Here is a 109,389-nt window from a genome sequence, read left to right as displayed (position 1 = left end):
CGGCTGCCGAGTAACCTCATGACCGGCCAGTTCAGCCCCGCCTTCCGGGAGGAACTGGCCGCACTTATGCGGTGGCGGCGCGACGTGCGCCGCTTCCGCACCGATCCGGTTCCCGAAGGCCTGCTTGCCCGTGGCTTGCAGGCCTTTGCCCTGGCCCCCTCGGTCGGCCTGTCGGAACCCTGGCGCATCCTGCGGATCGACAGCCCCGCCAGACGCGCCGCCTGCCTGCAGAACTACCGCGACTGCAATGCCCAGGCGCTTGCCACCCAGACCGACGACCGCGCCGCGACCTATGCCCGGCTCAAGCTCTCGGGCATGGCCGAAGCGCCGGTTCACCTCGCCATCTTCTCTGACGACAGCACGCCCAAAGGCCACGGCCTTGGCGCTGCCACCATGCCCGAGACCCGCGCCTATTCAGTCGTCGGCGCGATCATCCACCTCTGGCTGGCCCTGCGCGCCGAAGGGCTTGGCCTTGGCTGGGTCTCGATCCTCGACCGCGACCGCCTGATGCGTGACCTTGACGTCCCCGCAAACTGGCGTTTCATCGGCTATCTCTGCATCGGTTGGCCCGAGGAGGACGATACCGTGCCCGAACTGGAACGCGCCGGCTGGGAGACCCGCTCGCCCACCCTGCACCTGGAGACGCGCTGACATGTCCGACCTGATCTGTATCGGTGCCATAGCCGGCGCTTTCGGCGTGACCGGAGAAGTCCGGCTGAAATCCTTCTGCGCCGAACCTAGCGACATCGCCAATTATGGCCCCCTGCTGACCGAGGATGGCAGCCGCAGCTTCACCGTCACCCTGACCCGCCCGGTCGCCGGCGGCCTTGGGGCCCGGATTGCCGGCGTCACCACCAAGGACCAGGCCGACGCCCTGCGCGGGACCAGCCTTTTCGTGTCGCGCGACCGCCTGCCCTCGCTGCCCGATGACGAGTTCTACCACGCCGACCTGATTGGCCTTGCGGCCTTCGATCCGGGTGGAGTGCTCTTGGGAAAAGTCACCGCCGTCCACAACCACGGTGCGGGGGATATCATCGAAATATCCCCGACCGGTCATAAATCGGCCCTGCTTTTGCCCTTTACCAAGGCAATCGTGCCCAATGTTGACATTTCGGCCGGTCGCCTGATTGTGGACCTGCCCGAGGATGTCGACTGACCGTGCCAGTTGCGGCAGGGTGTGGGTAAGGGGGACAGACATGCTGAACCGCATGCGCCTTTTGAAGGGGGCAACCGCGCTTTTGTACATCGGTCCGCTGTTTGCGGGGATGTGCGGTTTTGGCTGGGGTTTGGTGGCACCCTTTTCCGCGATCTTCGTCGTCTGGCTGATGATCCTGCGGCCCGAGCAATGGCCGACCACGCCTAACGAATGGCTGACCGGCAGCGCCTTGCTGGCAGCTCTGGCCCAGGTGCTGTCGCAGGTGGCGCTGGTCGCCGTTCTCTTTGGCCTTGGCCGCGGCATCGGTGCCGTTGCCGGTGTCGTGCCGGTGGTCAACCCGGTCCTGCCGCTATCGATCTCCTTCCTTGCCATTCCACTGTGCCGCATGCTTTGGGACGCGCGCGAGGCGGCCGATCAGGGCTTTTTCCTCGATGCCGAGGCGGAAGCGGCCCATCGCCCCCGCGCTGCGGCCGAGGCCGGGGCCGCCGTGACCCCGCTGCTGAACCTGCCGGATGCCGCCCCCGACACCCAGGTGACCGAGGCTGTGGCCCGCACCCTTGGCGGCGTGAACGGTGATGTCCGCCTCAAGGCGCTGACGGCCGCCCTGGCCAATCCCGGCCGCAGCCATGCCGCGCTGCGTCGCGCCCTGGTCCTCTGGGCCACCGAGCCCGAGGTTGTCGCCCCCGGTCGCATCCCCCATGCCGTAGCCTCGTCCTTTGCCATCGCCGAGGGCAACCCCGACCTCCTGCGTCTGTTCGTGCCCCGGGCCATGGCGCTGCTTCAGGCGTTCCCCTACCGCGCTCAGGGGTTTCCGACGGCCGCGCGTCTGCGCCAGGCCGCCGCTGCGGGCATGAACGACGACCCGAATGCCGATCTGCCGCGGCACCTGCGCGATGACCTGTGCGACGGGCTGCGAGCCCTGGCCCGCGCCGTCGACGCCGCCCTCGCGCGTGAGGCTGACGCCAAGGCCGACCTGGCGCCGCTTGACCCGGTTCCGGTGCCCAAGACACGGCACGCCTGAACCCTTCCCCGGCGCCGCCTTTCGCGCTAAGTGCGGGGCCATGTCCGACCAACCGACCAAAAGCCACGGCCGCCTGTCGATCCGGCCCACCTTGCAGCCCCGCGACCTCATGGAGGAGCCGCGCCTGGTCAAGGGGGCCTGGGTGGCCAAGGTCATCACGCTTTTCCCCGATGCCTTCCCCGGCACGCTGGGCCTGTCGCTGACCGGCAAGGCGCTGGACACAGGCCTCTGGCGGCTGGAAGCGATTGACCTGCGCCAGTTCGGCGAGGGCAAGCATCGCAACGTCGACGACACGCCTGCGGGCGGCGGAGCGGGCATGGTCCTGCGCGCGGATGTGGTGGACGCCGCCTTCCGCCATGCCCGCGTCGGCACGCCCATCGACCGCACCCGCTGGCCGGTCATCTATCTCTCGCCCCGGGGCAAGCCCTTCGACCAGGCCACCGCCCGCCGCCTGGCGCAGGCCGAGGGGCTGACCCTCCTCTGCGGCCGGTTCGAAGGCGTGGATCAGCGCGTCCTGGACCACCACCAGGTCGAAGAGATCAGCCTTGGCGACTTCGTCCTGACCGGCGGAGAGATCGCCGCCCAGGCCATCCTGGACGCCACCGTCCGCCTCCTGCCGGGCGTCCTGGGCAACGCCGCCTCCACCGAAGAGGAAAGCTTTTCCGACGGCCTGCTCGAACACCCGCAATACACCCGCCCTGCCGAGTGGGAGGGGCAGGAAATCCCCCCCGTCCTGCAATCCGGCAACCACGGCGAAATCGCCAAATGGCGCCGCGCCCAGGCCGAGGCGTTGACCCGCGCCCGCCGCCCGGATTTGTGGGACAGGCGCAAGCCCTAGGCGCCCCCGCCCCTTGACCGGCCCGACCCTTCCCCCTATACGCGCACGGTCCGGGGCACTCTGCCCGCCGGACCCGATTCCCGTGGCCTGCCTGCCTTCTTCCGCAGGGTCATCGCTCCGGGGCGGTACATGACAAAGCAGGCGCCACCTGCGGCGGGCTTCCTGGGCAACCAGGGGGGACCCGGACGAAGACCGGAAGCTCTGGCGCGGCATCACCTCTGCGGAAAATACCGCAGGCAAGAAAGGAACCGCGCATGAACCTCATCGCGCAGATCGAGGCGGAGCAGATTGCTTCCCTTGGCAAGACCATCCCGGACTTCAAGGCCGGCGACACCATCCGTGTCGGCTACAAAGTGACCGAAGGCACCCGCAGCCGCGTGCAGGCCTATGAAGGCGTCTGCATCGGCCGCAAGGGTGGGGCGACCATCGCCGCCTCGTTCACCGTCCGCAAGATTTCGTTCGGCGAAGGCGTGGAACGCGTGTTCCCGCTCTACTCCACCAACATCGACAGCATCGAGGTTGTGCGCCGCGGCAAGGTTCGCCGCGCCAAGCTGTACTACCTTCGCGCCCGTCGCGGCAAATCGGCCCGTATCGCCGAAGACGCCAACTACAAAGCCAAAGCCGAATAAGGAGCGGGATGATGAAAGCCGAAACCCACCCCGATTACCACACCATCACCATCAAGATGACCGACGGCTCGACCTACGAGACCCGGTCGACCTGGGGCAAGCCGGGCGACCAGATGTCGCTCGACATCGACCCGCTGGCGCACCCGGCCTGGACTGGCCAGCAGGCCAAGCTGATGGACACCGGCGGCCGCGTGTCGAAGTTCAAGAACAAGTACGCCGGCCTGGGCTTCTGATCCCCGCCGACGCATCGAACCGGGGGCGCGTGGCAACACGCGCCCCTTTTCTTTGCGGGCCCGTCCCCCGCTGCGAAATCCTGACCGATTTCGGGCCCCTCGCGTCAGGGCACCGCGACGATTTCTTCAAAGAAATCGACCGCTTCACCCCAACCTATCCACAGCTTCCCGCTTCCGTCCACCATCCCTTGCGCATATGACGGCGGCAGGGAACGGGGAAGCGGCATGGCGCATATCATCGTCGTCGGAAACGAAAAGGGCGGCTCGGGCAAGTCCACCACCTGCATGCATGTCGCCACGGCGCTTGCGCGGCTGGGCCAACGGGTGGGGGCGCTGGATCTTGACCTGCGGCAACGCTCCTTCGCCCGCTATCTGGAGAACCGCCGCGCCTATCTGGCCCAGGCCGGCCTGACCCTGCCCACCCCGGAGATGCATGATCTGGCCGAAGGCGATGGCGACGCCCGTCTGGCCCAGGCGGTCGAGGCGCTTGATGCCACCTCGGATTTCATCGTGATCGACTGCCCCGGCAGCCACACCCGCCTGTCGCAGTTGGCCCATACGATGGCCGATACGCTGATCACGCCCTTGAACGACAGTTTCGTGGACTTCGACCTTCTGGCCCGCGTCGATCCCGCCACCGGCAAGATCAAGGGGCCGTCGATCTATGCCGAGATGGTCTGGGGGGCCCGGCAACTGCGCGCGCAAGAGGGGCTGAAGCCGATCGACTGGATCGTCGTCCGCAACCGCCTTGGCGCACAGCAGATGCACAACAAGAAGAAGGTCGGCGCCGCGCTGGAAGAACTGTCGCGCCGCATCGGCTTTCGCGTCCTGCCCGGCTTTTCCGAGCGTGTGATCTTCCGCGAACTGTTCCCGCGCGGGCTGACGCTGCTGGACCTCAAGGATACCGGGGTCGATCAGCTCAGCCTGTCGAATGTGGCCGCGCGGCAAGAGCTGCGCGACCTGATGGCGGGTCTCAGGCTTCCGATTCCGACTGGCGGCTTTTGAACACCGGGCCACCCAGCCCGATCTGGTTCACCACCCGCGCCCGGTTCACCTTTTTCAGGCGCTTGTCGAAGGCGTCCAGCTCTTCCTCTTCGGACTTGGCCTTCTTCAGGCCGATCTTCTGCAGCAGGTTCAGCGCTTTTTTCATTGGGTGATCCTCTCGCCGTTGCCACCATATCCTGCGCAAGCGGGGCAGGACTATGGCAAGCCGTGGCTGGTTTCGGGGCGTGTCTGCGGCAAATTCGAAACGGATTGTTTCGCCTGCCGCAGGCTTATCGGCCAAACTGCCGGAAAGGCGTGAAAATTCCGTTAACCGTCATCCTGCTGGTCGACCTGCAACTCGCGGGCCAGGAAGCGTTCGAAGGCATCCAGGTCCAAAGGCTCGAACTGCCCGAATCCCTGCATCCAGACCGAGGCCGCGCGCATCGCGTCCGGCTCCAGCTTGCACCAGATCAGACGGCCCCGCCGTTCGCGGCTGATCAGCCCGGCCTCGGCCAGCACCGCCAGATGTTTCGAGATTGCGGCCAGGCTCATCTGGAACGGCTCGGCCACGTCGGTGACCGCCATGTCATCCTCCAGCAGCATGGCCAGGATCGCCCGTCGCGTCGGGTCGGCCAAAGCGGAAAAGACGGCATCCAGACGGTTGGTCATCGCGTGACTATCGGCGCAAGCCCTGGGATCGTCAACCAATCGGTTGAACATGCAAAAGCCCCTGCCTGACACTTCGGCAATGATGGTCCTGAATAAACCAAGCGATTTCAATATCTTGAAGTGCGACAACCGCGCTTGACTCGGCGCGCTGCGGCCCCTAGGTTCCGGCCGACCGTGAAAGGGCCTGCCATGGCGTCCGAACCCGATCCCGACCGGCTGCGCGCGCTTGAAGCGCGGCTTGCTCAGGTGAAGGAGAAGCCGAAGGCGCAGCAGTCCACAACGGCCAAGGGTTTCTCGCAGGGCGAGGTGGCCTGGAGGATGGTAATCGAGCTGGCGACCGGCATCGGGCTGGGATTTGCCATCGGTTACGGGATCGACACCCTTGCGGGCACGATCCCGATCTTCCTGATCATCTTCACGCTCTTCGGCTTTGCCGCCGGCATCCGCACGATGCTGGGTACGGCAAGGGAACTGGGACGAAAGGCCGAGCAGGCCGCAAAGGACGAAGGAAACTGACGATGGCGACGGAAGAAGGCAGCGGCCTGCAGATCCACCCGATGGATCAGTTCGTGGTCAAGCCGCTGTTCGGCGACGGCCCGATCCAGTGGTATACGCCCACCAACGTCACGCTCTGGATGGGGATCGCGGTCCTTGCCGTGATCGCGCTTCTGGTCCTGTCCACCCGCCGCCGCGCCATCGTTCCCTCGCGCGGGCAGTCGGTGGCCGAACTGTTCTACGGCTTTGTCCACAAGATGGTCGAGGACGTGGCGGGCCATGAGGGCGTCAAGTTCTTCCCCTATGTGATGACGCTGTTCATGTTCGTCTTTCTGTCGAACATGCTGGGCCTGATCCCGATGTCCTTCACCACCACCTCGCATATCGCGGTGACTGTGGTCCTGGCGATGCTGGTGTTCCTGACCGTGACGCTGGTCGGCCTTTACCGCAAGGGCCTGGGCTTCCTGGCGATGTTCTGGGTCACCTCCGCGCCGCTGGCGCTGCGTCCGGTCCTGGCCGTGATCGAGGTCGTGTCCTACTTCGTCCGCCCTGTGTCGCACTCGGTGCGTCTTGGCGGCAACCTGCTGGCGGGCCACGCCGTAATCAAGGTCTTCGCGGGCTTTGCCGGCGCGATGGGCCTGGCTTCGGTGGTTCCGATTGCCGCGATCGTCGCCATGTATGGCCTCGAAGTGCTGGTGGCCGCCGTGCAGGCCTATGTCTTTACCATCCTGACCTGCGTGTATCTGCGTGACGCCGTCGGCGAAGCGCATCACTAAGGCCTGAATCCAAACGACAACCCCTTACCTTCACAGGAGATCATCATGGAAGGCGAACTCGCTCTCATGGGCAAATACATCGGTGCTGGCCTGGCTGCCATCGGTCTGGGCGGCGCTGGTATCGGCGTGGGCAACATCGCGGGCAACTTCCTTGCCGGCGCGCTCCGCAACCCGTCGGCGGCCCCGTCGCAGACTGCCAACCTCTTCGTCGGCATCGCCTTCGCAGAAGCCCTCGGGATCTTCTCGTTCCTGATCGCTCTGCTGCTGATGTTCGCCGTCTGATCTTTCTGGCCTGACTTCCGGGCCAGTCCACGGGCTGGCCCTGGTTCCAAGGATTCAGGAGAGACGACATGGCAACCGAAGCACATGGCGAGGCAGGAGCGGCTGTGGGTATGCCCCAGCTGGATTTCTCGACCTGGCCGAACCAGATCTTCTGGCTTCTGGTCACGCTCGTCGTGATCTACCTCGTGCTGTCGAAGATCGCCCTGCCGCGCATTGGCGCGGTTCTGGCGGATCGGAAAAGCACGATCACCAATGACCTGGCTGCCGCAGAAGAGCTGAAGCAGAAGGCGGTCGAGGCCGAAAAGGCCTATAACGACGCGCTGGCCAATGCCCGGACCGAGGCGGCAAAGATCATCGCCGCCGCGAAGGCCGAGATCCAGAAGGACCTCGATGCAGCGACGGCCAAGGCGGATGCCGAGATTGCGGCCAAGACGGCCGAGTCCGAGAAATCGATCGCCGCGATCCGCGACGGCGCCGCTGCTGCGGTGGCCGAAGTGGCCCGCGATACGGCGGCGGAACTGGTGACGGCCCTGGGCGGCGCGGCGGATGCCAAGTCCGTGTCGGCGGCCGTGACCGCGCGGCTGAAAGGGTAAGACGATGAAAAAGCTTTCCATCCTCTTCGCCCTTCTCGCCGGCCCCGCGCTGGCCGCCGAAGGCAAGCCGTTCTTCTCGCTGCAGAACACCGACTTCGTGGTCCTGCTGGCCTTCCTGTCCTTCATCGCGCTGCTGGTCTACCTCAAGGTGCCGGCAAGGCTGATGGGGATGCTTGACGCCCGCGCGGCGATGATCAAGTCCGAGCTGAACGAAGCCCGCGCCCTGCGGGAAGAGGCCAAGACGATCCTCGCCTCGTACGAGCGGCGGCAGAAGGAAGTGCAAGAGCAGGCCGAGCGTATCGTCGCTTCCGCCAAGGACGAGGCGATGGCTGCGGCCGAACAGGCCAAGGCCGACCTCAAGGCCTCGATTGCCCGTCGCATGGCGTCCGCAACCGATCAGATCGCGTCGGCCGAAGCCGGCGCCATCCGTCAGGTGCGCGAGCAGGCGGTCGCTGTGGCTGTCGCTGCGGCGGGGGATGTGCTGGCCAAGCAGATGACGGCCGATGCCGCCGCTGCCTCGATCGACGCGGCGATTGCGCAGGTTGAAACGCGGCTGCACTAAGCATCCGCTTCCCAAATCTCGAAACCGGCGGCCGTCAGGGCCGCCGGTTTTGCTTTTGCGGGGTCCGGGCCCTAGCGCCGCGCCTCATGGTCCAGCCGCTGCCGCGCGATGGCCTCGTGCTTTTCCGCCCGGGACTGCTCGACATAGGCCTGTTCGACATAGGTCAGATGCGCTTCGACCGCCGCCCGCGCCCCCGCCGGATCGCGGGCCTGCAGGGCCGTATTCATCGCCCGGTGCTGGTCCAGCAACTGATCGCGCGTCATGCGGTTCCTGAACAGCATCTGACGGTTATAGAACACGCCCTGCCGCAGCAGGTCGAACATCGACCGCAGCATGTGCAGCATGATCACGTTGTGGCTGGCATCGATGATTGCCATGTGGAACTCGGCATCCAGCTGTGCCTCATCCGAGGGGTCGCGCTTCTGGTGCGCAGCTTCCATCTTGCGGAAGATCGTGTCGATCACCCGCAGATCGGTCTCGGACCCCAAACGTGCGGCCCGTTCCGCCGCCAGCCCCTCGATATCGCGGCGAAAGCTGATGTAATCGGTCACCGCTTCGTCATGGCTGGCGAACAACTCGATCAGCGCCGGCGAGAAGGCCGAGCCCAGCACATCCGCCACGAACACCCCGGACCCCGCCCGGCTGGTCAGCAGCCCACGCTCTGACAGCTCTGCCAGCGCATCGCGCAGGCTGGGGCGCGAGACGCCAAGCTCTTCCGCCATGTCGCGTTCCGAAGGCAGCCGCTCGCCCGGACGCAGGATGCCGCGCAGGATCAACTGCTCGATCTGCCGGATGACGGACTGGGACAGTTTTTCGGGGGTGATCTTTACGAAGGGCATGACCGGACCATCTGGATTGGTCGGAAATTATGACCACCAGCCGGAATGCACAAACGAAAAAGGGGCCGATCCCGCGGACCGGCCCCTGGAAGCTAGTGCCGCCGGATCAACGGGTCGGGCGGATGATGATTTCCACCCGGCGGTTCTGGGCGCGGCCTTCCGGCGTCAGGTTCGACGCGATCGGCTGATCCTCGCCCCGGCCATAGGCCGCAACGCGCGATCCCGGCACGCCATTCTCGCGCAGGACGCTGGCCACCGCCACCGCGCGGCGCTGCGACAGGTCCTGGTTATACGCGGCCGAGCCGGTGTTGTCGGTGTGACCGATCACCTCGATCCGGCTGTTGGGGTACTTCAGCAGGCTGGACGAGACCGTCGACAGGTCGCGGCGCAGGTCCGGCCGGACCGAGGCGCTGTCGGTGGCGAACAGCAGGTCCTGCGGCATGTTCACGATCAGATACTCGCCGGTGTTGGTCACCGAGATGTTCGAGCTGAGCGAGCCGCGCAGTTCCGCTGCCTGGCGGTCAAGGTCCGCGCCGATCAGCGCACCCGCACCCGCGCCCAAAGCGCCGCCGACAATGGCGCCCTTCAGCTCGTCGCCGTCGCCCGACACCGCAGCGCCGGTCACCGCGCCGACCAGGCCGCCGACAATCGCGCCCTGGCGCTGCCGGGCGTTCGGGTCGTCGGGATAGGCGTTGGGGTCCACGCAAGCCGTCAGTGCCAAGGTGCCGGCCACGGCCAGGATCAGGTTGGTTTTCATCATCATGTTTGCTCTCGCCTCGAAATGCGCCCTTTGGCGGGCCTGTCCTCAGACCCGTGCCACAATACACCAACGGCGTCGAGGTGCTGCCGGTTCCCATCGCTTCGGCAGGGTTCCGCGCATCACAGGTTCGTGCGGGCCGCTTCCCAGGCCAGCATCGCCCGCTTGCGGGGCAGGCCCCAGTGATAGCCGCCAAGGCCCCCGTCCCGGCGCAGGGCGCGGTGGCAGGGGATCAGAAAGCTGATCGGGTTGCGCCCGACCGCCGTTCCCACCGCCCGATGCGCCTGCGGATGGCCGATGGCGTCGGCGATGTCGGCATAGGTGGTGACATGTCCCGAGGGGATCGCCAGCAGCGCCTCCCAGACCTTGATCTGGAAGGGGGCACCGATCAGGTGCAATTCGGTCGCCTTGCCGCCAAAGGCCGCATCGACCAGCGGCCGCAGCGCCACCGGGTCCTCGACGTAAGCCGCCTTGGGCCAGCGGCGCACCAGATCCTCCAGCGCCGCTTCGGCCCCCGCCTCATCGGCAAAGCCGATCCCGCAGATGCCCTTCCCGGTCGCCATCACCAGGGCCGGGCCGAACGGGCTTTCGAACCAGCCCCAGCGGATCTCAAGCCCCGCCCCGCCCCGGGCATAGTCGCCGGGCGACATCGCCTCCCAGGTCAGGAACAGGTCATGCAACCGGCCGGTGCCCGAAAGGCCGGTTTCCAGCGCCGTGCCCAGCAGCGTGTGCCGTTCCGCCAGCAACCGCCGCGCATGGCCCAGCGTCAGATATTGCTGATAGCGCTTGGGGCTGACGCCCACCCATTGGCTGAACACCCGCTGGAAATGCGCCGGACTCATCTGCATCCGCTGCGCCAGTTCCTCCAGCGTCAGGGCGGGGCCTTCGGCATCGATCACCTGCAGGGCGCGGCCGATCACCTGGTAATGGTAGGACGGGGATTGGTCTGTCATGCGTGCTTCCTTCAGCCGGCTCGTCGTTCGACTGCGTCTCCTCCTCGCAGAACGTCGCGAGGAGTGACGAAGTCATCGACGAGCATTCCCATCCATACCCGCAGACCCCGCCCCTGCGCGACCCGCTTCCTGCGCATCCGGTTTTCCAGCCTTGAGGCCGGCCCCCCCGCTGTGGTCTCTGGGCCGCACCCATGCATGAGGTCCTGATGCTCCGTCCTGTCCTGCTGACCGCCGCCCTCCTCGCCGCGCTGCCTGCCGGCGCCGAAACCCGCTGCGGTTGGTATCACAACCCCACGCCGGCGAACGTCATTCTGGAAGACGCTGATGGCCAGTGGTGGCTTTCCATGCAGGGCGGACCGGCAGCCCCGGGGTTCGAGGATGCCTATACGACCGCTTTCGACAACCGGCTGCGCATCGACTATGCCGGCCAGGTGACCCAGCGCTACGGTTATAGCTGCGCCTGCGCCGAAGGCGAATTCGACGCCAGCCGCGGCCAGTACGACAACGTCATCTCGATCAGAAGCCTGAAAGAGATCCCGCTTGCCCGCTGCGAACAGGACGCGGCCCTGCCACCACCCTGAGGCCCAAGCCCAGTTGCGCCACGTCCTCCCGGCTGGCACAAGGGCGCCATGACGCCGCAACTTCCCTATGCCACGCTGAAACAGGTCTTCGCCCGCTTTGCCGAGGCCGAGCCGCACCCGAAGGGCGAGTTGGAGCATACCAACGCCTTCACCCTTCTGGTCGCCGTCGCCCTGTCGGCGCAGGCGACCGACGTGGGCGTGAACAAGGCCACCCGCGCCCTCTTTCAGATCGCCGACACGCCGGAAAAGATGCTGGCCCTGGGCGAAGAGGGGCTGATCCAGCACATCAAGACCATCGGCCTGTTCCGCAACAAGGCAAAGAACGTCATCAAGCTCTCGCGCCTCCTCATCGACACTTTCGGGGGCGAGGTGCCCAGTTCCCGCGCCGCCCTCGTCACCTTGCCGGGCGTTGGCCGCAAGACCGCGAACGTGGTCCTGTCGATGTGGTTCCACCACCCCGCCCAGGCCGTCGACACCCATATCTTCCGCGTCGGCAACCGCACCGGCATCTGCCCCGGCAAGGATGAGGCGCAGGTCGAACGCGCGATCGAGGATAACGTCCCCGTCGAATACCAGCACCACGCGCATCACTGGCTTATCCTGCACGGCCGGTATATCTGCGTCGCGCGCAAACCCAAATGCGGCATCTGCCCGATCCGGGACTGGTGCCTTTATCCGGAGAAGACCGCATGAAGTCCTATCAGGTCGTCGGCATCGGCAACGCCATCGTCGATGTGTTTTCCACCGCCGATGACAGCTTTCTTGACCTGATGGGCATCCAGAAGGGCATCATGCAGCTGGTCGAGCGTGAGCGGGGCGAGATGCTTTACGGCGCGATGACCAACCGCCAGCAGGCCCCCGGCGGCTCGGTCGCGAACACGCTGGCGGGACTTGGCAACCTTGGCCTGACGACCGCCTTCATCGGTCGCGTCCACGACGACGCCCTGGGCAAGTTCTACGCCCAGACCATGGCGCAGGAAGGAACCGATTTCGTCAACCCGCCCGTGCCGGGGGGCGAACTGCCGACCTCGCGCAGCATGATCTTCGTCTCGCCCGATGGAGAGCGGTCGATGAACACCTATCTCGGCATCTCCTCCGAACTCGGCCCCGACGACGTGTCTGATAGCGTGGCAGGCAGCGCCGAGATCCTGTTTCTGGAAGGCTACCTTTACGACAAGCCCAAAGGGAAACAGGCATTCGAACGCGCGGTCGAACTTTGCCACGCCGCCGGCGGCAAGGCCGGGATCGCGCTTTCGGACCCGTTCTGCGTCGACCGCCACCGCGACGACTTTCGCCGTCTGGTCAAGTCGCTGGACTATGTGATCGGCAACGAACACGAATGGGCTTCGCTCTACCAGACCGACTTGTCCACCGCGCTGGAACAGGCCGCGCAGGACGCGGGCCTCGTGGTCTGCACGCGGTCGGGCCATGACGTGATCGTCGTGCGCGGCGAGGAAGAGGCCATCGTTCCAGTCCACCGCGTCGTCCCCGCCGATGCGACCGGGGCCGGGGACCAGTTCGCGGCCGGGTTCCTGTATGGGTTGGCCACCGGCCAGTCGCTGGCCGTGGCCGGCCGCATGGGCTGCGTCGCCGCGGCCGAGGTCATCAGCCATTTCGGCGCCCGGCCCGAGACGGACCTGAAGGCGCTCTTCCGCAAGGAAGGCCTGATCTGACACGCCAAGGGTGGGCAAATTGCCCACCCTACGCCCGCGCCAAGGCGGGTCAACGCATGGGCGTAGGGTGGGCGCTTCGCCCACCGCCCCTTACCCCTCCAGGCAGTCGGCGATCGTCGTGGCCATCCCGGTCAACAGCGCCGCATAGGCCCCCGGACCCGGCTCCAGCGACGAGCCCACGGGGTCCAGCGCCCCGCCGATCCTGGCCCCGGTCCCCTCGGCCATCTGCTCGACCAGGGCGGGGTCGTGCTGCACTTCGGGGAAGATGCACAGCACGTCGCCAGCCTCCAGCGTCGCGCGCAGGTCCGACAGCCGCGCCGCCCCGGGCGAGGCCGCATCCCCCAGTGCCACGCTACCGGCGAAGGTCAGCCCGTAATGCGCGCCGAAATAGCCATAGGCGTCGTGGAAGGTCACCACCGGCTTGTCCTTGACCGGCGCCAGCCGCGCGGCCAATTCGGCGTCCAGCGCCGCCAGTTCCGTCCCGGCCGCCGCCGCATTGGCCGCATAGGTCGCCGCGTTCTCCGGGTCCAACCGCGACAGTTCCGCCGCGATCAGGCCCAGCCAGACTTGCGCATTGCCGGGGTCCAGCCAGACATGCGGATCGGCGCCGGCATGGTCGTGCCCGTCATGCCCGGCTTCATCGACATGCTCCGCCTCGTCCGCATGATCGTCATGCCCGTGGTCGTCGTGCCCGGCTTCGTCATCATGCCCGGCCTCACCCGCATGATCGTCATGCTCCGCCTTCTCGCCATACTCTCGCAGGACCGTGCCCTCGGCATCCAGCAGCCCCAGTGCCGCCGCGCCCTCGGGCCGGGTTTCCAGCGCGCTGGCCAGCCAGGGCGTCAGTTCCGGCCCGATCCAGACCACCAGCCCCGCATCCGCGACCGCCGCCGCCTGGCTGGGGCGCAGCTGGAAATCATGCTCGTCCGCACCCTTGGCCAGCAGCAGCTCCGGTTGCCCCAGTTCGCCCATCACCTGCGCCACCAGCGCATGGACCGGCGGGATATCGGTCACCACGCGCGGCACTTCGGCAAGGGCAGGGGTGCTGGCCAAGAGGGCAGTTATGATATAACGCATGGCAAAGACCTTTCGTCGGGTTCGGCCAAGGTCTATGTATGTAATATCATAACAGGTCAAGCCCCCTCCAATGCCCACGCCTGCCCCCCACAATCCTGCCACCTGTCCCGGCTGTGCCGCGCCGGACCTGGCCTTCGCGGCGCATGACCACGCGCATTGCGCCGCGGATGCGTTGGCCCGGGCGCATGCGATCACCGCCGCCTCTGGTGCGCGCCTGACCCCCGTCCGCCGCCGCGTGCTGGAGATCCTGCTGGAAGACCACCGCGCGCTTGGTGCCTATGACGTGCTGGCCCGCCTTGCTGCCGACGGTTTCGGCAACCAGCCCCCCGTCGCCTATCGCGCGCTGGAGTTTCTTGTGGAACAAGGGCTTGCCCACCGCATCCAGCGCCTGAACGCCTTTACCGCCTGCGCCCATCCGGGCGAGGCGCATGCCCCCGCCTTCCTGATCTGCCGATCCTGCCACAGCGTTGCCGAGGCCGAAGCCGCCCCCGCCCGCGATGCCCTGGCCCACGACGCCGCCCGCCTGGGCTTTACCATCGAACGCACCACGATCGAGGCGCTGGGCCTCTGCCCCGCCTGCAAGGACCAGGCATGAGCCTTCTGTCCGCCAGCCATATCTGCGTCCGCTTCGGCGCCGAGGAGGTCTTGCACGACGTCAGCCTGTCGCTGGCTCCCGGCGAGATCGTCACCATCCTTGGCCCCAACGGCTCGGGCAAATCGACGCTTCTCCGTGCGTTGCTGGGCATCCTTCCGGTGGCTCAGGGCAGCGTCTCTCGCGCCCCCGGCCTGCGCCTGGGCTACATCCCGCAGCGCCTGATGATCGACCGCACCATGCCGATGACCGTGCGCCGCTTCCTGTCGCTGCCCGCCCGCGTCAGCGACCAGGCGGCGGCCGAGGCGCTGGCCCGCACCGGCATGGCGGGGCACGAGGCCGACCAGATGACCCAACTCTCCGGCGGCCAGTTGCAGCGCGTCCTTCTGGCACGGGCGCTGCTGGGCAAGCCGCAGGTGCTGATGCTGGACGAACCGACCCAGGGCCTTGACCAGCCCGGCGAGGCCGCCTTCTACCGCCTGATCGAAGAGGTCCGGCGCGACACCGGCGCCGCCGTCCTGATGGTCAGCCACGACCTGCATGTCGTCATGGCGGCCTCTGACCGGGTGATCTGCCTGAACGGCCATATCTGCTGCGAAGGCACGCCCCGCGTGGTCTCTACCGCGCCGGAATATCGGGCGCTTTTCGGGCTGGGGACGCAGGGCGCGCTGGCGCTGTACCGGCACGAACACGACCACGACCACGCGGACGAGCCGCACAATCACCACCACCATCACCACGACCATACCCATGCTTGACGATTTCCTGACCCGCGCCGCCTTTGCCGCTACCGGCCTGTCGCTGGCAACCGGGCCGCTTGGGTCGTTCGTCGTCTGGCGCCGGATGGCCTATTTCGGCGATGCGACCGCCCATGCCGCGATCCTGGGCGTGGCGCTGGCGCTGGCCACCGACCTGCCGATCGGCCTTGGCACGCTGGTCGTGGCGCTGGCCATGGCCGTGACCGTCGCCAGCCTGGCCGCCAAGGGCTGGGCCATGGACACCACGCTTGGCGTCCTTGCCCATTCCGCGCTGGCCTTCGGCCTGGTCGCGGTCAGCTTCTTTCCAACGGTGCGCACCGACCTCTCTTCCTACCTCTTCGGCGACATTCTGGCCGTCAGCCGCACCGACCTTGCGCTGATCTGGGGCGGCTCGCTTCTGGTTCTTGCGCTGATCGCCTGGCGCTGGCAGGCGCTGCTGACAGCCACCTTGAACGAGGACCTGGCCCATGCCGCCGGCATCCGCCCGGATCGTGAGCGTCTGGTGCTGGTCATCGCCCTGGCCCTGGTCGTCGCCGTCGCGCTCAAGGTCGTCGGCGCGCTGCTCATAGCCGCCATGCTGATCATCCCCGCCGCCGCAGCCCGCAGCCTGGCCCGCACGCCCGAGGCGATGGCCCTGGGGGCCACCGCCATCGGCATGGTCGCTGGGATCGGCGGGCTGGCCCTCTCGCTTTGGCAGGACACGCCGGCCGGCCCCTCGATCATTGTCGTCGCGGCCGCGCTCTTTGCCCTGGGATCATTGCGCCCAAGGCCCTGATCCGGCGGCAAATTGCCCATCCCCTGCCCGAAGCTTGCCCAAATTCGCGCCTAAAGCATCAAGGCGCAGCGCAAGGAGTGCCCGTCCGTGTTTCGTTTGTTCGGTCTTTTGCTCGGCCTTCCGCTTAGCCTGGGGATCTTCGTCACCGTCGACTACACCATGTCCAGCCGCTGGTCCGGGCGCGAGGATGGCGAAGGTCTGACCTTCACCGAATATCTTGCCGGCTATACCGGCGGCCTCGTTGGGGGGGGCGGGGCTGCGGGCCTGCCAAACAAGCTGGTCGAGATGCTGCCCCGCGCGCCCGAAGGCTGGACCGTCCGCCCGACCGAACCCGGCGATATCGACGGCTTCCTGCCCAAGGACCGCAAGTCGGTGCCCAAGGACGTGCGCGGCCATATCGAGGCGATGGTAAAGCCGGCCAAGGGTCGCAGCGTCGAAACCGCCGCCCTAACCTATGAGCGGGGCGAGCGGAAGGTGATCTTCCAGGCGGTCCGCTATCCCGATGTGATCTTCACCAGCTTCATGGCCATGACACAGCGGTTCGAATTGCAGATGCGCGCGGCTGAGTTTTCCGGGACCGAGTTCATGACCGTGCGCGGCCTTGACGTTGAGGAGGACCTTCTGCCGGACGAGGTGAATGCCCGGCTGTTCCTGGCGGATGTCGGCGGCCAGATCCACCTGCGCGTCCTTGCGCCGGAACGGATGAAGGACCAGGATCTGGTGCCCTTCTTCCAGACCCTGCATGTCGAGGCGATGAATGCCAGCGTCGTTGACAAGCAGACCGGCCTGGGCAAGGTCCCGGTGATCGTCCTGGCCTCGGTCCTGGACGCAGCCACCCGCGCCGCCTATGACGCCGACATCGCCGAACGCGAGGCGATCCTGGCCGCCGAACGCGAAGCGCAACGGCTTGAGGATGAGGCCCGCATCGCCGCCGCCGAGGCGGAAGAAAATTTCGGCAGCGGCTTTCTCGGCTCACTTTTCGGCCGGGATGAGACCGTGGAACCCGAGGACGGCCAGGCTACGGGCGAGGTCAGTTGCACCAAGGGTATCGGCGGCTCCAAGCGTTGCACCGTGACCGGGGTCGACGAACCGCAGGACTAGAACTGCAATCCCGACGACCGTGGCGGCACCTGCGGCACGCCCGGCAGGACGCACAGCATCTCATACAGCAGATTCGCCCCGATCAGCGCGGTATTGCCGCTGGGATCATAGGGCGGCGAGACCTCGACCAGATCGCCGCCGACGATGTTCAGCCCGGCGCAGCCCCGGATGATTTCCAGCGCCTGCCAGGTGGTCAGCCCGCCCGGCTCCACCGTGCCGGTGCCCGGGGCAAAGGCCGAGTCCAGGCTGTCGATGTCATAGCTGATATAGACCGGCGCATCCCCGATCCGCGCGCGGACCTGCGCCATCAGCGGGGTCAGCGATTTCCACCAGCACTCCTCGGCCTGCACCACCGTCCAGCCCTGGCCCCGCGCCCAGTCGAAATCCTCGGGCGCATAGCCGGTGCCGCGCAGGCCGATCTGGAACACCTTGTCATTGATCAGACACCCCTCCTCCCAGGCGCGGCGGAAGGGGCAGCCATGCGCCACCGTCTCGCCGAACATGGTCTCGTTGATATCCGCATGGGCGTCGATGTGGATCAGGGCCACCGGCCCGTGCCGTTCCTTGATCGCGCGCAGGATCGGCCAGGTCAGCGTATGGTCGCCGCCCAGCGTCAAGGGGATCACCCCATGCGCCAGCACCTCCCGGTAATGCGCCGCGATGATCTCGACCGATTTCTTAAGATCGAAGGTGTTGATCGCCACATCGCCCAGGTCCGCAACCTGCAAATGCTCGAACGGCGCCGCCCCCGTCGCCATGTTATAGGGCCGCAGCATCCGGCTTTCGTCCCGGATCTGGCGCGGCCCCAGCCGCGTTCCCGGCCGGTTGCTGGTGCCGTGGTCCATCGGAATCCCGATGAACCCCACATCCAGCCCCTTGGGACTGCTGGCCGAGGGCAGCCGCATCATCGTCGCCGGCCCGCCAAAGCGTGGCATCTCGTTGCCGCCAAGGGGTTGGTTGAACGCCATCTGCCGCCTTCCTTCTGCTGTCGGCCCAAAACTTGCCCATAATCCCCGCCGCGACAAGGCTCCACCCCGCCTCCTCGTGCGACTTCGTCTTCTCGTCGGAGCGTCCCCCGCGCGAGGAGTGACGCAGTCATCGACGAGCCGCCCAAGGACCCCTCGCCTGCGGATTTCGCGCGCGACATGCCCTCATGTCGTTTTCTGACGCCAAAGGTCGGGTGGACTTGCCCGCAATCCCGCGCCTCTGGCACATAGGGGCAAACCTATTGCGGGAGTCTCTTCCATGAAAACCCACGTCAAAGCCCTCGTCGTCGGCGGCGGCGCAGTCGGCACCGGGATCGCCTATCACCTGGCGAAGGCCGGCTGGGACACCATGCTGGTCGAACGGGACGAGTTGACGGCGGGTTCGACCTGGCACGCCGCCGGTCTCCTCCCGCTCTTCAACATGAGCTACGCGACGACCCACATCCACAAGTACTCGGTCGACTTCTACAAGGGGCTGGAGGCTGAAACCGGCCTCAACCCCGGCTTTTACGTCGTCGGCAACCTGCGCATGGCGCAGCACCAGCAGCGCATGGACGAATACATGCTGTATTCCTCGGTGGCCGAAACCGCCGGGGTCTACCACGAATTCCTGACGCCGAAAGAGATCAAGGACCGCTGGCCGCTGGTCCGCACCGAAGACCTGATCGGCGCGCTGTATCACCCGCAGGACGGCTACATTAACCCCGCCGACGTGACGCAAGCCATGGCCAAGGGCGCGCGGCAGCTGGGCGCGACCATCGAACGGAAAATCCAGGTCGACGGCTACCGCTGGACCGGGTCGGAATGGATCGTCTCCTGCACCAGGCTTGAGGAAAAGGGCGGCAACCTCGTCGCCACCGACGACACCTTCGACATCCATGCCGAACACGTCGTCACCGCCACCGGCAACCACGCCCAGCGGACAGCGAAACTCCTCGGCATCAAGACCCCCGCCGTCGTCGTCGAACACCAGTACATCGTGACCGAGCCTGACCCGGCCCTTGTCGAATGGCGCAAGACCAACCCGCAGCACCCGGTCCTGCGCGACGCCGACGCCAAGTGGTATGTGCGTGAGGAACGCGGCGGCTGGATCCTTGGCCCCTACGAAAAGGGTGCCCCGGCCCGCTTCCAGTACGGCGTCCCCGACAGCTTCCGCGCCGACCTCTTCCCGCTGGATCTGGAACGGATCGAGCAGGAGTACATGTCCTTCATCCACCGGATTCCCTCCTCGGAAACCGTGGGCCTCAAGGACGATTACAACGGCCCGATCTGCTATACCCCCGACGGCAACCCGCTCGTCGGCCCCGCCCCCGGCCTGCGCAACATGTGGCTGGCGGAAGGCTTTTCCTTCGGCATCACCGCCGCAGGCGGCACCGGCTACTACCTCGCCCAGCTGATGACGCAAGGCGAGGCCGAGATCGACATGGCCTCCCTCGACCCCAAGCGGTTCGGCGGCTGGATGACGACCGAATACGCCAGCCGGAAGAACGAGGAGTGCTACGACCACGTCTTCATCCTGCACCACCCGGACGAAGAACGCGAAGCCTGCCGCCCCCTCCGCACCGCACCCGCCTATGACCGCCAGAAGGAAATGGGCGCGCAGTTCGGCCAGGTGAACGGCTGGGAGCGCCCCAACTACTACGGCCCCAAGGACGCCCCCGCCGACTTCGACCACAACTCGCGCAGCTTCCGGCGCGGTGACTGGTGGCAGTACGCCAAGGCCGAGGCTGAAGCCGTCCGCAACACCGTCGGCATCATCGACGCCTCTGCCTTCACCAAGCACCTGGTGCGCGGCCCCGGCGCGACGGCCTTCCTTGACCACTTCACCTGCAACAAACTGCCGAACGTGGGCCGGATCAACCTGACCTATGCGCTCACCGACCACGGCACCACGCGGACCGAATACACCATCGTCCGCCTCAAGCAGGACGAATACTACCTGATCTCCGCCGGGGCCTGGACGGCCTATGACTACGATTTCCTGCAAAAGACCGCCGACGACTGGATGGCTTCAGGCAAGGGCCACATCGACATCCACGACGTGACGACCCAATGGGGCGTTTATGCGCTGGCCGGCCCCAACGCCCGCGCGCTGCTGAAAGAGATCGTCAAGGACGCCGACCCCGACACCGTCCTTTCCAACAAGCGCTTCCCCTGGCTCTCCTACCGCGACATCGAACTGGGCATGTGCCCCGTCCGCGCCGTCCGCGTGGCCTACACGGGCGAGCTTGGCTGGGAACTGCACTACCCCATCGAATTCGGCCGCTACCTCTGGGACCTGATCTGGTCGGTGGGCGCAAAGCACGGCCTCAAGGGCGTCGGTGCCCGCGCCCAGAACTGGCTCCGGCAGGAAAAGTCCTACCGCGCCTTCGGCAACGAACTGGGCCGCGACGCCACCCCGCTGGAGGCCGCACTCGACCGCTTCGTCGACCTGACCAAGGACTTCCGCGGCAAGGAGAAGATGCTGGAAACCGGCATCCGGTCGAAATGCGTCACCCTCCTGATCGACGGCCCGTCTGATACCGACCCGTGGGGCAAAGAGGCGCTGATCCACGACGGCATCAAGGTCGGCCGCCTGACCTCGGGCGGTTATTCCGTGGCCTTCGGCAAGCAGATCGGCATGGGCTATGTCCCCGCCGCCCTGGCCGAACCGGGCCAGAAGCTGAAGGTCAAGATCCAGCTTCAGGAATGGGACGCCGTCGTGACCGAGGACAGCCCCTTCGACCCGACGAACGCCCGCATCCGCATCGACGGCTAGGCGACACCTCCTCGGGCACTTCGTGCACTCGTCGGCAGACCACCGCGAGGAGTGCACGAAGTGCTCGACGAGCAGGGCCACCTATACCCGACGTCGACCTTGAACACCTGACCGCCATCCCCATCTCTACGCCATGGCCGCGAGACAAAGACGGGAACGCCGGTTCCAACGACAATTCGACGCGCTGGAGCGGCTGGTCCCGCCCCTGCGCCGGCCGATGTCCACCCTGCGCCGCGACAGCTGGTTCCCGATCCGCTTTCCGGTGGCGCTTCTCCTCATCGCGGGAGGAGTCTTCTCGTTCCTGCCGGTGCTGGGCATCTGGATGCTGCCGCTCGGCCTTCTCCTCCTGGCCGTGGACCTGCCAGTGCTGCGCGGGCCGATCTCGGTCCTGGTCATCCGTGGGCGCCGGTCGGTCAAGCGCTGGTTCCGTCGCTGGCGGGACTGGCGGTCCTAAAGGCTCCGCGCGGCCAGCCAGCGCGCCCAGGCGGCCTTGGACCCGGCAAAGACGTTGATATCCACCTCGCCCGCGATCCCCGGCACCACCCCGGTCGAGGTATATTGCCAGAAGCTCCAGGCCCGTCCGTCATAGACCTCGCCCGGATGGTCCGCGACGGCGCGCAGCCAGAACTCCACGCCCTCCAGCCGCCACAGCTCGGTGTCCTCGTAGAAATCGACCGTGGTATAGATCACCGGCCGCTGGCCGTAGTGCCGCGCCACGATGTCCATGAACGCACGGGCTTCGGCGCGGATCGTGGCGCCGTCGCGGCGGATCGTGCAGGTCGGGCTGGTCGGCGTCCATTCCAGGTCCAGAACCGGGGGCAGGGCACCCGGCACCTTTGGCACATGGCGGATGAACCACCGCGCCTGCTCGGCCGCCGGGCGGCAATGGTAGAAGAAGTGGTAGGCCCCCCGCTTCACCCCCGCCGCCGCCGCGCCGCGCCAGTGGCTGTCGAACATCGGGTCCACCAGGTCGCCGCCCTCGGTCGCCTTGATGAAGGCAAAGTTCACCCCGTTCGCCCGCGCCGTCGTCCAGTCCACCTGGGTCTGGAACCGCGACAGGTCGATCCCATGCACCGGATAGCGGTCGGGCGAGCGGCCCGGCCAGTCGGTCGGATCGGCATCGCGGAAGTTCGACGAGGTGACGGTGATTGTCTCCTCGCCTACCGGCGCACGAGCGGACCCGCCACAGGCGGCCAGCAGAAGCAGGGCAAGAAGGGTCGGGGCAAGACGGGGAAGGGCGCGGATCATGCCACCATGCTGCCGTGCGCCGTGCGGCTTGTCACCCGGGATTTCCGGCCCTGGGCGGATTCTCCCAGGACCCGCGCCGGGCCAGCAGCATCAGGTTGTTGGCCGGCATCTCGACCACCCTTGCGGCCAGGCCAGCCTCTGCCAGAAGGCCCAGCACCCAGTCCAGATCCTTGTAGCCGATGGCCGGATCCTGCGCCCGAAGCGACCGGTCAAAGGCCGCGTCGCCCTCGCTTGTCGCGCGGCCCTCGCGCAGGAACGGCCCGTAAAGACACAGCGTGCCACCGGGTGCCAGGGCTTGCGCCGCCTCGGCCAGGACCACCCGCGCCGCCGTCCTTGGGATCAGGTGCAGCAGGTTGACCAGCAGCACCGCATCCCAAAGCCCGATCCCCGCCCCCCAGCCCGGCGCGGTCGCATCCAGCTGGACCGGCGGCAGGATCCGCCCCCCACCCTCGGCCGCCCAGGCCCGGATCGAGCCGAAGTTCCCTGGATCAACCTCGGTCGGCTGCCACTCCACCCCCAGGGGCCCTGCCATCACCGCCGCATGCAGGCCCGATCCGGCAGCGATCTCCAGAAGCCGGCCCTTCAGGGCAAGCCCCTGCAACACCTCCAGGATCGGCCCGGCGTTGCGCGCAGCCGAGGGCACCATCCGCCGCCCGTCAGCCAGGATTTCCGCACCGCTGTCCGGCAGCTTCAGCGCCATGGCTAGCCGAACCGGGCCGGCGACAGCGCCGCCACCAGATCCACATCGATCTCGGGCGCGCGACCGCCGATCAGGTCCGCCGCCAGCCGGCTGGCCGCCGGACAGGTCTGGAACCCGTAACCGCCCTGTCCCGCCAGCCAGAAGAACCCAGGCTCCCGCACGTCCGGCCCGATCACCAGCACCCGGTCGGGCGAAAAGGTGCGCAGCCCGGCCCAGCTGGCCAAAAGCCGCGTCACCGGTTCCGTCACCATCTCCTCATATCGCGCCAGCCCCTCGGCCAGGACCATGTCATCGGCCCAGGCGTCATGCGGCTCCATCAGGTCCTCCTCAGCCGGCGAGACGATCAGCGCCCCCGCGTCCGGCTTGGCGTACCAGTCCTCACCCGGCCCGAACATCATCGGCCAGCGGCTGACGTCCAGCCCGCCCGGCGCCGGAATCCGCGCCATTGACCGGCGATAGGGCGTGAACCCCAGGGGCCGCACCCCGGCCATCCCGGCCACATGGTCGGCCCAGGCCCCGGCCGCGTTCACGATCATCCGCGCGCTGAACTCTCCCGCGCCGGTTGAAACCCGCCACCCCGCGCCGTCGCGCGCAATCGCCGTGGCCCGCGCCTTCGTCACCACCAGCGCCCCGCGCCCCTTGGCCTCGCGGGCGAACCCCTGGACCAGAAGGTCGGTATCCACATCCTCGGCATGCGCGGCATAGCCCGCCAGCGCCACCACCTCCGGGTTCAGGATCGGCACCATCGCCCGCGCCTCGTCGAGGCTGACCTCGGTAAACGCCATCGCCTCCAGGTCACGCTCGAACGCCGCCCGCGCCTCGGCCTTGGCCACCAGCATCAGCCCCCTCGGGGAAAGCACCCCCGGCATCGCCCGGAACGCCGCTTCCGAGGCCATGGACAACCCCACCACCGCCGGCGCGCCATAGCGCGGTTCATACAGCGCCGCCGACCGGCTGCTGGCGTGATGCGCCAGCACATCCTCGGCCTCCAGCACGATCACCGACCCCAGCTCCGACAGCCGCGCCGCTGCCGAGATCCCGGCGATCCCGCCGCCGATGATCAGAAAATCCGCGTCCATTCCGCTTTCCTTTGCAGACGAAAGGGCACGGAGACCCCATGCCCTTTCTCTTCGTCAAATATCCCGGGGGTGTGGGGGCTGGCCCCCACTCCACCGACCGTCATTGAAGCGCAGTTATTGCGGAATGTCTCCGGCAATTCCTTCGACAAGGAAGTTCATGCCCAGAATATCGGCATCCGGCGCAAACTCGCCTTCCGCCAGCCAGAGGCTGCCGTCCTGCCGTCTGATCGGCCCGACAAAGGCATTGGTCTGGCCCGCTGCCAATGCATCGCGCAGCTTTTCTGCCTCAAGCCGCACGGACGCGGGAACCTCTTCCGTGATCAGTCCGATAAGCACCGCTTGGCTCATGCCCTTGAAGGTATCGGACTGGGTATAGGTACCGTCCAAGAGGGCGCTGATCCGTTCAAAGTAATAGGGTCCCCAGTTGTTCACGATTGCGGAGATGCGCGGCGATGGCCTGAACTCGATCATGTCCGAGGCCTGACCGAAGCCAAGGACCGAGCCCCCGGTCGCCGCAGCGGCCTCCAGCGTCGCCGTGGAATCGGTATGCGCCGCGATCACGTCCACGCCCGCATCGATCATCGACTGGGCCGCTTCGCCTTCGACCTTCGGATCGAACCAGGTATAGGCCCAGCGAACCTCCAGCTCGACATCCGGGTTCACCCTTTTCGCCGCCAGGTAATAGGCGTTGATCCCCGCCAGCACCTCTGGGATCGGGTACGAGGCGACATAGCCGATCTTGTTGGTCCGGGTCATATACCCGGCCAGCAGCCCCTCGACTGCGCGGCCTTCGTAGAACCGGGCGTTGTAGGTCGATACGTTGGGCGTGTCCCGCTTGTAGCCTGTCGCGTGCTCGAACTTCACGTTCGGATACTTCGCCGCGATGGCGTTCGTCTGGTCCATGAACCCGAACGAGGTCGTGAAGATGATGTCGCAGCCCGACCTCGCGAAATCCTCGATGACCGCCTCGGCACTGGAATCTTCGGGAACATTGTCCTGCCAGACCAGTTCCATCCGGTCGCCCAAACCGGCCTTTGCGGACTCGGCCCCGATGTGGTGCTGATAGGTCCAGCCACTGTCCTCAAGCGGGCCAAGGTAGACAAAGCAGGCCTTCACTTTTTCCAGCGTCTGTCCGGCTGCCGGAAGGGCCATTCCGAAGGCGAAAACTGCAGCACGGAAACACGTCGTCTTAAGCATTGCCACCATTTACGCGACCTTCTCGTTACGCGACCGAAACTGGCCGGAAGGCAAAGCGGGGGCATCGCAATCCGGGCCATGGCCTTCAACATGAAGGCCATGGCGCGGACCTTCATTTACCCATGCGGGAAGTCAAGATTTGTATGCAAACAGTCCTCAGGATTTAGACAAACTCAAAACAATTGGCCGCATGGATGGGTAACTCACGGTAAAATGAAAACAGGCCCGCAAGGCGGGCCTGTTCGCTGTCAGATCATGAGAATGGTCACTGGGGAATGTCGCCGACAATCCCTTCGACATAGAAGTTCATCCCCAGAAGGTCGCCATCCGGCGCGGTCGCGCCCTCGGCCAGCCAGGGGCTGCCGTCCTGCTTGTTGATCGGCCCGGTGAACGGGTGATAGGTCCCCGCTGCGATGGCGTCGCGCAGCGCCTCGGCCTCGGCCTTCACGTCGGCCGGGACCTTGTCGGTGATCTCGCCGATCTCGACCTCGCCGCCGGCGATGCCTTCCCAGGCGTCCTGCTGCGCATAGGTGCCGTCCAGCAGCGCGCCGACGCGCTTCACATAATAGGGCGCCCAGTTGTCGATGATCGACGACACCCGCGGCCCGTCCTTGTACTCGGCCATGTCCGAGGCCTGACCGAACCCGATCACCGCGCCATTGGTCTTGGCAGCCTCGGCCAGCGGGGCGGTCGAGTCGGTGTGCGACGCGATCACGTCCACGCCCTGGTCGATCAGCGCCTTGGCTGCGTCAGCTTCCTTGGCCGGGTCGAACCAGGTGAAGGCCCAGACCACTGACAGCTCAACGTTCGGGTTCACCTTCTTGGCATGCAGGTAATAGCTGTTGATCCCCATGATCACCTCGGGGATCGGGAAGGACCCGATGTAGCCGATCTTGTTCGACTTGGTCATCTTGCCCGCGATATGGCCCTGCACCGCGCGGCCTTCGTAGAAGCGGGCGTTATAGGTGGTGACGTTCGGATGCTCGCGCTTGAAGCCGGTGGCATGCTCGAACTTCACGTCCGGGAACTTGGCCGCGACGGCGTTGGTCGGGTCCATATAGCCGAACGAGGTGGTGAAGATGATGTTGCAGCCGCCCAGCGCCATCTGGGTCAGCACTCGCTCTGCATCGGCGCCTTCCGGCACGTTTTCCTGCCACTGGATCTCGACCTTGTCGCCGAACTCCTTCTGCACGGCCAGGGCACCTTCGTGGTGCTGGAAGGTCCAGCCGCCATCGCCGATCGGGCCGACATAGACGAAGCAGGCCTTCACCTTGTCCATGCCCTGCGCAAAGGCCGCACCGCCAAAGGCCAGCGTCAGCCCCATCGCCGCGGTCGCCAGCAGATTTCTACGTTTCATCGACTTACTCCCCTAGGTGGCAAGGCCCTTGGCCCTGCAGTTATCAGCCTCAGCGCGAGGCGTGAAAGTTCTGTCCCAGCGCAGCGGGTGCGCCGTTGGCCTTGCCCCGCCGCCCGGCCGACATGATGACCAGCACAAGGATGGTTATCAAATAGGGCGCCATGGACAAGTACTCGACCGGGATGCCGCTGCCCGCCACTTGCAGGTTCAACTGCAGCACGGTGATCCCGCCGAAAAGATAGGCACCGATCAGCACCCGCCACGGCCGCCAGCTGGCAAAGACCACAATCGCCAGTGCAATCCAGCCGGCTCCCGCCGTGATCCCGTCCACCCATTGCGGCACCCGCACCAGACTGACATAGGCCCCGCCCATCCCCGCCATCGCCCCGCCAAAGGCGATGCACATCAACCGGATGCGGTTCACCTTGTAGCCCAGCGCATGGGCGGCCTCGTGGCTTTCGCCCACGGCGCGGATGATCAGGCCGATCCGCGTGGATTTCAGCACCCACCACAGCACCGCCGTCATCGCGATGCTGAAATAGACCATCCAGTCATGCCCAAAGACGATCGGCCCCACCACCGGCAAATCCGCCAGCGCATCCGGCAAAAGCTGCCCGGTCGCCGGCGGCTTGATCCCGTTGTAGCCCTGCCCGCCCAGTGAACTGACCCCCAGCCCGAACAGCGTCAGCGCCAGCCCCGTTGCCACCTGGTTCGCCAGAAAAACCTGCGTCAGGAGCGCAAAGATCAAACTCAGCGCCGCCCCCGCCGCCGCGCCCCCGATGAAGCCAAGCACCGGGCTGCCCGTCTCGACCGCCACGATGAACCCACCCAGCGCGCCGATGACCATCATCCCCTCGACGCCCAGGTTCAAGACGCCCGCGCGTTCGACCACCGTCTCGCCCAGCGCCGCCATCAGGATCGGCACCGCACTGGCCATCAGCGTGGCGATCAGGATGACCGGATTGATACCGCCCAAGAAGTCCATCAATGCGCCCCCACAGCCAGCCTGAACCGATAATTCGTCAGCACATCCACCGCCAGAAGGAAGAACAACAGCATCCCCTGGAACACCTGGATCGCCGCATCCGGCAGCCCAAGGTTGGTCGAGGCCATCTCGCCCCCCACATAGGTCAGTGCCATCAGGAACCCCGCCAGCACGATCCCCAAGGGGTTCAGCCGGCCCAGGAACGCCACGATGATCGCCGTGAACCCGTAGCCCGTATTGAAGTCGATGCTGATCTGCCCCGCCGGCCCCGTCACCTCGAACATCCCCGCCAGCCCCGCCAGCGCACCGGACAGCCCCATGCACAACACCACCAGCCGTGCCGGTGACACCCCATGGAACCGCGCCGCCCTGGGGGCCTGCCCGGCCAGCCGGATCTGGAACCCCGCCTGATGCCGCGTCAACAGAATATAGGCCAAGACCGCCGTGACCAGAGCCGCCACGCCGCCCCAGTGCAGGCCCAGCGGCTCATAGATGAACGCGTTCTGCGCCGCCGGATAGCTGGAGAAGTTCCGGCTCCCCGGAAACCCCATCCCCTCGGGGTTCTTCAGAAACCCGGTCGAGGCCTTGGCCAAGATCGTCTCGGCCACATAGACCAGCATGAGGCTGACAAGAATTTCGTTCGTGTTGAACCGCGTCTTCAGGATCGCCGGGATCATCGCCCAAGCCCAGCCACCAAAGGCCCCCGCCACCACCATCGCCGGAAAGATCCACCGGCTTTCCGTCGGAAACACCGCCAGCCCGACCGAGGCGCCGATGATGGCGCCCATGATGTACTGCCCCTCGGCCCCGATGTTCCAGATCCCCGCCCGGAAGCCCAGCGCCAGGCCAATGGCGATCAGGATCAGCGGCCCCGCCTTCACCAGCAGCTGCCCGCGCAGATAGAAGGCGAACTCGCCGAACAAGGGGTCCCAGAAGATCGTGCGGATCACCTCGAACGGGTTCTTCCCCATCGCGGCGAACAGGATGCCCCCCGCGATCATCGTCAGGATCACCGCCACGGGCGGTGTCGCATACAGCCAGAACCGGCTCGGGGTCGGTCGCTTCTCAAGCCTCAGCACGACCACACCCCATTTTCTGTCCACAAGTATCCCGGGGGGTGTGGGGGGCTGGCCCCCCGCTCCGCAGTATCCCCAAGCATGCCGTGTCACTGGCAAAGCTACCGTGCGCCACACGACAAATTCCTTCGAAGGAATTTGCAAAACTCTTCAAAGAGTTTTGGCCCCTATGCCACATGATGCGCGACCTCCATGCCGTGGGCGCCGCCCATCATCAGCCCGATCTCGTCCATCGTCAGCCCCTCGGTCGGCCGGGGCTTCGTCAGCCGCCCCTCGTTCAAGACCGCAAAGCTGTCCGCCACTTCCAGCAACTCATCCAGGTCCTGCGAAATCACCACGACCGCCGCGCCTTCCCCTGCCCGGTCCAGGATCGACTGCCGGATCTGCGCCGCCGCCGCCGCATCCACCCCCCAGGTCGGCTGGTTGATGACGATGACCGAAGCCCCCTGCATCAACTCGCGCCCCATCAGGAATTTCTGCAGGTTCCCCCCCGACAGTGCCCGCGCCGCCACATCCGGTCCCGGAGTCCGCACGTCATAAGCCGCGATGATCTCCTCGGCGAACTTGCGCGTGCCCGCCCAGTCCACGAACCCGTTCTTCGTCAGGCCCTTGCGCACCCCCGCCGTCAGAAAGGCATTCTCGACCAGCGACATGTCCGGCGCGGCCGCGTGCCCATACCGGTCCTCCGGCGCCGCCACCAGCCCCGCGCGCCGCCGCTCCACTGGCCCCAGATCACCGACCGGCTGGCTCAGGATACGCACTTTGTCCGGCGCCGACTTCAACTCGCCCGACAGGGCCAGCAACAGCTCATCCTGGCCGTTCCCCGCAACCCCGGCGATCCCAAGAACCTCGCCCTTCGCCACGGTGAAGCTGACCCCTTTCAACGCGGTCCCGAATGGAATGGGTGAGGCTACCGACAGGTCCGACACCCCCAGCGCCACCTCTCCCTTGGCGCCCAACCGCCGCTCCGGCGTCTTAAGCGCCTGGCCAACCATCAACTCCGCCATCTCCCGCGCCGTCCGGTCGCGCGGGGTGCAGGTCGCCACGACCTTGCCCCGCCGCAGGATCGTCGCCTCGTCGCAAAGCGATTTGATCTCCTCCAGCTTGTGGGAAATATACAGGATCGCCGTCCCTTCGCTGGACAACTGCCGCAGCGTCTTGAACAGGATCTCCACCTCCTGCGGCGTCAGCACGCTGGTGGGTTCATCCATGATCAGCAGCTTCGGGTCCTGCAGCAGACACCGGATGATCTCCACCCGCTGCCGCTCGCCCGCCGACAGGTCCCCCACCATCCGCGACGGGTCCAGCGGCAGCCCATACTCCTCCGACACCGCCCGGATCTTCGCCGCCAGCTCCCGCATCGGCGGCGGGTTCTCCATCCCCAACGCCACGTTCTCCGCCACGTTCAGCGCCTCGAACAGGCTGAAGTGCTGGAACACCATCGCCACGCCCAGCCGCCGCGCCTCCGCGGGCTTGCCCGGCTGATAGGGCACCCCCCGCAAAGTCATCTGACCCGAGTCAGGCCGCACCAGACCATAGATCATCTTGACCATGGTCGACTTCCCCGCCCCGTTCTCACCAAGCAGGGCATGGATCTCCCCCTCGCCAATCGAAAACGAAACATCCGAGTTCGCCACCACCCCCGGATAGGCTTTGGTGATCCCCTCCACGCGCAGCAATTCCGGTCGCGTCATGCCCGCATCTCCCTTGCCGCCGTCTTGGGCGCTTTCAACATCTCCGCCACCACCCCAATCGCAATCGCCTGCGGATGCTTGCCCAAGGTCGGATCGCCAATCGGACACCGGATCCGCGCCACGTCCTGCGCCCCATGCCCCAGCGCCTTCAGCCGGGACCGGAAGCGCCCCCACTTCGTCGCCGACCCGATCAGCCCGCAGGACCGAAAGCCCCGCAGCAACAACCGATGGCACAGCTCCAGGTCCAGCGCATGGGAATAGGTCAGCACCAAATGCTCCGCCCCCACCGGCGCATGATCCGCCAGAACCGCCGGATCGCTGGCAGGGACCACGGTCACCCCCTCTGGCACGCCGTCCGGAAAACGCTCAACCCCAACATCCACCCAGGTCACCGCAATCCCCGGCAGGGGGGCCAGCACGGACACCAAGGCCCGCCCCACATGCCCTGCTCCCCAGACCCAAACCTGCCGCTTCGCCTCCATGACCGGCTCCACCAGCCACCCCGCCACCAGCCCGGGCGATGGCCGCACCCCTTGCCCCCGCGCCGCCGCCAGCACCCGCTTCACCGCCAAAGGCATGTCTCCCACACCCCGAGCCACAACCCCCGCCACAGCCTCCGGCACCGCCTCGAACACCTCGGTCCAAAGCGTCACCGCCCCCCCACAGCACTGGCCAAGGCTGGGCCCCAGAGAAACTCGCTCGATCCAAGGCGCACCAGTCGTGCCGACGATGCCCTCCGCCAACATCAACCGCGCCTTCGCCGCCGCCTCGAACTCCAGCGCCCCGCCGCCAATCGTCCCCGACTGCCCGTCCGCAAAGACCAGCATCGACGCCCCGACCTCACGAGGAGAAGACCCCTCCACCCCCGCAATCACCACCCGCGCCACTCGCCCGTGCGCCTGCAAAGCCGCCGCCAATCCCGAAAGGTCAAACATGGCCTTCCACCCGCCGAACCGCCATCAGCACCCGCTCTGCCGTCGCAGGCGCATCCAGCGCGGGATACACAGTCCCATCCCCACAAGCCGCCACCGCATCCGACAGCGCATACAGCGCCGAAATGCCCAGCATGAACGGCGGCTCGCCCACCGCCTTCGATTTGCCGACCGAGTCCTCCCGGTTTGCCTTCCCCCACAAAGCCACCCGGAAATCCCGGGGCCGGTCCGAACAGGCCGGGATCTTGTAGGTACTCGGCGCATGCGTCGAAAGCCGACCCTTCGCGTCCCAAACCAGCTCCTCCGTCGTCAGCCACCCGGCCCCCTGAACGTAAGCCCCCTCGACCTGGCCAATATCCAAAGCCGGGTTCAGCGACGTCCCCGTGTCGTGCAGCAGATCCGCCCGCAAAATCCGGTTCTCCCCGGTCAAACGGTCGATCACCACCTCGGTCACCGCCGCGCCATAGGCGAAATAATAGAACGGCCGCCCGACCCCCTTCACCCGGTCCCAGATGATCTTCGGCGTCGCGTAATAGCCCGTGGACGACAGGCTCACACGCGCCTGATAGGCCCAGGCCACCACCCGCGCCCAGTCGTAGACCTCACCCGCCACCCGCACCGTCCCGTCCACGAACCGCACCGCCGCAGGCTCCACCTGATGCTTCTCGGCAATGAACTCCGCCAACCGCCCGCGAATGGTCTCCGCTGCCGCCTTCGCCGCCATCCCGTTCAGGTCCGACCCCGACGAGGCCGCCGTGGCCGAGGTATTCGGCACCTTCCCCGTATCCGTCGCCGTGATCTTCACCACCGAGGTATCCACCCCGAACACCGACGCCGTGACCTGCGCGACCTTCTGGAACAGCCCCTGTCCCATCTCGGTCCCGCCATGGTTCAGCGCGATCGACCCGTCCTGATACACATGCACCAGCGCCCCCGCCTGGTTCAGCCAGGTCAGCGTGAACGAAATCCCGAACTTCACCGGCGTCAGCGCGATCCCCCGCTTCAGCACCGGACTGCGAGAATTCCACTCCGCAATCTCCGCCTTCCGCGCCCGATAGTCCGAGGTCCGCTCCAGCTCCGCCACAAGCTCATGCCCGATGAAATCCTCCACCGGCATATGATACGGCGTCGTCTGCACCCGCCCGTCCGTCGGCACCTCATGCGACCCCACCGGAACCGCAGCGCCGCGCGAGGAAAGGTCAACTTCCCCATCCTTCGCGCCCTTCGACATTTTCTGTCCGGAAATATCCTCGGGGGGTCCGGGGGGCGAAGCGCCCCCGGGGCTGGCCATCCCGCGATAGAAGTTGGCCTTGCGCACCTCCAGCGGCTCGCGGCCGACCACGAACGCCACGTGATCGAGAACCCGCTCGATCCCCACCATCCCCTGAGGGCCCCCGAACCCGCGATAGGCCGTCGCGCTGCAGGTGTTGGTTTTCAGCCGGTGCGATTCAATCCGCACATGCTGCAGGTGATAGCAGTTGTCCGCATGCAGCATCGCCCGGTCCGCCACCGGCAGGCTCAAATCCTGCGACCAGCCGCAGCGGAACAGATGCGTGAACTCCAGCCCCAGGATACGCCCCTGATCATCCACCCCGGCCCGGTACAGGATCCGCAGATCATGCCGCTTCCCCGTGATGACCATGTCGTCATCCCGGTCATAGCGCATCCGGCACGGCCGCCCGGTCAGACGCGCCGCCACCGCACAGGCAATCGCCAGCGCGTTCCCCTGCGACTCCTTGCCCCCAAACCCGCCGCCCATCCGGCGCACTTCGACACGCACCGAACTCATCGGCAGATGCAAGGCATGGGCCACCTTGTGCTGCACCTCGGTCGGATGCTGGGTCGAGGAGTGGACAACCATATCCCCCCCCTCCTGCGGCAGCGCCGCCGCGACCTGCCCCTCAAGATAGAAGTGCTCCTGCCCCCCCACCTCGAACGACCCTTCAACCACGCGCGGAGCCGCCGCGATGGCCCGAGAAGCATCCCCCTTCGCCCAGACCACCGGCCCCTGCTCGAACCGGCTGTTCGCCGCCAGCGCGTCATCGACGGTCAACAGCGCCGGCAACTCGCGATAGGAAACCTTCCCCAACCGCGCCGCCTTCCGCGCTGCCAGATGGCTGTCGGCAATGACCAGAAACACCGGCTGGCCGACGTAGTGGACCTTCCCCACGGCCAGCAACGGCTCGTCCGCTGCCGAGGGCGAGCAATCCGGCATGTCCGGGAAGTCCGCCGCCGACAGCACCGCCACCACGCCCGGCGCGGCCTTCACGGCGGAAAGGTCGATCCCGATGATCTCGCCATGCGCCACGCTGGACAACCCGAACGCCAGATGCAGCGCATTGGCCGGGAACGACAGATCGTCGATATACCGCGCCTGCCCGGTCACATGCAGCGGTGCTGCATCATGCGGAAGGGGTTTGCCCATGCTCATGGCGACACCTCCAGCACCGAGACGGGCACGCCGTTCAGATCATGGAAATACCGCCGCAGCAGGTTCTGCGCCGTCAGCATCCGATACCCGGCACTCGCCCGCATATCCGACAAGGGCGCGAAATCCCCCGCCATCGCCTCTGCCGCCCCGTCCACCGTGGCCTCGGTCCACTCTTGCCCAACCAAAGCCGCCTCAGCCAAGGACGCCCGTTTCGGCACCCCCGCCATCCCGCCAAAGGCGATCCGGGCCGCGCGCACGACGCCCCCCTCAGCCGTCACGTTGAAACACCCGCAGACCGCACTGATGTCCTGATCGAACCGCTTGGAAATCTTGTAGCAGCGCAGGGCAGGGGCGAACTCCGGGAACGATACCCCGGCCACGAACTCCCCCGGCTTCCGGTCCTGCTTGCGATACTCCAGAAAGAAATCTTCCAGCGGCAGCGACCGCATCTCGTCCCCGCGCCGCAGATGCAACGTCGCGCCCAAGGCGATCAGCGCCGGCGGCCCGTCCCCGATGGGAGAGCCATTCGCGATGTTCCCCCCGATCGTCGCCGCATTCCGCACCTGTACCGACGCGTACCGCCGCAGAAGCTCGCCGAACGACGGCAAGCGTTCCGCCACCGCATCCCGCAGGGCCGAGATCGTCACACAGGCCCCGACATGCAACTGCCCGCCCTGCACCTCGATCCCCTTCAGATCATCGACGCCGCCCAGGAATGCCACCGGCCGCAACTCGCGCAGCTGCTTCGTGACCCAAAGCCCCACATCCGTCGCGCCCGCCACCAGAACCGCGTCGGGGTTGGCCACATACCACTCTGCCAGTTCATCACTGTCGCGCGGGCTGAAAGCGCCGGGGGCCGTCTGCCCCCGGACCCCCGAGGATATTTGGGGAAGAGAAAGCTGATCAGCGTGCATCCACTCCGGCACCGCCTCCGACGCCGCCGCTTCCGCCGCCCGGATGATCGGAGCATAGCCCGTGCAGCGGCACAGGTTTCCCGCCAACTGGTCGTCGTGATCCCGCGCCCCGTTCAGATGCGCCACCGCCATGCTGACCACGAAACCGGGCGTGCAGAACCCGCACTGCGACCCATGATGCGCCACCATCGCCGCCTGAACCGGGTGCATCTGACCCTCCGGCCCCGACACACCCTCGACCGTCCGCACCGCCTTGCCGTGCAGTTGGGCCAAGAACAGGATGCAGGCGTTCAGCGCCTTCGAGCCCTCGGCATCGGTGACCATCACCGTGCAGGCCCCGCAGTCGCCCTCGTTGCAGCCTTCCTTGGTCCCGGTCAGCCCGCGCGCCTCGCGCAGCCAGTCCAGAAGGGTCCGCGTCGGGGCTTCCCCCTCGATGCGAACCGGCGTTCCGTTCAACAGAAACGCTACAGTCATACGTCTGTCCGCCGCCTTCTCCCCGGTTGGAGCATTCTGCGGGATCGCCCGATGCGGCGTAAAACGATCCTCGCGCCCCTTGTTCTGGTTATCATTCCATCAAGAAGGCCCCGCCGATTCAAGGCAAGAACAAACTTGTCGGCAAAATGCGAAGCTGTTTGCAGCTTTTGCCGAAAATTGCGCCACCCGAACCGCCCCGCTCAGGCTGACGTTAAGGTAAGGCAATCCCTACTCGTCCATGCAAAGGCGCGCATATATACGCGCCGCACTGTTAGCATACACACAAATGGATTTTCCCATGGACTTCGCAACCATTCTCAAATTCGCTCACGTTCTCGCCGCCGTCCTGTGGGTCGGCGGCGGTTTTGCCACCATCCTCGCAGGCATCGTGCTGGCCGGCCGCTCCACCGCCCAGACCCAGCTTGCCATCGTGCAGGCCGTCACCCTGCTGGCCCCGCGCCTGTTCATCCCCGCCTCGATCCTGACCCTCGCGACCGGAGTCGCCCTCCTCTTCGTCGCCGGCTGGGGCTGGCAGCCGTTCACGGTCCTCGGGCTGGCGGGCATCCTCTTCACCGCCAGCTTCGGCGCCCTTGTCCTTGGCCCCTCCTGCGAAGGCGCGCTGAAACTCGCCGACACCCACGGGGCCGAGGCCGCGATCCCCTCTCTCCGCCGCGTCCAGCGGTTGGCGATGCTGGACTACTCCGTCCAGTTTGCCATCGTCTTCCTGATGGTGGTCAAACCCTCATGGAGCGACTTTGCCGTATTCGGCGGCATCGGCGGGATCATCGCCCTTGCCGCGCTGGCCGCCCTGCGTCCGATCCCGCGCGCGACCGTCTGACGGCCCTTCACAGCACGCGCCGGGCCGGGTAACCCTTCCCCATGCCCGGCGCAAATCCTCGATTCATCCACCTTCGCACCCATACCGAACACTCGCTTCTCGAAGGCGCGGTGCCGGTGAAGAAACTCGTCGGCCTCTGCACCGCGCAGAACATGCCCGCCGTGGCGGTGACCGATACGAACAACATGTTCGCCGCGCTGGAGTTCTCGGTCACCGCCATGGGGGCAGGGGTCCAGCCCATCGTCGGCTGCCAGGTTTCCATCGCCCACGACCCTGCCCAGCCGGGGGAAAAGCCGCGCCAGCCCGCGCCCATCGTCCTTCTGGCGCAGACCGAACAGGGCTACATGAACCTGATGCGGCTCAACACGCATCTCTACATCGACGGCGCGATGTGCGGGTCCGCCAACCTGCCACAAGTGACCCTCGACGAACTCGCCCGCTACAGTGACGGCCTGATCTGCCTCAGCGGCGGCCCCGATGGCCCGCTGGGCCGCTTCCACGCCACCGGCCAGCAGGCCAAGGCGCGCGCCCTTCTGGAACGTCTGGCATCAATCTACCCGAACCGCCTTTACGTCGAACTCCAGCGCCACCCTGGCCCCGGCGGCGCGCTGGCGGAACAGGAAGCCCTTGCCGAACGCGGCGCCATCGACCTGGCCTATGAACTGAACCTGCCCATCGTCGCCACCAACGACGTCTACTTCCCCAAGACCGAGATGTATGAGGCCCACGACGCCCTCATCTGCATCGCGGAAGGCGCTTACGTTGACCAGCAGCAGCCTCGCCGCCGCCTGACCCCGCAGCACTACTTCAAATCCGAAGCCGAGATGGTCGCCCTCTTCGCCGACCTGCCCGAGGCGCTGGAAAACACGGTCGAGATTGCCAAACGCTGCGCCTACGCCGTCTCCAAACGCAAACCGATCCTGCCGAAATTCGCCGATGACGAGGTGAACGAACTTCGCCGCCAGGCGAACGAGGGGCTACAGGCCCGCCTGAAGGTCATCCCCCATTCCGCCACGCCCGAGGAATACCAGGCCCGCCTGGATTTCGAGCTTGGGATCATCGAAAAGATGGGCTTCCCCGGCTATTTCCTGATCGTGTCGGACTTCATCAAATGGGCCAAGGACCACAACATTCCCGTTGGTCCGGGCCGGGGGTCGGGCGCAGGTTCCCTTGTCGCCTATGCGCTGACGATCACCGACCTTGATCCCCTGCGCTATGCGCTTCTCTTCGAACGCTTCCTGAACCCCGAACGTGTGTCGATGCCCGACTTCGACATCGACTTCTGCATGGACCGCCGGGAAGAGGTGATCAGTTACGTCCAGAACAAGTACGGCCGCGACAAGGTGGCCCAGATCATCACCTTCGGCGCGCTTCTGTCCAAGGCCGCCGTCCGCGACGTGGGCCGCGTGCTGCAACTCTCCTACGGCCAGGTCGACAAGCTGTCGAAGATGATCCCGGTTGAAGGGGTAAAGCCCGTCAGCATCACCAAGGCGCTGGCCGATGAACCCCGCCTGCGCGAGGCGAAGAAGGAAGAGGTTGTCGCCCGCCTTCTCGACTATGCCGAAAAGATCGAGGGTCTTTACCGCAACGCCTCCACCCACGCCGCCGGGGTGGTGATCGGCGACCGGCCTTTGGACCAGTTGGTGCCGCTTTACCGCGACCCCCGGTCCGACATGCCCGCCACCCAGTTCAACATGAAATGGGTCGAAGCCGCAGGCCTGGTAAAGTTCGACTTCCTCGGCCTCAAGACCCTGACCGTGATCCAGAACGCGATGGACCTTCTCGCCCTGCGCGGCATCAGCTTTGACATCAACCTCATCCCGCTGGACGACAAGCCCAGCTACGACCTCTACGCCGCCGCCAAGACCGTGGCGGTTTTCCAGGTCGAAAGCTCGGGCATGATGGACGCGCTGCGGCGCATGAAGCCCACCTGCATCGAGGATATCGTCGCCCTCGTGGCCCTCTATCGCCCCGGCCCGATGGAGAATATCCCGACCTATTGCGAGGTGAAGAACGGTCTCAAGGACCTTGAATCGATCCATCCGACCATCGACCACATCCTCGCCGAGACGCAGGGCATCATCGTCTATCAGGAACAGGTGATGCAGATCGCCCAGGTCATGGCCGGGTATTCGCTTGGCGGCGCCGACCTGTTGCGGCGTGCAATGGGCAAGAAGAACCCCGAGGAAATGGCCCGCGAACGCCCGAAGTTCATCGAAGGCGCGAAGGCCACCCACAACATCCCCGCCGCCAAGGCCGGTGAGGTGTTCGACCTTCTGGAAAAGTTCGCCAACTACGGCTTCAACAAATCCCACGCCGCCGCCTATGCCGTGGTCAGCTACCAGACCGCCTACCTGAAAGCGAACTACCCGGCCGAGTTCATGGCCGCCGTGATGAACTGCGATATCCACCTCACCGACAAGCTGGCGGTCTACAAGCGTGAGGTTGACAAGCTTGGCCTCAAGACCGTGGCCCCTTGCGTCAATGCCTCCCTCGCCACCTTCACCGTCCGCGACGGCGCCATCGTCTATGGCCTCGGCGCGCTGAAGAACGTCGGCGTCGATGCCATGCAACTGATCGTGAACGCCCGCCGCGTCCCCCGGGACGAGGGCACAACGAAAGCCGCCAGGCTGGAGGAGAGCCACGAGGACCGCCCCTTCGCCACCCTCTTCGACTTCGCCCGCCGCGTGGACCTGAAACGCATCGGCAAGCGCCCCCTCGAAATGCTCGCAAGGGCAGGGGCCTTCGACCAACTCGACCCCAACCGCGCCCGCGTGTTCGAGGCGCTCGACCCCCTCGTCGCCTACTCCGCCGCCATCCACGAAGCCGCCGCCTCCTCCCAGGTCTCGCTCTTCGGCAGCGCCGGCGCCGACATCCCGGAACCCCGCCTGCCCTTCCGCGACGACTGGCTCCCGGTCGAACGCCTGGCCCAGGAACACCAGGCCATCGGCTTCTACCTCTCCGGCCACCCCCTCGACGACTACATGTCCGCCCTGCGCAAGAAGGGGGTCGAGACCCTCGCCCAGGTCACCCTCAAAGCCGAACGCGGCCCCTGTATCGCCAAACTGGCGGGCAGCGTGTCGTCAAGACAGGAACGCAAATCCGCCAAGGGCAACCGCTACGCCTTCATCCAGCTCTCCGACCCCACCGGCCTTTACGAAGTCACCTGCTTCTCCGACGTGCTGGAGGCCTCCCGCGACCACCTCGACGCCGGCTCCAACGTCGTCCTGACGGTGAAAGCCGAACTCGAAGGCGAAACCCTCAAGCTCCTCGCCCAAGCCATCACCCCCGTCGACGCCGCCACCGCCACCGCCGGCGCGCAAGACCTCCGCATCCACCTCGCAAGGCCCGAGGCCGCCCTCTCCCTCGCCTCCCTTCTCGCCAAGGTCGAAGGCCGCCAGCGCGCCGCCATCACCCTCTGCGTCACCGACCCCCAAGGCCGCGAGATCGACATCGACCTCCCCGGCCAATACCCCGTCACCCCCCAGATCAAGGGCGCGATCAAGGCCATGCACGGCGTCCTCGCGGTCGAGGAAATCTAGCCCCCCGCAAACTGGCCCCCCCCCGACCCCCGCACGCCCCCCTCACCACTCCCTAACCCAAACCGCGTTCCCTCCCCGCAAAGGAGAACGCCCATGGACCCCCTCCACCACCTCCCCATCCCGGAAATCGCCCCCCACGCCCTCCTCCGCGACCGCACCGCGCTGGACCCCGCCGCCCTCCACCTCCTCCAGCACTCCATCGCGACCGAGGGCCTCCGCACCCCCATCGAGGTCTGGCGCCTCTCCACCCCGAAGCACGGCCACACCTACGGCCTCATCTCCGGCCTCCGCCGCCTCACCGCCTGCCGCGCCCTGGGCCACACGACGATCCCCGCCTTCCTCCGCGCCCCGCAAACCATCGCCCAGGCCCTCGCCTCGATGGTGACCGAAAACGAGATCCGCGAACCCGTCACCCCGTGGGAAAAGGCCACCCTCATCCTGAACGCCATCCATGAGGGCCACTTCGACACCCCCGATACCGCCATCGCCGCCCTCTTCCCCGCCCTCCCCCGCACCACCCGCACCCGCATCCGCAACCATGTGTCCGTGGTCGAAGGCCTCGCCCCCCTCCTCACCGACCCGACCCACCTCACCACCCGCCAACTCGACACCCTCGCCGCAGCACTCCAGTCGGGGCACGAGGATCTCCTCACCGCCACCCTCCACCCCGTCATGGGCCAGGGGAGCGAGACCCAATGGTCCACCCTCCGCCCCGTCCTGCAGGATGTGCTGCGAGAGCCCACCAACCCCACCACCCGCCGCCCACGAAGGCTGTTGAAGCTCCGCCAGGGCCTGACGATCACGCGGGAGCCGACGCCCTCCGGCTGGCTCCTGCGGTTCAGCGGGCCTCAGGCGAGGTCAGGGCTGATCGACGACGTGCTGGACAAGGTGGAGGAGTGGTTTGGGGAGGTGTGAGCATCTGCATATCGGTGGATTGCCGTAATGCTAAACATCTGCGAAGCTATTGCTGCACCTGAATGGTTTATTGAGCGAGCGAAGTTGTGCAGAGAAACAAGAAAATCATCGCGACCGCTCGTCCGCTCAGGGTTGCATATCTTGTAGATCGAGAAATTAGCATTAACGACCAGATGACCGCTATTTCGAGGAGTGCGTTTGGACGTTGGGGTGGTCGACGATCACCGATAATACCAGCGACGCGTGACGGAGTCGAAGAAGTTTACTCCAAATGGCTGGAAGTCTATGATCCAGATGTAGTTTACAGCTACGTTGATCTTACCGACGCAGCCATCCTGGATTTTCATGAACGGTTTACTCCGGGCGACCTTGTTCTGCACTACCTAGCAGGTAGTGCAGAAGACTGGAGGCGGCTGAGGGTCTCCCTGCCACTGGAACCTCTCCACAGCGTTTCCGTGATTCCGATGGTAAAGCGACACCTGCAGAGCCGCATCGATCCGATTGACAAATTATTCATCGTAGATCGCTTCTGGGACAAGTCCCATTCTGAGTTCATTGAAAACAATTTTGGGTTCATATCGGACACTTCTTCGAACGTTCAGATTGGCCGAATTGAGCCGACGCTATTTTCTTGTAAGACGCTTATATCGAAGGCATCCCTTGAAAATCGCTCTTCAGCCAAATCTAGAAATGCAGACTACATCACAAGCGAAACTGAACTTCTGGAGGAGATCGCAAGTAATAGATCGATTCTCTCCGTATCCCTTCTGTCTGACGCATTCGCACACTATGTGAGACCCAAAGATCCTCTTCAGGATCAAGGCGTGACTGTCTTTGTCGGCGACACATTTGATGACAGGGTTTCTGCTTGGAATGTGATATCTAAGTACGACCGCCCGAGAACTGGTGAGATATGCACTATCTATCTTAGCCAGCAGCAGTCCAAGGATGATAATCTCCTTGCCGCAGTCTGGAGGCTTATCGACAACAAAGGTGTTCGAGATCACCAACATGGGCCATACGCGTCAATAGCCTCCTGCTCACTTCCGTTGGATGATCTGAAGGAAATTGCGTCGAGGTTGGTTCCAAAGGATCAACCTTATAAAAGGGTTGCGTGCAGAGTGGTCCCAAGTGGAGCGGCAGTAGTTCCAGACTTCCATGAGAATAGTCACTATTTCACGACTGGAATCTTCAACGAACCTGTCCAGACTTTATCTTGGGAGTATGACGGCAATAGGAGTTCGGTCCCCCTGATTAGACCTTGGCACGTGTCGGAAGGTCAGGGGCCCACATCAGTCTCTGCGGGAAACTGGATGGTGGACTTCACGATTGATCGTGCAGAGGACCATAGCCCCTATGCAAACGTCAATCATCACTGGCATTTGCCTCGTAGGCTGCGGATTGATCGTTTCTTCCACATAGAGCGGACTTGGAGATCCGGGTTTGGACTCTCAAACTTTGTCACTTCAAGAGTAAATTCCAACGGCCAACTCTCCTTGTCACTTTGTTCCAACTTGCAGTCACTCACTCTTGATTGCCCTTCCGATGAGCGCGCAATCCGTGGAGCACTGACGTCTCAGTTTGAGTGGCCGGCACCTAAGCAGGGCGGTCCTACGCGTCGACAGCGGTTTACGGATGTTCGCTATAGCGATAAGGGGCGCTACTTTCTAGGCTTAATACATCAGTTTCAGGGAGTGAACGAAGCTGTGGATGTATTGTTGAACTCATTTTGGAGCAAAGTGTTTCGCGAACTTGGGGCCGATTCTGCTGTAAATGACCCCGCGTTAGTGGAAAGGTTGACTGCGACTTTAAGGAAGAAGTTTGGACAGGGTGACTGGAACATTTCATCTGGTGCAGGTCATGAGGACGTTGCGCGTAAGTCTATTCAGGCAGCGTCCACCATAAGGAGAGGGCGGAGGTTCCTAAAATTCTCTGATCTTCGGCAAAGGTGGCAGGCTACGGTCGAAGCAAATGCTGAAAACTTAGGAGAAATGAAACCCGACCTGGAGGCCGAAATAGTTCGATCAATTTCCTTTCTATGTCAGAGGAAAGTTCTTTTTCAGGGAGTTGATTGGAAATGCTCATATTGTTACCACGATAACTGGACTTCAATCACTTCGCTCGATTCAGTTTTGGGGTGTGAAGTTTGTGGAAGGACCCGCGCTGCTATGGTCGATGGTGAGTGGCATTTTGTTTTGAACAAGGTGTTGACGAATGCATATGGCAGTCATGGAGCGGAGCCAGTGGTTTACGCTTTGGGGTATCTGCTTAAGCAGTGGAATGTGAAAAGCTTCTATTTCGTTCCAGCCATCAAGCTCTGGACAAGTGGATACAGCGAGGACCGGTCCAATGATTGCGAAATTGATCTTCTGGCTATCGTGAATGGTGAGGTTGTTGCTGTGGAGGCGACTACAGCAAGCAGTCTTTCCCCTCAGGAAGTTGGCAAACTTGCGATGTTTGCAGAGAGAGCTCGGCCAGACAAGGTTCTGGTAGTTTGCGGTGCAGCAAGTAAGCGACAATTGGATAGCATACAGTCGTCACTGGAAGCTGCTTTGCCGCTTGGTGTGGATTGTGAGGTAGTTAAACTTTCGAAGACACCGGAGCTCATCCACGGCCTTCCACACTAGCTCCAATCTTTCGGGGCGCGTCTGTTGAACACCTTAACAAACCCCTAACGCCCACGACTAACCCCTTGGAATCCTTTGCGGCCTCCACCCTGTCCTGCGTGGACACCCCTCACCAGTGAGGCGGGCGGACGTTCGCGTCCGGGGATGCTCCCCCCAGGGCCTCCTCCTCCGCTGCCCTCTCCATCAGCAGCCGAACCCGCCGCTCCAGCCCCGCGATCTCGGTCGCCTGCCGGGCCACCACGTCCGACAGGTCCTCCACCGCCCGGATCAGGTGGGCCACCTTCTCTTCCAGATCGACCGAGTTCATGGGACCCCCCGCTTGCCGCCTCTCCCCCCATCCGATACACGGACCCCGATCAAAAGCGAAGGTCCTCCCCATGGCCGACAAGCCCCCCCGCCGCCCCCGCGCCGAGACCCCGAAGGGATTCCGCGACTACTTCGGGGCCGAGGTCACCGAACGGAAGTCCATGCTCGACCGCATCGCCGCCGTCTACCACCGGTACGGGTTCGACCCGCTGGAGACCTCAGCCGTGGAGACCGTCGAGGCCCTCGGCAAGTTCCTCCCCGACGTCGACCGCCCCAACGAGGGCGTCTTCGCCTGGCAGGATGAGGACGCCGACTGGCTGGCCCTGCGGTACGACCTCACCGCCCCCCTCGCGCGCGTCGCCGCCCAGTACCGCAACGACCTCCCCTCCCCCTACCGCCGCTTCGCGATGGGCCCCGTCTGGCGGAACGAGAAGCCGGGTCCGGGTAGGTTCCGCCAGTTCTACCAATGCGACGCCGACACGGTGGGGTCAGCCTCTGTGGCGGCCGACGCCGAAATCTGCGCCATGCTGGCCGACGCCCTGGAAGAGGTGGGCATCCCCCGCGGCGACTACGTGGTGAAGGTGAACAACCGGAAGGTCCTGAACGGCGTGATGGAGGTCGCGGGCCTGTCGGGAGACGACAAGGACGCAAAACGCGGCATCGTCCTGCGGGCCATCGACAAGATCGACCGTCTGGGACCGGAGGGAGTCCGGGCGCTGCTGGGCGCGGGTCGGAAGGATGACAGCGGCGACTTCACCAAGGGAGCCGGTCTCAACTCGGAACAGGCGGAAGTCGTGATGGGCTTCACCACTGCCAAACGCGACACGGGGGCGGAGACGGTCGCCCGGCTGCGGGAACTGGTTGGGGCGTCGGTGATCGGGGCCGAGGGGGTCTCGGAACTTGAAGCCATTGCCGCACTGCTCGAAGCGCAGGGTTACGGCCCCGACCGGATCGTCCTGGACCCAGGGGTCGTCCGCGGCCTTGGTTACTATACCGGGCCGGTCTACGAGGCGGAGTTGACCTTCGAGATCCTGGACGAGAAGGGTCGCAAACGGCAGTTCGGCTCGGTTGCCGGGGGTGGGCGGTATGATGGGCTGGTGAAGCGGTTCACCGGGCAGGATGTGCCGGCGACGGGGGTCTCCATCGGGGTGGACCGGTTGCTTGCAGCTCTGAGGGCCAAGGGGCGCAGCACGGGTGAGACGGCGGGGCCGGTGGTCGTGACCGTCATGGACCGGGACCGGATGGCGGATTACATGGGCATGGTGGGCGAGTTGCGCCAGGCCGGTATCCGGGCCGAGGTTTACCTTGGCAACCCGAAGAACTTCGGCAACCAGCTGAAGTATGCCGACAAGCGCGCCTCGCCGGTGGCGGTGATCCAGGGTGGCAACGAGGCGGCAGCCGGGACGGTGATCCTGAAGGACCTGATCCTGGGCGCCAAGATCGCCGAGAGCGCGACTTTGGAAGAGTGGAAGGACCGGCCCGCGCAGGTCGAGGTGCCCCGATCAGAGCTGGTCGCGGCGGTAAAGCGGATGCTCGGGCGATGAGGCTGGCGTGCCCCCCACTTGCCTTTCCTTCCGACACAAGGGAAGCGACGGCACCGCGTGTCGGGCGATGGTACCAGAGGGCAGTGGCATGACCCCCAAGGCGGCGATCCGGGCCGAAGGCGAGCGGCTGCTGGCGGCCTTCGTGCAGGCAGGGGCGGTGCCGGTCGAGGCCGACATCCTGCAACCGGCGGGCACATTGCTGGACCTCTATGGCGAGGATATCCGGGCGCGGGCCTATGTGACCGATGACCCGATCCGGGGCGAGATGATGCTGCGGCCGGATTTCACCGTGCCGGTGGTGCAGGCGCATATGGCGCATGGGGCGGAACCTGCAAGATATGCCTATCTGGGCGAGGTGTTCCGCAAGCAGATGCGCGGCTCGGGCCGTGCCAGCGAGTATTTGCAGGTCGGGTATGAGGTCTTTGACCGCGCCTCGCCCGAAGCGGCGGATGCCGAGGTCTTTGCCCTGTTCCGGGACCTGCTTTCAGGGCTGGGCCTGCGACCGGTGACCGGAGATATCGGCATCCTGATGGCGGCAGTCCGGGGGTTGGAAACCTCCGACCGGCGCAAGGCGGCGTTGCTGCGGCATGTCTGGCGGCCGGTGCGGTTCAAGGCGCTGCTTGACCGGTTCGCGGGGCGCGCGCCGGTGCCGGCGGGGCGGCTTGCGCTGCTGGAGCGCCTGAAGGCGGGGACGCCGGCGCAGCTGATCGAGGAGGCGGGGACCTTTGTCGGTCTGCGCAGCCCAGAGGAGATCGCGGCCCGGGCCGAGGCCTTGGTCGCCGATGCCGAGACGCCACCGATCAAGGCGACCGAGGCGGCGCTGCTGTACGATCTGCTGAGCCTGGAGGCCCCGGCGGCCCATGCCCTTAGCCATCTGCGCGGGATTACCCCGATGCTGCCCGCGATTGGCCCGGCGGTGGACCGTTTTGCGGTTCGGCTGGACGCGCTGGCGGCGCGCGGGGTGGATGTGGCGACACTGGCCTTCGAGGCAAGCCACGGGCGCACGGCGCTGGAGTACTACGACGGGTTCGTCTTCAGCTTCCTGGGCGACGGGATGCCTCCGGTCGCCAGCGGTGGCCGCTATGATGCGCTGACGGCGGTGCTGGGGGCGGGTGCCTTCATCCCGGCGGTGGGCGGGGTGATCCGGCCTGGTCTGGTCGCGCGGCTGAAAGGGGCGGTGGCATGATCCGGGTGGGGGTGCCGTCCAAGGGGCGGCTGATGCAGGACTGCTTTGACTGGTTCGGCGCGCGCGGCGTGGTCATGCGCCGGTCGGGATCGGACCGGGAATATTCCGGCGTGATCGAGGGTGTCGACGGTGCGGTCCCGGTGCTGCTGTCGGCCGGCGAAATCCCGCGTGAGCTGGCGGCGGGGCGGATTCATCTGGGGGTGACGGGGTCCGACCTGGTGCGCGAGCAACTTGGCGAGGATGAGGTGGCCGAGGTCGCGAAGCTGGGCTTCGGGGCGGCGGACCTTATCATCGCGGTGCCGAACGTCTGGATCGACGTCGAGACGGTGGACGACCTGGACGCTGCAGCCGCCGCGTTCCGCAAGGCGCACGGGCACCGGCTGCGGATCGCGACCAAGTATCACCGGTTGGTGCGGGATTTCCTGCAAGCGCAAGGGGTTGCAGATTACCAGCTGGTCGACAGCCAGGGTGCGACCGAAGGCACGGTGAAGAACGGCACGGCCGAGTGCATCGCGGACATCACCTCGTCAGGCGAGACGCTTCGGGCGAACCACCTGCGCATCCTGTCGGATGGGCTGATCCATTCCAGCCAGGCGGTGCTATGGGCCAGCCGGGTGGCAGAGTGGACGGCGGCGGACCGCGCGGCCTATTCGGCCTTGGCGGCGAAGCTTGGGGTTGCGGCGCGGCCGTTCTGACCCGCTCGTCGATGACTTCGTCACTCCTCGCTGCCCCCACGCGACGAGGAGACGAAGTCGAACGAGGAGCTAGCGTCGCGCCAGCATGACCCCGATGCCCGCCAGCGCCATCCCGGCCCAGGCCAGCGGTGGCATGGCTTCGCCCAGCAGCGGCCAGGCGAACAGGGCCGACAGCGGCGGGACCAGATAGAACAGGGCGGAAACGCGGGCGACCTCTCCGGCGCGGATCATCGCGAGGAGAAGGGTGATCGAGATCAGCGAATTGCCGATCACCAGATAGGCGAGGGTCGCCCAGAGCGCGGGTGTCCAGTCGGCCTGCATCCCCTCGACCGCGACGGCCAGGGGTAGGGTGAAGATCGCGCCGACGGCATACTGGATCAGGTTGGATGGCACCGGATGGGTGCTGATGCCGAAGCGCTTTTCGTACAATGTCGCGGCGGTCATGCCGATCAGGCCGCCGACTGCGGCCAGCACGCCAAGGGGCGGCTCATGCGCGACGCCCGAGCGGGCGAGGATCACGGTGACCGCTCCGCCAAGGCCAAGCGCCAGGCCGATCCAGCGCAGGCGGCTGACGGTTTCGCCGACCATCCAGGGCGCAATCAGGCTGACCAGGATGGGTTGCAGGCACACGATGATCGCCACCCCACCCGCCGAGACGCCGGATTTGAAAGCGATGTAGCACAGGCCAAAATACGCGACCTGGATCAGGAAACCGACGACCGCGATGTCCAGGGCGGCGCGGCCCTTTGGGAAAGCGGGTTTCAGGAGGGGGACGAGGGGGAGGAGGACGAGGACGGCGATCGAGTAGCGCAGCGCCAGCAGCGTGAAGGGTCCCGCGTGCTGAAGGCCGATCTTGGCGATGGCGAAGCCTGCCGACCAAAGAAGCAGGAAGATGATCGGCGCGGCGAGGAGAAGGGGGCGGGACATGCGCCGTTCATGGCCAGTTTTGCGCGCAGTTGCCAGAGCCCGGTTCGAATGGCGCCGTCGGAGCGAGGGGTTTCACACCCCTCGCGCTCCCCGTGGGATATTTGGCGAAGAGAAAGACAATTCTGATCGAACTGTCAGGGTTCAGTGCAGACCCAGTTCCGCCAGCGCCTGGGCCAGGGCGGGGGGCAGGGGATCATCCTTGCCGCGGCCCTTCGGCAGATCGCGGGGGGAGTCCTTCGGATCCAGGTAGCGCCAGCCCTGGAACGGGCGGCGGGGCGCGGCTTCGGTGCGGATGACCTCCTGGTCCAGGACCAGCGCGCAGCGGGGGATGCCGTCGCCCAGGTTCACCTCCTGCAGATCGACGACCCGTTGCCGGGCCAGAATCACGCCTTTGATGACCCAGTACAGCGATCCGCCCTCCAGCACCTCGGCCTCGCGCTTGGGCCACATGCGGGTGACGTGGATGGCTTTGCCTTCGGGCCAGTGGGACCGCTGGCTGCGTTGCCAGTCAAGAAGGTCCTCGACCGAGTCGGCGCCAACGCAGAGTTTCAGGAGATTGATCATGGAGCCAATCATAAGCCGCTTGGCGGGGGCTTCAAGTTGACCCGAGGGGGGCAGGGGCGTATCTTGGGCCCTTCGTCCACCTTATCCACAAGTTCAAGGAAGATTCGCCGTCATGTCGCGATTCCAAGCCCCCATCGCCGAAGCCATCTGGGACATGAAGTACCGCTTCAAGGAAGCGGACGGCACCCCCATCGACGGCACGGTCGAGGACAGCTGGCGGCGGATCGCGCGGGCGCTGGCGGAGGTCGAGGCGGACCCGGCCAAGTGGGAGGCCGAGTTCTACGCGGCGCTGGAGGGCTTCAAGTTCCTCCCCGCCGGGCGGATCACGGCGGGGGCGGGGACGGGGCGTTCTGTGACCCTGTTCAACTGCTTCGTCATGGGCACGATCCCCGACACGATGGAGGGCATCTTCACCGGGTTGAAAGAGGCCGCGCTGACGATGCAGCAGGGTGGTGGGATCGGCTATGACTTCTCGACCATCCGCCCGCGCGGGGCCGAGGTGAAGGGGGTGGCGGCCGATGCTTCGGGGCCGCTGTCGTTCATGGATGTCTGGGACGCGATGTGCCGCACGATCATGTCCGCGGGCAGCCGTCGCGGTGCGATGATGGCAACGATGCGCTGCGACCACCCGGATATCGAGGCCTTCATCGAGGCCAAGCGCGACCCGGCCCGGCTGCGGATGTTCAACCTTTCGGTCCTGGTCACCGACGCTTTCATGGCCGCAGTCAAGGCTGATGGCCCGTGGGAACTGGTCTTCGGCGGCAAGGTCTACCGCACGGTCGAGGCCCGCGATCTGTGGAACAAGATCATGCGGTCGACCTTCGACTATGCCGAGCCGGGGGTGATCTTCATCGACCGCATCAATGCGATGAACAACCTTGGCTATGTCGAGACCATCGCCGCCACCAACCCCTGCGGCGAGCAGCCGCTGCCGCCTTACGGTGCCTGCCTCCTTGGGTCGATCAACCTGCCGACGCTGGTGCTCAGGGCCTTCGAGGCCGGGTCCGCGATGGACATGCAGGCGCTGGACCATCTGGTCCGCGTTGCCGTCCGCGCGATGGACAATGTGGTCGACGCCTCGCGCTTCCCATTGCCCGAACAGCAGGCCGAGGCGAAGGCCAAGCGGCGGATCGGCCTTGGTGTCACCGGCCTTGCCGATGCCCTCCTCATGGTCGGCCTGCGCTATGGGTCGGCTGATGCCGCCTGCATGACCGAAGTCTGGATGAAGGCAATTGCGCGGGCGGCCTACCTTGCCAGCGTGGACCTCGCCAAGGAAAAGGGCGCGTTTCCTTTGTTCGACGCCCAAGGCTACCTTGCCAGCGGAAACATGCAGCAAATGGATGCCGACGTCCGCGAGGCCATCGCCCAGCACGGCATCCGCAACGCCCTTCTGACCTCTGTCGCACCCACGGGGACGATCTCGCTATATGCCGGGAACGTCAGTTCGGGGATCGAGCCGGTCTTCGCCTATGCCTACACCCGCAAGGTCCTGCAGAAGGACGGCTCCCGCACCGAGGAAGAGGTCGTCGACTACGCCGTCCGCCTCTGGCGCGAAAAGCACGGCGATGCGCCGCTGCCCGACCATTTCGTCAACGCCCAGACCCTGCCGCCCCTGGACCACGTCCGCATGCAGGCGGCGGCGCAGAAGTGGGTGGATTCCTCGATATCCAAGACGATCAACTGCCCCGAGGACATCAGCTTTGACGCCTTCAAAGAGGTCTACATGGCCGCCTGGGATCAGGGCTGCAAAGGCTGCACGACCTACCGTCCGAATGACGTGACAGGGTCGGTGCTGACCGTCAGCGAAAAGCAGACCGCCCCCGTGGCCTCGCAGCCGGTGACGGGGGGCGAGGTGGTGTATCTGTCGGACCCGCTGGACCGGCCTGCAGCACTTGAAGGCCAGACCTACAAGGTCAAATGGCCGGGGTCGGAACACGCGCTTTACATCACCATCAACGACATCGTCATCGCCGGCCACCGCCGGCCGTTCGAGGTCTTCATCAACTCCAAGAACATGGAGCATTTCGCCTGGACCGTGGCCCTGACCCGGATGATCAGTGCGGTGTTCCGGCGGGGCGGGGATATTTCCTTCGTGGTCGAGGAATTGAAAGCCGTCTTCGACCCCCGCGGCGGGGCCTGGATGGAGGGGCGCTACATCCCCTCGATCCTCGCCGCCATCGGCGGAGTGATCGAACGCCACCTGATCGACATCGGCTTCATCGAGGGCGAGGGGCTGGGCCTGAAATCCGACCCCAAGGCCGAGGTGATGCGGGTCGGAGAGGCTCCACGCGGCAAGGCCTGCCCGTCCTGCGGCAGCTATGACCTGCGGATGGTGGAGGGGTGCCTGACCTGTGGGTCGTGTGGGCATTCGAAGTGTGGGTGAGGAAGAACTCTGAAATACCTTTTGGAGAGTTGTTAATTGTCGGACTTTCGCGATCTTGAGACGCTAGTAGCCAGTATTCAACGACAGTTGGCGCCGAATGCCAAGGTCCTCCACAACCAATACTTACTCGGAAGAAAGTCCGGGCGGAAACGGCAGATTGACGTTTTGGTTCGCGATAGAATTGGTCAGTATGAGATTCAAATTGTTATTGACTGTAAGGATTACAAGAATCCAGCCGACGTGAAGTCTGTAGAGGAGTTCTACGGGCTTCTCGATGATGTTGGCGCACAGAAAGGTGTTTTAGTTTGCCCTGCGGGCTTCACCGGCACTGCTAAAATACGTGCAGAAGGGCTGCAGATTGATCTATATAGCCCGGTAGACACCGATCCGCACAAGTGGACTGCTAGGGCAAAGGTACCTGCAATCTGCGACTTTAGACGTGCTGCCCTGAGTTTTGGTCTTTCGGTGAGCGTACCGCTACCATTCACACTACCCTACGATTTTCAGTTCGCAAATCAGGTCTTCAACAAAGATGGGGAAGCACTGGGTACACCCTTTGAGATATTGATTGAAAAGTGGAATAATGGTGATTTACCGATCGAACCCGGCGATCACGATAAAGTTCGTGTTTTTGGGGACTCTCCTCACTTGGACAACGGCCATGGCAGGAAGGTACCAGTTGATCTTTGGGGCAGTCTTAGAGTTCGTAACGATATTTTTTATGGGTTGCTGCCTATCACTCGGATTTCAGGTTTTAAGGACGAGATCCGTGGTGGCGTGATCACAAATGCCTTTACTGCAGGAATTGCATCCCCAGAAGAAATAGTTGAAACTTGGACTAAAATAGAATCTGAAGCTGAGGCCCCACTATCCCCGGTATTTGGCATCCGGGGCCTTGTGGGGTGGGATAGAGATTTTCCGAACCATCAGCAGAAGTAGACCCATAAGCGAGTGAGTGCCCAGCTACGGAGAAATTCTAACTGGTCACTTCACCCCGTTCGCCCGCGCCACGAAATCCGTCAGGTGCGGCACATAGTCCTCCGGCCCCGCACCGCCCTGCGCCACGGCCCCGGCAAAGCTGTTCTTCGCAGCGCTTGCCATCGTGGTGGTGACGGTGGCGGCGTTGGCCATCGACTCCAGGTAGCGCAGGTCCTTGTAGGCGTTCGACAGGGTGAAGCGGTGGGCCTCGCGGTTGCCCTCCAGCGCGTAGCCCATGAAGGTCTGGTAAAAGCCGCAGTCCATCCGGCCGCCGCGGATCACGCTGTCGAACGTGGCGGTGGAGATGCCGACCTTGGCGGCCACGGCCAGCGCCTCGGCATAGATCGCGGCGTAGCCGAGGGAGAGGAAGTTGTTCAGAAGCTTCATCCGGTGGCCGTCGCCGACGCGGCCGATGTGGACAATCTTCCCGGCCCAGGTGGCGATGACGGGCTGGATGCGTTGGAAGGTCTCCGGGTCCGAGCCGACCATGCAGTCAAGCGTGCCCTCCCACGCCTCTTTCGGCGTGCGGCTCAAGGGGGCGTCGGCGAAGTGGATGCCGCGTGAGCCAAGGTCGGTGGCAAGGCGTTCGGTGACGGTGGGGTCGGAGGTGGAGCAGTCGACGATCACCGTGCCGGGCTTGAGGTACGGGGTCATCCGTGCCACGGCCTCGGCGACCTGCGGTGAGCCGGGGAGGGTGAGGAAGATGATCGTCGCGCGGGCGGCGAGGTCTTCGATGGTCGCCTCGGTTGCGCCCCTTGTAAGCAGGTCATCGACGGGCGCGCGGTTGCGGTGGGCGGTGACGGTCAGGGGGTAGCCCTTCGTCACGATGTTCTTCGCCATGCCGTGGCCCATCAGGCCGGTGCCGATGAAGCCGATGTGTTCCTGGGTCATTGGGGTCTCCTTTGCGGGCAGAGTGCGGCAGGGCGCGCGGGTTGACAATCCGGCTTCCTAAGGGACGACTTGGGGGAAGCAAAATGGGAGACCGAAGATGTTCCGCGCACTGGTTCTGGAGAAGGAAGGCGATGCAGCCGTGGCCCGGGTGCGGGAGCTGGACGACAGCGCGCTGCCGGCGGGGGATGTGACGGTCGCGGTCGAGTATTCGACGCTGAATTACAAGGACGGGCTGGCGTTGTCGCCGAACGGGGGCGGTATCGTGCGGAGCTGGCCGCATGTCGGCGGGATCGACTTTGCGGGAACTGTCGAGGCGTCATCGGATGGTCGGTATCGGCAGGGCGACAAGGTGGTGCTGACTGGCTGGCGGGTGGGGGAGGTCCACTGGGGCGGGTACGCCCAGAAGGCGCGGGTCAAGGCGGACTGGCTGGTGCCGCTGCCTGCGGGGCTGACGACGCGGCAGGCGATGGCGGTGGGGACGGCCGGTTTCACGGCGATGCTGGCGGTGATGGCGCTGGAGGAGCATGGGCTGACGCCGGAGAAGGGCGAGGTGCTGGTGACGGGCGCGGCGGGGGGCGTCGGGTCAGTGGCGGTCGCCTTGCTGGCTGGTCTTGGCTATCAGGTCGCGGCGGTGACGGGGCGGGCGGAGACGGAGGGGTATCTGCGCGACCTTGGGGCGGCCCGGATCGTGCCGCGGGAGGAGCTGGCCGAGACGGTGAAGCGGCCCATGGAGAGCGAGACCTGGGCGGGCTGTGTGGATGCCGTCGGGGGGGCGATGCTGGCGCGGGTGCTGGGGCAGCTGAAATACGGCGGCTCGGTCGCGGCGGTGGGGCTGGCGGGGGGGGCGAACCTTCCGGCCAGCGTGATCCCGTTCCTGCTGCGGGGGGTGAACCTGCTGGGCATCGACTCGGTCAACGCCCCCTATGAGCGGCGGGTGGCGGCCTGGGGGCGGCTGGTCCGCGACCTGCCGATGGAAAAGCTGGAGGCGATGGTGCGGCCGGCGGGGCTGGCGGACCTGCCCGCGCTGGGGGCGGCGATCCTGAAGGGGGGCGTGCAGGGCCGGGTGGTGGTGGACGTGAACGCCTGAGGCCTGTCCACGGTGGACAAAATGGGATATATAAGTTATTTCAATGGCTTGATCGCGGGCGTTAGGGATTTGTTAAGGGGGGCGGGATGGTGGTCTTTAGGCCCCGCCCCCCTTTCAATCTAGCGGATTTCCACCTTGAAGGGGACTTCGCCGGCGCTGTCCGTGGCCCGCAACTGGCCTGCAGAAACCATCGCTGGAGCTTTGTCGCCTAGCACACCTTTGCGTGTGTGGATCGCCACCTTGATATTGGCATCACCGAGACTTGCGGTCGGCACGTGGAAACTGCTGCTGACCCGCAGTTTGGTCTGGCAATTCGCGCAACCTGTGACGTTCCATCGGCTGAGGACGGGCTCTGCCCCAATAAGGCGGTGCTCGCCGTCGACCTCGGCATAAACGGCGACGATGAACGAGCCCGAGATCTTGGTTCGGTCGATATGGCTGACCAGAATCTGTGTCGTTGGGGTGTCTCCAACGGCCAAAGTGGCAAGGGGCGCATTGGCAAAATGGTCGAGCGATCCAGGTCCGTAGGTGTACCCAAGCTGCCCCTCGATATCGACGCAATCCCTGCTGTCGAAGTATGCGCCGTCTGATTTTTGGAACGGAACAAGAGGTGTCAGCATTGACAGCTGGTCGCCCGGATTGGCACCGGCGGGCGGCTGGTTCCCCGCGTAAGATGCGCCCGGATCGTCACTGTCAATCGTCAGTGCCTGGGTGGCATTATGACGCCGCTGCCATGTCCAGAACGCATAATCGATGAAGCAGTGGTGAAAGTAGAAGATCGGATCAAGCCCGGCCGTGTCATTCTCGCCCATGTCGCCATTCGCGCCCGTGATCGGCGACGCGTCGTAATTCGGAATGTCAAATCCGCCGACGGCAAGATGCATGTAATTGTGAGGGGATTCGAGCGGGACGACCGGCTGATCCTTGTTGGCATTGTTCCAGGCCGTCGCCGAGGTGGTATTCGAGAACAGCGTATACGTTGGAGCATCCATGCAGTCGGAGAACTTCTTGATGACCAGGCCGCGCGTCACACCGCCCGTCACGACCGGCAGTTTCAGCCAGGCCATGATGTTGTCGTCAAGAATCGAGACGTTCTTGGCATAGTTGGGAAATTTCGCGTTATGCGCCTGGGTTGTTGCCCTGTCGGCTTCGGTTCCGACAAGCCCTGACAATGGGTAACGCACGGTCTCATATCCCGCAGGCTTGCTGTAATTGGGAGAGTTGGGATCGGTGCCCGAATCCTCGGCGACATTGTCGACGATTGCCGTTGGCAACACGAATGACCGCAGGGGGTTGTCGATCAGGACGCCATCCAGCATGAATTTTTCATCCGTCAGGGCGCGGGGAATACCCTTTGTCTTAGAGTCCTCGCTGCACTCATCCCAGAAAGGCAGCATGACGGTTTCGCAACCCGGAATGCTTTGAAGCGCCTTTTCCAGCTTGTGAAGGTAGACGCGGTGCCAGGTCGGAAACAGAACGGTGCCATGCTGGCAGTATCCACCCCACCAGGCATTCGTCTTGGCACCCGGTCCGCGAAACGGCTCGCCATGGAAACCGCCAAGCTTGAAGAAAGAATTAGAGTCGCTGATGGGAAGTTCCTTGATACCCTTCCACGCGCGCATCAGCGTTTCAAGTTCGGCCGTTTCGCCCCGATCATAGTCGGCCTGTATATCGCTAATGGATCGGCGCTTCCGGGGCGGATTCATGGTCTGATCTCCAAGGTTTCAGGTTGCATCATCAACAAGGCAGGCAGTAAAAAAGGGCGGGCTTGCACCGAAATCCCATCCTGCGCAAATGTCAGGCATTCTTAACGTGATTTCAGTGATGGCAGGCTTTTACTTGCTAACATCGCCTTTTGCGAAAGTAAAGTAATGCAGATGCAAGCTTTGGTTTATGGCGCAACCTGAACGGGAAGTGTGCAGCCCCAGGATTACCGGGTATGATTGGCGGGTGGTCCGGGAAGTCCGGGCAGGCTGCGACCTGCGGGGATGCGCCGCAGCATCCTTGCCTTGGCGGCAGGCGCTGTTGACTCCCCCGGTGTGTCCTCTATAAGCCCGCCAGTCCCGGAAGCGATTCCGGGGCTTTTCATTGGTGTTGGTGGCCCCCGCAAGGGGATGCCTGTCGGACCGCAAGGTCAAAGGACAACGCCCTTCGCAACGCAAGAAGGAGATCAGCGGTGACCAAACGCACCTCTGCCAAGTACAAGATCGACCGCCGCATGGGCGAAAACATCTGGGGCCGTCCGAAGTCCCCGGTGAACAAGCGCGAATATGGCCCCGGCCAGCACGGCCAGCGCCGCAAGAACAAGCTGTCGGACTTCGGTACGCAGCTGCGCGCCAAGCAGAAGCTGAAGGGCTATTACGGCGACCTGACCGAAAAGCAGTTCCGCAAGATCTATGGCGAAGCCGAGCGTGTGCGCGGCGACACCGGCGAGATGCTGATCGGCCTGCTGGAGCGCCGGCTGGATGCGGTGGTCTACCGCGCCAAGCTGGTCCCGACCATCTTCGCCGCCCGCCAGTTCGTGAACCACGGCCATGTGACCGTGAACGGCAAGCGCGTGAACATCGCGTCCTACCGCGTGTCGGAAGGCGACGTGATTGAAGTGCGCGAGAAGTCCAAGCAGATGGCCCTGGTTCTGGAAGCCCTGTCGCTGACCGAGCGCGACATCCCGGATTACCTGGAAGTCGACACCAACAAGAAGGTCGTCAAGTTCGTCCGCACCCCCGGCCTGGGCGACGTTCCCTATCCGGTGCAGATGGAACCGAACCTGGTCGTCGAATACTACGCAAAGAACTAAGACTGCCCCCAGTTCTTTCGATCAGAAACGGCAGAGAGGGGCCCGCCACATCCGGCGGGCCTTTTCCGTTTCCAGCCCCGGAGTGTGTTCATGTCCGAGAAGTACTCTGTCGAGACGTCTTTCGAGAAAGGCCTCTTCGCCAGCCGCTGGCTGATGGCGCCGATGTATCTTGGCCTGGCGGTCGCGCTGGCGATGCTGACGCTGATCTTCCTCAAGGAACTGGTCTACTATCTGCCGCAGGTTCTGGAGTTGTCCGCGGAAAAGATGATCCTGGTGGCGCTGACGCTGATCGATCTGACGTTGGCGGCTAACCTGCTGCTGATCGTGATGTTTTCCGGCTATGAAAGTTTTGTCTCGAAGTTCGACTTCGACACGGGCGCGGACAAGCCGGGCTGGATGGGCAAGGTCGACTTCGGCGGGCTGAAGATGAAGCTGATCGCGTCGATCGTGGCGATTTCCGGCATCCATCTGTTGAAGCGGTTCATGGAGATCAGCGACCTGGAGACCGCGACCACCTTCGGCGAGACCGAGATGTTCTGGCTGGTGACGATCCATCTGACCTTCGTGGTTTCGGGCGTGCTGATGGCGCTGATGGATTGGCTGCAGGCCAGGTCCTACAAGTGAGGAGAAAGCGATGACCAACTCCGTCCATGCCCGCATCAACGGGTCGCTGGTGATGATCGGCTTCGGCTCGATCGGGCGCGGCACCTTGCCGTTGATCGAGCGGCACATCGATTTCGACCGGTCTCGGTTCACGGTGATCGAGCCGTCGGCTGATCATGCGCATATCCTGCGCGATCACGGGATCCGGCACCTGCAGGTGGCGCTGACGCCGGACAATTTCGCCGATGTGCTGCGCAGCCTGTTCCCGGTGGGCGGGGGGATGATCGTCAACCTGTCGGTGGACGTGGATTCGGTGGAACTGATGAAGCTGGCCCAGGAGATGGGGGTCCAGTACATCGACACGGTGGTCGAGCCCTGGCCGGGGTTCTACTTCGGCTCCACGCTGCCGAACGCGGACCGGACCAACTATCCGCTCCGGGAACGGGTGCGCGAGTTGGGCAAGTCCTATGTCGGTGGCCCGACGGCGGTGTCGTGCTGTGGCGCGAACCCGGGCATGGTCAGCTGGCTGCTGAAAGAGGCGCTGCTGCGGCTGGCGGCGGATACCGGCGTGCAGGCCGATCCGAAGTCGCGCGCGGACTGGGCGGCGCTGATGCAGGGCCTGGGGGTCAAGGGCATCCATGTCGCCGAGCGCGACACCCAGGTTTCGGCCAAGCCGAAACCGCCGGGGGTCTTTGTAAACACCTGGTCGGTGGATGGGCTGTTGTCCGAAGGCTATCAGCCCGCCGAACTGGGCTGGGGCACGCATGAAAAGAAGCTGCCGCCGCAAGGTCATGCCTTCGACCACGGGCCGGGCTATGCGATCTGGATCGACCGGCCCGGCGCGGATACCCGGGTGCGGTCCTGGTGCCCCGGTGTCGGGCCGCAATACGGCTTTGTCGTCACCCATAACGAGGCGCTGTCGATCCCGGATTACTATACGGTCTGGGACGGGGACCGCGCGGCCTATCGCCCGACCTGCCATTACGCCTATCACCCCTGCAATGATGCGATCCTGTCGCTGCACGAAATCAACGGCGCAGGAAAACTGCCCGAGGCGCAGCATATCCTGACCGTGGACGAAATCACCTCGGGCGGGGATGACCTGGGCGTGCTGCTGTATGGTCACGCCAAGGGCGCGATGTGGTACGGCTCGCGCCTTTCGTGCGAGGAAGCGCGGCGCCTGGCGCCCTATCAGAACGCGACGGGGATGCAGGTGACCAGTGCGGTGCTGGCAGCAATGGTCTGGGCGGCCGAGAACCCGAACGAAGGTTTCGTGGAAGCCGACGAGATGGACCACGTCCGCTGCCTGGAGGTCCAGCGCCCCTACCTTGGGTCGGTCGAGTGCCACTACACCGACTGGACGCCCTTGCAGAGCCGCATCAACAGCTTTGCCGAGGACCGGGACGAGGACGATCCCTGGCAGTTCACCAACTTCCTGGCGGTCTGACCGAGGCCTTTCAAAAGGAGCGCGTTCCGCGCAGGTTTCTTGTCTCGTCGTCGGGGCTTGCGCCCTCCTCCTCGGTGCCTCCGGCGGGGATATTTCCAGACAGAAAATGCCCAAACTCATTTTCTGTCCCCCAAATATCCTGGGGGTTTGGGGGTGAAACCCCCATCAGCCGAGGAGGAGGGCGCAAGCCCCGACGACGAGACAAAAGACTTGCGCGGAACGCGCGCTATCTGACAAGCGGTGGTCCGGGTGGAAGGCTCTGGCCTTGTGCGCCGGGGCCGGGTAAATGGGGCGGGACTTCCGGGGGCCAGGATGAACGACCAGATCAAGCCGCAGCCAGGCATTCTTGACATCGCTCTGTATGAGGGCGGCAAGGCGCATGTGGCCGGTGTGGCCAATGTGGTGAAGCTGTCGTCGAACGAAAACCCGTTCGGCCCCTCGGACAGGGCGAAAGAGGCCTTCTCGCGCACCGTCCACACGCTGCACCGCTATCCGGTCACCGATCACGCCGACCTGCGCGCGGCGATTGCCGAGGTGCATGGGCTGGACGCATCCCGCATCATCTGCGGCGCGGGGTCGGATGAGATCATCACGTTCCTCTGCCAGGCCTATGCCGGGCCGCGCGATGAGGTGGTGTTCACCGAGCATGGATTCCTGATGTACCGCATCTCGTCCATGGCTGTCGGTGCGACGCCGGTCGAGGTGGCCGAACGCGAGCGGACGGCGGATGTGGACGCGATCCTTGCGGCCTGCAACCGGCGCACGAAGCTGGTGTTCCTGGCCAATCCGAACAATCCGACCGGCACGATGGTCTCGGCCGCCGAGATTGCGCGGCTGGCCGAGAACCTGCCGCCGCAGGCGCTGCTGGTCCTGGATGGGGCCTATGCCGAATATGTCGAAGGCTATGACGGCGGGGCCGCGCTGGTCGATGCGCGCGACAATGTGGTGATGACGCGGACTTTCTCGAAGGTCTATGGGTTGGGGGGCCTGCGGATCGGTTGGGGCTATGGTCCGAAGCACGTCATCGACGTGCTGAACCGCATCCGGGGGCCGTTCAACCTGTCCACCACGCAGCTGGAGGCCGCCGAGGCCGCCGTGCGCGACCAGGATTTCGTGGCCAAGTGCCGCACGGAAAACACCCGGATGCGGTCCTGGCTGGCCAATGCCTTGGCTGAGATCGGCGTGCCGTCGGACACCTCGATGGCGAATTTCATCCTGGCGCGGTTCGCCAGCCAGGAAGAGGCCGAGGCCTGTGACGCCTTCCTGCAGAAGCAGGGCCTGATCGTGCGCCGGGTGGCGGGTTACAAGTTGCCGCACTGCCTGCGCATCACCATCGGTGACGAGGCGAGCTGCCGCCAGGTCGCCCATGCGGTGGCGCAGTTCAAGGGGGTCAAATGATCTACGGCCGCGTCGCCCTGATCGGCCTGGGGCTGATCGCGTCCTCGATGGCGCATGCGATGCGGGCGGGCGGGTTGGCCGGTGAGATCGTGGGCTACGCCAAGTCTGCCGAGACGCGGGCGGTGGCGAAAGAGCTGTTCTGCGACCGGGTCTGCGACACGGCGGCCGAAGCGGTGGCGGGGGCCGATCTGGTGGTGCTGGCCGTGCCGGTGGGCGCGATGGGGGCGATTGCGGCCGAGATCGGGCCGCATCTGAAGCCGGGGGCGACGGTCACGGATGTCGGCTCGGTCAAGCAGGCGGTGGTCGATGCCGTGGCGCCGCATTTGCCGGCCGGCGTGCATTTCATCCCCGGTCACCCGATGGCGGGGACGGAATATTCCGGGCCGCGCTCGGGGTTTGCGACGCTGTATCAGAACCGCTGGTGGCTGCTGACTCCGGCCGAGGAGTGCGATGCGCAGGCCCTGGCCCGGCTGCGCCAGCTGATCGAGGCGATGGGGGCCAAGGTCGACACGATGGACGTGGCGCACCATGACCTGGTGGTCGCGGTGGTCAGCCATGTGCCGCATGCGATTGCCTATACGATGGTGGGCGTGGCCGACCACATGCGCCGCGTTTCGCAGTCCGAGGTCATCAAGTATTCCGCCGCCGGCTTCCGCGACTTTACCCGGATCGCGGCCAGCGACCCAACCATGTGGCGCGACGTGTTCCTGACCAACAAGGACGCTGTGCTGGATATCCTGGGCCGCTTTGCCGAAGAGCTGTTCGTCCTGCAACGCGCGATCCGCATGGGGGATGGTGAGCATCTGCACGCCTATTTCACCCGCACCCGCGCGATTCGTCGCGGGATCATCGAGGCCGGGCAGGACACTGCCGCGCCGGACTTTGGCCGGGCGCCTCCGCCCGCGAAAGAGGGCTAGGGCTGGTGCGGCGCGCGCTGATTCTGTTGTTGTGCTTGGCCGGGCCTGCCCTGGCCGAGGCGCCCAAGACCTCGCCCCGGCCGCTGCCGAATCCGCTGACCGCCGTCGCGCCTGCGCCCCAGCCAACTGTCGTGGCCGAGGTTGCGCCGGTCGAGGCTGCTGTGGAGGTTCCCGCAGGGCGGTCATTGCGCCCCATGCCCAGGCCCGAGGCGCTGGTCCGCCGGATGGCCGAGTTGAAGGCCGCGTCGCAGGAAAGCGGGTTGGACTTGTCCTCGGTCGCCGCGCCCGAGCCCGAACTGGCCGCGGCAGAGCCGCCGACCCGCAAGGAACGCCGGAAGAAAAAGCGCGAACTGGCGTCGATGGAGGGCGCTGTCTGTGGGGTGGCCGCAATCAAGGGCGAGCCGATCGCGCCGATTTCATCCAAGGTCCGGGGCTGTGGCGTTGCCGAGGCGGTGCGGGTGACCTCGATCTCGGGCGTGCGGCTAAGCCAGGCGGCGACGGTGGATTGCAGCATCGCCAAAAGCCTGAACGCCTGGGTCGACGAGGTGGCGCAACCGGCGTTCGACGGCAAGCTGTCCGAGTTGCGGGTGGCGGCGCATTACATCTGTCGCGGCCGCAACAACGTGAAGGGCGCGAAGATCAGCGAACATGGCAAGGGCCGTGCAATCGACATCTCGGCCTTCGTGCTGACCAATGGCAAGATTTTGACCGTGCAGGACAATTACAACAAGATCCTGCGGCGGATCTACAAGGCGGCCTGCCCTTATTTCCGCACCACGCTTGGCCCCGGCTCGGACGGGTATCACGAGGACCACTTCCACTTCGACACCTCGGCGCGCAGCGGCGGGTCCTACTGCCGCTAGCCGGTGGGGCCGATCAGGAGCGGGGCCGGACCCAGGGGCAGGGGGCCAAGCGAGACGCGCCCCCCTTCCAGGATCAGCGGCAGTTGCAACAGGTTAGGGTCGCCGGTTTCCTGCGCCAAGGCGGCCAGCATGTTTTCCACCGTCTGTGCGATTTCCGGCTTGATCGCCCCGGCCGCGACCAGGGCCGGGACCAGACGCTGGTAGTTCGTCACCGCAAAGTCGATGCGGCCCGCGGCAAAGCCTTCGTCATCCGGGGCAATCGCCCCGGTCGCGGTGATGGAAAGGTCGCCCCAGGCCACCAGGCTGTCGGTCAGGTCCAGCGTCGCCAGGCGGGGGTTGGTCTGACCCGAGAACCGGTCAAGCGGCGCGGTCAGGGTGGCCGTCGCCACCAAGCGGACCGTGGCGATCTGCGGCGGCAGGCCGGCTTCGGCGACGATCTTCTGGATTGCGGCGGGATCGGGGGCCAGGTCGGTCAGGGTCAGTGACAGGACATAGGTGTTCGGCGCATCGCCGGCGCCCGGCACCTCTTCATCCGCGCTGATCGAGGCGACGGCGCGGGCCGCCCCGGCGGTCCAGCCGGCGGTGGACCGGGCCTGGAACGCCCCACTTTCCACGACCACTGCCGCCAGCGGCACATCGGTCGCGGGCCGGGCGCGGACGCTGGCCAAAAGCCCCTCGGCCGCCAGGGTGACCGCCTGGTCGGGCAGGGTCACCACCTGTTCGGGCGGCAGGGCGGCGATGATGTGCCAGGGTTTCCAGGTCATGGCATAGACCTCGGCGAAGGGGGCCTGCCAGCCGATCCCCTGCGCCGGGTCGCGCAACGAAACCCCGGTCAGCTTCAGGTCGAAGCGGTTGGGAAAGCCGACCACGTCCAGCGACGCTGTCTCGGCCTCCAGCCCCTGCGATGCAGCCTGGGCGAACCAGTCCTCGGCCCCCTGGCGGATGGCGTTCGACCCCACGAACCAGTAGCCCGACCATAGGGCCGACCCCACCAGCAGAAGGACAAGCAGTTTGCGCATCCGGCAGCCCTTTTCTTTGCCCGCAGCCCCGTGTTTACAGGGCGGCAGGGACAAGGACCAGCCATGCAGCAACCACTTTGGGTCTTCGGCTATGGATCGCTGATCTGGGACCCCGGTTTTCCGGTGGCGGAACGCCGGATCGGCCGGGTCGCGGGCTGGCACCGCAGCTTCTGCATGCGCTCGATCCACCATCGCGGCACGGTCGAGCAGCCGGGCCTGGTCCTGGCACTGGATGCGGCACCGGGCGCAAGCTGCCAGGGCGTTGCCTTCCGGGTGGAACCGGGGGCCGAGGGCGCGACGCTGGCGGCGCTGCGCGAGCGGGAGCTTGTCTCCTCGGCCTATCTGGAGCGGGTGCTGACCGTCACGACCGACGCCGGCGCGGTGCAGGCGCTGACCTATGTGATCGACCCCGACCATGTGCAGTACTGCGGCGGCCTGTCCCTGGATGAACAGGCGCGCATCATCGCCGGGGCGACGGGCGGGCGCGGGCCGAACCGGGATTACCTGTGGTCCACCGTCGCCCATCTGGCCGAACTTGGCATCGGCGATGCGGATCTGGAGTGGCTGGCGGATCAGGTCCGCCGCCTGACCTGACCTTTTGCTTGGCAGGCGCGGCTCACCTGCTAGTCTGCCCGCAACAGCGAACCAGAGGGCAGGCATGTCCCAGACATACCAACAGGCTTCCGTCACCACGACCTTCAGCCAGCCGATCCGGGCCATCACCCAGATGCTGCTGGTCTGCCTTCTGGTCGGCGCCGGGGCCTGGGCGATCCACGGCCAGATCATCGACATCCTGCGCGCCAACACGCTTTTGAACGGGCTGATCGCCTTTGTCTTTCTGATCGGCGTGCTGACCTGCTTCTGGCAGGTCTGGATTCTGGCGCAGTCGGTCTACTGGATCGAGAATTTCGTGCGCGCCACTCCGGGGACCGAGAGCGACCGCCCCCCCCTGCTGCTGGCCCCGCTTGCCGCCCTGTTGCGAACCCGGACGGCGCGGATGTCGATCTCGGCCACCTCGTCCCGGTCGATCCAGGATTCGGTCGTCCAACGGATCGACGAAGCGCGGGACATCACGCGCTATCTGATCAATCTTCTGGTTTTCCTGGGACTTCTGGGCACCTTCTGGGGCCTGGCCACCACGGTTCCGGCCGTGGTCGAGACGATCCGCAGCCTGGCCCCGCAAGAGGGCGAATCGGGGTTGGACGTGTTCGGCAAGCTGATGGGGGGCCTGGAAAGCCAGCTTGGCGGGATGGGGACGGCGTTCTCCTCCTCGCTTCTGGGTCTGGCGGGGTCGCTGGTGCTGGGCCTTCTGGAACTGTTCGCCGGCCACGGGCAGAACCGCTTTACCCGCGAGTTGGAGGAATGGCTGTCGTCGATCACGCGGATCAGTTTCTCGGGCGAGGGGGATACGGGCGACCAATCGGCTGTGGCCTCGATGATCGACCACATGGCCCTGCAGGTCGAGCAGTTGCAGGCCATGCATGAACAGGCTGAAGCCGGCCGCGCGACCTTCGAGATGCGGATCGCGGAACTGTCGCAAAGCCTGGCGCGCCTGGGCGACCGGCAAGAGGCGGGGCCCAGTGCCGCGCTGTTGCAGCGGATCGCCGAGGGGCAGGACCGGCTGGTCGCGGCGCTGTCGGGTGAAGGGATGGGCGGCGGCGATGCGGAAAGCCGGATGCGCCTGCGGTCGATCGACGTGCAACTTCTGCGGATACTTGAGGAAATGTCGGCCGGGCGGCAGGAAAGCACCGCGGACCTGAAGGCCGACCTTGCGGCGCTGACCAATGCGGTGAAGCAGCTGGCCCGCAGCGGGGGGCGCTGATGGCCAGCTCTCGCCGCCGGGATTCCTCGCTGATCTGGCCGGGGTTCGTCGATGCGGTGACGACGCTGTTGATGGTGCTGATGTTCGTGCTGACCATCTTCACCGTCATGCAGTCGGTGCTGCGCGATCAGTTGACCACCCAAAGCACCGAACTGGACGCGCTGACCGCCCAGGTCGCCGATCTGGCCGGCGCGCTGGGGCTGGAGCGGGCGCGGGCGACCAGCCTGGAGACCGAGATTGGCGCGCTGCGCAGCAGTCTGGCGGCGGCCCAGGCCGAGGGCGAGCGTCAGGCGGGCCTGGTCGCCAGCCTGACCGCCGACCTTGCGGCGCGCGAAGGGGAACTTGCCGCCGCCTCGTCCCGGATCACGGATTTCGAGGCCCAGGTCGCCGCCCTGATCCTGGAGCGGGATGCGGCCCGGGGCGCGGTCGCGGGGCTGGAGGGCGAACGGAACCGGCTGCTGGACGAAGCCGAGGCAATGAACCTGGCGCTTGCCAAGGCGCGGGATGAGCTTGACGCGGCAGCCGAGGAAGCCCGCCTTGCCGCCGCACGGCGCGAGGCCCTGCAGGCGCTGATCGCCGACCTGCGCAACCGGGAGGCCGCCAGCGCCGCTGCTGCGGCCGAGGCGACGGCGCAGGTGAGCGAGGCCGAGGCCGCCCGTCTGGCCGACGCCGCCGCGCTGGAGGCGCTGCGCGCGCGGCTGGCGCAATCGGACACCGAGTTGACGGCGATGACCCTGGCGCTGGAAGCGGAACGCAAGCGCGCCGAAGAGACGCTGACCCTGCTGGCCGCGGCGCGGATCACGGCGGAAGCGGCGGGCGAGAAGGATGCCGCGCTGGAGGCGGCCGAGACGGCCTTGCTGGCCGAACAGGAAAAGGCGCTGTCGGCCGCGCGGGAGGTGGAGCTTCTGAACCAGCAGATCGCCGCGCTGCGGGGGCAGTTGGGCAGCCTGCAAGCCGTCCTGGATGAGGCACGCGCCAAGGACGAGGCGGCGCAGGTCCAGCTGGACAGCCTGGGCACCGAGTTGAACGCCGCCTTGGCCCAGGTTGCCGCTGAACAGCGCCGCCGGGCCGAGTTGGAGGCCGCCGAGGCCGCCCGTCTGGCCGAGGAAAACCGCGATCTGTCGCGCTTTCGGTCGGAATTCTTCGGGCAGTTGTCCACGCTGCTTCAGGACCGCGAAGGGGTGCGGGTCGTGGGGGATCGATTCGTCTTTTCCTCGGAAGTGCTGTTCAACCCCGGCTCGGCCGACCTGGCGCTGGAGGGGCGGTTGCAAATCGCAGGCGTGGTGCGGATCCTGGATGAGGTGCGGGCCGAGATCCCGGACGAGATCGACTGGATCATCCGGGTCGACGGGCACACGGACAACCTGCCGCTGTCCGGGGGTGGGGCGTTCCAGGACAACTGGGAACTGAGCCAGGCCCGGGCATTGTCGGTGGTGCGGTTCATGCAGGACGAATTGGGCTTCCCGCCGGAAAGGATGGCGGCGACGGGGTTCGGCGAGTACCGGCCAGTCGCGCTGGGCGCGGATGAGGCAGCGCGGGCACAGAACCGGCGGATCGAGTTGAAGCTGACCGAGCGGTGAGCCTGCTCCCGGTGGACAGGTGTTGGACGCCTTCCGTTTCAATCGCTTGGGCTTGGGCTTTCAGGATTTCTTGACCTTTGGCTGCGGCTCCTCGTGCGACTTCGTCTTCTCGTCGCGTGGCGAGGAGTGACGAAGTCATCGACGAGCGGGCCGGAGGGGCGCTTTCAGGGCAGCCTGGGTGGTCTTGGCCGGGCGGGGCCTCCGGCGGGGATGTTTGGGCAAAGATGAAAGGGCTTGGGTTCGGCCAGTGGGGGGCGCAAAGCGAAACCCCCGCCGTGGGGCGGGGGTTTGCAGGTCTTGCGCTTACTCGGCGGTCAGGAGCGGGGGCTTCTGGCCGGTGAGGCGCGGTTTCTGCGGTTCCTCGATGTCGAGGACGATGGCGTCGTCCTTGACGTTGACCCGCACCACGCCGCCTTTCACCAGCTTGCCGAACAGCAGCTCTTCCGCCAGGGGCTTCTTGATATGCTCCTGGATGACACGGGCCAGCGGGCGGGCGCCCATCTTGTCGTCATAGCCCTTTTCGCCCAGCCAAGTGCCGGCTTCCGGGGTCAGTTCGATGTGGACGCCGCGGTCCATAAGCTGCGCTTCCAGTTGCAGGACGAACTTTTCGACCACCTGGAAGATCACCTCCTTGCCCAGGGGCGCGAAGTTGATCACCGCATCCAGACGGTTGCGGAATTCCGGCGTGAAGGTCCGCTCGATCGCGGCGGTATCCTCACCGGTACGACGGTCGCGACCAAAGCCGATCGCGGCCTTGGCCATGTCCGAGGCCCCGGCGTTCGAGGTCATGATCAGGATCACGTTGCGGAAATCCACCGTCCGGCCGTTGTGGTCGGTCAGCTTGCCGTGGTCCATCACCTGCAAGAGGATGTTGTAGACATCCGGGTGCGCCTTTTCCATTTCGTCCAGCAGCAGGACGCAATGCGGGTGCTGGTCGATGGCATCGGTCAGCATCCCGCCCTGGTCAAACCCGACATAGCCGGGAGGCGCGCCGATCAGGCGGGAAACGGCGTGCTTTTCCATGTATTCCGACATGTCGAAGCGGATCAGTTCCACCCCCAGCGAGGAGGCAAGCTGCTTGGCCACCTCGGTCTTGCCCACACCGGTCGGCCCGGCGAAGAGATAGTTGCCGATGGGCTTTTCGGGTTCGCGCAGGCCGGCACGAGCCAGTTTGATGGCCGAGCAGAGCGCGGTGACCGCCTTGTCCTGGCCGAACACGACGCGCTTGAGGGTTTTCTCAAGATCGCGCAGGGTTTCGGCATCGTCCTTCGACACGGTTTTCGGCGGGATGCGGGCGATCTTGGCAACGACGGCCTCGATCTCTTTCACACCCAGCGATTTCCGGCGCTTCGATTCCGCCACCAGGTGCTGTGCGGCGCCGGCTTCGTCGATCACGTCGATGGCGCTGTCGGGCAGCTTGCGGTCATGGATATAGCGCGCGGCCAGTTCCACCGCCGACTTGATCGCGTCGTTGGTGTATTTCAGGTCGTGGTGTTCCTCGAAATGCGGTTTCAGACCCATGAGGATCTTGATCGCATCCGGCACCGAAGGTTCATTCACGTCGATCTTCTGGAAGCGCCGGGAAAGCGCCCGGTCCTTTTCGAAGTGCTGACGGAATTCCTTGTAGGTGGTGGACCCCATGCAGCGCAGCTTGCCGCCCTGCAGCGCGGGTTTCAGCAGGTTCGACGCATCCATCGCGCCGCCGCTGGTGGCACCAGCGCCGATGACGGTGTGAATCTCGTCGATGAAAAGGATCGCGTCGGGGTGGTCTTCAAGTTCCTTGACGACCTGCTTCAGCCGTTCCTCGAAGTCGCCGCGATAGCGGGTGCCGGCCAGAAGCGCGCCCATGTCGAGGCTGAAGATGGTCGCCTTGGACAGAACTTCGGGCGTCTCGCCGTTGACGATCTTGCGGGCCAGGCCCTCGGCGATAGCAGTCTTGCCGACGCCGGGGTCGCCCACCAGAAGCGGGTTGTTCTTGCGGCGGCGGCAGAGGACCTGGATTGCACGCTCCACCTCGGGCTCGCGGCCGATGAGGGGGTCGACGTCGCCCTTGCGGGCCTTCACGTTCAGGTCGACGCAGTATTTCGACAGCGCGGATTCCTTGGCCTCCCCAGCCTCGGCCTTGGGCGTTTCGTGCTGTTCCTCGGCCCCTTGGACGGGGCGGGCTTCGCCATAGGACGGGTCCTTCGCCACGCCATGCGCGATGAAGTTGACCGCGTCGTAGCGGGTCATGTCCTGTTCCTGCAGGAAGTAGGCGGCGTTCGATTCCCGTTCGGCGAAGATCGCGACCAGGACGTTGGCGCCGGTCACCTCGGTCCGCCCCGACGACTGGACGTGGATCGCCGCGCGCTGGATCACGCGCTGGAAGGCGGCGGTGGGGACGGCCTCACTCCCCTCGACATCGGTGACGAGGGTCGAGAGGTCGTCGTCGATGAAATCGCTGAGGGTCTTGCGCAACTCATCCAGGTCGACGGCGCAGGCCTTCATGACGCGGGCGGCATCGGGTTCGTCGATGAGCGCCAGCAGCAGGTGTTCAAGGGTTGCCAGTTCATGGCGGCGCGAATTGGCCAGGGCCAGGGCGCTGTGGATTGCCTGTTCAAGGGTTGTCGAAAACGATGGCACTTCAGTGCTCCTGTCCTGCAGGTCAGTGGGGCACGAGCGCCCACACCAACCGTGGCCTCATAAACTTAAAGTTCGGTTTTCTTGACCGCACTTCAAGCGCAATCTTCCAGATTTTGCGGTTCCGTCCGGGCGATCACGCATTTCGTGATGGCCTAAGCCTAGAACGTGTCTTTTCTGGCCCGGATTTCGGCGAACACGGCGACATCGTCGGCATCTGGCAGGCCGACCGCTGTCTTCAGCGCGGGCAAGTGGGCCCGCAGGTAGGGGTTTGTCTCAAGCTCGGTCCGCAGGGGAACCGGGACGGTGGCGCGGCCTTCGGCGCGGTGGTTCGCGACCTCGGCGATGCGAGAGATAAGCCGTGGATTGTCGGGTTCAAGGGTCGCGGCGAAACGCAGGTTCGAGGCGGTGTATTCGTGGCCCGAGCAGATCAGCGTGTCTGGGGGCAGGGCGGCAAGGCGGGCCAGGCTGGCGTGCATCTGGGCGGGGGTGCCTTCGAACAAGCGGCCGCAGCCGCCCGACATCAGGCTGTCGCCGGTGAAGGCATGGCCGGGGGCGACAAAGGCGATGTGGCCAAGCGTGTGGCCGGGGACGGGGAAGCTGTGGATGGGGTGCCCGCCAAGGGTCAGGTGCCCCTCTTCGGGCAGGGCCACGTCCAGGGGTGGCAGGCGGTGGGCATCGGCGGCGGCGCCGAACACGCGGGCGCCGGTGGCCGTCCGCAACTCGCGCACGCCGTCGATATGGTCGCCGTGGTGGTGGGTCAGCCAGATCTGCGTCAGCTTCCAGCCCTGGTCGGCCAGGGCGCGCAGGATCGGCGCGGCCTCGGGGACGTCGATGACGGCGGTCTCGCCCGAGGCGGGGTCGTGCAGGAGATAGGCATAGTTGTCGGACAGGCAGGGGATGGTGAGAAGCTGAAGCATGGTCTTTGGCCTTTCCGAAGGTATGATGGGCAGGATTGACCCAACGGGCGGCGGCCGCAATGCACCTTGATGTGCTGGATCTGAGGAATTTCTACTATCGCACCCAGTTGGGTCGGGTCGCGCAGCGGGCGATCCGGGATCAGGTGGTGCGGCTTTGGCCGCCGAAGGCGGGCGAGACGGTGGCGGGCTTCGGCTTTGCGGTGCCGCTGTTGCGCCCCTATCTGACCGAGGCGCGGCGGGTGGTGGGGCTGATGCCGGGGCCGCAGGGGGTGATGCCCTGGCCGGCGGGAATGGCGAATGTCAGCGTGCTGTGCGAGGACACGGCCTGGCCCTTGCCCACCGGGCTGGTCGACCGGCTGGTGCTGATGCATGGGCTGGAAACCTCCGAGAACCCCACGGCGGTGCTGGACGAATCCGCGCGGGTGCTGGGACCGGGGGGCCGGGCGCTGTTCATCGTGCCGAACCGGGCGGGCCTGTGGTCGCGGCGGGATGCGACGCCCTTCGGCTTTGGCCGGCCTTATTCGGTGGCCCAGCTTGAGGCGCAGTTGAAGCGGCACGGGTTCACGCCGGAACGCAGCTGCTCGGTCCTGTTCGCGCCACCCTCCGGCACGCGGTTCTGGCTGCGGTCGGCGGATTTCTGGGAGGGGTTCGGGCGGCGGATGCCCTGGCTGGCGGGCGGGGTGCTGATGGTCGAGGCGTCCAAGCAGGTCTATGCGCCGACCCAGGGCGGGCTGCGGGCGGCGGTGAAGCGGCCGCTGCGGGTGCTGGAAGGGGTGGGCAGCGCGAAACCGGCCCTGAACCGGGGGTAGGGACGGTGGGCGGACTAGATCACGCGGACCTGGGTGCCGACCGGGCAGAGTTCGAACAACTCGGCGATGTTCTCGTTGAACAGGCCGATGCAGCCATCCGAAGAGCGGCGGCCGATCTTCCGGGTGTCGTGGGTGCCGTGGATGATGTAGGCCGGCCAGGACAGATACATGGCATGGGTCCCCAGCGGGTTCTCGGGCCCCGGGCCGATCGGCTTCCAGTCCGGGTAGCGCTCCATCTGCGAAGGCGTCGGGGTCCAGCTGGGACCGACCTTCTTGCGCACGATTTCGGTGTAGCCGCGCTTGGTCAGCTCGTCGGTCAGCGGGACCGAGGTGGGAAAGATCCGGTAGTCGGTGCCATCGCCGCTCCAGTAGTGCAACGCGCGCGAGGCGGTGTCGGCCACGATGGTCGCCTTGCCGAGGCTGTCGAAATGGTCGCGCCAGTCCTGCATGACGAAGCCCGAGACATTGTTGCGCACCGCGCTGGTATTGGCCCGGGCCGCAGTTGCAAGAACCGTCGCGCCAAGGGTCGCGCCCAGAAGCCCGCGTCGAGTAAGTGTCATGCTGCCTGCCTTTCTGTTGCTTCGTTGCGGCGGCAGGCTTCCGGTGCAAGGCGGGGAAGGTCAACCCGCGCGCAGCCCGACTGACGCGCATGTCATAAGGTGTGAACCGGGAACTTGAGGGCGACGATGCCGTCTACCGCCGCTTGCAGGCGGCGGCGGTCGGCCTCGGCCGCAAGTGCGGCGGTCGCGCGATGCAGGGCGAGTTGCAACTGATCGCGGGCTGCCTGCCGCGATGCGTCCGGGCCGATCCGGGACAAGGCGGCAAGCGCCCGTGCAATGCAGAGCATCACGTCGATCTGGCCGGCCCCGTCGCGTGCGATAAGGGTGAAGGCGTCGTCGAAGAGGTCGCCATAATCCAGCGCGGGCACGCGCAGGCGGGGAAATTCCGGTGGCTTTGTGCAGGCAGCCTCCCACCGCTCGGCCCAGAAGCTTAGCAGGCGGGTGTGCCGTCCGATCACGTCGATTGCGGTGCCGGGATCATTGACCGCCGGGGACAGGGCGCGCAGTGCAACTTCGGTCAGCACGACCAGGCCAAACCGCGGATCCTGGTCGAAGTTGCGTGACGCGGCGATGGTGAAGGCCGACCGCACCGCGTCGACGAGGTCGTCCGGCGGGTCGCCCGGACTGGTGATCCTGGCCAGCATCGTATCCGCATAGACGAAGGTTCCGGGCAGGACGAGGATGTCGATCCGGCAGTCCGCCGTCTCGGCCCGTTCCGAAAGTCCGGCCGTGTCGATGAAGGCGACATAGCCCAGGTCCGTCGTCATCACGCCCGTCCCCAGACCGCTGGCCGTCAAGGTGGCGGGAAGCGGGGCGCCACCGAGAAAGGGCAGGGTCAACCGGGCCTCCATGGCGTCCCTGGTCTCTTGCTCGATCCGTCCGACCGTATCCGAGACGCGGCCCAGTCGGGTCAGCTGGTTGATCCAGCGCAAGAGCGCCAGCACGATCAGGGCGATCATCCCAAGGGTGACCGCAAACAGGACCGCGCGCCCCTCGGGCCCATAGGCGCTGAGCTTCAGGGCAATAAGTCCGACGATGCTGAACAGGAAAGACCCGACGAAGGTCGCCAGCGACGTCTGCACCACGCGGTCCTCGGTCAGGAGCTGAGTCGCGCGGGCCGTCCCGTGTGAGGTGGCAGAGCTGTAGGCCGCCGTCAGCGCGCCGACCGAGAAGGTCGTCACCGCCAACATGCTGGACGCGATGATTGTCAGAAGGCTGTCGATCGCGTCGGTCGAGATGTCGAACGGCATCGCGCCCGGGAACAGCCGGTTCGACAGCGAAGCCAGGCCTGCCACGAGAACCCCGAATAGGGCGAACAGGGAAACCCTGACCCAAAGCGTCTTGCGCAGACGGGAGAGCAGCCACTGGATCCTGGACATCTGGCTGTCTCCTTCCTGCCGCTTTGGGCTGGTCGCCGGCCGCCCGGACTGCAAGGCGCCGGTCGGATCAGCGGGTTGGCTTGATCCGGCAGGGAGGTTGTGTCCGCACGCCCCGACCGCCGGTCAACGCGGGGAATGCCCCCTTGGATCCCCTGCCCGGCAGGCCGGGGGCAGGTGGCCCGATCCGTCCGGTCTGGGCGCTGGAAAGCGGTCGGCTTGCCGGGCTGCCTTCCGGCCCGCGCGATCCGCGACAAGTTGGATCACAAAACGGCCTGCAACCCGGTTGCGGGGTGGATACGCCTCTGCTAAGGACGCCCGCGACGGATGGTGCGCCCCCCAGTCGACGGGTGAGGTGTGCGCCGAAGAAAAGCCCGGTTCGCGAGAGCCCAGGGCAAGAAAAAGCGGAAGGGTTGACGTGTCAGAACCGGCTTCGATCTCTCTGGGCATTGCCTCGCGTTACGCATCGGCGTTGTTCGACCTGGCCAAGGACGACAAGGCGCTGAAGGCGCTGGAAGCCGATACTGCTGCATTGTCGGAAACCCTGGCCGCCAGCGCCGAGCTGCGCGACGTGATCGCCTCGCCGGTGGTCACCCGCGAGGACCAGGGCAAGGTGATCGCAGCAATCGGCGCCAGGCTGGGCGTCAGCGCGCTGATGGCCAACACGCTGGCCCTGATGGCCGAAAAGCGGCGCCTGTTCGTGCTGCCGCAGCTTCTGACCGCGCTGACCGACATGATCGCCACCGAGAAGGGTGAGATGACCGCCGAGGTCACCGCCGCCCGCGCGCTGTCGGCCGCCCAATCGAAAAAGCTTGCCGAGACGCTGAAGGCCCGCGTCGGCAAGACCGTGAAACTGAAAACCACCGTCGATGAGTCCCTCATCGGCGGTCTAGTCGTGAAGCTGGGCTCGACCATGATCGACACGTCGATCAAGGCAAAGCTCGCGGCCCTGCAAAATGCAATGAAAGAGGTTGGGTGATGGGAATTCAGGCTGCTGAGATCTCTGCGATCCTGAAAGAGCAGATCAAGAATTTCGGCAAGGACGCCGAAGTGGCCGAAGTTGGCCGCGTGCTGTCGGTCGGCGACGGGATTGCCCGTGTTCACGGTCTGGACAACGTCCAGGCCGGCGAGATGGTGGAATTCCCCGGCGGCATCCGCGGGATGGCCCTGAACCTGGAAGTCGACAACGTCGGTATCGTTATCTTCGGGTCCGACCAGGACATCAAGGAAGGCGACACCGTCAAGCGCACCAAGTCCATCGTGGACGTGCCCGCCGGCAACGAGCTGCTGGGCCGCGTCGTGGACGGTCTGGGCAACCCGATCGACGGCAAGGGCCCGATCGCCGCGACCGAGCGTCGGATCGCCGACGTGAAAGCCCCCGGCATCATCCCGCGCAAATCGGTGCATGAGCCGATGGCGACCGGCCTCAAGGCCATCGACGCGATGATCCCGGTTGGCCGCGGCCAGCGCGAACTGATCATCGGCGACCGCCAGACCGGCAAGACCGCCGTGGCGCTGGACACTATCCTGAACCAGAAGGCCTATAACGACGCCGCCGGTTCGGACGAATCGAAGAAGCTGTACTGCATCTATGTCGCCATCGGGCAGAAGCGCTCGACCGTGGCGCAGCTGGTGAAGAAGCTGGAAGAAACCGGTGCGATGGCCTACACCATCGTCGTGGCCGCGACCGCCTCTGACCCGGCGCCGATGCAGTTCCTGGCGCCCTATTCGGCGACCGCGATGGCGGAATTCTTCCGCGACAACGGCCGCCACGCCCTGATCATCTATGATGACCTGTCGAAGCAGGCCGTTGCCTACCGTCAGATGTCGCTGCTGCTGCGCCGTCCGCCGGGGCGTGAAGCCTATCCGGGCGACGTGTTCTACCTGCACTCGCGTCTCTTGGAGCGTTCGGCCAAGCTGAACGAGGATTTCGGCGCCGGCTCGCTGACCGCGCTGCCGATCATCGAAACCCAGGCGGGCGACGTGTCGGCCTATATCCCGACGAACGTGATCTCGATCACCGACGGCCAGATCTTCCTGGAAACCGAACTGTTCTACCAGGGCATCCGCCCGGCCGTGAACACCGGTCTGTCGGTGTCGCGCGTCGGCTCTTCGGCGCAGACCAGCGCGATGAAGTCGGTGGCCGGCAAGGTGAAGCTGGAACTGGCGCAGTACCGCGAAATGGCGGCCTTCGCCCAGTTCGGTTCGGACCTTGACGCTTCGACCCAGGCGCTTCTGAACCGCGGCGCGCGCCTGACCGAGCTGATGAAGCAGAACCAGTACTCGCCGATGACCAACGCGGAAATCGTCGTGGTGATCTATGCCGGGACCAGCGGCTACCTGGACAAGATCGCGGTCAAGGACGTCGGCCGGTTCGAGGCGGGGCTTTTGAAGCACCTGCGCACGACGGGCAAAGCTCTGCTGGAAGACATCACCAAGAACGACCGCAAAGTGGCGGGCGACCTGGAGAAAGCGATCCGCGCGGAACTGGACGCCTTCGCCAAAGACTTCGCCTGAGCCCTGAAGGAATAGGCAGATGCCCAGCCTTAAGGACCTGAAGAACCGGATCGGAAGCGTGAAGAACACGCGGAAGATCACGAAGGCGATGCAGATGGTCGCCGCGGCGAAACTGCGCCGCGCACAAGAGGCTGCCGAAGCCGCCCGGCCGTTTGCCGAGCGGATGACAGCGGTGATGTCGGCCCTTGCGGCCGGCGTCGGAACCGGGGAAGGCGCACCGAAGCTTCTGGCTGGAAACGGCAAGGACCAGGTGCATCTTCTGGTCGTGATGACCTCGGAGCGGGGGCTTTGCGGCGGCTTCAACTCGTCGATCGTCAAGCTGGCGCGCCTGCGGGCGAACGAGCTGGTGGCGGCGGGCAAGACGGTCAAGATCCTGACCGTCGGCAAGAAGGGCCGCGAGCAGCTGAAGCGCGACTGGTCCAGCGCCTTCGTGGGTCACGTCGACCTGGGCGAAGTCAAGCGCGTGGGCTATGCCAACGCGCAAGGCATCGCGCGGGAAGTCATGGCGGCCTTCGAGGCTGGCGAAGCGGACGTGGTCACGATCTTCTACAACCGCTTCCAGTCGGTGATCAGCCAGGTTCCGACCGCGCAGCAGGTGATCCCGGCCAAGTTCGAAGCCACCGCCTCGACGGCGCTGTATGACTACGAACCCTCGGAAGAGGCGATCCTGGCCGACCTTCTGCCGCGCGGCGTGGCGACGCAGATCTTCACGGCTCTGTTGGAAAACGGCGCGTCGGAGCAGGGCGCGCGGATGTCCGCCATGGACAACGCGACCCGCAATGCCGGCGACATGATCAACAAGCTGACGATCCAGTACAACCGGAGCCGTCAGGCCGCGATCACCAAGGAACTGATCGAGATCATCTCGGGTGCCGAGGCCCTCTGACCCATGATCCCGCAGCCGACATATGTGCAGAACCGGGACGAGAGCGATCTTGTCTTCTCGGTATGCTCGCTGGTGCGGGATCAGGCGAAGTACGACCGGCTGCTGGAAAGCTTTGCTGCGCACGGGTTCACCCCCGACAACAGCGAGTTTCTGGCGGCCGACAATCGCAAGGGCAACCAGTTCGACGGGTTCAACTGGCACAAGCACATGTGGCCCCAGGTCCGGGGCCGCTATGTGATCTTCTGCCACGAGGATGTGGAACTGGTGGACTGCGGCTTTGACGATCTGGTCGCCCGGATCGACGCGCTGGAGGCGGCCGATCCGCAGTGGCTGGTCGCCGGCGTCGCGGGCAGCCCCTGGCGGCCGCTGAACCACTCGGTCACGGCGCAGGCGCTGCACATCAGCGATGTCTTTGGCCAGGACCGCCGGCTGGGTCAGGTCCCGGCGCGGGTGGAATCGCTGGACGAATGTTTCATCGTCATGCGGCGGCTGAAGCCGGTGCTGAACTCGTACGACATGGCCGGTTTCCACTACTACGGGGCCGACCTCTGCCTGCAGGCCGAATTCCTGGGCGGCCGGTCCTATGCGATCGACTTCCACCTTCTGCACAAGGGCCAGGCCCGTGCGGATGAAAGCTTTGCCCAAATCCGGAACCAGTTCCGGGCGAAATACCGGCGGTACTTTCCGGGACGCATCTTCCATTGCGTCACCGGACGGGTCGCCTTTGGCGGCGGGTGGTTCGATGCCACCTGAACCCCGCCAGTAACTGAACCGGGTCCGAGCGTCGGGCCGCCCGAAACACGTAAAACGAGGCTTATGACAATGGCAAAATCTCCCTCCAAGGCTACGGGTAAGGTTACCCAGGTCATCGGCGCGGTCGTCGACGTCCAGTTCGATGGCGCCCTGCCCGCCATCCTGAACGCGCTGGAGACCACCAACAACGGCAAGCGCCTGGTTCTGGAAGTGGCGCAGCACCTGGGCGAAAGCACCGTGCGGACCATCGCCATGGACGCAACCGAAGGTCTGGTGCGCGGTGCCCTGGTCTCGGACCTGGGCGCGCCGATCTCGGTCCCCGTGGGCGACGCGACCCTGGGCCGCATCATCAACGTGGTGGGCGACCCGATTGACGAAAAGGGCCCGATCAGCGCCGCCGAGTCGCGCGCGATCCACCAGCCCGCCCCGGACTTCAACGAGCAGGCGACGGAAAGCCAGATCCTGGTGACCGGCATCAAGGTCATCGACCTGCTGGCCCCCTATGCCAAGGGCGGCAAGATCGGCCTCTTCGGCGGTGCAGGCGTGGGCAAGACGGTTCTGATCCAGGAACTGATCAACAACATCGCCAAAGTGCACTCGGGCTATTCGGTGTTCGCCGGCGTGGGCGAACGGACCCGTGAGGGCAACGACCTTTATCACGAATTCATCGAATCCGGCGTCATCAACATCGACGACCTGACCAAGTCCAAAGTGGCGCTGGTCTATGGCCAGATGAACGAACCGCCGGGCGCCCGTGCCCGCGTGGCGCTGACCGGCCTGACCCTGGCCGAGCAGTTCCGCGACCAATCCGGGACCGACGTGCTGTTCTTCGTCGACAACATCTTCCGCTTCACCCAGGCGGGTTCGGAAGTGTCGGCGCTGCTGGGCCGTATCCCCTCGGCCGTGGGCTATCAGCCGACGCTGGCGACCGACATGGGCGCGCTGCAGGAACGCATCACCTCGACCAAGCGTGGCTCGATCACCTCGGTGCAGGCGATCTACGTTCCGGCCGACGACCTGACCGACCCGGCGCCTGCGACCTCGTTCGCGCACCTTGACGCGACGACCACGCTCAGCCGTGCGATCTCGGAACTGGGGATCTACCCGGCGGTGGACCCGCTGGACTCGACCTCGCGTCTGATGGACCCGCAGATCGTGGGCGAAGAGCATTATCAGGTCGCCCGTTCGGTGCAGGGCATCCTTCAGCGTTACAAGTCGCTGCAGGACATCATCGCCATCCTGGGGATGGACGAACTGAGCGAAGAGGACAAGCTGACCGTGGCCCGTGCCCGGAAGATCCAGCGCTTCCTGTCGCAGCCGTTCGACGTGGCGCAGGTGTTCACCGGCTCGCCCGGGGTGCAGGTTCCGCTGGAAAAGACCATCGCCTCGTTCAAGGCGGTTGTCGCGGGTGAGTACGACCACCTGCCGGAAGCCGCCTTCTACATGGTCGGCGACATCGAGGAAGTGAAAGCCAAGGCCGCGAAACTCGCAGCGGCAGCGGCATAAGGGGGCGAAATGGCCAGCACGGTGCAATTCGACCTGGTCAGCCCGGAGCGGCGCCTCGCGTCCTATCCGGCGACCGAGGTCCAGATTCCGGGCGCCCAGGGCGACCTGACGGCGATGGAGGGGCATACCCCCACCATCACCTCGCTGCGGCCGGGCCTGCTGAAAGTGGTCTCGGCGGACGGCGTGAAGGCCTATGTCGTGACCGGCGGCTTCGCCGAGATCAGCGCGACTGGCGTGTCGGTCCTGGCTGAACAGGCCGTCCCGCTGGACGAGATGACCCCGGCGCAGATGGACGCCCTGGTGGCGGACGCCTGCGAAGCGGCGGCGGTCAATGCCGACAAGGACACGGCCGACAAGGCGGTGGCCGACCTTTACGCGATGCGCGCCCAGGCCGGGATCTGATCCTGGCCCTAGCGCGGATGAAGGCCCCGATTTTTCGGGGCCTTTTCTTTTTTGCTAACCCCTTTTGCTGCCGAATCGGGCAAGATGCGTTTGGGTGTGGACGTGTGGAATGACGATGCGGCGAATTGGTGGAGTGGTCGGGGTCGAGCAGGGGTCGACGATCCTGTTCAACGATTTTGCCCATGACGGACCGATGTGGACCGGCGCGGGCCCGCGTGAGGTCCGGCAGGCGCAACTTTTCCGCGAACCCTTTCTGGACATCCCCGCCGTGACGGTCGGCATTTCGATGTGGGACATCGACCACCGGACAAACTCGCGTATCGACATCGCGGCCGAGAACATTACGGCCCAGGGCTTCGATATCGTGTTCCGCACCTGGGCCGATACCCGGGTGGCCCGCATTCGCGCCGACTGGATGGCGATCGGCGCGACCCGGGACGAGGATGACTGGGACGTGACCTGATCAGCTGCGGACGGGGGAAAAGTCTTCGGACCTTGCGCGGACGATAAGCCCGGCCAGGAACCAGCTGAACCCCGCCACCAGACCCCCGACATAGCCATCCACGGCATAGTGCCAGGCCAGCAGGACCGAGCCGATCATGATCAGCAGCGCAAAGGTCCAGGCAAGGTAGCCAGCCATCCGGGATACACGCCAGGCAAAGATCGCCATCAGGACGGACGAGCCGACGTGCATGCTGGGGAAGGCCGAAATGGCGTTGATCAGTTCAGGACGCGAGTACATCTCCCACAACAGATACTGCGTGTCGACGACGGTAAGTGCGCCGGTGGCTGCATGATCGTGCAGGCGCTGCATCAGGCTGGCGTAAGCGTCGCCCAACCCGAGGTCAGCGTAGTAGACCGGCCCAGCCGAGGAGAACAGGGTGGCGAAGAGGTTGCCGCCAATGGCCCAGGTGAACAGGAACGCGATCAGATATTGCATCCGCACCGCGCTGTCTGGCCGCATGAAACAGGCCATGACCAGCACGAAATACATCATGAAAAGCCAGATGTTGTAGAGCCCGGTGAAGAGCGAGATCATGTAGTGCCCGCCAAACACCGCATGCAGGAATTCATGCGGCAAGGCGCCGAAATGCAGGGTGCGATCCAGCTGCATGAACGCCTCGTCCCAGGCGAATGGGTTGATCTCGGGGATCAGGTTCTTCAACTGCGCAAAAGCGATAAGTGTCAAGGACATAAGCAGGAAGGCCAGCAGGCCGCTGAGCATCCGGTCGCGGTCCGTCAGGAAAGACCGGATATCTGCCTTCAGAACCCCGATCCGATCATCGACCCGTTTGACGTAGGTCAGGTAAAGCAGCCGGGCAAAAAGCACCAGAAAGATCATCTGGGGCACCTTCTTGCCGAAGCTGCGCAGCAAGGCGCCGATCTTGTCGCCAGTCACGTTGAACGTGTACTGGCTGGCGATCCACCAGGCGATTGCGCAATATCCAGCGACGATCGCGATCAACATCCCATGGCGCCGCAGCACTGGCCCCAACGCTCTACCCTGCTCTACGGAAACTGACCGCATGATCCGCCACACTTGTTGAACAATGTGGGTTCTGCCGAGGAATTGCGGCCTAAAATGGGCTGAATTTCACCGATCTCGGGAAATTCAGCTGCGCTGGTACAGCCCCTCGTAGATGGGCACCAGGGTGTCGGTCTCGAACAGGCTGGAGACGGACATGCCGCCCCAGATGTTCAGGATCGCCTGGGCAAACATCGGGGCGGTGGGGACGATGCGGATATTGCCGGCGCCCTTGACCTTGTCGCCCTGCTCGATGGAATCGGTGATCACCAGCGACTTCATGACCGAATTCGACACGCGCTCCACCGCCGGGCCGGAAAGGACGCCGTGGGTGATATAGCTGTGGACCTCGGTCGCGCCGGCCTCCATCAGGGTCTCGGCGGCTTTGCACAGCGTGCCGGCCGTGTCGCAGATGTCGTCGACGATGATGCACTTGCGGCCGCGGACGTCGCCGATCACGGTCATTCCGGCAATCTCGCCCGCCTTCTCGCGGCGTTTGTCGACGATGGCGAGGGGGGCGTTGATTCGCTTGGCCAGTTCGCGCGCCCGGGCGACGCCGCCCACGTCGGGCGAGATGATCATCAGCTCGTCCAGCTGGCCGCGGAAGTGGTGTTCGATGTCCAGCGCAAAGACCGGGCTGGCGTAAAGGTTGTCGACCGGAATGTCGAAGAAGCCCTGAATCTGTGCCGCGTGCAGGTCGAGGGTCAGCACGCGGTCGACGCCCGCGGTCTCGATCAGGTTGGCCACCAGCTTGGCGCTGATCGGCGTGCGGGCCTTGGCGCGGCGGTCCTGGCGGGCATAGCCGAAATAGGGGATCACGGCGGTGATGCGGCTGGCCGAGGACCGGCGCAGCGCGTCGGTCATGATCAGCAATTCCATCAGGTTGTCGTTCGCCGGGTTCGAGGTGGACTGGATGACATACATGTCCTCGCCCCGGACATTCTCGAACACCTCGACGAAAATTTCCTGGTCGTTGAACCGTTCCACGCGGGCGTCCACGAGGTTCACGCTCATCCCCCGGTGCATGGACATGCGGCGGGCAATGGACTTCGCCAGAGACAGGTTGGCGTTTCCGGCGATCAGCTTCGGTTCGGTGACGGCGGGCATGGGGGCTCCGGGGCAGCGGATTCGGGATGCGTGTCGCTTATCACCGGGTTTTGCGGTTGCAAACGCCCGGCACCGCTAACGGTGCGAAAATCCTGCGCTGTGACGCAATAGGGTCAGAAGGCGTCCAGGAAGCGGTCGACATCGACCTCGGTCGTGGACCACGACGCGACGAGCCGGGCGCGTTCGCGGCCTTCGGGGGCCGGAAAGCGGTAGTAGGCGGCACCCGCAGCTTCAAGCGCCGGTCATGGTGGCCGATGGGCCATTCGGGGAACAGCATGTTGGCATCAGCCGGGGGAACATGGGCCTGCCGGTCGCGCAGGCCCTGGACCAGCCGTTGGCCCATGGCATTGGCCTGCGCGGCAAGGCGCAGCCAGAGACCGTCGGTCAGATACGCCTCCATCTGCGCCGAGAGGAAACGGTGCTTCGAGAAGAGATGCCCGCCGCGCTTGCGACGAAGTTCCAGTTCCCAGGCCTTTTCGGGGTTGAAAAGGACAACTCCTTCGACCCCCAGGCAGCCGTTCTTGGTGCCGCCCAGCGACAGCACGTCGATCCCGGCTTTCCATGTCATCTGGGCCGGGGTCGCGCCAGTGGTGACCAGGGAATTGGCAAAGCGCGCGCCGTCCAGGTGGCAGGGCAGGCCCTTGGCCTTGGCCAATGCGGTCAGGGCGACAATTTCGGCGGGGGTATAGACCGTTCCCGCCTCGGTCACGTTGGTCAGGGACAGCATCCCGCGTTGCACGCCGTGGACCCCGCTTTCGCCGGTGGTGGAGAGAGCCTGGCCCAGGGTCTCCGGGGTGATCTTGCCATGTGCGCCGGGGACAAGGACCAGCTTGGCACCAGAGTAGAACTCGGGCGCGTTGCACTCATCCTCGGCGATGTGGGCGTGCTGGTGGCAGAACACAGCGCCCCAGGGCGGGCAATGGGTCGCGATGGCAAGGGCGTTCGCGGCGGTGCCAGTGGCGACAAGGTGGACGACAGCCTGCGGGGCCTCGAAGATCTCACGCACAAGGTCGGTTACACGGGCCATCGCGGCATCGGCGCCGTAGGACCGTTCATACCCCTCGTTCGCCTTCAGGATCGCGGCCATGACCTCGGGCGCGGCGCCAGAGGTGTTGTCAGAGGCAAAGCGCATCAGGGGGTTTCCTCGATCAGATAGTCTTCCCAATCATCCTCGGGGACCTGGGTTTCCGGGATGGTAAGTCCCATGATGGACTGCCCGGACTTGTGCGTGCTTTCGGGATCGCCGGTCAGCAGCGGATGCCAGTCGGGCAGTTTCCTTTTCTGGAACAGCAGCTTGTAGGCGCAGGTCGCGGGCATCCAGTAGGCGATCTTCGGCAAGGTCTTGGGCGTCAGGACCACGCATTCCGGCACATGCAACTTGCGGTTCGGATAGTCGCGGCACTGGCAGGTGTCGCCATCGAACAGCCGGCAGGAGATGCGGGTATAGGCGACCTCGCCGGTGTCCTCATACTCCAGCTTGTTCAGGCAGCACTTGCCGCAGCCGTCGCAGAGGGCCTCCCACTCGGCCTGGGTCATCTTGGTCAGGGGAACGGTTTCCCAGAAGCGGGGGCGAAGGTTCGTCATGCGCGCCAAGGTGGTCCGGCGGGTGGGAAAAGGGAAGGGGTCACAGCGCGGAAAGGATGTTGCGGGCCTTGGTGCAGTCGGCGTCCATCTGGGTAATCAGCGCGGGCAGGCCGTCGAACTTCAACTCGGGGCGCAGGAAGTCGACCAGCGCGACCGAAAGGTGCTGGCCGTAAAGGTCGCCCTTGAAGTCGAAGAGGAAGGTTTCAAGGTTCGGGCGGTTCTCGCCGAACATGGGCCGCACCCCAAGGCTGGCCGCGCCGTCGTAACTGCCCGCCTGCGGTCCGGTCAGGATGTCGACGAGGACGGCATATACCCCCAGCTTGGGCAGGTGCAGGCCGTCGACCGACATGTTGGCGGTCGGATAGCCAAGCTCACGCCCGCGCTTTTCGCCGTGGAGGACCTCGCCCTCGATCCGGTGCCAGTGGCCCAGCATCGCGGCGGCATCGCGGGGACGGCCTTCGGTCAAGGCGCGGCGGATGTTGGTGGACGAGATCTCGGTCCCGTTGTCGGCGACGAGGGGGGCGATGGTGGTGCGGATTCCCTTGGTGGCACAAAGGGTTGCAAGGTCCTGCGCGGTGCCTTTGCGGCCCTTGCCGAAGCAGAAGTCGGCACCGACGACGACATGGGCGATGCCAAGGCCATCCGACAGGACTTCGGTGACAAAGCCCTCGGGCGTCAGGCCGGCAAGGGTGGCGTCGAACGGTAGCTGGAACAGGTGCTGGACCCCAAGGCGGGCCAGGCGGTTGGCGCGGGCTTCGGCGTTCATCAGGCGGAAGGGCGCGGTATCGGGGGCGAAGAACTGGCGGGGGTGGGGCTCGAAGGTGATGATGCCCAGGGGTGCGGGGCCACGGGCAAGGTCGATCACCGACTGGTGGCCGCGATGCACGCCGTCGAAATTGCCCATCGCGACCGAGGCGCCGCGGGTGGACGGGTCGAGGCCCTGCCAGTGAAAATGCTGCTGCATCCTGCCCTTTGCGGGCCAAGAATGCCCGTATCCCGTCAGTCGAACTTGCGGCTGGGCGCCAGAACCAGCGCCTCACCCTTCAACACAACGGTTTTACCCACCGAGGCCAGGGTTTCAAGGGTGACTCGGCGCTTGGCGTGGTCGATGGCGGTGACTGTCACCTCGGCCCGGACCATGTCGCCGGGGCGGACGGGGGCCATGAACTTCAGGCTTTGCCCAAGATAGACGGTGCCGTGGCCGGGAAGCTGTTCGCCGATGACAGCCGAGATGAGGCCGGCAGTCAGCATCCCATGGGCGATCCGGCCTTCGAATATGGTGTCCTGGGCGTATTGTTCGTCCAGGTGGACGGGGTTCCGGTCAGTGGAGACTTCGGCAAAAAGCTCGATATCCCGGTCGGTTACGACCTTTGACAGGTGGCGGGACATGCCGATTTCGATGTCCTCGATGCAGATCGTGCCACGGGGCATGTTGTCGAGCATGGTTTCCGAATCCCTACCTTGCATGGTGGGACACTAGCACATGCTGCAGCGCAGCACAATCGGCTGCGCAAGAATTGTTCAATATTGTGCCGCGAGCGGCACGAATGTTATCCGGTCGTCAGCGAAGCCGACCCATCGCATAGGTCGGCGAAAGCTGCTCTCCCTCCAGCCAGGGCAGAAGCAGACCGGCCTCGGGCGCTTCGACATCGGCACCGAAACGCTCGGCCTCCAGCCCGCCGGTGATGAACAGGGTGTCCAGCCCCTCACCGATACCGCCCTGCACGTCGGTGCGGATGCCGTCTCCGATGCACAGGATCTGCGGGTCCGAAGCTGCACCCGATTCGGCAAGCCGGCGGCGGGCGAGGTCGTAGATCGGGGGGTGCGGCTTGCCGAAATAGAGTGCGGTGCCGCCCATCTCTTCATACATCTGCGCCAGCGCCCCGGCGCAGTAAAGCCGCTTGTCGCCCATGTCGACGACGATATCCGGGTTGGCGCAAATCATTGGCAAACCGAGAGTTTTCCCCAAAAGCAGCGCGGCGCGGTAGTCGTCTGGCGTTTCGGTCAGGTCGTCGGCCAGGCCGGTGCAGACGATCCCCTCGGCGTCTTTCAGGGCGACGCGGGTGATGGGCGGCTGGCTTGCGGCATAGGCGGCCAGATCCTCGGCGAAATCGGTGAAGAAAGGTTCATCCTTCAGCGCGCCGATGTGGTGGACCCGACGCCCCGCCGCGCCGGACAGCATCCCCATCTGCGCCGCATCGCCCGAAGTCACGACGATATCCCAGGCGTCGCGGGGCACGCCAAGCGCGTCCAACTGCTTGATCACGCTGGATTTCGGGCGCGGCGCATTGGTCAGAAGGACCACCTTTCCGCCCGTCGCGCGATAGCCCTGCAACGCCGCCACCGCCGCCGGAAAGGCAGTCTTGCCATTGTGCAGGCAGCCCCAGAGGTCGCAGAAAACGGCGTCGTAGCGGCCGGCAAGGTCGGCGAGGGAGCGGATGATCTGGGTCATTCGGGGTCCTTTCGGGACAGAAACGGCGGTCTACGACCCGTCTGCTTTGCGTATACCGTCCATGCATACGCGCGTATGCACGGACGGTTGCGCAACGAAGGTCAGAGTTTCAGCGCCGGGATGATCTGCTTCTTGCGGCTCATGATGCCGGGCAGGACCACTGTGTCGCCGGTGACGGTGCAGCCAAAGGACGCCTCGGCCAGTTGCTTGACCAGATCGTTCGGGACCAGAAGCGTCGCCTCTTCCTTGATGATGTCGACGACGAAAAGGAGGACCTGATCGGCGCCGTCCTCTTTCGCCACGCCCTCCATCGAGCGCATCAGGCTGTCCTTGCGGTCCAGCACGACCTTGGGCGCGGTGGTTTCCAGGACCGAGACGCGCAGTTCCTTGCCGGCGACGGTATATTCCTTGGAGTCCATGCGGAGGAGTTCAGCGTCCGAGAAGGCCGAGACGTCGGACTTGGCCTCGAACATCGCGGTCGCAAGGTCGTTGATCGACACGCCCAGGTCGGCGGCCAGCTTTTCGGCGACGGCGCGGTCGTGGGGCGTGGTGGTGGGCGAGCGGAACTCCAGCGTGTCGGAGACGATGCAGGACAGCATCGCGCCCTTGATCGCCTTCGGTGCCTTGGCCAGCGTGTCGCCCATCAGGTCGTGCATGATGGTGGCGGTGCAGGCCAGCGGGCGGATGGTGATGTCGATCGGGGTCTTGGTCTTGATGCCACCGACCAGCAGGTGATGGTCGATGATGCCCTGGATCTTGGCCTCGTTGATCGAGGGGGGCAGTTCGGCGGGATTGTTGGTGTCGACGATCACGACCTTGTCGTCGGCGGTCACGTCGGAAATGATCGCGGGCTTTTCCAGGCCCCAATGCTTCAGCACGAAGGCGGCTTCGGTGTTCGGCTCGCCCAGAAGGACGGGTTTCGCCGGGGTGCCGGTCTCGGTCAGGTACCAGGCCCAGATGATCGGAGAGCCGGTGGAATCGGTGTCGGGGGATTTGTGGCCGAAAACAAGGGTGGTCATGGGGAGGACTCGCGGGAGGTTGGGTTCGCGCGCGGTATAGGCGAGGGCGTGGGGATTGTCACGCGGGGGCAGGTTGCATTTGGCAGCGTTCTGTCATACATGTAGTGCGTGTATGACGGGAGGCTGTCGATGCTGTCGGTGAGATTGCCGGAAGATTTGGAACGGCGGCTGGACGCCTTGGCCAAGGCCACGGGGCGCAGCAAGACCTATTATGTGCGCGAGGCGCTGATCGACAAGATCGAGCATCTTGAAGACGTTTATCTTGCCGAGACGGTGGTGGAGCGTCTTGCGAGCGGCGAGGAGAAGACTACGCCGCTGGCTGATGTGGAGCGCGAGCTTGGTTTGGCAGATTGAGGTTTCCGACGCGGCCAAGAAGCAACTGGCCAAGATGGGACGCACGGAAGCCAAGCGGATTACGAGCTTTCTGCGCACCAGAATTGCAGTTCTGGACAACCCGCGCCAGCTTGGCGACGCCTTGCAGGGCGCGCGGCTGGGCGGGCTTTGGCGCTATCGCGTGGGGGATTACCGGATCCTGGTGCAGATCAAGGACGAAGTGGTCACCGTTATCGTGATCGGGGTCGGCCACCGGGGCGAGGTCTATCGTCAGTCGTAGAAGGCCGGGGCCTTGCGCAGGGTTGGCCATTGCGCGGGGTCGTGGCCATAGATCAAGAGGCCGGGCAGCGCCAGGAGGCGGTCGGCCGAGGTTCTTGCGGCGGTGGGGTCCTGGGCGTCGGCGAAGTCCTCCTCCGGTTCGGAGGCGCGGTTGATCGCGTCAGCGGCAAGGATCACCGGGCCGGTGTGGGGCAGGTCCAGCAGGGCCGACAGGTGGCCGGGGGTGTGGCCGGGGGTGGGGATCAGGGTCAGGCCGTCGCAGACCGGGGTGTCGGTGTCGATCAGGTGATAGCGGGCCTTGGGCCAGTCCATCGGGCGGGCGCTGCCAAAGTAGCTGGGCTGCGGATCGGCCCGCTCATGCCCGGTCATCAGGATGGGCGCGTGGGTGAAAAGGGGAAGGGAGCCGACGTGGTCGATATGGCCGTGCGACAGGATGGTCAGGTCAATGTCGCGGGGCTGAAGGCCAAGGGCGGCGAGTGCGCCCTGGGCCGTCTGCGCGGCGGTGAAGTCCAGAAGCCGGCCAAAGCGCGGCAGGCCGTCCTGCGCCGGGCGGTCGGGGTCGGTCAGGTATGCGGGCGGAAAGCCGGTGTCGAACAGGATGTTGGCGCCACGGTCGGTTTGCAGAAGGTAGGCCGGAATGCCGATCAGGCGTTCGCCGCCCCGGACCTCGAACAGGCCAAGGTCAAGGATGGTCAGGCGGGTCAGGCGGCCGGGCAGGATCACAGCGGCAACTGTTCCAGCGTGAAGCCTTCCTGCTGCAAGAGGTTCAGCACGCCTTCCTGACCCGACAGGTGCAGGGCCCCGAAGGCGGCAAAGACCGGGCCATCGGCGGCGGCTTCGGTCAGGACCGGAATCCAGGCGCGGTTGCGCATGTTCATCAGCAGTTCTTCCAGGCGGGCGAATTCGGCGTCCACCTGTTCGCGGCTGTAGCCGGGCATGCCATAGGACACCTCGCGCATGTATTCCCAGATCACCCGGCTTTCCCCGGCGAAATAGCTGTCGGCGAGGGTGGCGGAGTAATCCTCGGACCGGTCCTCGACGGCAAGGGTGGACTGGATCATGGCGACCATTTCCTGGTGCGTCATGGCGCCAAAGATCTTGAACACGGTGTCAAAGGGCTCCAGGCCCCGAACCGGCACGCCGGCGGCTTCGGCGGTGTCGACCACCATGCCGTCCAGGCCCTTGGGGTCCTGCATCTGCGCCATGGCGCAGGGCGGGATCGCCAGCATGACGGTGACATACCAGGGCTGCAACTTTGCCGCCATGAAGCCGGGTACGCCACGCTTGGCGAGCGCCTCGCTCAGCTGGGCCCAGACCTCGGGCGGGAGCTGTTCCAGAAGGGTCGGGCCGGTGGTGATCATCAGGGTCGAGGGGTCGCGGCCGATCAGGTCTTTCAGCGCCTTCTCCTCTTCGGGGCCGGCTTCGACCAGGACGGTGCTGGCCGACTGGATCGCGGGTGCGATGGTGGCCAGTGTCGGAGCGTGGCGCGGGTCGTCGAAATGGTAGGTGCCGACCATGGTGATCACCTCCTCCCCCCGGGTCGCGCGCCAGTAGTTGCCGCGTGGAAAGGGCACGGCATCGGCGGCGGCGACGATGGCATCGCGCTGGGCGGGCTCCATCTCGGCCAGAAGGTTGGTTCCGGCGCATTGCGCGTTCAGTGGGCCGGCAAGGGACAGGACGGCGGCGGCAAGAAGGGTCAGAAGGCGAGTCATGGGGGCCCGGGTCAGGAGTGTCTGGGGCCATCGTGGCAGGCGAGGGGCAAAAGGCAAATCAAAACACGCGCCGGCAGGTGTTGACTCGGCCCCGGTCTTTGCCTAACTCAACCGACGTTAGCACTCACATTGGGCGAGTGCTAATCGAGATCAAACCTGGAAACTCAAGGGAGTACCCCAGATGGCTTTCAAACCGCTGCACGACCGCGTTCTGGTCAAGCGTATCGCTTCTGACGAAAAGACCAAGGGCGGGCTGATCATTCCCGACACCGCCAAGGAAAAGCCCGCCGAGGGCGAGATCGTCGCCGTGGGCGAAGGTGCGCGCAAGGACTCGGGCGAGCTGATCGCACCGTCGGTCAAGGCTGGCGACCGCGTGCTGTTCGGCAAGTGGTCGGGCACCGAAGTGACCCTGAACGGCGAAGAGCTGCTGATCATGAAGGAAAGCGACATCCTCGGCATCATCGCCTGAGGAATGGTGGGCGGATCGCCCACCCTACGCTTGTCCTGAATTCAACCCATTCAAGGAGCTATCAAAATGGCTGCTAAAGACGTCAAGTTTGACACCGATGCCCGCGACCGCATGCTGCGCGGCGTGAACATCCTGGCTGACGCCGTGAAGGTTACCCTGGGCCCGAAAGGCCGCAACGTGGTGATCGACAAGTCGTTCGGCTCGCCCCGCATCACCAAGGACGGTGTGACGGTCGCCAAGGAAATCGAACTGGCCGACAAGTTCGAGAACATGGGCGCCCAGATGGTGAAGGAAGTCGCTTCCCGCACCAACGACGAGGCCGGCGACGGCACCACCACCGCGACCGTGCTGGCGCAAGCCATCATCAAGGACGGCCTCAAGGCCGTTGCCGCCGGCATGAACCCGATGGACCTGAAGCGCGGGATCGATCTGGCCGTGACCAAGGTTGTCGCTGCCATCAAGGCCGCCTCGCGCCCCGTCAAGGACAGCGCCGAAGTCGCCCAGGTCGGCACCATCTCGGCCAACGGCGAAGCGGAAATCGGTCGCCAGATCGCTGACGCGATGCAGAAGGTCGGCAACGAGGGTGTCATCACCGTCGAAGAGAACAAGGGCCTGGAGACGGAAACCACCGTCGTCGAAGGCATGCAGTTCGACCGTGGCTACCTGTCGCCCTACTTCGTCACCAACGCCGACAAGATGATTGCCGAGCTGGAAGACGCCTACATCCTGCTGCACGAGAAGAAGCTTTCGTCGCTGCAGCCGATGGTTCCGCTGCTGGAAGCGGTGATCCAGTCGCAGCGCCCGCTGATCATCGTGGCCGAAGACGTCGAAGGCGAGGCTCTGGCCACGCTCGTCGTCAACAAGCTGCGCGGCGGCCTCAAGATCGCAGCCGTCAAGGCTCCGGGCTTCGGCGACCGTCGCAAGGCCATGCTGCAGGACATCGCGATCCTGACCGGTGGCCAGGTGATCAGCGACGATCTGGGCATGAAGCTTGAGAATGTCACGCTGGACATGCTGGGCCGTGCCAAGAAGGTCATCATCAAGAAAGACGACACCACCGTCATCGACGGCGCTGGCGACAAGGCCGAGATCGAAGCCCGCGTGGGCCAGATCCGCGCGCAGATCGAGGAAACCACCTCGGACTACGACCGCGAAAAGCTGCAGGAGCGTGTGGCCAAGCTGGCGGGCGGCGTTGCCGTCATCCGCGTCGGCGGCATGACCGAAGTCGAAGTGAAAGAGCGCAAGGACCGCGTTGATGACGCGCTGAACGCGACCCGTGCGGCCGTTCAGGAAGGCATCGTCGTCGGCGGCGGCGTGGCCCTGATCCAGGCTGGCAAGGTGCTGGACGGCATGACCGGCGCGAACAGCGACCAGAACGCGGGTATCGCCATCGTGCGCCGCGCGCTGGAAGCCCCGCTGCGCCAGATCGCCGAGAACGCAGGCGTCGACGGCGCTGTCGTGGCTGGCAAGGTCCGCGAGTCGAAAGACACCTCCTTCGGCTTCAACGCGCAGACCGAAGAGTACGGCGACATGTTCGCCTTCGGTGTGATCGACCCGGCCAAGGTGACGCGGACGGCTCTGGAAGATGCGGCTTCGGTCGCCTCGCTTCTCATCACCACCGAAGCGATGATCGCTGACCGTCCGGAGCCCAAGGGCGCCCCGGCTGGCGGCGGCATGGGCGGCGGCGGCATGGGCGGGATGGACTTCTGATCCACCGCTTTCCACGTTCGGGAAAGGGCGCCTTCGGGCGCCCTTTTTCATGGGCGTAAGGTGGGCGATATCGCCCACCCTACGCTTGCGCATCAGGGCCAAGGACGCGCATGGTCGCGCCCATGCGCCTGTTCCTGCTGACCGCCCTGACGATGCTGGCCTTCGCGGCCAATTCCGTCCTGAACCGCTGGGCGGTCGGGTCCGGCCATATCGGTGCGGTGGAGTTTGCGCTGATCCGGCTGGTGGCCGGGGCGGTGGTCCTGCTGGCGCTGGTGCTGTGGCAGCGTGGCGGCTGGGCCTGGCCCGGCAGGCGCGGTCGGCTGGCCGGAGTGCTGGGGCTGTCGGCCTATCTGATGGGCTTTTCGCTGGCCTATCGCGGGTTGGATGCGGGCACCGGCGCCTTGGTCCTGTTCGGGGCGGTGCAGGTCACCATGTTCGCCGGTGCGCTTGCCGCGCGCGAGGTTGTTCCGCCGCGACGCTGGGCCGGTTCTATGGTGGCGCTGGGTGGGTTGGCACTGATCGCCGCGCCAGGGGCGGTGGCGCTGCTGCCGCTGGCGCTGATGGTTGTCGCTGGGGTCGGTTGGGGGGTCTACTCGCTGGCCGGACGCGGGGCGACGGACCCACTGGCGGCGACGGCGTGGAATTTCCTTTTGTCGGTTCCGCTGGCACTGCCGCTGTTTCTGGTGGCTGATCTTGCGCCACCTGACACGACCGGGCTGGTGCTGGCGCTGGTCTCGGGGGCCGTAACCTCGGGCCTGGGCTATGCGCTGTGGTATGCCGTCCTGCCCCGGCTGGGGGCGGCACGGGCGGCGGTTGCGCAGCTGACGGTGCCGGTGATCGCGGCGCTGGGTGGGGCGGTCCTGCTGGCGGAACTGCCAGGGCTGCGGTTCTGGCTGGCCTCGGCCCTGGTGCTGGGTGGGGTCGCGCTGGCCAGCCTGCCCTACAGGGTTTTCCCCAGGCGGTAGGTGGTGTGGCCGGTCAGTGCATCCTTGCGCGACAGGCCGGTGGCGGTGAAACCCTCACGTTCCCAGAATGCCCGGCCACGGGGGTTCACGTCCAGGACGGCAAGATAGAGGCGCGCGGCGTGGCGTTTGCGGGCCAGGGTTTCGACATGGGCCAGAAAGGCGCGACCATGCCCCGCGCCCTGTGCCCAGGGGCCGAGGAGTATCAGGCCAAGGTAGGCGTCGTTCGGCTCGGGGAAGCCGTATGAGAGTTCCGCCACACCCGAAAGGCGCTGGTTGAGGAACAGGCCAAGCCGGTCGCTGGCGGCGGGGTCGCAGTTCGGGGGCGCGTCGGTGAAAAAGTCCTGGGCCTGGCTGGCCGGATCGCAGCGCCCTTCGGCCAGCAGCCAGTAATCCGGCGCCTCGCGGTAGAATTGCGCGACGAGGGCGGTTTCGCTGGGGAACAGCTCACGGATCCGCATGGGCGATCCTGACGACTTCCAGGTCCAGCGGGCCGGACGGGCGTTTCCAGGTCACCACATCGCCGACCTGCGCGCCGAGGAGGGCGCGGGCGAGGGGAGAGGTCGGTGCGATGCGGTGGTGGGTGGCGTCGGCCTCGTCCTCGCCGGTGATCTGGTAGGTGGTTTCCATCCCCTCGGTGTCGGCGACGGTGACGGCAAGACCGAAGGCGACTTCGGTCAGGTCGTGGGTGGACGGGTCGATGACCACGGCGGCCTTCAGTCGCGCCTCCAGCCAGCGGATGTCGCGCTCGGCTGCGGCTTCGGGCAGTTTGTCCAGCCGGTCGGGGCGGGTTTTCAGCGCTGCAAGATCGGCCTGGCGTTGCGCGAGGTCGGCCTGCAACGCGGCCAGTCCGCGCGGGGTGACAAGGTTCGGGCCGGGCGGGACCGGGCGTTCGGGCAGGTCGGGGCGGTCGGCGCCGGCATCTTCGTTGACGAAGGCGCGGCTCATCGGGTCAGAAGCTCCAGCGGGTCATAGGCCAGCCCTTCGCCCCAGGCGGCGTCGGCAAGGCTGTCGGGCTTGAAACGGATCGTGCGCATCTCTTGTCGTGTAAAGAACTGGCGGCGGGTGACCACGCGTTCGGGGTCGGCCCAGCTGTCCGAAAGCGTGCCCGCGACCAGGCGGCAGCGGAAGAACACCTCGACCTGGTGAAACCGCGAGGGCGGGTGGTGGAATTCATTGACCAGCGCGGGGGCGCCGACCTCGACGGTCAGGCCGGTTTCCTCATGCACCTCGCGGATCAGGTTGGCGGGAAGCGAGCTGCCGGGTTCGACCCCGCCGCCCGGCGCGCACCATAGGTCAGAGCGGGGGCCAGCCCAGGCATTGACCAGAAGCAGGCGGTCGTCCTGCAGGATCAGGGCGCGGACAGCAAGGCGGGGGCCGGGTCTGGACATGGGCCGAAGCCTGTGACGCAGCGGCGGATTTGTCCAGTGTCCGGATTTCCGGGCTTGCCCGAGGGCGGGACAGGGCAGACAGTCGGGGCATGTGGTTGACCGGACGCCTTGCCCGTTTCCTGCCTGCCCCCGCGACCGAAACCGGCGCGGGCGGGGCCGAGGTCGTGGTCCTGCTGCACGGGCTGGCGCGCAGCGATGCCTCGCTGGCCCCGATGGCGCTGGCGCTGAAGGCGGCGGGCTATCGGGTGGTCAACTGGGCCTATCCGTCCACCAAGGTGAAGCCCGAGGCGCTGGTGGCCGAGGTCGGCCGTGCGGTGGCGGCGGCGGGGCCCGGGCGGGTGCATTTCGTCACCCATTCGATGGGCGGCATCCTGTTGCGCGCCTGGCTGGCCGAGGCGCGGCCGGCCGAGATGGGCCGCGTCGTCATGCTGGCGCCGCCGAACCACGGGTCGGAACTGGTGGACAAGCTGGGCGACAATCCGGTCTTTGCCTGGGTGAACGGGGCGGCGGGGAAATCGCTGGGCACCGGGCCGGACAGTTGGCCGAACCGGCTGCCGGCGGCCGATTATCCCTTGGGGATCATCGCCGGGACCCGCAGCCTGAACCCGGTCTGGAACGCGATTTTGCCGGGGGCGAATGACGGCAAGGTGACGGTGGACAGCACGAAGCTGGAGGGGATGGCTGACCATCTTGTGCTGCCGGTGACCCATACCTTCCTGATGGTGAACCCGCTGGTCATTGCGCAGGTGATTGCTTTCCTGCGTGCGGGCAAGTTCGATCCGTCGCTGACCCTTGCCGCTGTGGTGAAAGAGTCTTTTCAGGCGGCGCAGTCTGGGTGACGATCTCGGGCGTGCCGGTGTCGGGCCTGCCCTTGTCCAACTGCTCGCGCCCCTTGGCGGCCAGGGTCTCGTACTGGCGGACGAAGGCGGCCAACTCGCGCTCTTCCAGTTCTTCAAGGTCAAGCAGCGACAGATGTGCCCCCTTGGTGGCCCGGATCAGCTCGTCCAGCTTCAGCTGCATGGCCACGGTGTCGCGGTTCTGGGTGTTCTGGATCAGAAAGACCATCAGGAAGGTGACGATGGTGGTGCCGGTGTTGATCACCAACTGCCAGGTGTCGGAGAAGCCGAAGATCGGGCCGCTCACCAGCCAAAGGACGATGGCGGCGATGGCAAGCAGGAAGGTGATCGGCCGCCCGGACAGCTGAGCGATCCAGCGGGCGGTGCGGGTGTAAATGGAGGCCTTGTCGTTCATGCGTCACCTCATTCTTGACCGGGGTAACGCAGGATCGGGGAAATGGTGCCCTTTGGGGGGCTCGTCGATGACTTCGTCGCTCCTCGCTTTGGCGCGGGGCTGCTCGTCGATGACTTCGTCACTCCTCGCGCGGGTCCGACGAGGAGACGCAGTCGAACGAGGAGGGGTCAGCCGCGGATCACCCGGTTCACATGGCCCATCTTCCGGCCGGGACGCGGGGCGCCCTTGCCGTAAAGATGCACGGCGGTGTCGCGGGTCTTCAACAGGTCGGGCACGCGCAGCACATCGTCGCCGATCAGGTTTTCCATCACCACGTCGGCATAGCGGTTGCCATCGCCCAAGGGCAGGCCCGCAACGGCGCGGATGTGCTGTTCGAACTGGTCCACGGTGCAGCCCTGTTGCGTCCAGTGGCCCGAGTTGTGGACCCGGGGCGCGATCTCGTTGACCAGCAGGCCGCGCGGGGTGACGAAAAGCTCTACCCCCATGACGCCGACATAGTCCAACGCGTTCAGGATACGGGCGGCGACCAGTACGGCATCGGCGCGCTGGCCGGGGCTGAGCTTGGCGGGGACGGTGGTGGTGCGCAGGATGCCGTCGCGGTGGATATTCTCGCCCGGGTCGAAACAGGCGACCTGCCCGTCCAGGCTGCGCGCGGCGATCACGCTGACCTCGCGCTCGAAGGCGACGAAGCCCTCCAAAACGCAAGCGGCGTCGTTCATGCTGGCCCAGGCGGCGGGGATGTCGGCCCCACCCTCCAACTTGACCTGGCCCTTGCCGTCATAGCCAAGGCGGGTCGTTTTCAGGATGGCGGGCAGGCCAAGCTGGTCTGCGGCGGCGCGCAGGTCGGCTTCGGAGTTCACGGCCGCCCAGGGCGCGGTTTGCAGGCCAAGGTCGTTCAGGAACGACTTTTCCGCGATCCGGTCCTGGCTGACGGCCAGGGCCCTGCGGTTGGGGCGGATCGGTTTCAGGCTTTCCAGAAGGTCGAGGGCCGAGGTGGGGACGTTCTCGAATTCGTAGGTGATGACATCGACGCTGGCGGCAAAGGCGCGCAGGCTGGCCTCGTCCTCATAGGGCGCGGTGGTGACCTGGTGGACGACGTCGCCAGCGGGCGCGGCGCCCGGTTCGTAGATGTGGCAGCGATAGCCCAGGCGGCTGGCCGCGACCGAGAGCATCCGGCCAAGCTGGCCGCCGCCAAGAATGCCGATGGTCGCGCCCTGGGGAAGGTCAGTCATCCGATGGTTCCTCGGGGATGGAGGCGGAGAGGGCCTCGCGCCAGGCGTCCAGTTTCGCGGCGATGGCCGGGTCGGAGACGGCTAGGATCGCGGCGGCCATCAGCCCGGCATTGGCCGCGCCGCCGATGGCCATCGTGGCGACGGGATAGCCCTTGGGCATCTGGAGGATGGAATAGAGCGAGTCGACGCCAGACAGCGCCTTGGTCTGCACCGGCACGCCGATCACTGGCACGCGGGTCTTGGAGGCCATCATGCCCGGCAGGTGCGCCGCACCGCCTGCGCCGGCGATGATCACCTTCAACCCGCGCGACACGGCGGTCTTGCCATAGTCCCACAACCTGTCAGGGGTGCGGTGGGCCGAGACGATCTTCGCTTCATACGCGATGCCAAGCTCGTCCAGGATTTCGGCAGCGGCCTTCATCGTCGGCCAGTCGCTTTGCGACCCCATGATGATTCCGACGGATACGGCCATGCGCGCCCCCTTGGTTTCAGGCGCGATTACCGGGAACCGCGCGCCGGGGCAAGCGTCAGGCGATGATGTCGGGGATCAGCTGATCCTCGATCTTCACGATCTGGTCCTTCAGGGCCAGCTTCTGCTTTTTCAGCCGGCGCAGGGTCAAGGGGTCGGGGCGGCCGTTGGTTTCAAGCGCATGGATCGCCTCGTCCAGGTCGCGGTGTTCGCGGCGCAGGACTTCCAGCTTGATGCGCAGCATCTCTTCAAAGCTGAGTTCCGATGGGGCGTTCATGGGGGCGACTCGCTTCCTGTCTTTTGATCAGAATATAGGAAAGCCGCGGCTTGGGTGAAGGTTTCTGCGCGGAAATCCACGGGATTTCACCCGGACGCAGGGCTTGCGAGGGGGGAAGGCTGGCCCCATATTCAAAGGGAGGCGGTTGCCGAACCCGGGACCGCTGGCCGAACTGTCGCTTTTCCAAGGACTGTCCGATGACGAAACTTAGCTTTGGGTCCCATCCCTATCTTCTGGGGTTCGAACAGCTGGAACGGCTGGTCGAGCGCACCGCGAAATCCGGGGCCGAGGGCTATCCTCCGTTCAACATCGAGGCGGTGGCGGAAAACGCCTATCGGATAACGCTGGCGGTCGCCGGTTTCCGCGAGGAGGACCTGTCGATCACGGTCGAGGACCGCCAGCTGGTGGTGCGGGGCCGTCAGGCCGAGGATGCGGGCGAGCGGGTGTTCCTGCATCGCGGCATCGCCAGCCGCGCCTTTCAGCGGAGCTTTGTGCTGGCTGACGGCGTTGAGGTTGCAGGGGCCACGATGGAGAACGGACTTCTCCACGTCGATCTGCGCCGGCATGTGCCTGAAACCGTGGTGCAGACGATCAGGATCGGCCGCAACGAGGCTGCGTCGGGAAAGACGGGCCAGAAGTAAGGAGGCAAGACATGAACACTCCATTCAACGGGTTGCCGCAGGGCACCGACCGCATCGTCTATGTGCGCGAGATCCAGGTCGAGGACCTGCCGGACGAGGTGCGGGAGCAGGTCGACGGGCTGGATGTGATCTGGTCGGTCAACGGTGCCGATGGCCGCCAACTGGCGCTGGTCGCCGACCGGACGCTGGCGTTCCACCTGGCGCGCGAGCATGACTTCACGCCGGTAAGCGTGCACTGACCTTTTCGCGACGGAACTGCTAGGCTGCGGCGTAGCAGTTCTGTCGGGTAAGGAGGTCATCGTGAAAGCCACAAACGGATATTCGGGCGTGCAGATCGCCCTGCATTGGCTGGTTGCCGTGCTGATCATTGTCGCCTGGTTCACGGGCGAAGGCGCGGATGAGGCGCTGGACATGATCGAGGATGGCGGCGTGGCGGGGTTTGTGCCGCATGTGGCGGTGGGTCTGGCGATCCTGGCGCTGGTTCTTGTGCGGCTTCTGGTTCGGCTAAGCCGCGGTGCCCCCGCCGCGCCGGGCGTGCCCGGAAGCTGGCAGGTCGCGGCGGCAGACTGGGGTCATCGGCTGATCTATCTCCTGATGATCGCCGTGCCACTGGGCGGGATCAGCGTGTTCTTCCTGGGGCTGGAGGTTGGCGACATGCACGAACTGGCGGCGAATGCCCTCATGCTGATCGTGCTGGGTCATGCGCTGGTCGCGCTGTATCACCAGTATGTCCTGAAGGACGGGCTGCTGCGCCGGATGATGAAGGCGGGCTGAAACGAAGAAGGCCGCACCCTTGGGTGCGGCCTTTGTCTTTGATGCCTCAGGCGCGGATCAGGCCCATCTGCTCCAGCTTCAAGAGGACCTGGTGGGCGCAGTGGTCGACGTCCACGTTCTCGGTGTCGACCACCAGTTCGGCGTTCGTCGGTGCTTCGTAGGGGTCGGAGATCCCGGTGAATTCCTTGATCTTGCCCTCACGCGCCAGCTTGTACAGGCCCTTGCGGTCGCGACGTTCGCATTCCTCGATGCTGGTCGCGACATGGACTTCGATGAAGGCGCCAAAGGCTTCGATCATCTCACGCACGGCGCGGCGGGTGGCGGTGTAGGGCGCGATGGGCGCGCAGATCGCGATGCCGCCGTTCTTGGTGATCTCGCTTGCCACATAGCCGATGCGCTTGATGTTCAGGTCGCGGTGTTCCTTGGAGAAGCCGAGTTCCGAGGACAGGTGCTTGCGGACCACGTCGCCGTCCAGCAGCGTGACCGGGCGACCGCCCATCTCCATCAGCTTGACCATCAGGGCGTTGGCGATGGTGGATTTGCCGCTGCCCGAAAGTCCGGTGAAGAACACGGTAAAGCCCTGCTTGGACCGCGCGGGGCTGGTCTTGCGCAGTTCGTTCACCACTTCGGGGAAGCTGAACCACTCGGGGATTTCCAGCCCTTCGCGCAGGCGGCGGCGCAGTTCGGTGCCCGAGATATCCAGGACGGTGGAGCCTTCGGGGATCTCGTTCGCGGGGTAGTACTGCGCCTTCTCCTGCACATAGACCATGTGCTTGAAGTCGACCATCTCGATGCCGATTTCGGCGGCGTGCTGGGCGAACAGCTCTTGCGCGGCGTAGGGGTCGTAGAAGTCCTTGCCCGCACTGTTCTTGCCCGGGCCGGCGTGGTCGCGGCCGACGATCATGTGGGTGCAGCCGTGGTTCTTGCGGATCAGGCCGTGCCAGACCGCCTCACGCGGGCCGGCCATGCGCATCGCGAGGTTCAGAAGGGAAAGCGCGGTCGTCTGGGCCGGATACTTGTCCAGCACCGCCTCATAGCAGCGGACGCGGGTGAAGTGGTCAACGTCGCCGGGCTTGGTCATGCCGACGACCGGGTGGATCAAGAGGTTCGCCTCTGCCTCACGCGCGGCGCGGAAGGTCAGTTCCTGGTGCGCGCGGTGGAGCGGGTTGCGGGTCTGGAAGGCGACGATCTTGCGCCAGCCGAGCTTGCGGAACAGCGCGCGGAGTTCGTTCGGCGTGTCGCGGCGGGCCTTGAAGTCATAGTGGACGGGCTGTTGGATGCCGGTGATCGGGCCGCCCAGGTAAACCTTGCCCGCCACGTTGTGCAGGTAGTTCACCGCCGGATGGGCCAGATCGTCGGCGCCAAAGACCTTTTCCGCCTCCACGGCCTTGTTCGGCACCCATTTGTCGCTGATCGACAGGATGGCGAGGATCACGCCCTCCTGGTCGCGCAGCGCGATGTCCTGGCCGGGTGCAACCTTGTCGGCAAAGGCCTCGGACACGTCCAGCGTGATCGGCATCGGCCAGAGCGTGCCGTCGGCGGTGCGCATGTTGGCGACGACGCCGTCATAGTCGGCCTGGCCCATGAAGCCCTTCAGCGGGTGGAAGCCGCCATTCATCAAGAGTTCCAGGTCGCAGATCTGGCGCGGGGTCAGATCCCAGGAGGGAAGGTTCCCGGCCTCGACCTTCAGTTTCTGGGCCGAGTCGGACGAGACGTAAAGTTCGGGGATCGGGGCGTGGTTCGGCAGGGACATCGGTGGACCTTTCAGCGCAGCGGAACAACCCGCCATTTGGCCGGGTCGGTAGCGCGGGAAAGGGGCGGAATTCAAGCGAATGCAGGGGATTCGCGGAAGATAAGGCGGAAATCGCGGGGGTTTTGTCGCAGTTGGGCCGCGGTTCTGCGCTGCGGCAAAGGGCGGGACGGATTTCCCGGCGCAGGTCGGCGCGGACGAAATTTCGGAACGCCTTCCCTTGGGCCGGCTCGTCGATGACTTCGTCACTCCTCGCGAGGGCGCGTTTTCCGACGAGGAGACGCAGTCGAACGAGGAGGGTCAGGCCAGATAGGCGCGGAAGCTGCGGATCACCTGATCATAGACCGCGCGCTTGAAGGGGACGATGCTTTCGACCATCTCGTCGGCAAGAATCCAGCGCCAGGTCGAGAATTCCGGGTGTTCCGAGGCGATCTTGATGTCGCTGTCCTGTCCCTTGAAGCGGAACAGGAACCATTTCTGCCGTTGGCCCCGGTACTTGCCGCCCCAGACCTTGCCCAGAAGCTCGGGCGGGAGGTCATAGGTCACCCAGCCATGGGTCTTGGCGACGAACTCTACCTTGTCGCGGGTGACGCCGGTTTCTTCCCACAGTTCGCGGTAGGCGGCTTCCTTCGGCTTTTCGCCGTCGTCGATCCCGCCTTGCGGCATCTGCCAGGCGGGCGAGGGGTTGTCGATCCGCTGGCCGGCAAAGACCAGACCGCGGGCGTCGATCAGCACGACGCCCACGCAGGGCCGGTATGGCAGGCTTTCGGCGTCCATCAGGGTGCGTCGGGGGCGATGGCGGTCAGGCCCTTGATGATGTCGACGGCATAGGCGAGCTGATAGTCCTCGTCCCGCAGCTTGGCCGATTCCTCGGCCCGGGCCAGTTCTTCCTGGTACAGGCGCTTTTCCTCGTCGGTCATCGAGTCATTGCTGATCGCACCGCGCAGGTCGGCCTCGGACCGTTCGCGCACGGCGGAGGATTTTTCCTCCTCCTCGGCGGCAGCATCGACGGGCGGGGGGGCGGGTTGCTGGACGACGATGTCGGGCGAGATGCCCAGGGCCTGGATCGAGCGGCCCGAAGGCGTGTAGTAGCGCGAGGTGGTCAGCCGCATCGCCCCGTCGCCACGCAGCGGGATCAGCGTCTGGACCGACCCTTTGCCAAAGCTTTTGGTGCCGACTACGATCGCACGGCGGTGGTCCTGCAGGGCCCCCGCAACGATCTCGGAGGCCGAGGCGGAGCCGCCGTTGATCAGCACGACGATCGGCTTGCCTTCCACCAGGTCGCCCGCGCGGGCGTTGTAGCGTTCGCCGCTGCCTGCCTCGCGCCCGCGGGTCGAGACGATTTCGCCCTTCTCCAGGAAGGCGTCCGAGACCGAGATCGCCTCGTTCAGCAGGCCGCCGGGGTTGTTGCGCATGTCGACCACGACGCCGTCCAGGTTTTCCATGCCGCCCAGTTCCTCGACCCCCTTGTTCAGCGCGTCGACCATGCCGCTGGTGGTCTGGTCGTTGAAGGTGGTGATGCGCAGGACGACGGTGTTGCCGACGACGCGGCCGCGCACGGCGGTCAGCTTGATCGTGTCGCGGATGATCGAGACGTCAAAGGGCTCGGGCTCACCCTCGCGGACGATGGTGATGATGATTTCCGACCCGACCGGGCCGCGCATCTTTTCCACCGCCTCGTCCAGCATCAGGCCCAGGATCGACTCGCCGTCGACATGGGTGATGAAGTCGCCGGCCAGAATGCCCGCCTTGGCGGCCGGGGTGCCGTCCATCGGCGAGATGACCTTGATGAAGCCTTCCTCTTGCGTCACCTCGATGCCGAGGCCGCCGAATTCGCCCTTGGCCTGGACCTGCATGTCCTCGAAGTCCTTGGCGGACAGGTAGGAGGAATGGGGGTCAAGCGAGGTGAGCATGCCGTTGATCGCGGCGGTCACCAGATCCTCGGTCGAGACTTCCTCGACATATTGCGCGCGGATACGCTCGAAGATGTCGCCGAAAAGGTCCAGCTGTTCATAGACCGATCCGCCCTGCACCGCCTCTTGCGCGACCAGCGGGCCGGCAAGTTGCGTGGTGACAATGGCGCCGGCGACTGTTCCGGCCAAAGCGGCCATCAGGGTTTTCTTCATGCTGTGTCAGTCCTCTGTGCGGGCTGTGGCGGCGAACCAGGTCAGGGGGTTCACGGGCGCCGCGCCCTGTCTCAGTTCCATATAAAGCGTTTCCGTGTCGCGCCCGCCAGACCCATCTGCCGGCGGGGTCATGAATTCCTCGGAGGCGGGCACCTGGCCGCCCATCAGCCCGACCGCGGAGCCTGCGGCCACCACTTCCCCCACCTCACCGTAAAGCGTGTCCAGCCCGGCCAGAACCAATAGATAGCCGTCCCCCGGCTCAAGGATCATCACATTTCCGTAGTCAAGGAGCGGGCCGCGATAGCGGATCGTCGCCGGCCAGGGCGCGGTGACCAGGGCGCGTCCTTGCGTGGCCAGGGTCATGCCGGGGCGGCGGACCCCGGCGGCGTCGGCCTCGTGCGGGCGGCGAAGGAGTGTGCCAAGCGCCGGCAGGGGCAGTTTGCCCTTCTGGTCGGCAAAGCTGGTGCCCGCGCCGGCATCCGGCGACAGGCCGGCGGCAAAAGCGTCCAGCGTGTCGGCGCTTTCCAGCAGGACACGCAGGGCATCGGGGTCCTCGGTAAAGCGGCGGGGCAGGTCGGTACGGTCGGAAATCGCCTGCGACAGTTCGGTGCGCGCGATCTGGGCGGCGGCAAGGCCGGCCTCCAGCGTCTGCCCGGCAGAAAGTTGCAGGGCGCGCAGGTCGGAAAGTTCCTGCAGTTCAGCCTTCAGCGCCAGCGCCTCGGTCTGGAGGGCGGGGGTGACATCGGCCATCAGCATCCCCGACCGCGCGGTGCCAAGCGCGCCCTCGGGGTGAAGGAGGAGGAGCGGACCGGGGTTCGCCTCCATCGTCGCCAGCACGCCCAGAAGCCGGCCGATCCCGTCGCGCTTGGCGTCAAAGGCGCGGACAAGGGTGGCCTCGCGCAGGGCCGCCTCGCGCAGCGCGCCGCGCAGGGCGGCAAGCCCCTCTTCATAGGCGCGGATGGTACGGGTCAGGGCGGTGACACGGTCCCGCGCCTCGACCGCCGCGTCGAGGGCGGCGACGGCGGCCTGCAGATCGGCCGAGGCCTGCGCCGCCTGTTCGGCCACGGTCTGCGCGGCAAGCGGCGCGGCCAGACAGCACAGAAGGGCGGCGGCGCGGATCATGCGATCAGCGTGCTTCCGGTCATCTCGGGCGGCTGGGGCAGGCCCATCAGTTGCAGCAGCGTCGGTGCCAGATCGGCCAGACGGCCGCTGCGCAGCGTCGCGCCGGGGGGGCCGCCGACCAGGATCACCGGGACCGGGTTCACCGTATGCGCGGTGTGGGGGCCACCGGTGACCGGATCGACCATCACCTCGCAGTTGCCGTGGTCGGCGGTGACGATCATCGCGCCACCCCGTGCGGTCAGCGCCGCCAGCGCGCGGGTCAGGCCACGGTCCACCGCCTCGCACGCGCGGATCGCGGCGGGCAGGCTGCCGGTGTGGCCCACCATGTCGGGGTTGGCGAAATTGACGACGATCAGGTCATAGCCCGTGTCGATGGCGGCGACCAAATGGTCGGCGACCTGATCGGCGCTCATCTCGGGTTGCAGGTCATAGGTCGCGACCTTGGGCGAGGGCGGCATGGCGCGGTCCTCGCCCGGATAGGGCACTTCGCGGCCGCCGTTCAGGAAGAAGGTGACGTGCGGGTATTTCTCGGTTTCCGCCAGGCGGAACTGGGTCTTGCCGTGGAGGGAGACCCATTCGCCCAGCGTGTTCACCAGGACGCGCTTGGGGAAGGCGGCGGGCATGAAGGTGTTGTGAGTGTCCGAATACTCGACCATGCCAAGAAGGGCCGACCAAGCCGGGCGCACGCCGGTGTCAAACGCCGCAAAACCCGGGTCGCCGATGGCCGACAGGATCTCGCGCGCGCGGTCGGCGCGGAAGTTCAGGCAGAAGAGGCCATCGCCATCCCGCGCGCCGTGGTAGCCGTCAATGACGGTGGGGGCGAGGAATTCATCGGTCTCGCCCTTGCCATAGCTGTTGGAAATCGCGGTCAGCGGGTCGGGGGCGGTTTCTCCCCGCGCGTGGATCATCGCGTCATAGGCGCGGCCGACGCGTTCCCAGCGGTTGTCGCGGTCCATCGCCCAGTAGCGGCCGGTGACCGTGGCGATGCTGGCGCCATAGGGCAGGCGCTTGACCAACGCCTCGACAAAGTTTTGCGCCGAGGAGGGCGCCACGTCGCGCCCGTCGGTCACGGCATGCAGCGCGACCGGCACGCCAAGCGCGGTGATCGCGCGACAGGCGGCCAGCACATGGTTCACATGGCCATGGACCCCGCCGTCCGAAACGACGCCGATCAGATGCGCGGTGCCTTTGGCGGCCTTGATCCTGGCGGCAAAGTCCAGGATTGCGGGGTTGACCGCGAAACTGCCATCCTCGACCGCCAGATCGATCGCGCCCAGGTCCATCGCCACCACACGCCCCGCGCCGATGTTGGTGTGCCCGACCTCGGAGTTGCCCATCTGCCCGGTCGGCAGGCCCACGTCGGGACCGAAGGTCGTCAGCGTGGCATGGGGACAGGTGGCCCAGAGGTGATTGAAGGTCGGAACCTGCGCCTGCGCCGGGGCGCTGGTCGCGGGGTTCGGGCCGATGCCCCAGCCGTCAAGGATGCACAGGACGACGGGTTTCGGGGCGGTCATGGGCAGGCTCCTCACAGGCATTGGCTGCGGTTTTACGCGTCCCGCGCGGGCGGGGCAACCGGGACCGCTCTTCGTGTCGCTTGCGCTCGCTCATCGCTGCGGCGGGCGGTGGGGATAAGGGAAAGCTTACTGTCCCGGCGCAAGGGGATCGGACAGGTTGCCGGCAATCAACCCGAGAGGTTTGCCCGATGCGCCTGCTGGCCATGACCCTGATCTGTCTTGCTGCCGCCCCGGCCCACGTCTTGGCCGAGGGGTGGCAGATCATGTATCTGGCTGACAGCGGCGGCTCGCGGCCGATGCAGGTCGGCCCGGACGACGGGGGCATCCCTTTTGCCTACGTCGACAATGACCGGGGCGAGCGGCTGACCCTTGCTTGCCGTTGGACCGGCAGCGCGGACCTGGGCCATGACTGGACCCTGGAGGTCTTTCCCGGACCTGAGCGGACCTTCCTGCCCAAGGATGCCGAGGGAAACCTGTTCCTTGTCACCTTTGACAGCGACACCAGGGCTTATGAGCTTGGCGATGTCAGCTATGTGCAGCAAACGTTCCGGGCGCCTGTTCCTGTCGATATTGCGGTGGAAATCATGCGCCGCAAGGTCATTCGTCTGGAAATCCCCGGGGACTATGTCGTGGGTGGAAAGGCCTACCGTACCGACTTTACGCTGGCCGGATCGGCGGAGGTCATCGACTATGTCTGTCCCGCACTCTGAGCCGCGCGCAAGGCGGCCTTCTCGCGGACGCGTTGCCGCCACAGGGTAAAGACCCCAGCCGCGACCACGATGCCAGCCCCCAGCGCCACGTTGGGCCGCAGGCTTTCGTCGAAGATCACCAGCCCGATGCCCGAGGCAAAGACCAGTTGCAGATAGGCGAAGGGCTGGATCGCCGATGCCTCGGCCACGGCAAATGCGCGGATCAACAGCCAGTGGCCCAGGACGGCGGTGCAGCACAGCGTCGCCATCCAGCCCCAGTCGGCCGGGGTCATCCATGTCCAGGTCGCAAGGCCAAAGGGCGTCATCGCAATCGCGCCCACGACGCCGGTCCAGAAAAAGCTGACCGGGGCCGGGTCCTTGCGCGCGACATAGCGCGTCAGAAGGCCGTACAGCGCGAACATGAAGGCGGCGAGGAGCGGAACCAGCGCCCAGGGCGAAAAGACGGCAAAGCCCGGCTCAAGAATGATCAGGACGCCGGCAAAGCCGACCAGGATCGCCGTCCAGCGCCGCCAGCCGACCTTTTCGCCCAGGATCGGGCCGGACAGGGCGGCAACCAGCAGGGGATAGCAGGTAAAGACGGCATGCGCCTCGATCAGGCCCAGCTTCACGAAGCCCAGGACCATGACGCAGATTTCGGCCACCAGGATCAGGCCGCGGGCCAGCTGGACCCACGGAAAGGCCGAGCGGCTGGCGGCCCGCAGCCCCCCCGGCGCGCGGGCGGCGAGAGCCAGCACGAACAGGGCGAAGAACCAGAAGCGGATCATCACCACCATCATCACGCTGTAGCTGTCCGCCAGATGGCGTGAGATGCCGTCCTGGGCCGCAAAGACCACAGTGGTGGCGATCATCAGCCAGATGCCAAGGCGGGTGTTCTGCGGCGTGCTGCTCATGCGGGCTTGCGCTCCAACGAAAGGGCATAGAGGCCGGCACCCACCACGATGGCGCTGCCGATGGCGACGGGCAGTTCCAGCACCTCGCCGTAGACGGCCATGCCGATCCCGGTGGTGAACACGAGTTGCAGGTAGGAATAGGGCTGGACCCGCGCGGCCTCGACCTGTTCGTAGCATTTCAGGATCAGCCAGTGCGACAGGATCGACAGGCCGCAGTAGATCGCCAGCAGGCCCATGTCAGCGGGTTTCATCGGCTCAAGCTCCGGCAGGCCAAGGCCGGTCATCAGGACCGCGCCGATCACGCCGGGCCAGAAGAAGGCGGGGAAGGTCGGCTCGTCCCGCGTGGTAAGGCGGGTCAGCACCGAGTAGAGTGCAAAGAGGAGGGCCGCCGCCAACGGCATGAGCGATGCCCAGGAAAACACGCCCATCCCCGGCCGCAGGATCACCAGCACGCCCACCAGCCCGGCGCCGACCGCCGCCCAGCGTTGCCAGCTGATCTGCTCGCCCAGGATCGGGCCAGAGAAGGCAACGATCAGCAGCGGGCAGACCATGAACACCGACAGGCTGTTGATCAGGCCGACCAGGGTGTAGCTCCAGACGATCAGGCAGATTTCGGCGATCAGCAGGATCGAGCGAAGGACATGGGTGGGCAGGCGACCCGACCGCACCGCCGCGCGGGGGCCTTCCGGGCGGCGCAGCGCAAGAAGAAGGACGAAGCCAGCAAAGACCCAGTAGCGGATCATGATGACCATGAAGGTCCCGTATTCCCCGGCCAGGTGGCGGGCAAAGCCATCCTGCGCCGCAAAGGTGGCGACGGCGGCGATCATAAGCCAGATGCCGAGCGTGGGGTTGCGGGAGGAGGACATGGCGGCGGCCTCGTATCACGGGGGCCGGGGCGGGGGAAGGGGCGTCCCCAGAAGGCCGCGGCCGCAGAAACAAGGGCTTGGCCGCGCAGATGCCGGCAATCGTGCCGGGTGGATTCAAGATGCTGGGCAAAGCCCGGCCGAATGAAGCGGCAAGGTTGCCGGGCCTGGGTGCGGTCCACCGCGCACATCCGTCGCGGCAGGGGGCGGGTGCGGGCCGGACGTTCGCCCGGCCCGAGGGGATCAAAGCCCGTACTGTTCGCGCGCGAAACCGCCCAGTCCCACGGCATCCAGCCGGGCGAGGGGGGCCAGGAAGGTGACCTGGATCACCCCCGGCGCGCGGCCGATCTCGATCGCGCCGTTGATGGTGGCGCGATTGCGCACCTCGGGCACGGTCATGCCAAGCAGTTTCGCGGCCCGCTCCAGCCCGTTCAGGATCGCGTCGTTCAGGTTCGCCGCCGTGCCGATGACCGAGACCGGGGCCATGGGTTCCGGTGCGGCAACGCCCCATTTCTCGGCCAGGCGGGCGGCCTTGGCCTTCTCAATGGCGGTAAAGGGGCGGGCCATCGGGGGAAGGTCCTCTTCCAGCGGGAACAGGACGGGGCCGTCGATGGGATAGGTCTTGACCACCTCGACCTGCAGCGTGACGCTGCCAGCCACATCCATCGTGTGGCCCGCAATCTCGCCGTCGCCCTGGCCGGCATGCATGTCGCCCATGTAGACCCCGGCACCCGGCACCTTGACCGGGGCGACCAGGATCGCGCCGGCGCGGACGGCGTCGATGTCCATGTGGCCGTCGGTCTTGTGCTGGGCCAACTGCTCTGGCGTGATGCCATAGGCGTGCGGGGCGCCCACAAGGAAAGCGCCGAAGTCGCCGGCGTTGTGGCTGTCGGGCATGGCCATCGACGGGCAGGTGCCAAGCTGACCCAGGAAGGGCCGCATCCGCACGATGGTGCCCGGCATGTCCGACGGCGCGAAGGTCAGGATCGAATGCTGGCGGCTGCCGTCTGGCAGGGCGGCATAATGGTTGGCGTCGCGGGCGATGCTTTCGGCCGCCGCTTTCGGCAGGGTCAGGCCCACGGCGCGGGTTTCGTCGAAGGTGACGGTATAGCCGTGCACGATCTCGAACGGTTTCACCGCATTGCCGCAGGTGTCGCATTTCACCGCGTCCTGGCCGATGCCTTCGACATGGGTCTCGGGCCAGACGGTGTCGCAAACCGGGCAGCGGGCGGCGACATAGGGGTCGCCAAGGCAGAAGCCCGCCGGAGAGCTGTCGTGGCCCGATGCCGTGGCGATCGAGGTCACGGTGATGTCGCGGATGCGGATGGCGACGGCGTCGCCGGGTTCGGCCCCGTTGATGTAGACGGGGGTGGTAACCTCATGCCCGCCACGCAAGGCCGGGGTGATCATCGGGCCCCAGCAGCCCGGCGCGGTGTTGGCGATGATGGTGCCGCCGTTTTCCACCGGGCCCAGCATCGGCGCGGCGGGGTCGAGGACGCTGTTGGTGAATTCCGAGACGACGACGCTGCGTCGGGCGGTGGGCTTGTCGTGGCTACCGTCGGGCATTGGACCTCTCCTGTCGCTGGGGTCGCGCGTCTTTTGGCGCGGTGCCGGAAGGGTAGCATGCGGGGCCTGTCTTGCAATGCCGGGGGCGGGGGTAGGGTGGGCGATATCGCCCACCTTACGCCCATGCGTCAGGCGGGCAGGCTGCCGGTGGACATATGGCGCTTGCGGCCAAATCCGGGTTGGCGGGTGACGGTGAACCCGGCCTCGGCCAGGGCGCGGCGGACATGACCGGCGGCGGTATAGGTCGCGAAGCTGCCACCGGGGGCAGTGTGGCGGGCGACCTGATGCATCAGGTCGGGGGACCAGAGTTCCGGGTTCTTGGCGGGCGAGAAGCCGTCCAGGAACCAGGCGTCGGCCCTCTCGCCCCAGGCGGGCAGCGTCTCGCGCGCGTCGCCGATCAGGATCGTGGCGGTGAGGCCGGGGAAGCTTAGGCTGCGGGTTGGGCCGGACTGGGTGGCCCATTGGTTCAGAAGGGCGCTGCGGAAGGGCGCGGTTTCCGGAAAGGCGGCCAGGGCGCGGGCCATGGCCTCGGGCGGCAGGGGAAAGGCCTCGAAGCTGGTGAAGTGCAGCGGGCCGGGGCCCTGGTGGGACAGAAGCGTGGCCAGAAGGTTCAGCCCGGTGCCGAAGCCCAGTTCGGCGATGTGAAAGCCCGGGCGAAAGCGGTCGGGCAGGCCGTTGCCGGCCAGAAAGACGTGGCGCGTCTCGGCCAGCCCGCCGGCCAGCGAGAAATACGGGTCGTCAAACCGGCGCGAGACCGGGATCGCCTCGTCGCGCCAGTCGAGGTCGGGCCAGTCGAGGTCGGGCCAGTCGTTGGGGTCGGCGGGTTCGGCTTTGGGGTGGTCGGCTGCGGGCATCTTGGGTAGTCCTTTGGGCTGTTGATGGGCGCGGGGCTGCGGGATGGCAAGGGTGGATGTGACGGTCCGGGGTGCCGGAATCTTCGGGATGTCGGTGGCCTGGGCCTGCGCGCGGCGTGGGGCGCGGGTGCAAGTGATCGACCCCCATGGTCTGGGGGCAGGATCCTCGGGCGGGCTGGTCGGGGCCTTGTCGCCGCATGTGCCGGAGGCATGGAACGGCAAGAAGGCGTTCCAGCTGGAAAGCCTGCTGATGGCCGCCGACTGGTGGGCGGGGGTCGAGGCCTTCGGTGGCGTCAGTCCCGGCTATGCCCGGGTCGGGCGGCTGCAGCCGCTGGCGGACGCGGCGGCGGTTGAC

At 65.6% G+C, this 109,389-nt stretch carries 113 protein-coding genes and 1 pseudogene (2 of these 114 running past the window's edge); 60 read left to right on the top strand and 54 right to left on the bottom strand.

Annotated features, from left to right (window positions below; genetic code table 11):
* The 8 genes from rpsP to CXR42_RS15810 all read left to right on the top strand — a co-directional run.
* Positions 1–14 carry the end of a 30S ribosomal protein S16 gene (gene rpsP / locus CXR42_RS15845; protein ID WP_103258552.1) on the top strand. The gene continues 340 nt to the left of window position 1, outside the view, so the window shows 14 of its 354 coding nt (coding positions 341–354); the start codon falls outside the window, past its left edge; it ends in the stop codon at positions 12–14.
* Positions 15–18: 4 nt separating this feature from the next.
* Positions 19–651 (top strand): 5,6-dimethylbenzimidazole synthase, encoded by a 633-nt coding sequence (gene bluB / locus CXR42_RS15840; protein ID WP_103258551.1) that lies wholly within the window; start codon positions 19–21, stop codon positions 649–651.
* Position 652: 1 nt separating this feature from the next.
* Positions 653–1,156 carry a ribosome maturation factor RimM gene (rimM, locus tag CXR42_RS15835; RefSeq protein ID WP_103258550.1) on the top strand — a complete coding sequence of 168 codons (504 nt, stop codon included), beginning with the start codon at positions 653–655 and terminating at the stop codon, positions 1,154–1,156.
* 40 nt (positions 1,157–1,196) lie between these two features.
* On the top strand, positions 1,197–2,177 hold the full coding sequence (locus CXR42_RS15830) for a hypothetical protein (RefSeq protein ID WP_103258549.1): 981 nt from the start codon (positions 1,197–1,199) through the stop codon (positions 2,175–2,177).
* Between the two features lie 40 nt (positions 2,178–2,217).
* Complete coding sequence (gene trmD / locus CXR42_RS15825; RefSeq protein WP_103258548.1) at positions 2,218–3,015, top strand: tRNA (guanosine(37)-N1)-methyltransferase TrmD; 798 nt, start codon at positions 2,218–2,220, stop codon at positions 3,013–3,015.
* A gap of 254 nt (positions 3,016–3,269) precedes the next feature.
* The gene (gene rplS / locus CXR42_RS15820) at positions 3,270–3,644 is read left to right on the top strand and encodes a 50S ribosomal protein L19 (protein WP_103258547.1); all 375 of its coding nucleotides are present in this window, start codon (positions 3,270–3,272) and stop codon (positions 3,642–3,644) included.
* 11 nt (positions 3,645–3,655) lie between these two features.
* Positions 3,656–3,877, top strand: a complete 222-nt coding sequence (gene rpmE, locus CXR42_RS15815) for a 50S ribosomal protein L31 (RefSeq protein ID WP_103258641.1) — start codon at positions 3,656–3,658, stop codon at positions 3,875–3,877.
* A gap of 225 nt (positions 3,878–4,102) precedes the next feature.
* The gene (locus CXR42_RS15810) at positions 4,103–4,882 is read left to right on the top strand and encodes a division plane positioning ATPase MipZ (protein ID WP_103258546.1); all 780 of its coding nucleotides are present in this window, start codon (positions 4,103–4,105) and stop codon (positions 4,880–4,882) included.
* Here the strand turns inward: CXR42_RS15810 and CXR42_RS19610 are convergent.
* Together CXR42_RS19610 and CXR42_RS15805 are read right to left on the bottom strand one after the other, a co-directional pair.
* Positions 4,851–5,027, bottom strand: a complete 177-nt coding sequence (locus tag CXR42_RS19610) for a hypothetical protein (protein WP_180996083.1) — start codon at positions 5,025–5,027, stop codon at positions 4,851–4,853. The genes CXR42_RS15810 and CXR42_RS19610 overlap by 32 nt on opposite strands.
* A 161-nt stretch (positions 5,028–5,188) precedes the next feature.
* On the bottom strand, positions 5,189–5,530 hold the full coding sequence (locus CXR42_RS15805) for an ArsR/SmtB family transcription factor (RefSeq protein WP_103258545.1): 342 nt from the start codon (positions 5,528–5,530) through the stop codon (positions 5,189–5,191).
* Between the two features lie 189 nt (positions 5,531–5,719).
* On the opposite strand from CXR42_RS15805, the gene CXR42_RS15800 reads away from it, so the two are divergent.
* From CXR42_RS15800 to CXR42_RS15780, 5 genes are all read left to right on the top strand, one after another.
* Complete coding sequence (locus CXR42_RS15800; RefSeq protein ID WP_103258544.1) at positions 5,720–6,046, top strand: AtpZ/AtpI family protein; 327 nt, start codon at positions 5,720–5,722, stop codon at positions 6,044–6,046.
* Positions 6,047–6,048: 2 nt separating this feature from the next.
* Positions 6,049–6,801 (top strand): F0F1 ATP synthase subunit A, encoded by a 753-nt coding sequence (locus CXR42_RS15795; RefSeq protein WP_103258543.1) that lies wholly within the window; start codon positions 6,049–6,051, stop codon positions 6,799–6,801.
* 45 nt (positions 6,802–6,846) lie between these two features.
* The gene (locus CXR42_RS15790) at positions 6,847–7,083 is read left to right on the top strand and encodes a F0F1 ATP synthase subunit C (RefSeq protein ID WP_103258542.1); all 237 of its coding nucleotides are present in this window, start codon (positions 6,847–6,849) and stop codon (positions 7,081–7,083) included.
* A 68-nt stretch (positions 7,084–7,151) separates the two neighbouring features.
* A complete protein-coding gene (locus CXR42_RS15785; protein ID WP_103258541.1) occupies positions 7,152–7,676 on the top strand; it encodes a F0F1 ATP synthase subunit B' in 525 nt (174 codons plus the stop codon).
* A 4-nt stretch (positions 7,677–7,680) separates the two neighbouring features.
* Positions 7,681–8,238 (top strand): F0F1 ATP synthase subunit B, encoded by a 558-nt coding sequence (locus tag CXR42_RS15780; protein WP_103258540.1) that lies wholly within the window; start codon positions 7,681–7,683, stop codon positions 8,236–8,238.
* Between the two features lie 71 nt (positions 8,239–8,309).
* On the opposite strand, the gene CXR42_RS15775 is transcribed toward CXR42_RS15780, so the two are convergent.
* From CXR42_RS15775 to CXR42_RS15765, 3 genes are all read right to left on the bottom strand, one after another.
* Positions 8,310–9,077 (bottom strand): FadR/GntR family transcriptional regulator, encoded by a 768-nt coding sequence (locus CXR42_RS15775; RefSeq protein WP_103258539.1) that lies wholly within the window; start codon positions 9,075–9,077, stop codon positions 8,310–8,312.
* 106 nt (positions 9,078–9,183) lie between these two features.
* Positions 9,184–9,840, bottom strand: coding sequence for a YiaD family glycine zipper/OmpA-like lipoprotein (locus CXR42_RS15770; protein WP_103258538.1), 657 nt, complete (start codon positions 9,838–9,840; stop codon positions 9,184–9,186).
* A gap of 116 nt (positions 9,841–9,956) precedes the next feature.
* On the bottom strand, positions 9,957–10,787 hold the full coding sequence (locus CXR42_RS15765; RefSeq protein WP_103258537.1) for a methylated-DNA--[protein]-cysteine S-methyltransferase: 831 nt from the start codon (positions 10,785–10,787) through the stop codon (positions 9,957–9,959).
* A 206-nt stretch (positions 10,788–10,993) separates the two neighbouring features.
* Between CXR42_RS15765 and CXR42_RS15760 the strand changes: the two genes are divergently transcribed.
* Genes CXR42_RS15760 through CXR42_RS15750 form a run of 3 tightly spaced genes read left to right on the top strand, consistent with a single transcriptional unit; the run spans position 10,994 to position 13,041 of the window.
* Positions 10,994–11,368: a DUF4087 domain-containing protein gene (locus CXR42_RS15760; protein WP_180996082.1), complete on the top strand. Its 375-nt coding sequence runs from the start codon at positions 10,994–10,996 to the stop codon at positions 11,366–11,368.
* Positions 11,369–11,416: 48 nt separating this feature from the next.
* Complete coding sequence (gene nth, locus CXR42_RS15755; RefSeq protein WP_103258535.1) at positions 11,417–12,061, top strand: endonuclease III; 645 nt, start codon at positions 11,417–11,419, stop codon at positions 12,059–12,061.
* On the top strand, positions 12,058–13,041 hold the full coding sequence (locus CXR42_RS15750) for an adenosine kinase (protein WP_103258534.1): 984 nt from the start codon (positions 12,058–12,060) through the stop codon (positions 13,039–13,041). The genes nth and CXR42_RS15750 overlap by 4 nt, the downstream gene beginning before the upstream one ends.
* 90 nt (positions 13,042–13,131) lie before the next feature.
* Here the strand turns inward: CXR42_RS15750 and CXR42_RS15745 are convergent, their stop codons facing one another.
* Entirely contained in the window at positions 13,132–14,118 is a 987-nt protein-coding gene (locus CXR42_RS15745) for a zinc ABC transporter substrate-binding protein (RefSeq protein ID WP_103258533.1), read from the bottom strand.
* A 70-nt stretch (positions 14,119–14,188) separates the two neighbouring features.
* Between CXR42_RS15745 and CXR42_RS15740 the strand changes: the two genes are divergently transcribed.
* The 4 genes from CXR42_RS15740 to CXR42_RS15725 all read left to right on the top strand — a co-directional run bounded on the left by CXR42_RS15740 (position 14,189) and on the right by CXR42_RS15725 (position 17,344).
* Complete coding sequence (locus CXR42_RS15740; RefSeq protein WP_103258532.1) at positions 14,189–14,713, top strand: Fur family transcriptional regulator; 525 nt, start codon at positions 14,189–14,191, stop codon at positions 14,711–14,713.
* Positions 14,710–15,468, top strand: coding sequence for an ATP-binding cassette domain-containing protein (locus CXR42_RS15735; RefSeq protein ID WP_103258531.1), 759 nt, complete (start codon positions 14,710–14,712; stop codon positions 15,466–15,468). Before CXR42_RS15740 ends, CXR42_RS15735 begins: the two co-directional genes overlap by 4 nt.
* A complete protein-coding gene (locus tag CXR42_RS15730; protein ID WP_103258530.1) occupies positions 15,461–16,243 on the top strand; it encodes a metal ABC transporter permease in 783 nt (260 codons plus the stop codon). The genes CXR42_RS15735 and CXR42_RS15730 overlap by 8 nt, the downstream gene beginning before the upstream one ends.
* An 87-nt stretch (positions 16,244–16,330) precedes the next feature.
* On the top strand, positions 16,331–17,344 hold the full coding sequence (locus tag CXR42_RS15725) for a hypothetical protein (protein WP_146038090.1): 1,014 nt from the start codon (positions 16,331–16,333) through the stop codon (positions 17,342–17,344).
* Here CXR42_RS15725 and speB read toward each other — a convergent pair.
* Positions 17,341–18,312 (bottom strand): agmatinase, encoded by a 972-nt coding sequence (gene speB / locus CXR42_RS15720; RefSeq protein WP_103258528.1) that lies wholly within the window; start codon positions 18,310–18,312, stop codon positions 17,341–17,343. The genes CXR42_RS15725 and speB overlap by 4 nt on opposite strands.
* A 277-nt stretch (positions 18,313–18,589) precedes the next feature.
* On the opposite strand from speB, the gene CXR42_RS15715 reads away from it, so the two are divergent.
* Together CXR42_RS15715 and CXR42_RS15710 are read left to right on the top strand one after the other, a co-directional pair.
* Entirely contained in the window at positions 18,590–21,088 is a 2,499-nt protein-coding gene (locus CXR42_RS15715; RefSeq protein WP_103258527.1) for a GcvT family protein, read from the top strand.
* 133 nt (positions 21,089–21,221) lie between these two features.
* Positions 21,222–21,542 (top strand): hypothetical protein, encoded by a 321-nt coding sequence (locus tag CXR42_RS15710; RefSeq protein ID WP_103258526.1) that lies wholly within the window; start codon positions 21,222–21,224, stop codon positions 21,540–21,542.
* Here the strand turns inward: CXR42_RS15710 and CXR42_RS15705 are convergent.
* The 11 genes from CXR42_RS15705 to xdhA form a co-directional block, all read right to left on the bottom strand.
* On the bottom strand, positions 21,539–22,336 hold the full coding sequence (locus CXR42_RS15705) for a glycoside hydrolase family 25 protein (RefSeq protein ID WP_103258525.1): 798 nt from the start codon (positions 22,334–22,336) through the stop codon (positions 21,539–21,541). The genes CXR42_RS15710 and CXR42_RS15705 overlap by 4 nt on opposite strands.
* A 31-nt stretch (positions 22,337–22,367) precedes the next feature.
* Positions 22,368–23,036 carry a DUF938 domain-containing protein gene (locus CXR42_RS15700; RefSeq protein WP_103258524.1) on the bottom strand — a complete coding sequence of 223 codons (669 nt, stop codon included), beginning with the start codon at positions 23,034–23,036 and terminating at the stop codon, positions 22,368–22,370.
* Between the two features lie 2 nt (positions 23,037–23,038).
* Complete coding sequence (locus tag CXR42_RS15695) at positions 23,039–24,115, bottom strand: NAD(P)/FAD-dependent oxidoreductase (RefSeq protein WP_103258523.1); 1,077 nt, start codon at positions 24,113–24,115, stop codon at positions 23,039–23,041.
* 114 nt (positions 24,116–24,229) lie between these two features.
* The gene (locus CXR42_RS15690; RefSeq protein WP_103258640.1) at positions 24,230–25,312 is read right to left on the bottom strand and encodes a BMP family ABC transporter substrate-binding protein; all 1,083 of its coding nucleotides are present in this window, start codon (positions 25,310–25,312) and stop codon (positions 24,230–24,232) included.
* A gap of 265 nt (positions 25,313–25,577) precedes the next feature.
* On the bottom strand, positions 25,578–26,669 hold the full coding sequence (locus tag CXR42_RS15685) for a BMP family ABC transporter substrate-binding protein (RefSeq protein ID WP_103258522.1): 1,092 nt from the start codon (positions 26,667–26,669) through the stop codon (positions 25,578–25,580).
* Positions 26,670–26,718: 49 nt separating this feature from the next.
* Positions 26,719–27,654: an ABC transporter permease gene (locus tag CXR42_RS15680; RefSeq protein WP_103258521.1), complete on the bottom strand. Its 936-nt coding sequence runs from the start codon at positions 27,652–27,654 to the stop codon at positions 26,719–26,721.
* Positions 27,654–28,733 carry an ABC transporter permease gene (locus tag CXR42_RS15675; protein ID WP_103258639.1) on the bottom strand — a complete coding sequence of 360 codons (1,080 nt, stop codon included), beginning with the start codon at positions 28,731–28,733 and terminating at the stop codon, positions 27,654–27,656. The genes CXR42_RS15680 and CXR42_RS15675 overlap by 1 nt, the downstream gene beginning before the upstream one ends.
* Positions 28,734–28,897: 164 nt before the next feature.
* Positions 28,898–30,424 (bottom strand): ABC transporter ATP-binding protein, encoded by a 1,527-nt coding sequence (locus CXR42_RS15670; RefSeq protein WP_103258520.1) that lies wholly within the window; start codon positions 30,422–30,424, stop codon positions 28,898–28,900.
* Complete coding sequence (gene xdhC / locus CXR42_RS15665; protein ID WP_103258519.1) at positions 30,421–31,359, bottom strand: xanthine dehydrogenase accessory protein XdhC; 939 nt, start codon at positions 31,357–31,359, stop codon at positions 30,421–30,423. The genes CXR42_RS15670 and xdhC overlap by 4 nt, the downstream gene beginning before the upstream one ends.
* A complete protein-coding gene (gene xdhB, locus CXR42_RS15660) occupies positions 31,352–33,787 on the bottom strand; it encodes a xanthine dehydrogenase molybdopterin binding subunit (protein ID WP_103258518.1) in 2,436 nt (811 codons plus the stop codon). The genes xdhC and xdhB overlap by 8 nt, the downstream gene beginning before the upstream one ends.
* Positions 33,784–35,175, bottom strand: a complete 1,392-nt coding sequence (xdhA, locus tag CXR42_RS15655) for a xanthine dehydrogenase small subunit (RefSeq protein ID WP_103258517.1) — start codon at positions 35,173–35,175, stop codon at positions 33,784–33,786. Before xdhA ends, xdhB begins: the two co-directional genes overlap by 4 nt.
* A 298-nt stretch (positions 35,176–35,473) precedes the next feature.
* Here xdhA and CXR42_RS15650 point away from each other — a divergent pair, with 298 nt between their 5' ends.
* The 4 genes from CXR42_RS15650 (at position 35,474) to CXR42_RS19400 (ending at position 43,097) form a co-directional block, all read left to right on the top strand.
* Entirely contained in the window at positions 35,474–36,013 is a 540-nt protein-coding gene (locus tag CXR42_RS15650) for a DUF2269 family protein (RefSeq protein ID WP_180996081.1), read from the top strand.
* 41 nt (positions 36,014–36,054) lie between these two features.
* The gene (gene dnaE / locus CXR42_RS15645) at positions 36,055–39,555 is read left to right on the top strand and encodes a DNA polymerase III subunit alpha (protein WP_103258515.1); all 3,501 of its coding nucleotides are present in this window, start codon (positions 36,055–36,057) and stop codon (positions 39,553–39,555) included.
* A 93-nt stretch (positions 39,556–39,648) separates the two neighbouring features.
* Complete coding sequence (locus CXR42_RS15640; RefSeq protein ID WP_103258514.1) at positions 39,649–40,470, top strand: ParB/RepB/Spo0J family partition protein; 822 nt, start codon at positions 39,649–39,651, stop codon at positions 40,468–40,470.
* Positions 40,471–40,643: 173 nt separating this feature from the next.
* Positions 40,644–43,097 (top strand): hypothetical protein, encoded by a 2,454-nt coding sequence (locus CXR42_RS19400; protein WP_146038089.1) that lies wholly within the window; start codon positions 40,644–40,646, stop codon positions 43,095–43,097.
* Between the two features lie 109 nt (positions 43,098–43,206).
* On the opposite strand, the gene CXR42_RS15635 is transcribed toward CXR42_RS19400, so the two are convergent.
* Positions 43,207–43,404, bottom strand: a complete 198-nt coding sequence (locus tag CXR42_RS15635; RefSeq protein ID WP_103258513.1) for a SlyX family protein — start codon at positions 43,402–43,404, stop codon at positions 43,207–43,209.
* Positions 43,405–43,474: 70 nt separating this feature from the next.
* Here CXR42_RS15635 and hisS point away from each other — a divergent pair, with 70 nt between their 5' ends.
* The 3 genes from hisS to hisG all read left to right on the top strand — a co-directional run bounded on the left by hisS (position 43,475) and on the right by hisG (position 46,828).
* Positions 43,475–44,947 carry a histidine--tRNA ligase gene (hisS, locus tag CXR42_RS15630; RefSeq protein ID WP_103258512.1) on the top strand — a complete coding sequence of 491 codons (1,473 nt, stop codon included), beginning with the start codon at positions 43,475–43,477 and terminating at the stop codon, positions 44,945–44,947.
* A gap of 88 nt (positions 44,948–45,035) precedes the next feature.
* On the top strand, positions 45,036–46,133 hold the full coding sequence (locus CXR42_RS15625) for an ATP phosphoribosyltransferase regulatory subunit (protein WP_103258511.1): 1,098 nt from the start codon (positions 45,036–45,038) through the stop codon (positions 46,131–46,133).
* A complete protein-coding gene (gene hisG, locus CXR42_RS15620; protein WP_103258510.1) occupies positions 46,130–46,828 on the top strand; it encodes an ATP phosphoribosyltransferase in 699 nt (232 codons plus the stop codon). The genes CXR42_RS15625 and hisG overlap by 4 nt, the downstream gene beginning before the upstream one ends.
* A 69-nt stretch (positions 46,829–46,897) precedes the next feature.
* Here hisG and CXR42_RS15615 read toward each other — a convergent pair whose 3' ends face one another.
* Together CXR42_RS15615 and CXR42_RS15610 are read right to left on the bottom strand one after the other, a co-directional pair.
* A complete protein-coding gene (locus tag CXR42_RS15615; RefSeq protein WP_103258509.1) occupies positions 46,898–47,755 on the bottom strand; it encodes a DMT family transporter in 858 nt (285 codons plus the stop codon).
* Positions 47,756–47,896: 141 nt separating this feature from the next.
* Positions 47,897–48,328, bottom strand: a complete 432-nt coding sequence (locus CXR42_RS15610; RefSeq protein WP_103258638.1) for a DUF1489 family protein — start codon at positions 48,326–48,328, stop codon at positions 47,897–47,899.
* A 103-nt stretch (positions 48,329–48,431) separates the two neighbouring features.
* Here CXR42_RS15610 and CXR42_RS15605 point away from each other — a divergent pair, with 103 nt between their 5' ends.
* Positions 48,432–50,702, top strand: coding sequence for an adenosylcobalamin-dependent ribonucleoside-diphosphate reductase (locus CXR42_RS15605; protein ID WP_103258508.1), 2,271 nt, complete (start codon positions 48,432–48,434; stop codon positions 50,700–50,702).
* A 36-nt stretch (positions 50,703–50,738) separates the two neighbouring features.
* A complete protein-coding gene (locus tag CXR42_RS15600; protein ID WP_103258507.1) occupies positions 50,739–51,641 on the top strand; it encodes a restriction endonuclease in 903 nt (300 codons plus the stop codon).
* 45 nt (positions 51,642–51,686) lie between these two features.
* Here CXR42_RS15600 and CXR42_RS15595 read toward each other — a convergent pair whose 3' ends face one another.
* A complete protein-coding gene (locus CXR42_RS15595; protein ID WP_103258506.1) occupies positions 51,687–52,571 on the bottom strand; it encodes an NAD(P)-dependent oxidoreductase in 885 nt (294 codons plus the stop codon).
* A gap of 97 nt (positions 52,572–52,668) precedes the next feature.
* On the opposite strand from CXR42_RS15595, the gene CXR42_RS15590 reads away from it, so the two are divergent.
* Complete coding sequence (locus CXR42_RS15590; protein ID WP_103258505.1) at positions 52,669–53,658, top strand: MDR family oxidoreductase; 990 nt, start codon at positions 52,669–52,671, stop codon at positions 53,656–53,658.
* Positions 53,659–53,777: 119 nt separating this feature from the next.
* Here the strand turns inward: CXR42_RS15590 and CXR42_RS15585 are convergent, their stop codons facing one another.
* Positions 53,778–55,364, bottom strand: a complete 1,587-nt coding sequence (locus tag CXR42_RS15585) for a tyrosinase family protein (RefSeq protein ID WP_103258504.1) — start codon at positions 55,362–55,364, stop codon at positions 53,778–53,780.
* Between the two features lie 470 nt (positions 55,365–55,834).
* Here CXR42_RS15585 and rpsD point away from each other — a divergent pair, with 470 nt between their 5' ends.
* The 6 genes from rpsD to CXR42_RS15555 all read left to right on the top strand — a co-directional run bounded on the left by rpsD (position 55,835) and on the right by CXR42_RS15555 (position 61,683).
* Positions 55,835–56,455 carry a 30S ribosomal protein S4 gene (rpsD, locus tag CXR42_RS15580; RefSeq protein WP_103258503.1) on the top strand — a complete coding sequence of 207 codons (621 nt, stop codon included), beginning with the start codon at positions 55,835–55,837 and terminating at the stop codon, positions 56,453–56,455.
* A 90-nt stretch (positions 56,456–56,545) separates the two neighbouring features.
* The gene (locus CXR42_RS15575; protein WP_103258502.1) at positions 56,546–57,079 is read left to right on the top strand and encodes a TIGR00645 family protein; all 534 of its coding nucleotides are present in this window, start codon (positions 56,546–56,548) and stop codon (positions 57,077–57,079) included.
* Positions 57,080–57,089: 10 nt separating this feature from the next.
* Entirely contained in the window at positions 57,090–58,505 is a 1,416-nt protein-coding gene (locus CXR42_RS15570; RefSeq protein WP_103258501.1) for a homospermidine synthase, read from the top strand.
* A 312-nt stretch (positions 58,506–58,817) separates the two neighbouring features.
* Positions 58,818–59,903: a histidinol-phosphate transaminase gene (gene hisC / locus CXR42_RS15565; RefSeq protein ID WP_103258500.1), complete on the top strand. Its 1,086-nt coding sequence runs from the start codon at positions 58,818–58,820 to the stop codon at positions 59,901–59,903.
* The gene (locus CXR42_RS15560; protein WP_103258499.1) at positions 59,900–60,820 is read left to right on the top strand and encodes a prephenate/arogenate dehydrogenase family protein; all 921 of its coding nucleotides are present in this window, start codon (positions 59,900–59,902) and stop codon (positions 60,818–60,820) included. Before hisC ends, CXR42_RS15560 begins: the two co-directional genes overlap by 4 nt.
* A 5-nt stretch (positions 60,821–60,825) precedes the next feature.
* Complete coding sequence (locus tag CXR42_RS15555; protein ID WP_146038088.1) at positions 60,826–61,683, top strand: extensin-like domain-containing protein; 858 nt, start codon at positions 60,826–60,828, stop codon at positions 61,681–61,683.
* On the opposite strand, the gene CXR42_RS15550 is transcribed toward CXR42_RS15555, so the two are convergent.
* Positions 61,680–62,702, bottom strand: coding sequence for a DUF2125 domain-containing protein (locus CXR42_RS15550; RefSeq protein WP_103258497.1), 1,023 nt, complete (start codon positions 62,700–62,702; stop codon positions 61,680–61,682). The genes CXR42_RS15555 and CXR42_RS15550 overlap by 4 nt on opposite strands.
* A 63-nt stretch (positions 62,703–62,765) precedes the next feature.
* Between CXR42_RS15550 and CXR42_RS15545 the strand changes: the two genes are divergently transcribed.
* The 3 genes from CXR42_RS15545 to CXR42_RS15535 all read left to right on the top strand — a co-directional run bounded on the left by CXR42_RS15545 (position 62,766) and on the right by CXR42_RS15535 (position 66,104).
* Complete coding sequence (locus tag CXR42_RS15545; protein ID WP_103258496.1) at positions 62,766–63,296, top strand: gamma-glutamylcyclotransferase; 531 nt, start codon at positions 62,766–62,768, stop codon at positions 63,294–63,296.
* 64 nt (positions 63,297–63,360) lie between these two features.
* The gene (locus CXR42_RS15540; RefSeq protein WP_103258495.1) at positions 63,361–64,524 is read left to right on the top strand and encodes a biopolymer transporter ExbB; all 1,164 of its coding nucleotides are present in this window, start codon (positions 63,361–63,363) and stop codon (positions 64,522–64,524) included.
* Complete coding sequence (locus CXR42_RS15535; protein WP_103258494.1) at positions 64,524–66,104, top strand: peptidoglycan -binding protein; 1,581 nt, start codon at positions 64,524–64,526, stop codon at positions 66,102–66,104. Before CXR42_RS15540 ends, CXR42_RS15535 begins: the two co-directional genes overlap by 1 nt.
* A 303-nt stretch (positions 66,105–66,407) precedes the next feature.
* On the opposite strand, the gene clpA is transcribed toward CXR42_RS15535, so the two are convergent.
* Positions 66,408–68,726, bottom strand: coding sequence for an ATP-dependent Clp protease ATP-binding subunit ClpA (clpA, locus tag CXR42_RS15530; protein WP_103258493.1), 2,319 nt, complete (start codon positions 68,724–68,726; stop codon positions 66,408–66,410).
* A 158-nt stretch (positions 68,727–68,884) separates the two neighbouring features.
* Positions 68,885–69,643: a hydroxyacylglutathione hydrolase gene (gene gloB / locus CXR42_RS15525; protein ID WP_103258492.1), complete on the bottom strand. Its 759-nt coding sequence runs from the start codon at positions 69,641–69,643 to the stop codon at positions 68,885–68,887.
* Positions 69,644–69,702: 59 nt separating this feature from the next.
* Here gloB and CXR42_RS15520 point away from each other — a divergent pair, with 59 nt between their 5' ends.
* On the top strand, positions 69,703–70,452 hold the full coding sequence (locus CXR42_RS15520; RefSeq protein ID WP_103258491.1) for a class I SAM-dependent methyltransferase: 750 nt from the start codon (positions 69,703–69,705) through the stop codon (positions 70,450–70,452).
* A gap of 14 nt (positions 70,453–70,466) precedes the next feature.
* On the opposite strand, the gene CXR42_RS15515 is transcribed toward CXR42_RS15520, so the two are convergent.
* Together CXR42_RS15515 and CXR42_RS15510 are read right to left on the bottom strand one after the other, a co-directional pair.
* Entirely contained in the window at positions 70,467–71,012 is a 546-nt protein-coding gene (locus CXR42_RS15515; RefSeq protein WP_103258490.1) for a L,D-transpeptidase, read from the bottom strand.
* A 92-nt stretch (positions 71,013–71,104) separates the two neighbouring features.
* Complete coding sequence (locus CXR42_RS15510; RefSeq protein WP_103258489.1) at positions 71,105–72,391, bottom strand: DUF2254 domain-containing protein; 1,287 nt, start codon at positions 72,389–72,391, stop codon at positions 71,105–71,107.
* Positions 72,392–72,806: 415 nt separating this feature from the next.
* Here CXR42_RS15510 and CXR42_RS15505 point away from each other — a divergent pair, with 415 nt between their 5' ends.
* The 7 genes from CXR42_RS15505 to CXR42_RS15475 all read left to right on the top strand — a co-directional run bounded on the left by CXR42_RS15505 (position 72,807) and on the right by CXR42_RS15475 (position 78,915).
* Positions 72,807–73,367 carry a F0F1 ATP synthase subunit delta gene (locus CXR42_RS15505; RefSeq protein ID WP_103258488.1) on the top strand — a complete coding sequence of 187 codons (561 nt, stop codon included), beginning with the start codon at positions 72,807–72,809 and terminating at the stop codon, positions 73,365–73,367.
* Complete coding sequence (gene atpA / locus CXR42_RS15500) at positions 73,367–74,905, top strand: F0F1 ATP synthase subunit alpha (protein ID WP_103258487.1); 1,539 nt, start codon at positions 73,367–73,369, stop codon at positions 74,903–74,905. The genes CXR42_RS15505 and atpA overlap by 1 nt, the downstream gene beginning before the upstream one ends.
* 19 nt (positions 74,906–74,924) lie before the next feature.
* Entirely contained in the window at positions 74,925–75,791 is an 867-nt protein-coding gene (locus tag CXR42_RS15495) for a F0F1 ATP synthase subunit gamma (RefSeq protein ID WP_103258486.1), read from the top strand.
* A gap of 3 nt (positions 75,792–75,794) precedes the next feature.
* Positions 75,795–76,544, top strand: coding sequence for a hypothetical protein (locus CXR42_RS15490; RefSeq protein ID WP_103258485.1), 750 nt, complete (start codon positions 75,795–75,797; stop codon positions 76,542–76,544).
* 69 nt (positions 76,545–76,613) lie between these two features.
* Positions 76,614–78,050, top strand: a complete 1,437-nt coding sequence (gene atpD / locus CXR42_RS15485) for a F0F1 ATP synthase subunit beta (protein WP_103258484.1) — start codon at positions 76,614–76,616, stop codon at positions 78,048–78,050.
* A gap of 9 nt (positions 78,051–78,059) precedes the next feature.
* Positions 78,060–78,452 (top strand): F0F1 ATP synthase subunit epsilon, encoded by a 393-nt coding sequence (locus CXR42_RS15480; protein WP_103258483.1) that lies wholly within the window; start codon positions 78,060–78,062, stop codon positions 78,450–78,452.
* Positions 78,453–78,567: 115 nt separating this feature from the next.
* Complete coding sequence (locus tag CXR42_RS15475) at positions 78,568–78,915, top strand: H-type lectin domain-containing protein (RefSeq protein WP_103258637.1); 348 nt, start codon at positions 78,568–78,570, stop codon at positions 78,913–78,915.
* Here CXR42_RS15475 and CXR42_RS15470 read toward each other — a convergent pair whose 3' ends face one another.
* From CXR42_RS15470 to CXR42_RS15435, 8 genes and pseudogenes are all read right to left on the bottom strand, one after another.
* Positions 78,916–79,920 (bottom strand): phosphatase PAP2 family protein, encoded by a 1,005-nt coding sequence (locus tag CXR42_RS15470; RefSeq protein WP_180996080.1) that lies wholly within the window; start codon positions 79,918–79,920, stop codon positions 78,916–78,918.
* Between the two features lie 144 nt (positions 79,921–80,064).
* Positions 80,065–81,084, bottom strand: coding sequence for a ribose-phosphate pyrophosphokinase (locus tag CXR42_RS15465; RefSeq protein ID WP_103258481.1), 1,020 nt, complete (start codon positions 81,082–81,084; stop codon positions 80,065–80,067).
* A 113-nt stretch (positions 81,085–81,197) separates the two neighbouring features.
* Positions 81,198–82,216 (bottom strand): annotated as a pseudogene (locus CXR42_RS15460) (threonine aldolase family protein).
* Positions 82,216–82,668, bottom strand: a complete 453-nt coding sequence (locus CXR42_RS15455; protein WP_103258480.1) for a YcgN family cysteine cluster protein — start codon at positions 82,666–82,668, stop codon at positions 82,216–82,218. Before CXR42_RS15455 ends, CXR42_RS15460 begins: the two are co-directional and overlap by 1 nt.
* Before the next feature lie 40 nt (positions 82,669–82,708).
* Entirely contained in the window at positions 82,709–83,632 is a 924-nt protein-coding gene (locus CXR42_RS15450; protein WP_103258479.1) for a bifunctional riboflavin kinase/FAD synthetase, read from the bottom strand.
* Between the two features lie 35 nt (positions 83,633–83,667).
* Positions 83,668–84,111, bottom strand: a complete 444-nt coding sequence (locus CXR42_RS15445; RefSeq protein WP_103258478.1) for a MaoC family dehydratase — start codon at positions 84,109–84,111, stop codon at positions 83,668–83,670.
* Between the two features lie 118 nt (positions 84,112–84,229).
* Positions 84,230–85,120: a TIGR01459 family HAD-type hydrolase gene (locus CXR42_RS15440; protein WP_103258477.1), complete on the bottom strand. Its 891-nt coding sequence runs from the start codon at positions 85,118–85,120 to the stop codon at positions 84,230–84,232.
* Positions 85,121–85,221: 101 nt separating this feature from the next.
* A complete protein-coding gene (locus tag CXR42_RS15435; RefSeq protein ID WP_103258476.1) occupies positions 85,222–86,139 on the bottom strand; it encodes a manganese-dependent inorganic pyrophosphatase in 918 nt (305 codons plus the stop codon).
* Positions 86,140–86,268: 129 nt separating this feature from the next.
* On the opposite strand from CXR42_RS15435, the gene relB reads away from it, so the two are divergent.
* Positions 86,269–86,493, top strand: a complete 225-nt coding sequence (relB, locus tag CXR42_RS15430) for a type II toxin-antitoxin system RelB family antitoxin (protein ID WP_103258475.1) — start codon at positions 86,269–86,271, stop codon at positions 86,491–86,493.
* On the top strand, positions 86,477–86,752 hold the full coding sequence (locus CXR42_RS15425) for a type II toxin-antitoxin system RelE family toxin (protein WP_103258474.1): 276 nt from the start codon (positions 86,477–86,479) through the stop codon (positions 86,750–86,752). Before relB ends, CXR42_RS15425 begins: the two co-directional genes overlap by 17 nt.
* Here the strand turns inward: CXR42_RS15425 and CXR42_RS15420 are convergent.
* Positions 86,743–87,474, bottom strand: a complete 732-nt coding sequence (locus CXR42_RS15420) for an N-acyl homoserine lactonase family protein (RefSeq protein ID WP_103258473.1) — start codon at positions 87,472–87,474, stop codon at positions 86,743–86,745. The two genes, CXR42_RS15425 and CXR42_RS15420, sit on opposite strands and share 10 nt — an antisense overlap.
* The gene (locus CXR42_RS15415) at positions 87,471–88,463 is read right to left on the bottom strand and encodes a TraB/GumN family protein (protein ID WP_103258472.1); all 993 of its coding nucleotides are present in this window, start codon (positions 88,461–88,463) and stop codon (positions 87,471–87,473) included. Before CXR42_RS15415 ends, CXR42_RS15420 begins: the two co-directional genes overlap by 4 nt.
* Positions 88,464–88,644: 181 nt before the next feature.
* Between CXR42_RS15415 and CXR42_RS15410 the strand changes: the two genes are divergently transcribed.
* From CXR42_RS15410 to CXR42_RS15400, 3 genes are all read left to right on the top strand, one after another.
* The gene (locus tag CXR42_RS15410; protein ID WP_103258471.1) at positions 88,645–88,932 is read left to right on the top strand and encodes a co-chaperone GroES; all 288 of its coding nucleotides are present in this window, start codon (positions 88,645–88,647) and stop codon (positions 88,930–88,932) included.
* Positions 88,933–88,998: 66 nt separating this feature from the next.
* A complete protein-coding gene (groL, locus tag CXR42_RS15405; protein WP_103258470.1) occupies positions 88,999–90,642 on the top strand; it encodes a chaperonin GroEL in 1,644 nt (547 codons plus the stop codon).
* Between the two features lie 122 nt (positions 90,643–90,764).
* On the top strand, positions 90,765–91,607 hold the full coding sequence (locus CXR42_RS15400) for a DMT family transporter (RefSeq protein ID WP_103258636.1): 843 nt from the start codon (positions 90,765–90,767) through the stop codon (positions 91,605–91,607).
* On the opposite strand, the gene CXR42_RS15395 is transcribed toward CXR42_RS15400, so the two are convergent.
* From CXR42_RS15395 to CXR42_RS15385, 3 genes are read right to left on the bottom strand one after another with little or no spacing between them, the layout of a single operon-like run.
* The gene (locus CXR42_RS15395) at positions 91,583–92,065 is read right to left on the bottom strand and encodes a GNAT family N-acetyltransferase (protein ID WP_103258469.1); all 483 of its coding nucleotides are present in this window, start codon (positions 92,063–92,065) and stop codon (positions 91,583–91,585) included. The two genes, CXR42_RS15400 and CXR42_RS15395, sit on opposite strands and share 25 nt — an antisense overlap.
* The gene (locus CXR42_RS15390; RefSeq protein WP_103258468.1) at positions 92,052–92,552 is read right to left on the bottom strand and encodes a GreA/GreB family elongation factor; all 501 of its coding nucleotides are present in this window, start codon (positions 92,550–92,552) and stop codon (positions 92,052–92,054) included. Before CXR42_RS15390 ends, CXR42_RS15395 begins: the two co-directional genes overlap by 14 nt.
* Positions 92,549–92,995, bottom strand: a complete 447-nt coding sequence (locus tag CXR42_RS15385; protein WP_103258467.1) for an NUDIX domain-containing protein — start codon at positions 92,993–92,995, stop codon at positions 92,549–92,551. The genes CXR42_RS15390 and CXR42_RS15385 overlap by 4 nt, the downstream gene beginning before the upstream one ends.
* Positions 92,996–93,090: 95 nt before the next feature.
* On the opposite strand from CXR42_RS15385, the gene CXR42_RS15380 reads away from it, so the two are divergent.
* Positions 93,091–93,834, top strand: a complete 744-nt coding sequence (locus CXR42_RS15380; RefSeq protein WP_342749222.1) for an esterase/lipase family protein — start codon at positions 93,091–93,093, stop codon at positions 93,832–93,834.
* On the opposite strand, the gene CXR42_RS15375 is transcribed toward CXR42_RS15380, so the two are convergent.
* The 4 genes from CXR42_RS15375 to CXR42_RS15360 all read right to left on the bottom strand — a co-directional run bounded on the left by CXR42_RS15375 (position 93,731) and on the right by CXR42_RS15360 (position 96,224).
* On the bottom strand, positions 93,731–94,246 hold the full coding sequence (locus CXR42_RS15375; RefSeq protein WP_103258465.1) for a low affinity iron permease family protein: 516 nt from the start codon (positions 94,244–94,246) through the stop codon (positions 93,731–93,733). The genes CXR42_RS15380 and CXR42_RS15375 overlap by 104 nt on opposite strands.
* 167 nt (positions 94,247–94,413) lie before the next feature.
* Positions 94,414–95,478 carry a 5-(carboxyamino)imidazole ribonucleotide synthase gene (locus CXR42_RS15370; protein ID WP_103258464.1) on the bottom strand — a complete coding sequence of 355 codons (1,065 nt, stop codon included), beginning with the start codon at positions 95,476–95,478 and terminating at the stop codon, positions 94,414–94,416.
* On the bottom strand, positions 95,471–95,950 hold the full coding sequence (purE, locus tag CXR42_RS15365) for a 5-(carboxyamino)imidazole ribonucleotide mutase (protein ID WP_103258463.1): 480 nt from the start codon (positions 95,948–95,950) through the stop codon (positions 95,471–95,473). Before purE ends, CXR42_RS15370 begins: the two co-directional genes overlap by 8 nt.
* Positions 95,951–96,005: 55 nt before the next feature.
* Positions 96,006–96,224 carry a YdcH family protein gene (locus CXR42_RS15360; RefSeq protein ID WP_103258462.1) on the bottom strand — a complete coding sequence of 73 codons (219 nt, stop codon included), beginning with the start codon at positions 96,222–96,224 and terminating at the stop codon, positions 96,006–96,008.
* 197 nt (positions 96,225–96,421) lie between these two features.
* Between CXR42_RS15360 and CXR42_RS15355 the strand changes: the two genes are divergently transcribed.
* The 3 genes from CXR42_RS15355 (at position 96,422) to CXR42_RS15345 (ending at position 97,639) form a co-directional block, all read left to right on the top strand.
* Entirely contained in the window at positions 96,422–96,865 is a 444-nt protein-coding gene (locus tag CXR42_RS15355; RefSeq protein WP_103258461.1) for an Hsp20 family protein, read from the top strand.
* An 11-nt stretch (positions 96,866–96,876) separates the two neighbouring features.
* Positions 96,877–97,104, top strand: a complete 228-nt coding sequence (locus CXR42_RS15350) for a DUF1150 family protein (protein WP_103258460.1) — start codon at positions 96,877–96,879, stop codon at positions 97,102–97,104.
* Between the two features lie 61 nt (positions 97,105–97,165).
* Positions 97,166–97,639 (top strand): cytochrome b, encoded by a 474-nt coding sequence (locus tag CXR42_RS15345; RefSeq protein ID WP_245875464.1) that lies wholly within the window; start codon positions 97,166–97,168, stop codon positions 97,637–97,639.
* Between the two features lie 46 nt (positions 97,640–97,685).
* Here CXR42_RS15345 and CXR42_RS15340 read toward each other — a convergent pair whose 3' ends face one another.
* From CXR42_RS15340 to gpmI, 5 genes are all read right to left on the bottom strand, one after another.
* Complete coding sequence (locus CXR42_RS15340) at positions 97,686–99,392, bottom strand: bifunctional sulfate adenylyltransferase/adenylylsulfate kinase (RefSeq protein WP_103258458.1); 1,707 nt, start codon at positions 99,390–99,392, stop codon at positions 97,686–97,688.
* 297 nt (positions 99,393–99,689) lie between these two features.
* Positions 99,690–100,166, bottom strand: coding sequence for an RNA pyrophosphohydrolase (locus tag CXR42_RS15335; protein WP_103258457.1), 477 nt, complete (start codon positions 100,164–100,166; stop codon positions 99,690–99,692).
* On the bottom strand, positions 100,166–101,515 hold the full coding sequence (locus CXR42_RS15330; RefSeq protein ID WP_103258456.1) for a S41 family peptidase: 1,350 nt from the start codon (positions 101,513–101,515) through the stop codon (positions 100,166–100,168). Before CXR42_RS15330 ends, CXR42_RS15335 begins: the two co-directional genes overlap by 1 nt.
* 6 nt (positions 101,516–101,521) lie before the next feature.
* Entirely contained in the window at positions 101,522–102,637 is a 1,116-nt protein-coding gene (locus CXR42_RS15325) for a murein hydrolase activator EnvC family protein (protein WP_103258455.1), read from the bottom strand.
* Positions 102,634–104,151, bottom strand: coding sequence for a 2,3-bisphosphoglycerate-independent phosphoglycerate mutase (gpmI, locus tag CXR42_RS15320; protein ID WP_103258454.1), 1,518 nt, complete (start codon positions 104,149–104,151; stop codon positions 102,634–102,636). The genes CXR42_RS15325 and gpmI overlap by 4 nt, the downstream gene beginning before the upstream one ends.
* Positions 104,152–104,339: 188 nt before the next feature.
* Here gpmI and CXR42_RS15315 point away from each other — a divergent pair, with 188 nt between their 5' ends.
* Positions 104,340–104,861 (top strand): hypothetical protein, encoded by a 522-nt coding sequence (locus CXR42_RS15315; protein ID WP_103258453.1) that lies wholly within the window; start codon positions 104,340–104,342, stop codon positions 104,859–104,861.
* On the opposite strand, the gene CXR42_RS15310 is transcribed toward CXR42_RS15315, so the two are convergent.
* The 4 genes from CXR42_RS15310 to mnmC2 form a co-directional block, all read right to left on the bottom strand.
* Positions 104,840–105,751: a DMT family transporter gene (locus CXR42_RS15310; RefSeq protein ID WP_103258452.1), complete on the bottom strand. Its 912-nt coding sequence runs from the start codon at positions 105,749–105,751 to the stop codon at positions 104,840–104,842. The genes CXR42_RS15315 and CXR42_RS15310 overlap by 22 nt on opposite strands.
* Positions 105,748–106,617, bottom strand: coding sequence for a DMT family transporter (locus CXR42_RS15305; RefSeq protein ID WP_103258451.1), 870 nt, complete (start codon positions 106,615–106,617; stop codon positions 105,748–105,750). Before CXR42_RS15305 ends, CXR42_RS15310 begins: the two co-directional genes overlap by 4 nt.
* 240 nt (positions 106,618–106,857) lie before the next feature.
* Complete coding sequence (locus CXR42_RS15300) at positions 106,858–108,180, bottom strand: acetamidase/formamidase family protein (RefSeq protein ID WP_103258450.1); 1,323 nt, start codon at positions 108,178–108,180, stop codon at positions 106,858–106,860.
* A 128-nt stretch (positions 108,181–108,308) separates the two neighbouring features.
* Positions 108,309–109,034 (bottom strand): tRNA (5-methylaminomethyl-2-thiouridine)(34)-methyltransferase MnmC2, encoded by a 726-nt coding sequence (gene mnmC2, locus CXR42_RS15295; protein ID WP_103258449.1) that lies wholly within the window; start codon positions 109,032–109,034, stop codon positions 108,309–108,311.
* A 43-nt stretch (positions 109,035–109,077) separates the two neighbouring features.
* On the opposite strand from mnmC2, the gene CXR42_RS15290 reads away from it, so the two are divergent.
* A protein-coding gene (locus CXR42_RS15290) for an NAD(P)/FAD-dependent oxidoreductase (RefSeq protein ID WP_103258448.1) crosses the window boundary here: on the top strand, positions 109,078–109,389 show its 5' end (the start). The gene runs 723 nt beyond the window's last position; only the first 312 of its 1,035 coding nucleotides appear in the window; the start codon lies at positions 109,078–109,080; its stop codon lies off the right edge, out of view.

It is taken from the genome of Tabrizicola aquatica (assembly GCF_002900975.1).
In the GTDB taxonomy this organism is placed as follows: Bacteria; Pseudomonadota; Alphaproteobacteria; order Rhodobacterales; family Rhodobacteraceae; genus Tabrizicola; species Tabrizicola aquatica.
This window is presented reverse-complemented; position numbering and strand designations above follow the sequence as displayed.

Coding starts and splice junctions, on each gene's coding strand:
- bluB (WP_103258551.1), top strand. CDS start 19: ATGACCGGCCAGTTCAGCCCCGCCTTCCGGGAGGAACTGGCCGCACTT.
- CXR42_RS15410 (WP_103258471.1), top strand. CDS start 88,645: ATGGCTTTCAAACCGCTGCACGACCGCGTTCTGGTCAAGCGTATCGCT.
- CXR42_RS15570 (WP_103258501.1), top strand. CDS start 57,090: ATGACCAACTCCGTCCATGCCCGCATCAACGGGTCGCTGGTGATGATC.
- CXR42_RS15495 (WP_103258486.1), top strand. CDS start 74,925: ATGCCCAGCCTTAAGGACCTGAAGAACCGGATCGGAAGCGTGAAGAAC.
- CXR42_RS15455 (WP_103258480.1), bottom strand. CDS start 82,668: ATGACGAACCTTCGCCCCCGCTTCTGGGAAACCGTTCCCCTGACCAAG.
- CXR42_RS15350 (WP_103258460.1), top strand. CDS start 96,877: ATGAACACTCCATTCAACGGGTTGCCGCAGGGCACCGACCGCATCGTC.
- nth (WP_103258535.1), top strand. CDS start 11,417: ATGACGCCGCAACTTCCCTATGCCACGCTGAAACAGGTCTTCGCCCGC.
- CXR42_RS15625 (WP_103258511.1), top strand. CDS start 45,036: ATGACCCCCAAGGCGGCGATCCGGGCCGAAGGCGAGCGGCTGCTGGCG.
- CXR42_RS15470 (WP_180996080.1), bottom strand. CDS start 79,920: ATGTTGATCGCGATCGTCGCTGGATATTGCGCAATCGCCTGGTGGATC.
- CXR42_RS15400 (WP_103258636.1), top strand. CDS start 90,765: ATGCGCCTGTTCCTGCTGACCGCCCTGACGATGCTGGCCTTCGCGGCC.
- CXR42_RS15445 (WP_103258478.1), bottom strand. CDS start 84,111: ATGCTCGACAACATGCCCCGTGGCACGATCTGCATCGAGGACATCGAA.
- CXR42_RS15375 (WP_103258465.1), bottom strand. CDS start 94,246: ATGAACGACAAGGCCTCCATTTACACCCGCACCGCCCGCTGGATCGCT.
- CXR42_RS15605 (WP_103258508.1), top strand. CDS start 48,432: ATGTCGCGATTCCAAGCCCCCATCGCCGAAGCCATCTGGGACATGAAG.
- CXR42_RS15740 (WP_103258532.1), top strand. CDS start 14,189: ATGCCCACGCCTGCCCCCCACAATCCTGCCACCTGTCCCGGCTGTGCC.
- CXR42_RS15775 (WP_103258539.1), bottom strand. CDS start 9,077: ATGCCCTTCGTAAAGATCACCCCCGAAAAACTGTCCCAGTCCGTCATC.
- CXR42_RS15830 (WP_103258549.1), top strand. CDS start 1,197: ATGCTGAACCGCATGCGCCTTTTGAAGGGGGCAACCGCGCTTTTGTAC.
- CXR42_RS15560 (WP_103258499.1), top strand. CDS start 59,900: ATGATCTACGGCCGCGTCGCCCTGATCGGCCTGGGGCTGATCGCGTCC.
- mnmC2 (WP_103258449.1), bottom strand. CDS start 109,034: ATGCCCGCAGCCGACCACCCCAAAGCCGAACCCGCCGACCCCAACGAC.
- CXR42_RS15735 (WP_103258531.1), top strand. CDS start 14,710: ATGAGCCTTCTGTCCGCCAGCCATATCTGCGTCCGCTTCGGCGCCGAG.
- CXR42_RS15450 (WP_103258479.1), bottom strand. CDS start 83,632: ATGCAGCAGCATTTTCACTGGCAGGGCCTCGACCCGTCCACCCGCGGC.
- rplS (WP_103258547.1), top strand. CDS start 3,270: ATGAACCTCATCGCGCAGATCGAGGCGGAGCAGATTGCTTCCCTTGGC.
- CXR42_RS15805 (WP_103258545.1), bottom strand. CDS start 5,530: ATGACCAACCGTCTGGATGCCGTCTTTTCCGCTTTGGCCGACCCGACG.
- CXR42_RS15535 (WP_103258494.1), top strand. CDS start 64,524: ATGGCCAGCTCTCGCCGCCGGGATTCCTCGCTGATCTGGCCGGGGTTC.
- CXR42_RS15765 (WP_103258537.1), bottom strand. CDS start 10,787: ATGACAGACCAATCCCCGTCCTACCATTACCAGGTGATCGGCCGCGCC.
- CXR42_RS15575 (WP_103258502.1), top strand. CDS start 56,546: ATGTCCGAGAAGTACTCTGTCGAGACGTCTTTCGAGAAAGGCCTCTTC.
- CXR42_RS15635 (WP_103258513.1), bottom strand. CDS start 43,404: ATGAACTCGGTCGATCTGGAAGAGAAGGTGGCCCACCTGATCCGGGCG.
- CXR42_RS15750 (WP_103258534.1), top strand. CDS start 12,058: ATGAAGTCCTATCAGGTCGTCGGCATCGGCAACGCCATCGTCGATGTG.
- atpA (WP_103258487.1), top strand. CDS start 73,367: ATGGGAATTCAGGCTGCTGAGATCTCTGCGATCCTGAAAGAGCAGATC.
- CXR42_RS15325 (WP_103258455.1), bottom strand. CDS start 102,637: ATGATCCGCGCCGCCGCCCTTCTGTGCTGTCTGGCCGCGCCGCTTGCC.
- gpmI (WP_103258454.1), bottom strand. CDS start 104,151: ATGACCGCCCCGAAACCCGTCGTCCTGTGCATCCTTGACGGCTGGGGC.
- CXR42_RS15330 (WP_103258456.1), bottom strand. CDS start 101,515: ATGAAGAAAACCCTGATGGCCGCTTTGGCCGGAACAGTCGCCGGCGCC.
- CXR42_RS15335 (WP_103258457.1), bottom strand. CDS start 100,166: ATGGACGCCGAAAGCCTGCCATACCGGCCCTGCGTGGGCGTCGTGCTG.
- gloB (WP_103258492.1), bottom strand. CDS start 69,643: ATGCTTCAGCTTCTCACCATCCCCTGCCTGTCCGACAACTATGCCTAT.
- CXR42_RS15390 (WP_103258468.1), bottom strand. CDS start 92,552: ATGAGCCGCGCCTTCGTCAACGAAGATGCCGGCGCCGACCGCCCCGAC.
- CXR42_RS15550 (WP_103258497.1), bottom strand. CDS start 62,702: ATGCGCAAACTGCTTGTCCTTCTGCTGGTGGGGTCGGCCCTATGGTCG.
- xdhC (WP_103258519.1), bottom strand. CDS start 31,359: ATGTTTGACCTTTCGGGATTGGCGGCGGCTTTGCAGGCGCACGGGCGA.
- CXR42_RS15695 (WP_103258523.1), bottom strand. CDS start 24,115: ATGGACGCGGATTTTCTGATCATCGGCGGCGGGATCGCCGGGATCTCG.
- xdhB (WP_103258518.1), bottom strand. CDS start 33,787: ATGAGCATGGGCAAACCCCTTCCGCATGATGCAGCACCGCTGCATGTG.
- CXR42_RS15395 (WP_103258469.1), bottom strand. CDS start 92,065: ATGCGGATCCGTGAGCTGTTCCCCAGCGAAACCGCCCTCGTCGCGCAA.
- CXR42_RS15615 (WP_103258509.1), bottom strand. CDS start 47,755: ATGTCCCGCCCCCTTCTCCTCGCCGCGCCGATCATCTTCCTGCTTCTT.
- CXR42_RS19400 (WP_146038089.1), top strand. CDS start 40,644: ATGACCGCTATTTCGAGGAGTGCGTTTGGACGTTGGGGTGGTCGACGA.
- atpD (WP_103258484.1), top strand. CDS start 76,614: ATGGCAAAATCTCCCTCCAAGGCTACGGGTAAGGTTACCCAGGTCATC.
- CXR42_RS15700 (WP_103258524.1), bottom strand. CDS start 23,036: ATGGCGCTGAAGCTGCCGGACAGCGGTGCGGAAATCCTGGCTGACGGG.
- CXR42_RS15760 (WP_180996082.1), top strand. CDS start 10,994: ATGCTCCGTCCTGTCCTGCTGACCGCCGCCCTCCTCGCCGCGCTGCCT.
- CXR42_RS15705 (WP_103258525.1), bottom strand. CDS start 22,336: ATGATCCGCGCCCTTCCCCGTCTTGCCCCGACCCTTCTTGCCCTGCTT.
- CXR42_RS15370 (WP_103258464.1), bottom strand. CDS start 95,478: ATGACTGACCTTCCCCAGGGCGCGACCATCGGCATTCTTGGCGGCGGC.
- CXR42_RS15310 (WP_103258452.1), bottom strand. CDS start 105,751: ATGAGCAGCACGCCGCAGAACACCCGCCTTGGCATCTGGCTGATGATC.
- CXR42_RS15780 (WP_103258540.1), top strand. CDS start 7,681: ATGAAAAAGCTTTCCATCCTCTTCGCCCTTCTCGCCGGCCCCGCGCTG.
- CXR42_RS15480 (WP_103258483.1), top strand. CDS start 78,060: ATGGCCAGCACGGTGCAATTCGACCTGGTCAGCCCGGAGCGGCGCCTC.
- xdhA (WP_103258517.1), bottom strand. CDS start 35,175: ATGACTGTAGCGTTTCTGTTGAACGGAACGCCGGTTCGCATCGAGGGG.
- CXR42_RS15360 (WP_103258462.1), bottom strand. CDS start 96,224: ATGAACGCCCCATCGGAACTCAGCTTTGAAGAGATGCTGCGCATCAAG.
- CXR42_RS15305 (WP_103258451.1), bottom strand. CDS start 106,617: ATGTCCTCCTCCCGCAACCCCACGCTCGGCATCTGGCTTATGATCGCC.
- relB (WP_103258475.1), top strand. CDS start 86,269: ATGCTGTCGGTGAGATTGCCGGAAGATTTGGAACGGCGGCTGGACGCC.
- CXR42_RS15795 (WP_103258543.1), top strand. CDS start 6,049: ATGGCGACGGAAGAAGGCAGCGGCCTGCAGATCCACCCGATGGATCAG.
- CXR42_RS15745 (WP_103258533.1), bottom strand. CDS start 14,118: ATGCGTTATATCATAACTGCCCTCTTGGCCAGCACCCCTGCCCTTGCC.
- CXR42_RS15315 (WP_103258453.1), top strand. CDS start 104,340: ATGCGCCTGCTGGCCATGACCCTGATCTGTCTTGCTGCCGCCCCGGCC.
- CXR42_RS15510 (WP_103258489.1), bottom strand. CDS start 72,391: ATGTCCAGGATCCAGTGGCTGCTCTCCCGTCTGCGCAAGACGCTTTGG.
- CXR42_RS15300 (WP_103258450.1), bottom strand. CDS start 108,180: ATGCCCGACGGTAGCCACGACAAGCCCACCGCCCGACGCAGCGTCGTC.
- CXR42_RS15440 (WP_103258477.1), bottom strand. CDS start 85,120: ATGACCCAGATCATCCGCTCCCTCGCCGACCTTGCCGGCCGCTACGAC.
- CXR42_RS15435 (WP_103258476.1), bottom strand. CDS start 86,139: ATGACCACCCTTGTTTTCGGCCACAAATCCCCCGACACCGATTCCACC.
- CXR42_RS15585 (WP_103258504.1), bottom strand. CDS start 55,364: ATGAATCCGCCCCGGAAGCGCCGATCCATTAGCGATATACAGGCCGAC.
- CXR42_RS15475 (WP_103258637.1), top strand. CDS start 78,568: ATGCGGCGAATTGGTGGAGTGGTCGGGGTCGAGCAGGGGTCGACGATC.
- CXR42_RS15355 (WP_103258461.1), top strand. CDS start 96,422: ATGACGAAACTTAGCTTTGGGTCCCATCCCTATCTTCTGGGGTTCGAA.
- CXR42_RS15385 (WP_103258467.1), bottom strand. CDS start 92,995: ATGTCCAGACCCGGCCCCCGCCTTGCTGTCCGCGCCCTGATCCTGCAG.
- CXR42_RS15690 (WP_103258640.1), bottom strand. CDS start 25,312: ATGCTTAAGACGACGTGTTTCCGTGCTGCAGTTTTCGCCTTCGGAATG.
- CXR42_RS15680 (WP_103258521.1), bottom strand. CDS start 27,654: ATGGACTTCTTGGGCGGTATCAATCCGGTCATCCTGATCGCCACGCTG.
- CXR42_RS15670 (WP_103258520.1), bottom strand. CDS start 30,424: ATGACGCGACCGGAATTGCTGCGCGTGGAGGGGATCACCAAAGCCTAT.
- speB (WP_103258528.1), bottom strand. CDS start 18,312: ATGGCGTTCAACCAACCCCTTGGCGGCAACGAGATGCCACGCTTTGGC.
- CXR42_RS15810 (WP_103258546.1), top strand. CDS start 4,103: ATGGCGCATATCATCGTCGTCGGAAACGAAAAGGGCGGCTCGGGCAAG.
- hisG (WP_103258510.1), top strand. CDS start 46,130: ATGATCCGGGTGGGGGTGCCGTCCAAGGGGCGGCTGATGCAGGACTGC.
- CXR42_RS15520 (WP_103258491.1), top strand. CDS start 69,703: ATGCACCTTGATGTGCTGGATCTGAGGAATTTCTACTATCGCACCCAG.
- CXR42_RS15540 (WP_103258495.1), top strand. CDS start 63,361: ATGTCCCAGACATACCAACAGGCTTCCGTCACCACGACCTTCAGCCAG.
- CXR42_RS15590 (WP_103258505.1), top strand. CDS start 52,669: ATGTTCCGCGCACTGGTTCTGGAGAAGGAAGGCGATGCAGCCGTGGCC.
- CXR42_RS15710 (WP_103258526.1), top strand. CDS start 21,222: ATGGCCGCGAGACAAAGACGGGAACGCCGGTTCCAACGACAATTCGAC.
- CXR42_RS15415 (WP_103258472.1), bottom strand. CDS start 88,463: ATGACTCGCCTTCTGACCCTTCTTGCCGCCGCCGTCCTGTCCCTTGCC.
- CXR42_RS15640 (WP_103258514.1), top strand. CDS start 39,649: ATGGACCCCCTCCACCACCTCCCCATCCCGGAAATCGCCCCCCACGCC.
- CXR42_RS15465 (WP_103258481.1), bottom strand. CDS start 81,084: ATGCCCGCCGTCACCGAACCGAAGCTGATCGCCGGAAACGCCAACCTG.
- CXR42_RS15595 (WP_103258506.1), bottom strand. CDS start 52,571: ATGACCCAGGAACACATCGGCTTCATCGGCACCGGCCTGATGGGCCAC.
- hisS (WP_103258512.1), top strand. CDS start 43,475: ATGGCCGACAAGCCCCCCCGCCGCCCCCGCGCCGAGACCCCGAAGGGA.
- groL (WP_103258470.1), top strand. CDS start 88,999: ATGGCTGCTAAAGACGTCAAGTTTGACACCGATGCCCGCGACCGCATG.
- CXR42_RS19610 (WP_180996083.1), bottom strand. CDS start 5,027: ATGAAAAAAGCGCTGAACCTGCTGCAGAAGATCGGCCTGAAGAAGGCC.
- CXR42_RS15490 (WP_103258485.1), top strand. CDS start 75,795: ATGATCCCGCAGCCGACATATGTGCAGAACCGGGACGAGAGCGATCTT.
- CXR42_RS15715 (WP_103258527.1), top strand. CDS start 18,590: ATGAAAACCCACGTCAAAGCCCTCGTCGTCGGCGGCGGCGCAGTCGGC.
- hisC (WP_103258500.1), top strand. CDS start 58,818: ATGAACGACCAGATCAAGCCGCAGCCAGGCATTCTTGACATCGCTCTG.
- CXR42_RS15730 (WP_103258530.1), top strand. CDS start 15,461: ATGCTTGACGATTTCCTGACCCGCGCCGCCTTTGCCGCTACCGGCCTG.
- dnaE (WP_103258515.1), top strand. CDS start 36,055: ATGCCCGGCGCAAATCCTCGATTCATCCACCTTCGCACCCATACCGAA.
- CXR42_RS15545 (WP_103258496.1), top strand. CDS start 62,766: ATGCAGCAACCACTTTGGGTCTTCGGCTATGGATCGCTGATCTGGGAC.
- CXR42_RS15790 (WP_103258542.1), top strand. CDS start 6,847: ATGGAAGGCGAACTCGCTCTCATGGGCAAATACATCGGTGCTGGCCTG.
- CXR42_RS15800 (WP_103258544.1), top strand. CDS start 5,720: ATGGCGTCCGAACCCGATCCCGACCGGCTGCGCGCGCTTGAAGCGCGG.
- purE (WP_103258463.1), bottom strand. CDS start 95,950: ATGGCCGTATCCGTCGGAATCATCATGGGGTCGCAAAGCGACTGGCCG.
- trmD (WP_103258548.1), top strand. CDS start 2,218: ATGTCCGACCAACCGACCAAAAGCCACGGCCGCCTGTCGATCCGGCCC.
- rpmE (WP_103258641.1), top strand. CDS start 3,656: ATGAAAGCCGAAACCCACCCCGATTACCACACCATCACCATCAAGATG.
- CXR42_RS15515 (WP_103258490.1), bottom strand. CDS start 71,012: ATGACACTTACTCGACGCGGGCTTCTGGGCGCGACCCTTGGCGCGACG.
- CXR42_RS15685 (WP_103258522.1), bottom strand. CDS start 26,669: ATGAAACGTAGAAATCTGCTGGCGACCGCGGCGATGGGGCTGACGCTG.
- CXR42_RS15770 (WP_103258538.1), bottom strand. CDS start 9,840: ATGATGATGAAAACCAACCTGATCCTGGCCGTGGCCGGCACCTTGGCA.
- CXR42_RS15785 (WP_103258541.1), top strand. CDS start 7,152: ATGGCAACCGAAGCACATGGCGAGGCAGGAGCGGCTGTGGGTATGCCC.
- CXR42_RS15650 (WP_180996081.1), top strand. CDS start 35,474: ATGGACTTCGCAACCATTCTCAAATTCGCTCACGTTCTCGCCGCCGTC.
- CXR42_RS15340 (WP_103258458.1), bottom strand. CDS start 99,392: ATGTCCCTGCCGAACCACGCCCCGATCCCCGAACTTTACGTCTCGTCC.
- rimM (WP_103258550.1), top strand. CDS start 653: ATGTCCGACCTGATCTGTATCGGTGCCATAGCCGGCGCTTTCGGCGTG.